Raw genomic sequence first — 113,684 nt, 5'->3', positions numbered from 1 at the left:
TTGGACAGCGGAGGCCGGTCGTAGGGCGGATGGGGCTCGTCGCCGACCACGGTCAGTGAGCCGGTGAAGCCCTCCTCGCGCAGCGCCTCCGCAGCCCTCAACCCGGCCAGCGACGCGCCGATGATGACGATGCGGCCGTCCCGAAGGTCACCGGCCATCGACGCTCACCTCCTCACCGAGGAGGATGGCCTGGACCGGGCACGCCGCCGCGGCCTGGCGCACGCGCTCGGCCTGGTCGTCCGGGACGGCCGGGGCGTACAGCAGTCCCTCCTCGCCGTGCAGCTGGAACACCTTCGGTGCGAGGAACACGCACTGTGCGTAGCCCTGGCAGTGCGTGAGGTCCACAACGGTTCGCATCCCCACCACTCCCTCTGTCGCCGCTCCCTGTCTTCCAGCATGGGACGAGAACCGGACCCTCGCACGGCGACTGCTCGGGGAACGCCGCGGGTGGCCTTCTCCGCATCGATGAAGAGACACATAGTGCCTACTTCACGATCTCCTTCGCGAAGAAGGCCGCGGTGCGCTCAGATCTCGTTCGCCTTCTTGACCTCGGCAAGCTCGCGGCGGACGCGGCGCAACTCCTCGCGCTCATCACTGGTCAAGGCACCCGTCGGCCCCTCGCCCCGGTCGGTCTTCGCCTGCTTGACCCAGCCGCGCAGGCCCTCCGGGCTGCCCCCCGGTTCCCGGGCGATCTCGGTCACGTTCCGATGCGGCGAGGATCGGACGAGTGCGATCGCGTCCCGCTTGAACTCCGCCGTGTACCGCTTGCTCATGTTGCTCTTGCCACTCACTACCTGAGCTGCTTCCTCCGGGGCCATCCGTCCCAGTATCAGGCTGTCCAGTTCGGCGGGGGAACTTCAGTTGCAGCTTCCGCAGAACCGCGCCACCGGCTCCTGCACGGACTCGGACACGGGAACCTCCGCTTGTTGATAGTGGGCACCGGGCACGGCGCTGCTCCTCAGGGGTGCACCCGTTCGCTCGGCCATGCTCACCCATTGCGTTGCTCCGGTGGCCGAAAGTGTCGGGTCGCGTTCCCTGCACCTTCCCGCTAGCGTCTTCGATGAACTCAGGGCTCCCGGACCGACTGTCCGACGCGGGTTCCTGCTCTCCCCCTCAACGGAGTCTGAGCCGTTGGATCAGTGGGCGCCGCGCAGGAAGCCACGACCGGTCCGTGCGGACGTCAGAACTTTCCGGAAGGGATCGCGTCATGCGTGCGCTGCGTTTCGCTCGCTTCAGATCATCCGGCGACGTCCTGGAGATCGTCGACATCCCCGCCCCCGACACCGGGGACGACGAGGCCCTGGTCGCGATCAAGGCGGCGTCGGTGAACCCGTCGGATGTGAAGAACCACGACGCCGCCCTGGACACGATGGCCCGCGAGGAACTCGGGCTGGACCCGGACAACTCGGCTCGCCGTGGTCGGCGGCCCTCTCCAGCCTCGCCTCCTTCGCCACCGGGGCCGTCATGGTCGTCCTGCCCTACCTGTTCGCCTCCGGTACAGCCGAACTGGCCGCCGTTGTCGCCCTGGCCGCCGGCGCGCTGTTCACCGTCGACTCCGTCATCGGCATGCTCAACGGCCGCGCGCCGCTACGCTCGGGCGCCCGACAGCTCCTCGTGGGCCTGGGTGCCGCCGCGGCCGTCTTCGGCATCGGACACACGATCGGATCAGGGGCCAAGTGACCAGGTTCATCCAGCACTCTCCTGACGAGGGAAGAACGGCACGGATCTCCTCACCCACCCGGAAACACAGGGAACGAACACTTTCGTACGGAGACTGACCATGCGTACCACCACACTGGGAATGACCGGACTTGAGGTCTCGCGCATCGCCTTCGGCACCTGGCAGTTGGGCGGCGACTGGGGCGGCTTCGCCGAGGACGAGGCCAGGGCCGCCATCCGCCGGGCGCTCGACCTCGGGGTCAACTTCTTCGACACCGCCCAGGCCTACGGTTTCGGCGCGTCGGAGCGGCTCCTGGGCGAGTCCCTGCGCGGCGAACTGCGCAGCCGGCGCGACGAGCTGGTGATCGCCACCAAGGGCGGCCTGCGCGAGACCGACACCGGCATCGCCCGCGACGCCAGCCCCCAGGCGCTGCGCGAGGGCGTGGACGCCAGCCTGACCGCGCTCGGCATCGACCACATCGACCTCTACCAGGTCCACTGGCCCGACCCGAAGGTGCCGTTCGCCGAAACCGCAGGCGCACTGAAACAACTGATCGAGGCCGGCAAGATCCGCCACGTCGGTGTGTCCAACTACAACGTCGAGCAGATCGCCGAGTTCTCCCGGACCCTGCCGGTGGAGACACTGCAACCGCCGTACCACCTCTTCCGCCGCGAGATCGAGGACGCGGTCCTGCCCTACACCCGGCAGCACGACATCGGTGTACTGGTCTACGGCCCGCTCGCGCACGGCCTGCTCACCGGCACCCTCAGCAAAGACACCGCCTTCCCCGCCGACGACTGGCGCGCCAAGAGCAGCGTCTTCCGCGGCGAGGACTACCGTCGCAACCTCTCCGTCGTCCGTGCGCTCCAGGAGTTCGCCGCCTTGCGCGACATGACGGTCAGCCAGCTTGCCATCGCATGGACCCTGGCCCGTCCCGGAGTGCACGTGGCCATTGTCGGCACCCGGCGCGCCCACCACGTCGACGACAGTCTCGCGGCGGCGGACATCACGCTAGACGAGGCCGACCTGAAGGCCATCGACTCCATCACGGCCGCGGCCACCCCGGTCGCCGGCCCGTCCCCGGAGAGTGTGTGATGACCGAGCAAGCCAAGACCGACGGGACAAAAGTCGCCGTCCTCGGCATCGGCGTCATGGGAGCCCCCATCGCGCGGAACCTTCTGCGCGCCAGCTTCGACGTGACGGTGTGGAACCGGACCAAGGAGAAGGCCGAAGCACTCGCCGCCCAGGGCGCGTACGTCGCGTCCTCTCCGGCCGAGGCGGCTTCGGACGTCGAGTTCCTGATCACCATGCTCACCGACGGCGCCGCGGTGGAAGCCGCGATGACAGGCCCCGAAGGCGCCCTGACCGCGCTGCCCCCGGACGCGGTGTGGATCCAGATGAGCACGGTCGGCGTCGCAGCAACCCAACGCCTGGCCAAGCTCGCCGTCCAGCGCGTCGGCTTCGTGGACGCTCCCGTCTCCGGCAGTTCGGAACCCGCCGAGCGAGGGGAACTGCTCATCCTCGCCTCCGGGAGCCCGGCACTGCGACCGCGTGTGCGACCACTGTTCGACGCCCTCGGCCACCGGGCCCTGTGGCTGAACCGTCTCGGCGACGGCAACCGGTTCAAGCTCGTACTCAACAACTGGCTGGCCGTTCTGACGGAAGGAATGGCCGAAACGATCGGTCTCGCCGAGTCCCTGGGCCTGGACCCCGACCTCCTCCTCGACACACTCGCCGAGAGCCCGCTGGGTTCCGCCTACGCGATAGCCAAGGGCCACGCCATGGTCCAGCGCGACTTCACCCCCGGCTTCCCGCTGCACCACGCGGGCAAGGACGCCGCCCTCGCGCTCGATGCCGCCCACGGCCACGGGATCGATCTACCGCTCACCGAGGCACTGTCGAAGCGCTGGGATAAAGCAATCGTCCTGGGCCACGCGAACGACGACGTGGCCGCGGCCATCACCACAGCCCGATAGCGGCCCAGGTGCGTCGAGCTCCTGACGGTCTGCGGGAGATTGTCAGTTGCGGATCGTCGCGTGGTATCAGTGAAGAGATGACCTGTAGCCCAACCGGACCGTATCTCGCGGGGTGGGGTGGGGGTGGGCCGTGATGAGCAGAGCGAACCCACGGGCTATTGCACATATAGCGAAACGCTGCACTACTGATCGGCGACACCCGATCCGAACGTCATCCCCTTACCCGCTGCCCGGGTCGCGCGCCGGCAAGCCGTCGCCGGGCTCATCAACGAATACCACCGAACAGGCTGACCGCCCGCCAAACCCCAGGTCGGCGCGTCGTTGGGCCACGGCACGCCCCAGTCCGCCGCTTCCCCCTACCACGATCGAAGTGGTCACGTCAGCGGTCCCTTCGGATCGACGGGCGGCCGGGGACTGATTCCATGGGACCACGACGACGTGGCGGTGACTCGATGCGATCCGTCCAGGATGCGTCCCGCCGGAGGACGGGAGAGGATCGGACCATGACGATACGGCTGGGTCTCGGGTTGCCACAGACCAAGCAGTACGACCTGGCGCGTGACCCCGCGCGGGTGGCGCGGGCAGCCGAGCAGATCGGTTACGAGAGCCTCTGGGTATTCGAACGACTACTCGTCCCAGAGCATCCGCGCCAGGGGCTGTACGGCATCCCCGGACGCGCGTGGCCGGACGCCTACCGCTCGGTGGCCCATCCACTGGTAGTCCTCTCGCTCGCCGCCGCGGCGACCGAACGGGCACGACTGGGAAGCAGCGTCCTGATCGCGCCATTGCACGTGCCGCTCCAACTCGCCCGCGCCCTGGCGACTTTGGATGCGGCGAGCGGTGGCCGGGTGGTGGCCGGATTCGGGACGGGCTGGTCGCTGGACGAGTACGCGGCGGCGTCCATCGCCCCGTTCGAGGAGCGCGGCACGGTGCTGGACGAACTCCTCGATGTCTGCGCCGCGGTGTGGGGTCCAGACCCGGTGTCGTACCACGGCGCTCACACGGTGATCGACGAGGCGGAGGTCGGGCCGAAGCCCGCCCGCCCCATCCCCGTTTACCTGGCGGCGTCCAGCAGGAAGGCACTCGACCGACTGGCCCGACGCGCCGACGGCTGGATGCCGACGGGCGTCCCACCTGCTGACCTGGCGCCGCAGTTGCGGAGACTGAAGGAACTGGCCGCCTCGCACGGCCGCGACTCGGACGCACTGACCATGTGCGTCAGGGCCAACACGCACCTCACCGACACACCGGTCGGGGACGCGGAGCGCCAGCCGTTCACAGGAACGATCGAGCAGATCGTGGCAGACGTGGCCGCGTACTCCGCCGTGGGGGCCGAGGAGGTCCTGCTCGACCTCCAGTGGAACGTCGGCGACGCCGACGAACTCATCGACCTGGCAGCCCGGATCCACGCAGCGGTACGCGACGCCAACCTCTGACCGAGGCGTGTGGCCGAAGTGCTCCTCAACGGCCTGTCGCTGTCGAGCTGAATGGGTCGCGCCGTCGGCTCTCCTGCCGCCCGCCCGTCCGAACGGACCATCTCGGGCGACCGATCGGGACAGCTCCTGGGCCATCCGAGTGGACCAGTCCGGCCGCGCCCGCACCGCCCATAACTAACCGCATAAGATCCGTCATCGGCCGCATGTCCGCTGGAAGGGACCACTGCCTCGTGACCACCTCGATCATCGTCGGAGGAAGCGGCGCCCTGGGGCGCGTTCTGGCGCAGCGATTCGCCGACCGCGGCGACACCGTCGTCATCACCAGCCGAACCAGGGAGCGTGCTGACGCCGCGGCCGCCGAAATTGCCGACACGGTCCGGGGCTTGGCCCTTGATCTGTCGCGGCCGGAGACCATCGCGGAAGCGCTCGTCGACGTACGGGAAGTCGACAACCTGGTGCTAGCCGGCGTCCCGGCGGGTTTCAACACCCTCGCGCAGTTCGACATCGCGAAGGCCGTCGAAGCAGTGACCACCAAGCTGGTGGGGTACACCGAGACCGTGCGAGTCCTGCGTGACCGGTTCACCCGCGACGCGTCGGTCGTACTCTTCGGCGGCCTGGCCAAAGAACGTCCCTACCCCGGCTCCACCATCGTGACCGCCATCAATTCGGGTGTCACCGGACTGGTGAAGACCCTCGCAGTGGAGATCGCACCCCATCGCGTCAACGCGATCCACCCAGGCGTGGTGGGCGACAGTCCGAGGTGGCGTGACGTGCCCGACCACCCCCACGTACCGCGTACCCCAATCGGTCGTCTCGTGACGATGGCGGAGGTCGCCGACGCCGCCGACTTCCTCCTACGCAACACCGGCGTCAATGCCGAGGATCTCTTCATCGACGGCGGACTGCGCGCCACCTGACACGACCGCCGCTTCCGGTCCTGCCCAGCCGCATCGCAGCCGACGGGTGCCAACCCGGTTACCGCTCGCCGTGCGACACCGCCTGCCGGGCGCTCGGCCGCGCAGGGCTCCCCTCCGGCCCCAAGAACGCAGGCCAGCCAATACCGCACCCGGACCACTCGCGCTCACTCACCGTGAAACCACCGGCTGTAGTACTCGCCTAGGCGTGTTGCCAAAGTGGATCAAGGTCGTGGGTTATCGCGTGCTGCGGAGCCGGAGGGACTGGCATACTCCGCGCCGTGACGACTGACCGCAGCCCCAGCCTGATTCCGACCACCGGCGAGCGCGACGCCGAACTCAACGACCGATTGACCGAGGAACCGGTCGCCTTCAACACGGCCGCCACCGGCACGTCCGATCGCGGCACATTCTCGGTCAAGGTCACCAATGAGTACGTTTCAACCTGAAGTTGCAGGTCACGGGTCTGGTGTGGGGCTGGGTTGGGATGCTCGGGCCGGTCGGAGGCGTGATCGGCAGCAGGTGATCGTTTGCCGTGTGGCCGGTGCGCCGGAATCGCCCTGCCGAACCGGATCCGCCTGGCGCATCGAGCACGACTACCGCGAGATGAAGCACGGCCTGGGCCTGGACCACTTCGAGGGCCGCACCTGGCGCGGCTGGCACCACCACGTCACCCTCGTCACCGCCGCCCACGCCTTCCTCACCCTGAGGCGCCTCGACCCAAAAGTCGAGGCGCCGGCCTGACCTTCTACCGAGTCCTCGACGCCGTCCAGGACCTGATACGGGCCTGGACCGGCGAATGCCCCACCTGCCACCGCGACTTACCCACCCCACGACGGCCCGGCCGTCCCCAACCACGCCAGACCTAACGAAGTACTACTAGGCGTTTCATCCCCGGTTTTGAGGGTCAGGTTCCGCGCCAGGCGGGGGTGGAACCTGACCCTCAGAGGGTGGTAAATGACCTGATGTCCGGTTCGGTGTCGCCTGATCGTGTGACTGTGGGGACTCCCGGCCGGTCGACGGGTTTGGCGGTGCTGGAGTGGCAGGGCGAGCGACCGCAAGCCCTACAAGAGTGACTTAGAGCCCGCGCAGATAGGCGGGGCGGGGTCCCCGGGTAGCGAGGCGGGCACAGGTCCCCGCGATCATGGAGTTGCGACGCTCTGTGATCACTGGGGGGGGACCTGTGCCCGTGCTTCCATCATGGCTGACCGACCCGCTCTGGGACCAATTCGCTGCCCTGCTGCCCGAGCGCCCGGCGGTCGATCCGTTCCACCCGCTGGGTTGCCACCGGCCCCGCATCAGCGACCGGATCGTGTTCGACAAGCTACTGCAGCTGCTGCGGTTCGGCTGCTCCTACCAGGCGATCGCCGACACGACCTGCTCGGCGACGCTGGACCTGCTGGCCGACCTCGGGCCGCTGCCCGACGACATCACCGTGCACCTGGACGCCGGCTACGACTCGGACAAGACCCGCACCGAACTCACCGCCCGCAACCTGCACGGCCGTATCGCGCACAAGGGCGAGAAAGCACCGATCCAGGCCAGTAAGCGGTGGCATGTCGAGCGCACGCACGCCTGGCAGAACGCCTTCTACCGCCTCGCCCGCTGCTACGAGCGCCGCGCAACCGTCATCAACGCCTTCTTCGACTTCGCAGACACGATCATCACCGTCCGTAACCTGATCCGCCGAGCCTGGACCACCCACCGCTGGGGCACCCGGCCCCGACGCCGACCATAAGCAGCCGCCTACCCGAACGACCCATGACGAGGTATTCCCGCGTGGGTACGGGCGACCCGCACTGTCGCGGACCGCGAGTGACGGTTCGAACGCTCTCCTACCTTCGCCGGTACGCCTCGATGAGGAAGCGCTGCGAGTGAGCCACGAACGGACCATGGCGCTCGATGAAGGAGTGGAGTTCCGCCAGGCGGTCGCGGTAGGCGTCCACCGTGAAACCGGGAACGATCCAGATCACCTTGCGCAGGAAGTGGACCACCGCCGCGATGTCGTGGAACTCCATTCGGAGAGCTTCCTGGCGCACGTCAACGACGTCCAAACCCACCGCCTCCGCGGCAGCCACCGCCGCGATCGGGCTGGTGCCCGCGTAAGTGGTGGCCGCCGGCACTGGGTGCGACCCCGGCGGCTGAGGCCCCATCATGAACTCGGTCAGTTCCCGCACCGAGCCGGAACCGACGTGTTGGGCCAGGTACACGCCGTCGGGGCGTAGCACCCGTCGCACCTCGTCCCAGCGGGTCACCACGGGGTGTCGGCTGACTACCAGGTCGAACGACTCCTTCGCGAACGGCAGGTCGGATGCGTCCTCGGCCTCGACGACGGTCGCGTCGAACTTCGCCAGGGTACGACGGGCGATCGCGATGTTCGGGGGCCAGGACTCCGTCACTGCTAGCACCGGCGGGGCGCCAGGGATCGAGGCCAGCACCTCGCCACCACCCGTCTGGATGTCGAGTCCGGCCGCAGCCTTCGCCATCCGCTCGGCGAGCAGCCTCGCATAGCCCCAGGATGGCCGCTGCTCGCTGGCGCGACCTGCGAACCAGGAGAAGTCCCACCCCTCGGTGGGGACGGCCTCTCCTTCCTCTACGAGCTCTTCGAACGTACGCATGGCGCCGAGGATGGCAGGCGGGAGCGGCGCACGCATCCGAGTTTCGACGGTTCACCATCCGGCGCGAGTCGCCTCGCGATTCCCATACGCCCCTCGGGCCACGACACCGCAGACACAGGTCCCTCGGCGATCACAGATCGTAGCAACTCCTTGATCGCGAAACCTGTGCCTGCCCCATCTGCCAGCGCGACCTGTCGGCCGCCTATCCGCGCGAGCTCTTATCCGACGAACGCTGGACGCTGATCGAGCCGGTGACCACTGCGTGGAAGACGAAGCACCCGTCCGTCAGCGGCCACCAGGGCGACTACGAGATGCGAGAGATCGCCAACACGACCTCAACAACGTCCGCATCAAACTGAAGCGCCTGACCGGGCGCGGAGTCCTGGCCGAGACCGAGCCGGGACTGTTCACCAGGCCGAGACCGTAACCGCCCGGCAAACCCACGACCAGCCCACTCACCCAAATCGCAACGACGAAACGGACACCAGCTCACGTACCGCCCTCTCAAAGCCGGGATGCTCTTGCCCGCCGAGGACGGAGGCCCGTGCGTCTGGATCGACCTCGGCGACCCGATCTCCTTCTTCAGCAGCTACATGCGCGATCCCGCCAGAGCGCGGCAGTTCGCTCTCGATCTGCGCGGCTTCGCCGACCGGGTCGATGGAATCGCCGCGGAGTTCTCCGCTCTCCTGAGGGGGAGCAGCTCGTGATCCCCCTCAGGAACCCCGTACTTCGCGGATCGTGGCAATCCACAAGCCCGCGACGGGTACCCCACTCGCCGAGTGGGGCTACCTCACACCGATCGAGATTCGCCAGCGGCACCGGCAAGGTCAAACCCTCGCGGCGTAGACGGACAGTGTCCAACTGCGGGGTGGAACTTCAGCCGTATGCCGCGGTCCAGTCGGTGAGCTGTAGGGCCGCATAGGTCGAGCCGTCTTCCAGGACCGAGGTACAGAAATGACGTATGCCGCCCAGGACCGCCCGCGCATCGGCTGGATCGGTACCGGCCGCATGGGCTTCCAGCTCGCCGCCCGGCTGCTGGACGCGGGGCACGACGTAGCCGTCTACAACAGGACCCGCGCCAGGGCCGAACCGCTGGCTGAACGGGGAGCCCGATCGTCGACCGGCCGGCCGGGGGCTTCGCCGCCATGTCCGGCCACCCACGTGACGTTGCATAGCATCGCAATTCCTGGCGATGGCGACGTTGTTCATTTTCCCCTAACCTTGGAAGCAAGCCAAGCGCGGACGGCCGTCGGAGCGGGAATTGTCCATCCTTTCTCAATCGCCGATCCAGAAGCAACTTCCCAGAGGAAGGATCTTCGGAAGTGGCAAATTCCTATGGCGTAAAGCCCTATGGTGAAAAGAAGACTGCCGTCGTCAAGGGGCGACGTATGGCCTATATTGAGGAGGGCTCGGGGGTTCCGATCGTTTTTCAGCACGGAAATCCGACATCCTCCTATCTGTGGCGCAATATCATGCCCCATCTTGAGGGGCTTGGGCGCCTCGTCGCGTGTGACCTGATCGGCATGGGCGACTCGGAGAAACTGAGCCCTTCCGGGCCGGAGCGTTACTCCTACGTGGAGCAGCGGGAATATCTCTTCGCCTTGCGGGAACAGTTGGGGATCGACCAGGATGTCGTGCTGGTGCTGCACGACTGGGGTTCCGCTCTCGGATTCGACTGGGCTAACCAGCATCGGGGCCGCGTAGCAGGAATTTCCTACATGGAATCAATCGTCACACCACTGGTGTGGGACGACTGGATAGTTCCCGCGCGACGTGAGGCCTTTGAGGGCCTGCGGTCGCCCGCAGGCGAGGCGATGGTGCTGGAGGACAACTTCTTTGTCGAGACGCACATGCCCAGAGGGATCCTGCGTACGCTGAGCTCTGAGGATATGGCGCGTTACATCGAGCCGTTCGCAACTCCTGGAGAGGACAGGCGTCCTACGCTCACTTGGCCCCGCGAGGTGCCGATCGACGGATACCCTCCGAACGTCGTAGACATTGTTCATGGCTACAGCAACTGGCTGGCGCAGTCAGACGTCCCCAAGCTCTTTATTAACGCGGAGCCGGGGGCGCTGCTCACCGGCCGACCCCGAGAATTCTGCCGAACTTGGAGCAACCAGACAGAAGTTACCGTGCCTGGGAAGCATTTTGTACAAGAGGACAGTCCTGACCAGATCGGCGAGGCCATCCGTCGGTTCGTTCAGGGCCTTCGACGACCGTAGCGCAAAAGTAGTCAGGGCACGCCTGGAGTCCTCAAGTTTTCATTCGCAGCGTCCCCTTGAACTTGTCGGGTGCGACCACGACCGGGCCGGCTGACGGTACTGCTCGGGACATGCCGTCACGTCTCACCGATGGTCCGCGTGGCTCAGGCCGCTTTGGGTCGGACCTACCGCGGCTCCGCCCTCGGCCGAGCGGCGTCGTTGAACTGCGCCACGCCCAGCGGCGAGTAGCGCTCCGCCACGGCCCGGCCGACTTCATCCGCCCCTTGACTGGGGGCATCAAATCTCATGCGGCGGAGGCGGCTCCGTCAACCTTCGCTGAGCTGAGATCGCCCAGGGCTCGATGAGACAGGCCACCGGCAGCCGCCCGCGGCGGTTCCCAGATTGGGAACGTGGGACCTGGCGGGGGATCTCCGGTCAATCTTGGTAGGTGAACTCGTTGGCCAGCGCCACGGCCTGGCGACGAGCTGGATTCGAGCAGCGTCCGGCTCGACCGGACCGCGGAGACGCTCGACGTTCCCGGCGTCGAGGCCTGCGGCCGCAACGACATCTTCGATGCGATGTGGTCCAAGTGGGTTTTCATCACCAGCAGCGCGGTCACCTCCACGATGCGTGCCCCGGTGGGCGATAAAGTCGCGGCGTCGGGCTATACGGCCTTCGGGGAGGTGGTCCTCACCGAGCGGCTGGCGTCGCCCGCGCGGCAGGCCATCCGATAGCGGAGGGCGATCTGGCGGCAACTCGGACCCGCCCTGACGGGGATCACCAACGACGTCCTGGATGTCGCGGGACCTTGCCGAAGGGCGCTATACAGAGGTGGACAGTCCGCCCTGTGACCTCTGCGGGCGCGCCCGCGTATTGCGCGCCGACACGCCGATGAGCGGGGTTCGCCGCACTTGTGCCGTGAGTCCACAACCGCCGCGTCCTGCAGGCAACCGCCGGACCGCGCCCACGCCACGCACCAGATGCCGAAAGACCGGACGTCCAAGGAGGCTGTCATGCCCTTTATCAACATGACCGTGCGAGAAGGCGCACTCACCACCGAGCAGCGCCACGAGGCCATGGCCCGCCTGACAGACGCGCTCATGTTCTGGGAAAAGGTGCCCGAGACGCCCGCGGCCCGCAAGATTATGAAGGGCTGGGTCTACGAGGTCGCCGCCGACGCCGACTACAACGGCGGCAGCCCGGATCACGAGAAACCGTTCTACTTCATCGAGGTGCGCATCCTGAGCGGACGCCTCGACGTATTGGACAAGCAGGGCGTCATCCGCGACTTCACCGAGATCATCATGCGGATCGAGAACAGCGAGCGCACTCCCGAGAACCTTCGTCGAGTCTGGGTGACGATCAACGAACTCGACCGCGACGACTGGGGCATCGGCGGCCACACCGACTGGCTACGCGATTACACCACCGCTCTGGAAGAAAACGGCTGAAACGGAGCCTGACGTTTTAACCTGCGGCGAGGCCTTCCAACGGCACCTACGTGGCCCTCCGCAAGCTGCACACCCGGGTCGCCGCCTACCGCCGGTACCTGAACGCCAACGCCTCCTCGCCCGAAGAATAAGAGCTGCTCGCGGCGAAGGTGGTGGGCCGCTGGCGCAGCGGGGCGCCCCTCATGCTCGCCCCCGAGCACGACGACCCCGCCCTCGCCGCCGATCCGCAGAAAGTCAACGACTTCACCTACCACCAGGAAGATCCGCGCGGCCTGCGCTGCCCCCCTCGGCTCCCACATCCGGCGTGTCAACCCCCGCGACTGCCTGACGGGCGAACTCGTCGACCCGAGCATCCACCGTGCCCTGCGCCGAACTCGACGACTGAGCGGGGGGCGAGTCGGGCCCGACCCGCGACACCAGGTACTGCCAACGGCGCTGCCCCCGGCCACGAGCGGCGCCCCCTGCCGAAGTCGAGCGGTCCTTACCATCGCGGCGGCCTGCGTCCACCCCTAGATGATCGACGCGATCGCGTGGGAGTTCCAGGCCGGCTTCGGTTTCAGCCGCCGGGGGCTCTGTTCGGGCCAGTTATGCAGAATCGTGGTTCCTGGACCGCCCGCTGGGACGATTCTGTTGGTGCTGCCCCGAGTGGCAGCACGGCCACGGGAGATGACACGCCCGGCCGAGATGCCGCTTGAAGAGTTCGCACGGGCGGAAGGGGCATCAATGCGGCGCGGAGCTCATGAGCTCCTGCTGAGGCGCCGGCGGGAGCCGGCGTCGAAGCCCTTAGGGCACCTGCGCCGGCTCCGACCAGCCGCGACGACTGACGAACGAGTCATACCGACGGTCACCGGCGACGTACGCCTGCCCCTGAACCCGCTGCGGGGCCCGCTTGAACCTCTGCCACCGCACTGACCCAGCACCTGCCAGCACCGAGCCTCAACTGCGCGTCTTCTGCCCGCATCGTGTGAAGCGCCGAAGTAGGGAGTCCTGACCGTGCCGTCCTTGCTGAACTACGCCATCCTCACCGATCCGACCTCGCTCTTGGCGTCGCAGCCCGGGGCACCGTCCGTGGGAACGGTGTACGTGATCGTCTCCAACACCCACCAGTCCGAGGTGCGGTGGGATTTCATCGATGTGGAGATACCGGTCGGCAGCGGTCCCAACGACCTGACGGGTAACCCCACGGCGATCAGCGCGAGCATCGAGAAGGACTACCAGGTCAACCGGGAGCCGGAGCCGACCTTCGACTGGGACGGTACGCTCGGCCGCTTCCGGGTGCATGACCCCTCCGGGGGGAGGCTGACCCTGCCTGAGGAGGAGTCGCTGGTCCTGAAACTGGAGAACATACCGGTTTCCGACATGGCGGGGCTGGTCCGCCTGAAGATCCACGAGCGCTCCGGCGGCGGCGACAACAACATCCCCATTCGGCGGGCGAACTTCACCACCACTCTCGGGCTGGTGAAGCAGGCTCCGAAGATCCCACGCAACTTCCGCCCGGAGAAGAACTCCCTGGTGGACGTGGACGCGAGCCAGAACGTCGTGCTGACGTGGGAGGGGCCGGACAACCTCGACTACTGGATCCGCGATCCGCAGGGGAACGAGGTGCTCGTCCAGCCGGCGGCCCAAGGGCCGCGGGTGACCCAGCAGCCCTACACCTGGTCACCCCCCTCCGCGCCGAGGCGAGGCACCACCTACACCCTCATCGCCGGGACGACCACCGCCGCACAGCAGCACCAGGGGTACTTCCTCACCACCACGGTCCACGCACTCGTCCCCGAGTTCGACAGCGGGACGCGCACTCCGTGGGTCGAGCAGGCGCCGACCAGGAGCCGTTTCACCTTCTCCGCGGCCGGGGTGGAGATCCACAACGGGACCGGCGCCCTGGGAACCGTCCTGGCCGACAGGGTCGATGTGGACCGCGTGAACGCCAGGACGGTGCACGGCAGCAACTCCAGCGACGGATGGATCGACTTCCCGCAATCAGGAGTGGAGGTCCATCAGGGCGGCTCGACGCAGCTGGGCACCCTCTCGGCCGACAAGGCCGAGGTGGATCGCGTGAACACCAGGTCAGTGCACGGCCGCAACCCCAGCGACGGATGGATCGACTTCCCGCAAGCCGGAGTGGACGTGCACAAGGAGGGGAAGCAGGACCGGGGGACCGTCTCGGCCGACAGGGCTGACGTGAACGGCGTGAAGACCGCATGGGTGCAGGGGCCGAGCGACAGCGACGGGTGGATCGAGTTCCCGCAGTCCGGGCTGAACGTGTTCCACGGCCAGGGAAGGGCCTGGGGAACCGTCTGGGCCGACAGGGCCGACCTGAACAGCGTGACCACACATTGGGCAGAGGGGCCGGACGGGAAGAAGAGCCGCATCGCCTTCACCGAAACGGGCGTGAAGATCACCGACCCCGAGAAGAAGAGGGGCACTGTGGTCGCCGGCGAGACCAACGTTCGCAGCGTGGTCACCCCCTGGGTGTCGGGGCCCCAGGCTGGAGCGGGATGGATCTCCTTCCCGAACGAGGGGGTGGACGTGCACCGGGACGGAGAGGTTTCCTTCGGAAGGATTCGATATGCCTCGTATAAGGAATCGCAAACGGTGAATGAACGCCCCGTGCACCGCAGGCTGCCCCCTTACGAGTGGCCGCCGCGGTCCGGGAACTAGTCGCGGGCGAGATGCGAGTTTGGCGGCTGTGGTCCTCCGACCGCTGGGTCGAATTGGCCATCGGTCAGGCCGATCCCGAGTGGCCTTTCCAGCTGCTCGCCGCTGTTGGTGAGGCTTCCTCCCTTTCGGAACGACTGCCGCACAACCGCCAACCCGCCTGCCCGAGTTCGGTCGCGACTGCGTTGCTCGGACAAGATCGGTCTCGGGGGTGGATCTCCGAAACCGGTGACAACAAGACCGGCCATGCACCGCAGGTGACAGCAAAGATGGCCGAACGGTGCCAACCAGCCTGTCCCGGCACGACCGAACGCGCAGGCCACGCTCTGCGTCCGGTGACAACTGGTGCCGCGTCAGACAACCTTCGCCCCGCGATGTGTACGTGGCCGGGGCGGCTCCTTCTGGAACCGCCCCGTCGCCGTTGCGCGGGTCAATCCTTCAAGCCCTCCACCAGGTCGATGTACTGCTGCTGCTGCGCCGCTTCCTGCGTCGAGCCCTTGAGCTCGTTCCAGGCATCCCACTTGGCCCGGCCCACGAAGTCGGTCATCCCCGGGCGCTCGCCCTGGACGTCCCCGCTGCTGCCCTGCTTGAACAGGGCGTACATCTTCAGCATCGTCATGTTGTCCGGACGCTCGGAGAGCGTCTTGGAATCGGCCTGCGCCTGCGCAAACTGAGCCTGAAGCGTCATCAGGATCTCCTTGACGAGGGCATGGACATGGCGTCCAGACTGTATCGGCCGAGATCCCAGTGATGGGTGGGTAACGTCGGAAGCGGCGTGTCCGTGGCGACATGCAGTCAGGACCAGTTCGGCCGCTCGCCGACGTTCCGAGAGGGCAAAGGTTGTCTGACGCGGCACTAGCGAGTCTCGGCACACCTGAGCGGCGCTATCGAGTCTGGGCGGTGGTCGCCGATCGGGGTTCAGATCTGGACGAGGCCGCCGTCGACGAAGAGTTCGGCCCCGGTGGTGAAGGAGCTCTGGTCCGAGGCGAGGAAGACGGCTGCGGCGGCGACTTCGTCGGCGCGTCCGATCCGGCCGAGCGGAACCATCGTCGCGAGGGCCTCCGCCAGTTGCTGTTCACCTTGTGCCGGGGTCCCCAGGCTGCGGATGCCGGGAGTCTCGATCGGGCCGGGGCTGATCGCGTTGACCCGGATGCCACGGCCCGCGAGCTCGGCGGCCCAGGTGCGGGCGAAGTTGCGGTCAGCGGCCTTGGTGGCGCTGTAGACGCTCATCGCCTCGACGCCCATCGACGCATTGGTGGAAGAGAGCACGATCACCGAGGCGCCGTCCGGCAGCAGGGGTAGTGCCTTCTGGACGGTGAAGAGCGTCCCCTTGACGTTGATGTCGAAAGTCTTGTCGTACTGCTCCTCGGTGATCTCGCCCAGTCGGGCGGGTTCGGCGACGCCGGCGTTGGCCACAACGACGTCCAGCCGTCCGCTGCGCTCCTTGATAGTCGCGAAGAGGCGGTCGAGATCATCGAGATTCGACGCATCGCTTTGAACGCCGGTGGCACGTTCGCCGACGGCTTCCACGGCCGCGTCCAGCTCGGTCTTGCGCCGGCCGGTGAGGTAGACGGTGGCGCCTTCGGCGGCGAACCGGCGGGCGATGGCCAGCCCGATACCGGTCGATCCACCAGTCACCAGGGTGACCTTCTCATCGAGCTGTCCCATGATGTCCACTTCCTTGAAGTAACCAATTTCATTACATCTGGGATCTTTCGTTACACCCTGGAGCGTCGAAGCCTGGGTTGGGTATTCCGCGTCCTATGTGCCCGACGACCCACGCTTCGTGTGCTCGGCGCACCGAATGCCGCGCTCCCTCCTCTTGGCCAGCGGCTTCAGTCACTGCTCAAACCGCAGAAGGCTGGCGCACCACCGCCGCGTCGGTTCTCGCCCCCTGACTGGCCCGGAGGAGTTCTGGATCGCCGGCCAGTGGACTACTGACGACAGCTGCGCCGAACCAGAGCACCCGAGACAGCACCCGGTATCCAAGCGCCCGGGACCAGAGCAACTGAGATTCCCGGCGCCGCCGCCTCCGACGCCCTGGCGACCGCGGCCTGGGCCCTGACCCACGGCCTGAGCCCGCGACCGCGACCGCCGCGCCGGCAACAAACTCCACAAGTAACTTGGCAAAGTTCCTTGTGGAGTTTTACGCTGAGGTCATGAACACGAACCCCAGGCCGCGGCAGTCCACTGCGACCGCGCAGCGCCTCAACGACGCGATCAAGCGGCTGCGCGCACGCCTGCGCGCGGAATCGGGGCAGCATGCGACCGGCCTGACCGTCACGCAGGTCGCCGTGCTGGCGAGCGTGGTGCGGGAAGGCCCTATCACCGCGGCCCGGCTCGCCGCGCTGGAGCACGTCAGCGGCCAGTCCATCGCGCAGAGCCTGGCGGTGCTCAAGGCCGCCGGACTGGTCCACAGCGAGCCCGATCCGCAGGACGGCCGCAAGAAGCTGATGAGCGCCGATCCCTCCGCGACCGAGCTGATCGAGAAGCTGCTCGCGGGCCGCGCGTCCTTCCTGGCGCGGGCCATCGACCAGGTCGTCGCGCCGGACGAGCGCAAGGACCTGGAGAAGGCCATCGAGCTGCTGGAGCGTCTCGCCGCGGCCGACCTGAGCGACGGCGGCATATGAGAACCGACACCACCCGGGCCGACGCTGCGGCGCGCGGTCTTACGCGCAAGCCCTTCGTGTGGACGTTCACGAGCCCGCTCTACGTGGGCTCCAGCCTCAACCCGATCAACAGCTCCATCATCGCGACCGCCCTGGTGCCCATCGCCGCAGCACTGCACGTCTCGGTGGGCAGCACCGCCGTACTGGTCTCCTCGCTCTACCTGGCCAGCGCCGTCGCGCAGCCCACAGCGGGCAAACTGGCGGAGGTACTCGGCGCGCGCCGGATCTTCCTCTCCGGCATCATGCTGGTGCTGCTCGGCGGCCTGGTCGGCGGCCTCGGCCAGAACCTGGCGATGCTGACCGTCGCCCGGGTGCTGATCGGCATCGGCACCTCGGCCGCCTTCCCCTGCGCGATGGTGCTGATCCGGCGCCGCGCCGAGGAGACCGGCCTGGACGCGCCGCCCGGCGGGGTGCTCGGCGGCATCGCGATCGCGGGCATGGCCACAGCCGCCGTCGGCCCTCCGATCGGCGGACTGCTGGTGGGCGCCGCGGGCTGGCGCTGGGCCTTCCTGATCAACATCCCGGTCACCGCGATCGCCATGGCGATGGCCCTGCGCTGGCTGCCCAAGGACCCCGTGCCCGACCCCGGACACAGCGGTTTCCGTAAGGTCGCCGACCGGATCGACCTGCCCGGCATCCTCGGCTTCGCCGGGTCGATGACCGCGCTGGTCATCTTCCTGATGAGCCTCCCCCACGTCGAGTGGATCGCTCTCGCCGTCTTCGTCCTGGCCGCCCTGCCCACGGTCGTGTGGGAGCTACGGAAGACCGCACCGTTCTTCGACTTCCGCGGCCTCGCCGCCAACGGCCCCCTCGCCCGCACCTACCTGCGCCAGGCCCTCACCCTGCTCGGCGTCTACTCCGTGATGTACGGCATGACCCAGTGGATGGAGGCCGCACACGGGATTTCCACCGTGGCGGCGGGACTCCTGCTCCTGCCGATGGGCGCCGTCTCCGCGCTGCTCTCGCGCCCGCTCGCCAGCCGCAACCTGGTACGCGGACCGCTGATCGCCTCGGCGGTGACCATGCTGCTCGGCTCGGTCGGCATCATGCTGCTCACCTCGCACAGCCCGGCGATCGCGATCGTGCTGGTCTCCCTGATCTTCGGCGTCACGTCCGCCTCCACCACGGTCGGCAACCAGACCGCCCTCTACCTCGCGGCACCGCCCGACCAGATCGGCACCGCCTCCGGGCTGTTCCGGACCTTCGGATACCTCGGAACCATCACCTCCGCCGTGATCGGCGGCATCGTCTTCCGCGACGGGGCCAGCGACCACGGCCTGCACACCCTCGGCATCGTGCTGGTCGCGGCGGGCCTCGCGGTCCTCCTGCTGACCGTCCTCGACCGCCGCCTGATGAACCGCGACACGAACCGACCGACCGACACCCCCAGCACCGTTGAGAACCCCGCCAAGGAGAATCCCGCGTGAGCACCCCCACCCACCCCACGATCACCCCCGAGCGAACCGTCCTGCTGGCCATGGACTTCCAGAACGGGATCGTCCCCCTCGCCCCCGACGCCGACGCACTCGTCGAACGGGTCAAGGGCGCCATCGCCGACGTCCGCGCCGCCGGCGGCACCATCGGTTACGTCCGTGTCGCCTTCACCGAGAACGACTGGGCAACGATTCCGGAGACCAACAAAGCCTTCACCGCGGTCGCCGCGGGCAAGATGCTCCACCACGAGGACACTGCCACCCAGATCGACGAGCGGATCGCCCCCGCGCACGGCGACATCGTCGTCCGCAAGACCCGCTACGGCTCGGCCTCCACCACCGACCTCCACCAACAGCTGACCGACCGCGGCATCGACACCCTGGTGCTCACCGGGATCAGCACCAGCGGCGTCGTTCTGTCCACCCTCATCGACGCCGCCGACCGCGACTACCGGATCTACGTTCTGTCCGACGGCATCGCCGACCCCGATCCCAAGACCCACCAGGTACTGGTCGACAACGTGTTCCCCTCCCGCGCCCACGTCATCGACACCACCGAACTGCGCGGGCTGCTGCACTCCGCCTGACACGGCAGCCCCCGCCGGCCCTGGCCACGCAGACCTGCTCGATCATCTGGGGCAGTACCGGGCGAGCGTGGTGATGTCCGCACAGAACGCGGGCATGCCGAAGGACACCAAGACGCCTCCGATACAGGCAGTGGGGACACTCAAGACCACGGGGTGACCCCCGACACGAACGCAGCCACCCCGCACCCGGTCACTCGGTGCGGGGCGGCTGCGTTGCGATGTCCCCCATAGCTCGAATTCCTTCGTGGTGGACAGCGGGTCTGCCCTTCCCGTCCGCACTCGGCACCAGCAGGGGTTCAACTATTGTCGACAGCCGGAACCTTGAGGCTCCAGCTTCTCTTTGTGTCAACAGGCCTGGGAGACAGCAGAGTTCATGCACACCGGCAGACACTTCGGGCGGCCGCCGTCGCAGCGAGGTGACGAGCCGTCAGCGTTCACTTCGTACACAGGCGACCGTTATGACCCACGGGCGCCCATGAGCGCTCATCGCGCGTGGTCCCCAAGTGCTCCCCAGGGCCGCCATCCGTCGCCGGTTACGCCCAGCAACGGAAATCTGACGCCAACTCAGCAGGAGCCTTCACGAGCGCCTGGCAGCCCCGGTCACCGCGGCACGCACCTGCTCGCCGAGTCGGCCAGTGCGGGCAGATCATGGTCGCTTACCCACCGGCTACGGATCGTGATCTTCAAGGCGGTGTGTCGTCTTGAGCGTGTCCTGCCCGACCGGCCCCTTCGTGCCCCCCGCCCCGCACGCTCTGCCGACACACCCGACCACCAGACGAACCTTGGACCCGTAACCACCCACTCCAAGGAGGAACCACCCATGGGACAGCGGACGAAGCGCGGCAGGGTCTACCGCCGATGCGGCTGCCAGGACGAGCACAAGAAGCAGCTCGGCCCCTGGCGCATGCGCCTGCTGGCGGACGCGAAGCACGGAACGTGGACCTACGCCGTCGACCTCGCCCGCGAGGACGACCGGCGCCGCGTCCGCCGCAGGGGCGGCTTCGCCAGCCGAGCCGAAGCCGCCCGCGCGATGGCCGCCGTCCGAGAAGCGGGCGCCGGCTGGCAGATAGGAGCCGAGCTGGTGTTTGAATTCTTCGCGTCGGCTGGTGCGGCTCGACAGTTGCTCGACACCGGGTTCACACGCCAAGGGTGACCTTCCGGCCATCTCTCCCGTTCTTCAGGTACACCGCCGGCAGCTTCACGCCGATCTGCCCCGAGCAGCCCTGCGGAAACCGAGCGTCCACGGGGGCACACGCCCGCTGCCCCGTGAAGCCCCGGCGCGTTGACCGGGCCTCCGCGGCAGCGTGCCACGCCTCATGCACGTCCCCGGTGACCGCATCGGCCCGGCGGAGGTGGCTCGCCGAGCGGCAGCGCATACCGAAGGCAATGGAAGAGAAGGCACTGATGAGCGAGACCCACGTGACCGCGACGAGCGCAGTACGCCCAGACGCCACCGACCGGACGGCGCCCCGGGGACAGCAGACGCCCCGTCGGCACATCGCCGCTGTCCCGGCCGGACCGGCGCTGTGATCCCGGCGCAGGCCACGCGGCCTCGCAGGAACGGGCGAGTCGTGGTCGTCGGTGCGGGGTTCTCCGGCATCGGGGCCGCCATCCGACTGCGCGAGGCAGGGGTCCACGACGTACTGATCCTGGAGAAGGCGCCGCAACTCGGCGGTACCTGGCGGGAGAACACCTACCCCGGCTGTGCCTGCGACGTGCCCTCGACGCTCTACAGCTACTCGTTCACCCCGGACACCGCCTGGAGCAGGCTCTTCGCCGGACAGCGCGAGATCCACGCCTACCTGCGGACGACGGCCGAACGGTACGGGCTCGACGACGCCCTGCGCTGCGGAGTGCACGTGCGGGAAGCCCGGTGGGATCCGGCCGGCGAGCGCTGGCTGCTGGACACCAGCGACGGGCCCTACAGCGCCACGGCCCTGGTCCTGGCCACCGGGCCATGGCACCTCCCGCGCGACCTCGACGTCCCCGGGATCGAGGAGTTCAGCGGTCCCGTGCTCCACACCGCCCGGTGGGACGAGAACATCGACCTGACGGGACGCCGCGTTGCCGTGGTGGGCAGCGGTGCCTCCGCCGTCCAACTCGTCCCGGCCATCGCGGACCAGGCAGCGAACGTGCACCTCTTCCAGCGGACCGCCCAGTGGGTACTGCCCAAACCCGACCTGCCGGTACCCGCGGCGGTCAACCGGCTCCTGGACCGCCTGCCCGGCGCCCGCGGCGCCCTGCGCGCCGGACAGTACATCCTGCAGGAGGGCTTCAACTACGCCTTCCGCCACCCGCGGCTCGCCCGCCTCCTCGAAGTCGGAGCCCGGGCACACCTGCGGCTCGCGGTCCGTGACCGGGAGCTGCGCCAGGCACTCACACCGGACTACCGGCTCGGCTGCAAGCGGCTGCTGACCTCCAGCACCTTCTACCGCGCCCTCACCCAACCGCACGTCCGTCTGCACTCCACCGCCGTGACGGCCGTGCGCGGCAACGAGGTCGTCGGCGCCGACGGCACCGCGGTCCAGGCCGACGTCCTCATCACGGCCACCGGCTTCCGCATGGGCGAACCGCCGCTGGCCCAGAGCCTGTACGGCAGGGACGGCCGGACCCTGCACGAAGCCTGGGACGGCGAACCGCAGGCGTACCTGGGCACCACCGTCACCGGCTTCCCCAACCTCTTCCTGCTGCTGGGGCCCAACCTGCTCGGCGGCTCCACCTCCGCGATCACCGTCCTGGAAGCCCAACTGACCTACCTCACCGCCGCCCTGGCCCACCTCGACCACAGCGGCCACCGAGCCGTCGAGGTCCACCCGGCCGCCCAGGCCGAGCACAACACAGCGGTGCAGGAGGCGTTGCGGACCACCGTGTACAACTCCGGCGGCTGCACCAGTTACTACTTCAGCCCCAGCGGCCGGAACACCTTCGCCTGGCCTTGGTCCACCGGGCGCCTCGTCCGGCAACTGAGCCGCTTCGACCCCGCCGTCTACACCCGGCACGCAGCCACCGGACCCACGCCCCTGCCCGCCCCGACGGTGCCCCAGGACGACGACCGTACCGTTCCGGCGCGGGGAGAGTAGCGATGAGGGGCGGCCCGAGGGCAGTCGACTCGCCGTAGGGGGCCTTGCGCGGAGGGTGCCGCTTCAACCGGCGAGGCCGGCTGAAGCGGCAGCCCGGACGGAAAGACCGTGATCAGCTCGCGTGGGCGGTCTGCGCCGTGGCCATGGGAAGCAGGAGCGCCGCCATGCCGACGCTCGCTGTCCTGAGGACTCGCTTCATCGCTTCTCTCGTCCGGGGAGCCCGGTGTCGGTGGGCTGTCGCGGTCAGACAACGGGACGGCGGGCCTCGGCAATCACGTAGCCGAGCTTCTCGGTGTAGATGGACACGCCGGTGGGGAGCAGCCGGTCCATCTGGGTGGTGAAGTCCGCTCCGTAGTGGGCGGCCAGGTCTTCCCGGTGGTCGGCGTAGCGAAATTCGATCCAGCGGATGTTCTGCCTGGTTTCGGCGGTGACGTCGTGGATCTGGACGACTTCGAGGCCCGCTTGGGTGATGACGTCGGCGTAGGTGTCTGCGCGTAGGAGGGTGGAGAAGGCGAAGCCCTGGGTGAGGAGGTTCCAGTCGTCTTCGGTGAGGTGGTCGGTCTGGATGAAGTCGGCGAGGACGAGGCGGCCTCCCGGTTTGAGGGTGCGGTGGATCTCCCGCAGGACTTGGAGGCGGTCGGGGACGTGGAAGAGCATCTCGATGGCCCAGGCGGCGTCGAAGGTCTCGGGCTCGTGGGGCAGGTGCATGGCGTCGGCCTGGATGAATTGCAGTTGTGCGGCGAGGCCGGCGGTGTGGGCCTTCTCGGTGGCCCGGGCGACCTGGGTGGGGCTGATGCTCACTCCGAGGACCCTGGCTTGGGTGCGTTCGGCCAGTCGCAGGGCGGGGTGTCCGGTGCCGCAGCCGACATCGAGGAGGTAGTCGTCGTCCCGCAGGTGCAGGGTGTCGATCAGGCGGTCGGTGAGCCGGTTCTGGGCTTCGGGCATGGACGGGTTCGGGTCGTCGTCCCAGAGTCCGAAGTGGATGTTCTCGCCGTAGAGTGAGTCGAAGAACAGTCCCATGTGGTCGTAGAACTCGCCCACTGACTCGCTGGTGGGGGCGGGCGTGTTGTTCGGGCTCGCTGGCATAGAGACTCCTTCTGGGCTGGTTTTGCTAGGTATTGCCGATGCGGGGCGACCGCTTGCGGTGCTGGTGAGGGTGCGTCACGCCGTCAGCGGTGCGGGGGTGAGGCGGTGGTCGAGGTGTCCGAGGGCGAGCAGGGTGAACACATCGGCGAGGGCGGGGACGCTGAAGCCGAACGGACGTGGCCCGATGGAGTCCGGGATGCTGCTGATGGAGCCGTCGGGGCGTTGCTGGGTGAGCAGGTAGGCGGTGCCGCGGGCGGCAGGGGCGGGCGCAGGATGTCCGGTGAGGGTGATGAGGGCGTAGGCAGTACTCAGGGCGTCGCTCGCATCGCCATCCTGCTGGCCCCAGCCGCCGTCGCTGTTCTGGGAGTTGAGTGCCAGCTGGGTGGCTCGTCGGATGATGCGCCGGGCGGGGCTGTCGGGTGGGCCGGGGTGGTGGGCGGCCGCGAGGGTGGCACGGAAGACGGTGTGGTGGCGGCTGCTGCTCCAGTCGGGCGCGAAGGATCCGTCGGGCCGTTGCTGGGAGGCGAGGTGGTCGAGGGCGGCATCGAGGGCGTGGCGGCGTATCGGTCCCTGGGTGCTGAGGGCGTTGGCGGCGGCGGCCGTCATACAGGCTTCCGAGGGTGCGCCGGCCAGGTAGGTGGGGAAGCCGCCGTCCGGTGCTTGCAGGGCCGTCAGGTGGTCGATGGCGCGGCGGATCGCGGTGCGGTGCGTGTCGGGGTCGGCGAGGTGGAGGGCTTCGAGGGCGGCGGAGGTGCAGTCCACGTCGGCGAGTTGGGCCCGTTCGGTGTAGGACCAGCCGCCGGGGTGCTGGAGACGCAGCAGGCGCTGGGCGACGGTGTCCATGGCAGCGCGTGGGGCGCCGGCGGTGTGCAGGGCCACTGCGGCGGTTGCGGTGACCCAGGTGTCTTCGTCGCTGATGAACGGGATTCCGCCGTCGGGGCGCTGGTGGGCGAGCGCGGTGCGTATGCCGTCGGCGACCATGCGGTGCTGGCCGGGCAGGGGGGCCAGGGCGTGCAGCACGGACAGGTGGATGAGGAGGTTGCCCTCCCAGAGTGTGCCCGGGTGCTGGGTGGAGCGGAGCAGGGCCAAGTCGTCCTCGGAGATGGCGGCGCTACGGCCGTACGCGTGGGCGAGGATGGCCTTGACCGCGGTGACCTGCACGCGCGCCCACGCGTGCAGGCCGTGCGGGGAGAAGGCGTCGGGATCCGGGAACCCGGTCGTCGGGGCGGCGCCGAGCAGCAGGAGGACCGCGTGCAGCAGGGCGTGTTTGCGCGCGCTGGTGAAGTCCGGCGCGTGGGCGAGGAAGTCCGCCACGTCCAGCGGGACGAGTGACGCGGCGGTCGGGCCGCCCAGTGCGGCCCGGGCCAGCAGCCGGTCCAGCCGGCGGGGGGAGTCGCGGTGCGTGGCCAGGTAGTCGGCGAGCCGGGCACGTGCGTCGGGTTCCAGGCCGGTGCGGTCCAGCAGGGCCATGAGGAGCGCGGATTCCAGGACGCGGCTGTGGCATGGGGAACGCACTGCTCCGTCGGCCTCGATCCGCCCCTCAAGGTGGCTGCGCAGCCTGGTGGTGGCCCCCACCAGGTCGGTGGGGAACGCGGCGCGCGGCCAGCGGGGCAGGCTCGCGGGGATCGGGGCGGGTCTCATCCGAGCCCGCTCCACTCACCGTCGGTCCCGGGCTGCCGCCGAGGCGGGTCGGTGCGGAGCGCATCCGCTGCGGCAGGCTCCTGGCTGCGATGCGTGGGCTCGTCGTCGAGGGCGAAGCGTCCGGTGCTCGCCAGCCAGTGCAGGGTCGCGGCCATGAACGTCTCCACCAGGTCGACGTAGCGCCGCAGTTCCCGCAGCTGAGGCTGCGGCAGAGTGGGGGTCGTGCGCAGCGCCAGCGCGGTGGCGCGGAACTCGGCTCGGCGCTGTTCGATCATCGCGGCCACCCGTGCCCGGGCCTGGTCGGTGGGGCAGTCGTCCCGGCGGGCGATCAGGGACACCAGGTTGTCCTGGCCCGCGGCCGCGTCCTGCACCTGGGAGGCCAGGTCGTTGGCCCAGCCCGCGACGTCGGCCAGCGCCCAGCGCAAGTCCCGCAACTGGGCGTCCACCAGCGGGTCCTCCACCAGGTGGGCGTGGCCGGTGCGCTCCAGGACGTTCAGCATGGGCAGCAGGGTGATCGTGCGGCGCCGCAGTTCGACGTAAGCCGCCAGTGGCAGCCGGGTCCCGGAGCGGCGCGCCGCGACCTCCTCTTCACAGGCGTCCAGGAAGTCCCGGTAGTCCGCGGTGAAGCGTTTCCGCCACCGGTCGGACATGCCAGCGGCCGTACGCTCCCACAACCACGCCAAGACCACCGCCTGCGGGGCGTCCGCCGCAGACGTCGCGGCGTCGCAGGTGAGCACCCGGCGCAGCGAGGTTGTGAACCGCTCCAGCTCCCCTGGCACCGATCCCAGGCCCCGGCGGTCGATCTGGTCGTCCACCCAGCAGATGAACGCCGCCCAGTGGGCCGTCAGCTCCACATCCGCCGTACCGCCCCGCGGGAGAGCACGGCCGGCCAGCACATCGAGCCGCATCGCGGCAAGGCGGCGCTCTTCGCTGATGCCCGCCGCCAAGCCCATCTGGCGTGCCCACCGCAGCACCGCCTCGGACGCCAACGCCCCCGCGCCCGATGGCGTGTCAGTCATATCCTGATCTTGTCAGACCATCATCAAGTGCGGAAGGCTCGTCGTCGCACCGCCGACCGCTGCCGCGCGCCGGAGCAGGCATCGCGACCGGTGATGCGACGCGCGACCGAGCGGGCCCGCAGCCTTCCGGCCAGGTTCCGCAAAGTGATGATTCACCGTCCAGTCCCGCACTACCGTGATGCCAGCCCCTGCCTGCGGAGGACACGATGGCTCGAACAGCCCTCCGGGACAACGCCGTAGTCGTCGGCGGCGGCTACGCGGGCCTGCTCGCCGCCCGCGTCCTGTCCGGACACTTCCGCCGCGTCACCGTTCTGGAGCAGGACATCCCACCCGGCACCGGAGCTCGCCCGGGCGTCCCCCAGTCCCACCACCCCCACGCTCTGCTGGCCCGCGGCGCTACGCAGCTGGAGGAGTTCTTCCCCGGCCTGCGCACCGAACTCCTCGCCCATGGCTGCCCGGTGATCGACTTCGCCGAAGGCACGAAGATCCTCTTCCCCACCGGCTGGGCACCGCGCACCCCCGTCGGAATCGACGTGCAACTCCTGCCCCGCGCCCTGCTGGAACACGCCATCCGCGAACGCGTCACCGCCCTGGACAACGTCACCCTCCAGCACGGACTGCGCGTCGACCGGCTGCTGCTCAACCGCAGCGACGACACCGTTACGGTTGCCGCTCACCCTCGCGCACCCGAACGACCGGACAGCGACGAACAGCTCATCCCAGCCAGCCTCGTCGTCGATGCCACCGGCCGAGGCAGCCGACTCCCCCAGTGGCTCGCCCAGGCCGGCTACCGCCTCCCCGCCACCCTCACGGTCGACGGGCAGGCCTGTTACGCCTCCCGCCTCTACACCGTGCAGACCGATCCGGACCGGGACTGGTGTGCCTCCTACCAACCCACCATCGCCCCTGTCTCCCCTCGTGGAGGCGTCGTCGTGCGCATCGCACCGGACCGATGGCTGCTCGGCCTGCTCGGAGCCGCCGGTCACACCCCGCCCACCGACGATGACGGCTTCCGCGCCTACGCCGCCGGGCTGCGCAACCCCGACTTCGCCAGGATCATCGACGAAGGCACACCCGCCGGCCCCATCCACCGCACCCACACCACCGCCAACCGCTGGCACCGCTACCACCGCGTCCCCAACTGGCCCAGCCGCCTCATCGCCCTGGGCGACTCCGTCTGCGCCTTCAACCCCGTCTACGGCCAGGGCATGACGGTGGCCGCCCTGCAGAGCAAGCTCCTCGACGCCCTGCTCACCCGCCACGCCCGGCGAGGGGAGCCGGACCGCCTCGGCCCCACCTTCCAACGCGGCGCCGCCGCCCTCGTCCGCAGCCCGTGGTTGGTGAGCACCTCCACCGACCGGGCCTGGCAGGACACCGCGATGCCGCTGTCGAGCCGGATCGCCACCGGCTTCATGGGCGCCGTCACCGCCCGACTGCCCCACCACCAGGGCCTGTACCTGCGATTCGTCCGCACCATGCAGATGCTCGACTCACCCGCCACCCTCGCCACACCCCGCGCCCTCGCCCAACTCGCCTCGCTGCCGTCCATCCCCCGCCACCAAGCGACCTGCACCTGCCCCGGCGCCAACCCCTGACCGCACCGTGCACCAGAACAGCCCCGGCAGGCGCCGCCCGGACGACCCGGGCCCGAGGCGAATTCGCCCCCACGACAGGCTCGATCCTCCGCCGCCCCACATCGGTCCGACAGACGATGCGACAGCTTTCCGGATGGCGCCTATGAACCCCGCTCCCACCGCAGCCCAGCGGCGCGGCGGACCCCATCTCAACGCTGGGATCCGCCGCGCCGCTGTGCCGGAAGGGCCGTGTCAGGTCCCGAGGTATTCGAGGAGCCAGCTGATGGGCAGGCTGTCCGCCATGTCCCCGGCGTCCTTCTTCATCCGGCCGATGACGACCTTCTGGGTGCCCGGGGGGGAGTCTCTCGGCGAGACGATTGCCACCGTCGGGGACGTCGTAGTCGCGGACCAGCCTGCGGTGCAGCATCAAGATCCCGTTGGTCTGCTCCACCCTCCAGCGGATCGGCTGCGGGACGAAGCCGCGGTCGACCGGGTTGCGCTCGACAATCTCCACCGCGATGCCAAGGCCGGCGCCGTGGTCGGCCACGGTCTTCTTGAACCCCTGGTCCACCAACGCCTTCGTCACCCTGGAGGTCCCGGCGGCGACCTTGTCCAGCAACGCGGCGCCAAAGGCGTTGTCGTGCGTGGAAGCGGCCAGCACCACCACGGCGATCACCAGGCCCAGCACGTCAACAGCCAGCCCCCGCTTGCGGCACGGCACCTTCTTGGCGGCGTCCCGTCCGGTCGTGGCCGCAGGTACCCCGGCGGCGGCGTGCAGGCTCTGGGTGTCGAGCACCACCAGGCTCGGGTCGGCTAATCGTCCCCGGCTCTCACGCACCTGCCAGCGCAACAGGTCATGGATGAGCGTGTGGAGCCAGTCCTTGAAGAAGTCGCTGAGCCACAACATGGCGTGGCCGCGGAATCCGGTCCCCACGGCGCCGTGCTGCCATAGTCGCCCGCAGTCGACGGTCACGGTGAGGTTGCCGGGTAGGTGCTCGCCGGCGTGTCTGGCGAAGGTCCGCACGACGTCGGCCAGGCGCTGGTCGGGGTGGACTTCGAGGAGCGGGCGGATGCGTGCTCGCACGTCGACGCTGGACCCTGTTGGGCCCGCCCGTGCCGCGGGCGGGCCCAACAGGGGTGCCGGGAGGGTTAGTTGGGCTGGCGGGTCGGCATGATGGTGACCTGCTGGAGATTCACGCGCGGTGGCAGCGTGGCGATGAAGCCGACGGTTTCGGCGATGTCCTGCGGCGTGAGCCACTCCATCGTCTCCTTGGAGCCCTCCAGCCACTGAAGCGCACCGTCATCGGTGACGTGGTTCTGCAGCTCGGTCTCGACGATGCCCGGCTCGATCGCCGACACCCGCACGTTCTTGGCGCCCAGCTCGACACGCAGATGACGCGAGAGGTGGGTGACGTACGCCTTGGTGCCGGAGTACACGGCGAAGTTCGGGAAGATGTTCTGCGCCGCGATCGACGAGGTGTTGATCAGGTCGGCCACGCCTCGCTCTCCGGCGGCCTTGACCAACTGCGGGGTGAACCCGCCGATGACGTTCATCAGTCCGGTGATGTTGAGGTCGATCTGACGCTGCCACTGGTCGGTGGCCAGCTCCTCGATCGGGGCGGGCAGCATCACGCCCGCGTTGTTGAACAGCAGGTCGGCGCCGCCCAGCTCGGCCGCCACCCGGCCGGCGGCCGACCGCACGGCCGCGGCATCGGTCACGTCGACAGCGATCGCCAGGGCGGTGCCGCCGCTCTTCTCGATCCGGGAGACCAGCTCGTTCAGCCGGTCCGCGCGCCGCGCCAGAACGGCGACGCGTGCGCCCAGCCCCGCCAGATGTTCGGCCGAGGCCTCACCGATGCCGCTGGAGGCTCCGGTGACGACCGCCACGCGGCCGGTCAGGGGCTTGGCAAGGGTTTCCGTGGACATGCGGCACACCTTCCGAAAGGGGACGACTCAAGGGGGACCGCGGCCGCCTGCGCGGAGGGCCGGCATTACGGTCATACCGCCCGATGGATGCAGCCGTACGGTGCAACTGGTCCGAGGTTGCGGTCGGCACCCGGCGCGGCAGCCGTCAGCGCGCGAGGGACACGGCGAACGGCTGGAATCCGCGGCGGCGCAGGAGGTGCGGGCCCAGGAGGATGAGCTCAGTGAGCGAAGCGGCTCACACAGACGGCTCTGGCCTCCCGCCGCCGAGGTCTTGACGCCGCGGACTGGTTCGGGGGCGCTATTTCCGCATGTAGTCCTCGGCGGCGTCGACGATCAGGTTTTTGACCGCCTCCGGCTGGGAGAGGAGGGACACGTGCGAGGAGTCGATCTCAACCGTCTTGCGGGCATTCGCCCGCTTTGCTTCGAATCGCTCCAGACTCGGATTGATCGCCCGGTCCTGCTTGCCGACAAGGGCGTAAACGGGCTTGTTTCGCCATGCCGCGCCGGTGAGCTTGTCCGTGAACGCCGACAGCGCGATCGGACGCTGTGTGACTGCCAGAATGTCGGTCCGACTCGTGGGCAGGTCCTCGGCGAAGACCAGGTGCAGTCTGTCCGGCTGTATATACGCGTCCGTGCCGGTAGTGCCGTCGCCATTTCGGAAGGGCACCTGCTTCAAAGCCTTGGTGAGTTCAGGGGGAGCAAAATTCGCCGAGAGGCTGGAGGACGACTCATCCACATCGGGCATGATCGCGTTGATGTACACGAGGGCCTTGACGTTGTCGTTTCCGACGGCAGCCTGCGAGATCACCTCTCCGCCATAGGAATGACCAACCAGGACGATCGGTCCCTTGACGGACTCCAGGAAACTCGCGAGGTAGGTCGAGTCCTGGGGAATGCCGCGGAGGGGGTTGGCCGGTGCGGCCACCCGGTAGCCGTTCTTCTGGAGCCGTTCCGCGACGCCGTTCCAGCTCGACGCGTCGGTGAAGGCACCGTGTACGAGCACGATGGTGGGCTTCTCCCCGCCGGGATCACCACTCGGACCACCGGACTGCGCCATGACGGCCGCCAGGACGGAGGCGGTTCCCGATACCGCCAGAAATGCCGCACCCCAACGAACGATGTTCAAGTCGCGGCGCGACTTCCAGGATATTCGCATGCCACTCCTTCTGCGCGAAGGCGTCAGACGACGCCCGGGATTCCAGAGTCGAGGACACCAGTCGGCTCGTCTCCGTGTACGGGCCATCCGAGTGAACGCACCCCAGCGGCCCGGAGTCCTCCCACCTTCCCGAGCACCCTCGACCAGGACTGAACTGCCCCGACTTTCGTGGAGTCCGCGATCGTGTGATCAAGCGACTTGCGGGTGTTGCTCCAGTCCCGTCCAGTACGCCTGCTCGTACTCGTCGGGCGGCATGTAGCCGAGGGCGGAGTGGAGGCGCTCGCTGTTGTACCACGCGACCCACTGGAAGACGGCCCGCTCGACCTCGTCGAAGTCCCGCCACGGCCCCTGATGTTCGATCAGTTCGGCCTTGAACGTGCCGTTCAGGGCCTCGGCCATCGCGTTGTCGTACGAGTCCGCGACGGACCCGACGGATGCCGAAGCGCCGACCTCGACCAACCTCTCGGTGGCGCCCTTGCGTCCGTACCGCGTGGCGATGTACGGCTGACGGACCGAGTCGGAAATCGGTGGAGTCGGCCCCATCCCGACCGGGAGCGGTCGACAGCCCCGCTGGCTGTGCAGCGCGGCGACAGCCATCTCGAACACCTCGCAGAGGCAATGGGTTCAGTTGACCGGCAGCTCGTCGTTCTCCCGTCGGGAGGCTGTGCCGAGCAATGTACGTGCGACGTCTTCCAGCGATCCGAGCAACGGGTTGGGGTCGTCAGCGCGCGTGACGAGCACGACCTCGCAAGGATCGATGTCGATGACGGGCACCAGGGCGATGTCCTCGCGCACAGCAGCGCGTCGATCGCTGGCCGGGAAGATCGCGACACAGTGGCCGGTGGCGATGAGTTCCAGCTTGTCCTCAAAGCTGTCGTCGATCGCGGGCGGGGGTGGTGCTGGGCGGTTGCCGACGGGCTTGGGCGTGCTCCAGAGGACCGGAGTGCTGACGCAGCCGACCAGTTCCTCGTCCGACAGAGCCCGCAGGCTGACGGTTTTCTCGTTCGCCAGATGATGACGTGCCGACGTGACCAGTACCCGCGACTCCTCGTGGAGTCTGGTCACCCGGAAGCCGTCCGTGGGCAAGGGCAGGGGCCTGTACGCGACGAGGGCGTCGACCCGCCCCTCGGCGAGGGCGCGCGTGTCCCGCCAGTCGAGGTGCCTGGTGCGGACCTGGCCGTCAGGGTGCCGGCGGCGCAGTTCCTGCACACAGACGGTGATGACCAGTCCTTCGGCGCAGCCGACGGTGATGGTAGGGGGATGGACGGCGGCTCTGGCCGTGTGAGCGGCTTGCTCGGCCTCTTGGAGCAGTATCCGGGCCCTGGGAAGGAAGGCCTGGCCGGCGTCGGTGAGGCTGCTGCCTTGCGGCGAGCGGTCGAATAGCCGGACGCCGAGCTGAGCCTCCAGTCGCTGGATCTGACGGCTCAGTGACGGCTGCGCCAGGTGGAGCCTGGTGGCGGCCCGGCCGAAGTTGCCGTACTCCGCCACGATCGTGAAGTAGCGCACGAGTCGCAGGTCGAGGTCCATTCGCCCAGGGTACGTCGCGCGCCGTCATGCGCCTGGGACATGACGGCATGCGGAACAGGTCTTGGACAGGGTGTGCGGGTGGATATTTGACTTGAGGGCATGACCACTTATGACGGCAAGAAGATCGTGATCACGGGCGGGGGCAGCGGTATTGGCCTGGTTACGGCCCGGTTGTTCGCGGACGGTGGGGCGCACGTACTGATCACCGGCCGTACCCGATCCACCCTGGACGCCGCGCTGGAGCAGTTGGGGGACAAGGCGATCGCCGTCCGCAGCGATGCCGCGTCCCTGACGGACATCAGGGCGCTGGCCGGCACGGTCCAGGAGCGGTTCGGCGTGGTGGACGCGCTGTTCGTCAACGCCGGTGTCACTGCGTCCGCGCCGTTCGACTCGACGACGGAGGAGATGTACGACGCGCTGTTCGGCGTCAACGCCAAGGGCCCGTACTTCACGGTGCAGGCGTTGGCGCCGCTGTTGCGCGAGGGAAGCGGCGTGGTCCTCACCACGTCGGTGGTGAACGTCCTGGGCCTGGACGCGCTCAGTGTCTACTCGGCGAGCAAGGCAGCCCTGCGGTCGATGACGCGCACCCTGGCCCGTGAGCTGCTGCCGCGCAAGGTGCGCGTCAATGCCGTGAGCCCCGGGCCGATCGACACGGGCATCCTGGACCGCTCCTTGCCTGCCGACGTCGTCGAGATGATGAAGGACACCTACCGGAGCACGATCCCGATGCAGCGGCTGGGGGCGTCCGAGGAAGTGGCCGCCGCGGTGGCGTACTTGGCGTTCGGTGCGACCTTCTCGACGGGAGCGGAGTTCCCTGTCGACGGAGGGGCTTCGCAACTCTAGGTGCTCTGACCGCATAGGTTCGCCGGGTCGTTCAGGCCGCGGTGGCGAGGGGGCGTCCGCCCCAGCGGACGCTCTTCTCGCTGCGGATGCAGGCGCGTTCCTTGCGTTCGGCGGTCAGGACGTCGCGGTGGCGGGCATTGGCGTTGCGCCAGCACAGGTAGGCGTGCAGGGCCCGGGTCTGAGTCGTGTGGTTGGGGTGGTTCGAGTTGGCGATGGTGAACTGCCGCAGCGGTCCGAAGTGGGCCTCGATCGGGTGCCGTGAAAGTAACGCACCCCGTGGGTGCGGTGATAGGTCGCGGGATGCCGCTCGGGCTGGCCTTGCTCGGCCCAGCACGACCCGGCGGTGGGCCGGATGCCGAGCGGCCCGAACTCGTCGAACGCGAACGTGCGGTCCGGGAAGTGTTCCAGGACGTGCTCGATCCGGTCGAGCTTGGCGTCGTACTCGGGATCGGTGGACTTCGGTCGCCCCGGTGCTGCGTCGGCGTTACGGGGTGGAGTTCTGTGCTGTGGCGAGTGCCTGGATGTGGGTGGGGACGACGCAGGCCTGACGGGCGAGCAGGTCCGCGAACGTGGTGGTCAGCGGGTCCGGCCGGGTGCGGGTGTAGGCGGTGAGGGTGCGGCGGACCGGCGGGTCCGGCAGGCGCAGCAGGCCGTCGAAGTCCAGGGGGACGATGTTGGCCGGGACCAGGGCCGGTCCGAGTCCGGCGGCGGCGAGCAGTGGTGCGGCCGAGGTCTGCTCGGCGTGGACGGCGGTCGTGGGGGTGAAGCCCGCCTGGCGGCAGGCTTGGTCGAGCAGGTCGGCGAGCCCGTTGCCGGGGGCGTAGCGCACCCAGGCGCGGTCGGCCAGCATGGCCAGTGCCAACGGTCCCGGCGGTTGGCTCGCGAGCGGGTCGTCGTTGGGCAGCACGATGACGAACTCCTCGATGCCCAGGTCGCGGATCGGTCCCTCCCAGTCGGCCGGGGTCGGGCCGATGGCGAGGTCGGCCTGTCCTGCTGCCATCGCGGCCTGCAGTTGGTCGGCGTGCGCGAATTCGCGCAGCCGGATCCGCACGCCCGGGTGCTGTCGGCGCCAGGCGCGTAGGACGGGCGGCAGGATGCCCAGGCTGACCGAGTAGACGGTGGCGACCTCCAGTTCGCCGCCCTCCAGTCCGGCCGCCCGCCGCGCGGCGGTGTGCAGGCGCTCGCTCTCGGCGAGTGCGGCCCGGGCGTGCGGCAGCACCGCGCGGCCCATCGGGGTGGGCCGGATCGCGCGCGGCAGGCGTTCCAGCAGCGGGCCGCCGAGCGAGCTCTCCAGCGCCCGGATCTGGTGGGACAGGGCCGGCTGTGTCACGTGCAGCAACTCGGCCGCCTGTGTGAACGAGCCGGTGTCGACCACGGTGACCAGGTATTCGAGCTGCCTCAGCGTTGCCATGAACAGATTTTATCGTGCTGAGAGAAAACAAGCCTTGGACTCATCAGTCGAGGTCGGGAGAGGGTCGGGACAAGCCCACTACCTCTCCTTGGGAGTTCGACATGACAACCTCTGCGGATCTCGCCGGACAGCGCCTGGTCGTCGTCGGCGCCGGTTCACGCACCGGCCGGCTGCTGGCCCAGACCGCCTCGGCGGCCGGCGCCGACCTGGTCCTCGCCGGGCCCGACCCGCGCAAGCTCGAATGGACCGCCGGCGAGCTGGCCGGCCCGGCCGAGGTGGTCCCGGTCGACCTGGCCGACGAGGCCTCGATCGCTGCCCTCGCCAAGCGGGTCGGCCGGTTCGACCACCTGGTCTCGACCGCCGCGATGCCCGCCAACGGCCCGCTGGCCGAACTCGAACTCGCCGACGTGCAGCGCGCTTTCGCGGCCAAGGTGATCGGCCCGCTGCTGCTCGCCAAGCACCTGGCCGGCCAGGTGCGCGAGGGCGGCTCGTTCACCTTCTTCTCCGGCGTGGCCGCCTGGCGTCCCGCCCCCGCCCGGACCGTGATGGCCACCACCAACGGCGCGCTGGCCTTCCTGGTCCAGGCCCTCGCGGTGGAGATCGCCCCGGTGCGCGTCAACGCCGTCTCCCCCGGCATCGTCGACACCGGCTCCTGGGACGGACTCGGCGCCGGCAAGGAGGACTTCCTGCGCACCATCGCCGAACGCAACCCCGCCCGTCGGGTCGGCACCCCGGACGACCTGATCAAGGCCGTCCTCTACGCCATCGACAACCCCTACGTCACCGGCACCGTGCTGCACGTCGACGGCGGCGGCCGGCTCGCCTGACGGGAGGCGAACTGATGGATCTTCACCTGCACGACAAGGTCTTCCTCGTCACCGGAGCCTCCGCGGGGATCGGCGCGGCCACGGCACGGCTGCTCGACGCCGAGGGCGCCACCGTCGTCGGCGTGGCCCGCCACCCGGAGGGCATCGACGGATCGGGGCCACGCACAACGGGCCTGGCCGCCGACCTGACCCTCCCAGGTGCCGCCGAGCGCGTGGTGGGCGAGGTGCTGGCCCGGCACGGGCGGCTCGACGGCGTGGTCAACAACGTGGGTGGACTGCAGGCCCGGACCGGTTTCCTCGACGTCGCCGACGAGCAGTGGCATCGGACCTTCGACCTCAACTTCCACTCCTGCGTGCGGATGACCAGGGCCGCCCTGCCCGCGCTGCTGGAGCGCGGCGGCTCCCTCGTCCACGTCACCAGCGAGGCCGCCCGGCTGCCCGACGTCCCGCTGGTGGACTACGCGGCAGCGAAGACCGCCCTGCTCTCGGTCTCCAAGACACTCGCGGTCGAGTTCGGCCCGCACGGTGTGCGCTCCAACGTGGTCTCGCCGGGCCCGACCCGGACCCGGCTGTGGGATGCCCCCGGTGGGTTCGCCGAGCAGCTCGGCGCCCAGTTCGGCCTGGAGCCGGACGCCGCGATCGACCACTTCGTGCGCGAGGTCCGGCGGCTGCCCACGGCACGGTTGGGCGCCCCGGAAGACGTCGCCCGCGTCATCACGTACCTGCTCTCCCCCCTCGCCCGCCAGATCACCGGCGCGGAGTGGGCCGTCGACGGCGGCGCCCTGCGCCAGCTCTGACACACCGCCATCACCTTCTCTTCCTAGGAGTACTCTCATGCGTTCCCGTACCCTGATCCGCGCCGTCGCCGTCGCCGCCTCGGTCGCCGCTCTGGCCGGCGGCACCGTCGCGGTCGCCTCCGCCCACGACGACGGCACCCGCTCCACGCACGCCTGGCCGCAGCGCCTGATCGACCGCTCCCCCGACCTGGTCCAGCCCGAGTCGCTGACCGTCGACCACTCGATCGGCCAGCGCCGGGCCGCGCAGGAGGTGCACCTGGCCCAGCAGCTCTACACCTTCTGGAACACCGGGCAGCAGAAGTACCTGGACGCCGCCATCAGCCCCCAGTTCAAGGACAACACGCTGCCCGCCGGCCGCCCGCAGGGCCCCGCAGGCCCGGTCTTCGCCTCGAAGAACTTCCGCACCGCCGTGCCGGACCTGACCTGCGAGCTGTCCGACGTGCTGGTCACCGGCGACAAGATCACCGCCCGGATGGTCTTCCACGGCCACTTCACCGGCACCTTCAACGGCGTCCAGGGCAAGGGCCAGAACGTCGACTTCAACGCCATCGACATCCAGCACGTCGGCACCGACAAGATCATCGAGGACTGGCACATCGAGGACAACCAGACCCTGATGAGCCAGCTCGGCGTCAACAACTGATGCCCGCCGTCCTGTACGCCCTCGCGGCGGCGGCCTTCGCCATCGGCACTACCGAGTTCGTGGTGGTCGGCCTGCTCCCCACGTTGGCCACCGCGCTCTCGGTCCCGGTGCCGACGGCCGGGCTGCTGGTCACCGGCTACGCCGCCGGAGTCGCCGTCGGCGGGCCGCTGCTCCCGGTGATCCTGCTGCTCCTCGCGCTCGTTCTCGCGGGGGTGGCACAGGCCGGCCCGAACCGGGCGCTGACGATCGTTCTGCTCGCCTCCTGGGGCGCGGCCGGTTTCGCGCTGGTCCCCGCGCTGCAGGCCCGGGTCGTCGCGATCGCCGGTCCGGCCAGCACACTGGCGGCCACCCTCAACATCGCGGCGTTCAACCTCGGCATCGCCGCCGGCTCCGCCACCGGCGGTCTGCTGATGGACGCCGGCCGACTGCGCACCAGCCCGGCGCTCGGGGCCCTGTGCGCCCCTCTGCGCCGTACTGCCGGCCGTCCTCGCGACGCGGACCGCCGGCCGCGCTCCTGTTCGGCCTCGGTAAATTGAGGTGGCGTCGGGTCTCTGTTCGGTATCCGTTGCCGGGCCGCACGCCGACCGTGCGCTGTTCCTCACCTGCGCGTTTCGCGTGCGGCTGTATCCAGGATCACGAACGGGAGCACGAAAGTGCCTTCCACGCTGGGAAGATGAGGCTTGTCGAAGGTCTCTGTCAGCCCAGCGGGAAGGCACCTTTCTACGTGCACACGACTGGGTCGCGTCCCAGGCTCGTCGTCTCCACCGACGGTCGCGGAGTGGTCGGCCATGCCGGATCCCGCTTGCTGGCGGATCTCGCCGAGGCCACCGGCCTCACGCACGCCTTCGGCGAGGCCCTGCGGCGACTGCGTCCTCGCGGCACCGGGCACGACCCGAGACGGATCGCGGTCGATCTGGCGGTGATGCTCGCCGACGGCGGCCAAGCGATCGCCGCGCCCAGCTCTCCCTGTTCGACCTCGACGAGGGCATGCGCCACCAGGCCCTCCTCACCGACACCCCCTGCGGCCAGGGCTCCCTACAAATACTGGAGGTCCGCCACCGCGCGCACGCCCGCATCGAAGACCGCATCCGCTGCGGCAAGACCACCGGATTCAGCCGCTTCCCCTCCCGCCACTTCCAGATCAACGCAGCCTGGCTGGAACTCTCACTGGCAGCCATCGACCTCATCGCCTGGACCCAGACACTCCTCCTGGACGGCGAGTTGGCCACCGCCGAACCGAAGAAGCTCCGCTACCGACTGCTGCACGCCGCCGCACGCATCACCCGCGGCGCCCGCCGCCTGCACCTGCGGATCGCCGCCACCTGGCCCTGGCGCCACGACCTGACAACCGCCTTCACGCGACTGCAGACCCTGCCCAGGCCCGCCACCTGAACCAAGACACCGGCCCCTACCCGCCCACGAACCGAGGACTCCTGGAGACACCGGCCACCGCGTCGGCCCCTCGGCATGCCCAGGACCCACACGCAGCCGAGGAGACTCCGCAATGTCATCAACCCCGCTCAGGCCAGCCCAACTGAAACACGGAGGCTAGGCATAACTTCAGGTCGCGTCCGGATCATGATCGGAACGGTCTTCCAGCGGGCTCACGGGGCGAAAAAACTCCACGATCTTGGAAGTCCATGCCTGCCTTACGTCCGGGTCGACCAACCCGCCGCAGACGGTGACCGATCAGACGATCCGTCACTTTTTCGAGCCCGTCCGGGTTATGAGTAGAAATCATCAATTACGGTGCGCACCGCTATGAGCTCTTGAGCATTGCCCCCTCCCGCGCTGCCAATACCCGATTGGCCTACTTGGATTGCCGCCCCCAGCGGAATGCGTCGATCATAATCGTGCAACACTCCCGGCCAGAATGCTTCGCCTGCCACCCCGAGAGGGAGCGTCCTCGCGCACGCCAGCCAGCGTTTCAGCGTGCCTCAGCCGACTCTCAGTGAACGGTCAAAGCGCCGACGACTGCGGGACCAACACCATGAAAGGATGCACTCGGCATGGCGAATGCGGAACTCAGGAAGGTCCTTATCACGGGAGCGGGCACCGGCTTCGGGTTCGAAGCCGCTATGCGCCTGGCGGAGAAGGGCTTCGACGTGATTGCGGGGGTGGAGATCTACGCCCAGGTGCAAACACTGAAGTGGCAGGCAGCCGAGCGCGGGGTAGAGCTTCAGGTCGAGAAGCTCGACGTCACGAACGACGGTGACCGTCGCAAGACTCTCAACTGGGGTGTGGAAATCCTCGTAAACAACGCCGGAGTCGGCGAAGGCGGCTCCACTGTTGACATTCCCGAGTCGAACATTCGGCACCAGTTCGAGGTCAACGTCACCGGGCCCCTGGTCCTCACTCAGGGGATCGCCAAGCAGATGGTCAAGCGCGGGGCAGGCCGCATCGTCTGGGTTTCTTCGAGGGAGGGCCTGAACGTCAACCCGTTCACCGGCATCTACTCCGCCTCCAAGCACGCAGTCGAGGCGATCGCCGAGACTATGGCCTACGAGCTGCAGGAGCACAACATCGAAGTCGCCACGGTCAACCCTGGCCCCTTCTTGACCGGGTTCAACGACCGCATGTTCCAGACCTGGGAGAGCTGGGACGATGACCCGTCCCAGCGGCTCTTTGACTACTCCAAGCTCTCCTTCCCCCGCGCGCAGTTCGACCCCGAAGCGGTCTACGCGACGTTGACGGCCGTCGCTGCCGGCGAAGTAGACAGTTACCGCAATTTGGAGCCCAAGTCGATACTTGATGAGACCAAGCATCTTCAGGAGGTTCCGTGGGAGCGCAAGATCACGGACGGCCTTGGGACCCGACACCCGGCCATCCGGCATTCCTACGAGATGAGGCCGGAGACTCCTGTCGCCGGGTGACCCCCGCTCCGCAGGTGACCGCGGGCAGAAGAGGTTCCTGAGTTGCACCGGCGGTCGCGCACCGCCCGTCCTCCCTTGCTGCAAGAGTGCTCGTGCCCGAGGACGGCCGGGTTGTGGAAAGCAACAGCAGTCATTTCGTGAAGACCAACGGTGGACCGGGCTGTCACACTCCGAGCCATGCACTGCCACGAGCGCACAACACTCACGAAACGCCGAAAGGACATCAATGCCTGTCAAGCCGACCGTGCTGCAGGATCGCTATCGCAATCGCGGCACCGCGTACACCCTGGAGGAGCGGGCGAGACTTGGGATCACCGGGCGACTGCCAGCAGCTGTCGAGAGTCTCGATGAGCAGGCCGACCGGGCCTATACACAGCTCCAGCAGCAGCCTTCCGACCTGCACAAGTACATCTACCTCAATGAGGTCCACGACCGCAATCAGGTGCTGTACTTCAAGTTGCTCGCCGACCACCTGCACGAGTTGCTGCCCGTGGTCTACGACCCCACCGTCGGCGAAGCGATCGAGAAGTGGTCCGTCGACTACCGCGACTCGCGCGCGGTGTACCTATCGATCGACCGTCCTGAGGACGTGAGAGCTTCGTTCGAGTCGCTCGGCCTTGGTGCGGACGACGTCGATCTGGTCGTGGTATCCGACGCCCAGGAGATTTTGGGTATCGGGGACTGGGGCGTCAACGGGGCCGACATCTCCATCGGCAAGCTTGCCGTCTACACCGCCGCGGCTGGCATCCACCCGAACCGGGTCATCGCCGTCAACCTTGACGTGGGGACAGATAACGAGCAGTTGCTCAACAGCCCCTCCTATCTGGGAAACCGGCACGCACGGGTGACCGGAAAGCGGTACGACGACTTCATCGCTCTCTACCTCAAGACAGCGTCCGAGTTGTTCCCGAACGCGCTCCTGCACTTTGAAGACTTCGGGCCGTCGAACGCCCGGAGGATCCTAGTGGAAAACGCCGACAAGTATCGGATCTTCAACGACGACATGCAGGGCACCGGCGCGATCGTCATGGCATCGGTCTTCTCGGCCCTGAAGGTGACTGGGGGACGCTGGTGCGAGCAGCGCCTAGTGGTCTTCGGCGCAGGAACCGCTGGGACCGGTATGGCCGACCAGATCTACGCAGCCATGTTGCGTGACGGCGCATCGCCCGAACAGGCGAAGAGCAACATCTGGCTCGTGGACATCGACGGCTTGGTGACCGACGACATGCAGGACCTGCCTGACTATCAGCAGGTGTATGCACGGCCGAAGTCCGAGGTCAGCGAGTGGTCTGACGGTGAGATCGATCTGCTCACCACCGTCAAGCACGTAAAGCCAACCATCCTCATCGGTACTTCTACCGCTCACAACGCGTTCACTGAGGAGGTCGTGAGGGCGCTGGCCGCCGGCGTCGAGCGCCCCATCCTCCTGCCGCTGTCCAACCCGACGAGTCGCATCGAGGTCATGCCGTCGGACGCGTTGCCCTGGTCCGAGGGCAGGGCTCTGGTCGCAGTCGGCATCCCCGTCGAACCGGTGGAGTACAACGGCGTCTCCTACGAGATCGGGCAGGCCAACAACGCCCTCCTCTACCCCGGACTCGGCCTCGGCACGATCGTGTCCGGTGCCCGCCACGTGACGGACAACATGCTGCTCGCTGCCGCCGAAGCGGTGGCAAGCCAGGTCGATGTGTCACGGCCTGGGGCATCACTCCTGCCGCCGGTCTCAAACCTCAGGGCCTCGTCCGCGACGGTCGCGCTCGCCGTCGCCCGCGCCGCAGCGAAGGACGGTGTCGCCACGAGGTCCCCCGCCAACCTCACTCAGGCGGTCCAGGACGCGATGTGGGAGCCGGTCTACCCCACGAGCGATCCGGAGGACCGGCGATGAGCGACAACCAGTCGACTCCCGCGATGAAAGACCTGCCGATCAGGATCCAGGCCAGCGGAAAGCGACCGGAATTCGACAGCATGGGCACGGTCGAGGTGCCGGCAGACCGGTACTGGGGGGCACAGACGCAGCGGTCGCTCATCCACTTCTCCATCGGCGATGACCGAATGCCGAAGGAGGTCTACCACGCCTACGGCTACGTGAAGAAAGCGGCAGCACTTGTCAACGCCAGCGCCGGGCGGTTGCCCGAGTGGAAGAAGCTGGCCATCGTGCGGGCCGCGGAGGAGACCATCGCGGGAGAGCTTGACGAGCACTTTCCCCTCTTCGTGTGGCAGACGGGGTCCGGCACCCAGAGCAACATGAACGTCAACGAGGTCATCTCCAACCGTGCGTCGTATCTGCTCGGCGGCACGCTCGGGACCCAACAGCCGGTTGCCCCGAACGATGACGTCAACATGGGGCAGTCCAGCAACGACAGTTTTCCGACTGCCATGCACATTGCCTCCGTGCAGGAGGTCGACGACCATCTCCTTCCCCAGGCCCGTGAGCTTGCCGCTTCCATCGAGGCAAAGGCCGAGGAGTGGGCCGAGGTCGTCAAGATCGGCCGTACGCACCTCGAGGATGCAGTACCGCTTACGGTCGGGCAGGAGTGGTCCGGTTATGCCGCGCAATTGCGCGCCTGCATCGCGGAGATCGAGCACGGTCGCCATGGCCTGCTCGAACTGGCCCTAGGCGGAACGGCCGTCGGCACGGGACTGAACGCGCCCAAGGGATTCAGCCGTGACGTAGCAGCGCAGATTGCCGAGCTAACCGGCAAACCGTTTGTCACGGCCGAGAACAAGTTCATGGCACAGGGGTCGCTGGACCCGATGGTACGGGCGCACGGGGCACTGCGCGGACTTGCCGTGGCCTTGATGAAGATCGCCAACGACATGCGATGGCTGGCCTCGGGTCCGCGCACCGGGCTCGCCGAACTGCTGCTTCCCCAGAACGAGCCCGGCTCCTCGATCATGCCCGGCAAGGTCAATCCGACCCAGTGCGAAGCCATCGTGATGATCGCGATTCAGGTACTCGGCAACGACTCCACGGTGGCCTTCGCCGGCAGTCAGGGCAACTTCGAGCTGAACGCGATGCGCCCGGTGATCATTAAAAACTTCCTCCACTCCGCGCGCATCCTCGCCGACGGGATGCAGAAGTTCCGGACGTTCTCCGTCAATGACACGAAGCTCAACAAGGAAAAAATCGCGCAGTACGTGAACGAGAGCCTGATGTTGGTCACGGCGCTAAGCCCTGTCATCGGCTACCAGAACGCCGCACACATCGCCGAGTCCGCGCTGGCCAATGACCAGACGCTGAAAGAGGCCGCTCTGGCAAGCGGTCACGTCGACGAGAAAACATTCGACTCCATTGTCGATCCGCTCTCCATGGTTGGCCAGGGCCCTTCCGGTGCCTGATTCCAGCGTGCCCCGGGTGGAGGCTGAACTGTTCCGGGGTCTCCGGAGGATTTTGACCTCGTCGTTTCAGCACCGCGGTCGCTGTGGGCGGGACAGGGCTCCGGCAAAGTGACAGATCGTGCGATCAGCCACGGTCTGCGGTGGGTGAGTCAGCCCGCACATGAGGCAAGCACAGACTTCCAGGATCACGGAGTTCTCGACGCCCCGTGCTCCTGCTGGAAGACCATGCCTGCCGCCACCTCATCACTGATCCCACCTACTCTTGACCAACTCCGCGGCCGAGTCCCTCCGGATCGCGACCTGAACCGCTCTCGCTGGCATCAGATTCCTCCGACCTTCAAAGGCGTGCTCTCATGGCCAAGATCCTTTTCGTGATGACCGGAGCAAGCTACTGGACGCTCAAGGACGGTCACCGACACCCCACCGGGTACTGGGCTGAGGAGTTCGCAAGTCCGTACAGAGTGTTCACCGGAGCCGGCCACGAGGTCACCATCGCCACCCCAGGCGGTGTCGTACCCGTCTGCGACACCATGAGCCTGCGCCCCCGCTTCACAGGGGGAGAAGATGCATCCGTCGAACAGGAAGGCATCATCGAAGAGGCCGAGCAGCTTCGCCACGCCATCCCGATCGAGGACGTGGACCTCCATGACTACGACGCGGTCTACTACCCAGGAGGTCACGGCCCCATGGAGGACCTCTGGTGCGATGCTGATTCCGGGCTGCTGCTGAGGAGAGCCCTCGCGTCCGGCAAACCACTCGGCCTCGTCTGCCACGCCCCGGCGGCACTGCTCGCCACCCGGGACGAAAAGGGTGACACACCGTTTGCCAACTACCGCGTCACCGGCTTCACGAACGACGAGGAGGCGGGCGTCGGCTTCGCCGACAAGGCCAAGTGGCTCATGGAGGACGAGGTCAGAAACCTTCCCACAGACTACTCGCGCGGCCCGATGTGGGAGTCATACACGATGGTTGACCGCAACCTGTACACCGGGCAGAATCCGGCGTCCTCTGGCCCCCTGGCCACGATCATGCTCAAAAGCCTCTCGTAGGCACGGCACCGATCGCGTCGCCGCGCGCCAGCACGCACGACCGACGCAGCCTTCCGCGCGTTCGGGAGCGCCCGCCCGCCGCGTGCTTCCGGGCCGACTCGGACCTGGCGTGCCCGACGGGTCGGCACAGTCCCTGCGACCCTCCCGGCTCCGCTCGCGCGGGAGCGCCCCGCGGCGCGTGGCTGCGGAGCGCCTTTTTTTTGGGGGGGGTTAGTCGACCGGCTGCCCGTCGTACGTACCGCCCTTGCAGAGGTTGCCCGGCTCGTTGATCGCGGGCGTTCCGCCGCCCTGCTTGCACTGATTAGGGGTGACGTAGTGTGGGGCACCCTGTGCGGTGGCGGTGACGGTGGTGGTGGCGGCGGTGGCGGCGGTGGCGGCGCCGGTGAGGCCGAGTCCGGCGAAGGCTGCCGTGGCGATGACGGCGGCGAGGATTCGTCGAATGCGCATTTGGTTCCCCTTTCACGGATTGCCTCAGTTGGGGCACTAATCAGCTTGATCTTCATCCATGTGGGTGGCACGTCACGTTACGCCATTCGGGTGACAGTGCTGTCGGGTGCGGGGTCGGCGCCGCGACCCGTCGGACCGGCGATATGCAGGGCGTTTCGTCAAGCGGTGCAGGGGTGACCCGCCCCCGGCGTGGTGGGCTGGGGTCTGGCGGGGGTCCGGGTGGGGTGCGTGTCCTGGCGACGACGCGCGGTCAGCCTGATATGCGCGGGTTGGTTACCGCATGACCGGTTGTGCGTCGGGAGCGGGCCGCTCGTCTAGGCGAAGATGCCCCACCGCTGATGGCGGCTGTCGTGCACCGTCTGGAGGCTTCTCATGGCTTCCATCCTGCATCATCCGAGACATCCCAGCAGGTCAAAGCCATGTCTGGGGGTGTCTAAACGGCCTGGACGAAGTCGTCGAAGACCAGGGTGTGGGCGGCTTCGGCCGGCCCCTCGCGGTCCTTCTGCAGGACGATCAGGTCGCGCGGGCGTTCCTTGGCCTGGACGTACCCGGGCGCGAACCGGCGGTTGAAACCGACCATCAGGGAGCGGCCGGTGCGGCCGGCCAGGTCGACGAGCCGGCGGGCGCCGTCGACGGTGTAGTCGAGCGGCTTGTCGACGTAGACGTCGACGCCGGCCGTCAACAGCTGCTCGACGATCGGGACGTGCTGGTCGGTGGCGGCGTGCACGAAGGCGACGCGGATGCCGCTGTCGATCAGCCCGCCCAGGTCGGTGAAGCGGTGCTCGGCCGCGACGCGGTAGGTCTCGCCGAGCCGGTCGAGCTTGGCCCGGTCACGGGTCATCAGGCGCAGGTCGAGGCCGGGGAGCGCGGCGAGGACCGGCAGGTACGCCTTCTGGGCGATGTCACCCAGACCGATGACGCCGACGGGGAGTGGGGCATCGGAGCGGTCGAACTCATCGGGTCCCCTGCGGTGCGCGCGGTCATCGGGCGCACCCACCCTATTCGGACACTCGCTCTGCAGGTGCCGACCGGTTTGCCGGTACGTGAGCCCGGCGGCGGGCACCTGTTCGTCGCAGGCCCGCTGGCGGGTTCGCGGGGCCGGGCCGACGATTGTGGGCAGCAGGTCCGGGCGGTTTGTGGTCCGGCCGTGAGGTGGAGGCGGATGGTCATGTCGCGTTTTGCCGGCGGGAGAAATCGGGCGCCGATGTCGACCGTGTGTCAGCGGGTCGGGCTGGGCGCTGTCGCGCTCGGTTGCACGGTGCTGATGGCCGCCGGATGCGGCTCGTCGTCGACCACATCGTCGTCGGCGTCGTCGCGTCCGTTCTCTCCTGATGTGAACTCCTTCTCGGGCCAGCTGCCGTCCCCGGTCGCCTCGGCCAAGGCTTCGCTGCTGGAATCGGCTTCGGCGGCCGCGTCTGCGGCATCGGCCGCGGCCTCCTCGGCGGCGGCGTCCCAGTCTGCGGCGGCAGCCTCGTTCGAGGCGTCGGTCTCGGCACAGCTGGCGGCCGGCCGGGCCGAGGCGCAGTCCGTTCTGTCGAAGACGGAGGGTGCGGGCAACGCGATGGGGGACGTCACGATCACCGGTCTGCCCAAGGCGCGGTCGGCGGGCTTCAACGCCGCGACTGTGACCATGGTGAACAGCACGCGTTCGACCGCGTCGTACGCGATCAAGGTCGAGTTCCTCGACGAGACCGGCAAGCCGGTGGACACCGTCTTTCTGGGGGCGAAGAGCGTCGCGCCGGGTGGCAAGGCGACTCCCACGGCGTTCACCACGATGGACCGGGACAAGGCGCTCGTACCGCGCGTGGTCCAGGCTCAGCGGTACTGAAACACGCGGTCATGACCTTCCCGGGCAACCGGTTCCCGGGGGAGGCTCCTCCGGCGCCAGGGCTTGCCTGACACTTCCCGCCGCGCGCTGCTGCGACGCGCATGGTGCGGCAGCCCTCGGCGCCCGGCCCCTTCGCGAACCCGTGGGACCGGGCGGACAGTGGAGGAAGAGCGCCAGAAAGGTCTGATGATCATGGACCGGTACCCTCCCATCGCCGAGCACGGCCTTGTCGGCGACCTCCAGACCGCCGCTCTGGTCTCCTCCCGGGGAGTCGTCGACTGGTTCGCGGCCCCCCGGTTCGACTCGCCCAGTGTCTTCGCGGCCCTGCTGGACCACGACCGCGGCGGTTACTTCCGCCTCGCCCCCGAAGAGGAGTCCACCACCTGCAAGCAGCTCTACTACCCGGACACCGCGGTCCTGGTGACACGGTTCATGTCGCCCGACGGGGTCGGCGAGGTCTTCGACTTCATGCCACCGGACCGGACGGGCACACCCACCGACCGGCACGTGCTGGTCCGCGGGGCGCGGGCCGTACGCGGCACGGTGCGCTTCACCCTGGAGTGCAGGCCGCGCTTCGACTACGGCCGGGCCGGCCATGAGCTCGACCTGCGCGACGACACCGCGGCCTTCCGGGCGCCCGGCATCACCGCGTACCTGCGGAGCACCGTGCCACTGCGCCCGGACGGCGCCGAGGCCCGGGACGTCCGGGGGGAGATCACCCTCACCGCGGGCGAGCACGCCGCCGCCGTCCTGACCGTCTGCGGCCCGGACGGCCCCCTCCCGCCTCCGCCGACCCCCGACGGCGTGACCGAGCAGCTGTGGGCGGCCGTGGACTTCTGGCAGCGCTGGGTACGCGGTTCCCGCTACCGCGGCCGGTGGCCCGGCGCGGTGAACAGGTCCGCCATCACCCTCAAGCTGCTCACCTACGCCCCCACCGGCGCCCCGGTCGCCGCCGCCACCATGGGACTGCCCGAGCAGGTCGGCGGGGAACGCAACTGGGACTACCGCTACACCTGGGTCCGCGACGGCTCGCTGTCCGTCCGGGCGCTGCTCGACCTCGGATTCGTCGAGGAGGCCGAGCAGTTCACCCACTGGCTGGGCGAGCGGCTGGGCGACCGCCTGCGCGGTACGGACGGCATGGACGGCATCGCGAGAGAACCCCTCCAGATCATGTACCGGGTCGACGGGGACCCGGAACTCACCGAGGAGATCCTCGAACACTTCGAGGGCTACCGCGGCTCCCACCCGGTACGGGCCGGGAACGCCGCCGCCGACCAGCTCCAGCTCGACATCTACGGCGAGGCGCTCTACGCCCTCGCGGAGAGCCGGGAGATCGGCCTGCGGGCCGGCTACCACGGCTGGAAGAACCTGGCCCGTACGCTCGACTGGCTCGCCGACTCCTGGGACCGTCCCGACGAGGGCGTCTGGGAGACCCGCGGCGGACGCAAGGACTTCACCTTCAGCCGGGTGATGTCCTGGGTGGCCTTCGACCAGGGCCTGCGCCTGGCGGCCGACTTCAGCCGCCCCGCCGACACCGTCCGCTGGACCGCCGCGCGCGACGCCGTCCTCGAACAGGTGATGGAGCGCGGCTGGAACGAGAGGGAACAGGCCCTCACGCAGTCCTACGGGAGTGACGTCCTGGACGCCTCGTTGCTGCTCATCCCCAGGGTCAGGTTCATGTCTCCCCGGACGGAGAGCTGGTTGAAGACGCTCCGTGCGATGGAGCGCACGCTGGTGTCCGACAGTCTCGTCTACCGCTACGACCCCGTGGCCTCCCCCGACGGTCTGCACGGCTCGGAGGGCACCTTCAGCCTCTGCACCTTCCTCTACGTCGACGCCCTCGCCCGCGCCGGGCACCTGCGGCCGGCCCGCTACGCCTTCGAGAAGATGCAGACCTACGCGAACCACGTCGGCCTCTTCGCCGAGGAGATCGGTCCCAGCGGCGAGCAGCTGGGCAACTTCCCGCAGGCGTTCACCCATCTCTCGCTGATCATGGCCGCCACCACCCTCGACGAGGCCCTGGACAAGGCCCTCGACCAGCAGCAGGGCTACTGACCGTGCCCGGACGGGCTCGGCCCGCCACCCCGACGAGCGACGGGCCGAGCCCGGGGTGGCGAACTGCCTGGGTGGTCCTCCCCCGGCCGGTCTACTGCTTGAGCCCGTCGAAGGCGACGGCCAGGTGCCGGGGCCCCCGCAGGACCGCGTTCTGGCGGTACGGCGGCGGGTCCTCGACCAGCCGCAGGTTGTCGAGCCGGCGGGTGAGCTCGGTCAGCGCGATCTGCGCCTCCAGCCGGGCGAGCGGCGCGCCGAAGCAGTTGTGCAGGCCGCTGCCGAAGCCCAGGTGCTGGTTGTCGGGCCGGTCGGGGATGAAGCGGTCCGCGTCGAGGAACCGCTGCGGGTCCCGGCTGCCGGAGGCGAGCATCAGGTACAGCGGGGCGCCCTTGGGGATGATCGTCCCCGCGACCTCGATGTCGCTCAGCGGGGTGCGGTGCGGAATGAACTGCACGGGCGGCTCGAAGCGCAGCAGTTCCTCCACCAGCGGGACCACCAGGTCCGGGTCCTCCCGCAGCCGCTGGAGGACGTCCGGGTTGCGCAGCAGGGTGAGCATGCCGTTGGTGATCAGGTTGACCGTGGTCTCGTGGCCGGCGATCAGCAGCAGGGTCGAGGTGATGACCATGTCCACCGGCGACATCTGGCCGTCCGGTCCGTGGCCGGTCGCCAGGGCGGACAGCATGTCGTCGCGGGGCGAGCGGCGGCGCTCCTCGATCAGGCCGGCCAGGTAGCCGGCGAGGTCGACCCGGGCCTGCCGGATCGCCTGCTGCTTCGCCTCGCGCTCCTCCTCCGTGCCGTGGCCGGGGTCGAGACCGCTGGCGATCGTGTCGGCCCAGCCGTGGAAGCGACTCTCGTCCTCATGGGGGACGCCGAGCAGCCGGCAGATCACCGTGACGGGGAAGGGGTAGGAGAAGTCGTCCACCAGGTCGATCTGTCCCCTGTCCCGGAAGCCGTCGATGAGGCCGGACACGATCTCGCCGAGCTCGCCGCGCATCTCGTAGACCCGCCGCGGGGTGTGCGGCGGCCCGAACGGACGCATCGCCAGCCGACGCAGCCGGTCGTGCTCGGGCGGGTCGAGCCGCAGGAAACTGGGCGGCAGGTTCGGGTCCTCGACCTGTCCGACGGCGCCGGCCACCTCGGGGCTGAGATTGCGGACGTCGGAGCTGACCCGGGGATCGTGCAGCAGGTGGTGGATCTCCCAGTACGTGCTGACCAGGTAGACCCCTGTCTCGTCCCGCACCACCGGGGTCTTGCGCAGCTCGGCGTACAGGGGGTAGGGGTCGGCGCGATTCGCGTAGTCGGTGATCTGGCGCAGGAGCGCGACCGACGTCATGGTGTGGGTCCTTCCAGGTCAGGCGCGGAGTGGGGTGAACGAGATCCGCCGCTCGGACGGCGAGTGGCCGCTGAGCGTCACGGTGGGGCCGTGGCTGGGCATCGACGGGTCGGGGAACTCCGCCGGTACCGGGTGCATCCCCTCGGGCCGCCGGTCGACGGTGGCGAACTCGGGTGGGAACGGCGCGGCCTGTTCGATCTGCCGCTGGTAGAACTCCAGCCACTTCGCCTGGTCGAAGGCGACGGCGGCGATGATGCGGCCCTGGAAGCCGTAGGCCGCGACGAAGCGGCGCTCGGCCAGCGACCCCTGGGTGACGATGATCTCGTCGGCCATGGGCGGCACACCGACGGACTTGATGTTGACCCCGAACTGGGCGGACCAGAAGGACGGCGTCCACACGTGCGGGCGGCGGTCCGAGCTGGCGCTGATCATGTTGTGGGCCGCGGTCTCGGCCTGCTCGATCGCATTGCCCCAGTGCTCCAGGGAGAGGAACTGGTAGCCGAAGAGCGGGTGCGGGGAACGGGCGACGTCCCCGGCGACGAACACGTCGTCGGTCACGATGCCCCGCACGTCGAAGGCCCGGCAGCCGGCGTCGCAGGCGATCCCGCGCGGACCGGCGCCGAGGCCGGAGGAGGCGAGCCACTCGGTGTTGCGGGTCGCTCCGAGGCACACCACCGCCACCTCGACCTCGACCGTGCTGCCGTCCGACAGGTGCGCGCGGCGCAGCCGTCCGGCCGAGTCCCCCTCCAGGCCGGTCACCGTGACACCGCAGCGCAGATCGACGCCGTGCTCGCGTTGCATGCTCGCGGCCACCTCGCCGACCACACCCCCCAGCGCGCCCACCAGCGGAGCCGCCCCGCGCTCCGCGACGGTGACCTCCAGGCCCCGCTCCCGGCAGGCGGAGGCGATCTCCGAGCCGGTGAACCCGGCCCCGATGACCAGCACCCGGCGCGGGCCCGCGTTCAGCCTGCGCTGCAGCCGGGCCGCGTCGTCGCTGGTCCGCAGGACGAAGACCCCGTCCAGCTCGGCCTCCAGCTCCTGCGGCCAGGGCCGGGCACGGACTCCGGTCGTGATCAGCAGCCGGTCGTAGTCGACCGCGTCACCGTCGGCGAGGTGCACCCGCTTGGCCGCCAGGTCCAGTCCGGTCGCCGCGACGCCGAGCCGCCACCGGGCGTCCACCGTCCGGCGCCGGGGCAGCCTGGTGTGGTCGACGGGTACCCGGCCGAGCAGGACCTGCTTGGACAGCGGCGGCCGGTCGTAGGGCTCGTTCGGCTCGTCACCGATCATGGTCAGGGTGCCGGTGAAGCCCTCGGCGCGAAGGGTCTCAGCGGCGCGCAGGCCGGCTATCGAGGCCCCGACGATGACGATGTGCCCCTCGCGTCTGAGCTTCTCCAGGGAACCGTCAAGCGACATGGGTGGCCTCCCGCTCGCCGTCGGGCGCCCCGCCCAGGTCCTCCACGGTGATGGCCTTCACCGGGCAGGCGTGTGCCGCGCGCAGCACGTCCAGCCGCTGCGCGTCGTCGGGCTCGGGGTCGTACATCAGCGCTTCCTCACCGTGCATGGTGAACGCATCCGGGGCCAGGAAGGCACACTGCGCGTACCCCTGGCACCGGTTGAGGTCAACGACAAGCCTCATCAGGTCTCCGCTTCTTCGGCGAGGTGGCCGTGCCGTGGCGCTGCCACCGATCCGTTCTCCGGTCCTCGGCCGGCAGGCCTGCCGCGATCCGAGCGCGGCCCGGGCCGGTGGTGTCCCCGGTCCACCATGGGAGGGCCTCCCACAGCGACGCACGCTCACCGATCCATTGGGGTGAGGCGTGCCCTGCAGTCGGTCAGCCCACCGAAGCAGCACCGCTCGAGTCCCGGAGGCCGCTGCGCCGTAGGTCTGAGAACCTCCCCGGCCGGGCCACCGCCTGCCCCGGGGCGGTCCACGACTCGGCACCCGGCCGGCGTCCGAACCCCGTCGATCGGCACAACTGGCGCTCCGCACTTCTGCCGGTGCTTCCGCCTGGCCTGACTGCCCGGCAGGTGGTCGAATCGTCCAGTCCACCTGGATCGGCACGCCCGGTCGCTCGTCTTCGAGGAGATGACATGTCCCTTCTGTCCCACCGCCGGAAGCTCGCCGCCGGAGGCGTGGCCGTCGCCACGCTCGCGATCTCCTGCGTCTCGGTCACGCCGAGCAGCGCGGACGGCCAGGTGCTCTGGACCCCGAGCACGAGCAAGGGCCCGTCCTCCTTCGCCGGTGTCCAGTGCGCGGCGGGCAACTTCGGCGTCGTCGACGACGCCGTCAAGGGCCGCGTGTGGCAGGCGTTCCAGGCCGCCGGGGAGGAGCGCTGCGAGACGCTCAGCCCCGACCTGAAGGACGGCGACACCTTCTACCTGGGCTGGTCGTCCAAGGTGGACATCAAGGACACGAACAGCCGCTACGTCTTCCAGCTCAAGTGCTCCCCGAGCACCGGCACGGCCAACCACCCGATCGAGATCGATGCGACCGGCGGCCGCGTCCGCCTCCAGGAGTGGGACACCGACCACGTCGCGCACTCGCTGTGGACCGCGCCGGTGTCCAACGGCCAGTGGCACTCCTACGCCCTGAAGATCCGCCTGGGTCGTACCGACGGCACCATCGACTTCTGGTTCGACGGCGTGAAGCAGACCTTCACCACCGGCTCGGGCACCTTCAAGGGCACCACCTCCGACGGCACCAGGAACTACCTCAAGTGGGGCTCGTACCACCCCTCCTCGGGCGATGCGACGAACACCTTCACCAGCCCGATCATGGCGACTACCCTGTCCGCGGCCACCTCCGGCTCGTAAGCACCCCTCCGGCTCCTGAGGATTCCGGTGGCCGCTGCTGCCCCGCCCCGGGCCGCAGCGGCCCGTCGATGCCGTGCCCGCCGATTTCGACCGCTGTTCAGCGGGTCGTGGTCCGACCGACGGTCGCCGACCAGTCCCGGTACCTACCGTCAGGTCCCACACCACTCGTGGGAGCGAACATGCACGACATCCAGGCATCAGATTCCGGCCCCTGTGCGGAGGCCCACACCCCGCACGCGTGCGGCTGCCCCCGGACGGCGGACCTCGACGGGAACGGGTCGGCCGCGGCCAGCCGCCGCCGGTTCCTGCACGGCGCCGGGCTGCTCGGGGCCGGGGCCGGCGCCGTGGGGCTCGGCCTGCTCGGCGCCGTGCCCGCGCAGGCGGCCGACGCGAAGGCCTCCGGTGACCCGAAGGCGTCCGGCGACCCGCAGGGCACGGCCGCGAAGACGGCGAAGGGCCGCGGGCGGTGGCAGCCCGATCCCGACAGCAGGCAGTTCACCCTGGTCGTCATGCCGGACACGCAGTACCTCTTCGACGAGGACCGGATCCACCCCGCCCCGCTCGAAGCCTCGGTCCGCTACGTGCTCGACGGCGGGGTGAACCGCGAGGGCGGGCAGGACGACAACATCGTCTTCCTGGCCCACCTCGGCGACGTGACCGAGCACGGGCTGCCCGTCGAGTACGCCGCGGTGACGAAGGTGTTCGGCCTGCTCGACGACGCCGGCGCGGCCTACGGCGTGCTCGCGGGCAACCACGACGTCCGCTCCTCGACCGACGACCAGCGCGGCAGCACCCCGTACCTGGAGACGTTCAGCCAGGCCAGGGCCGCCCGCACCGCCGGCTACCGCGGCTCCAGCCCGGACGGCTACAACACCTGCCACGTCTTCCGGGCGGCCGGCCGCGACTGGCTGCTCCTCTCGCTGGACTGGCGGCTGTCGGACGCGGGCTTCGCCTGGGCGAACGCGGTGATCGCCGCCAACCCGAAGCTCCCGGTGATCCTGACCACCCACGAGATGGCCTACGCCGACGACGGCGGCAAGGCGGAGCTGTCCGACTACGGGAAGCAGCTCTGGGACCGGCTGGTCAGCGGCAACGACCAGATCTTCCTCACCGTCAACGGCCACTACTGGCCGCCCGGCCGGACCGTCCTCACGAACAAGGCCGGCCACGACGTCCACGTCCACATCACCAACTACCAGGACCGCTACTACGGCGGCGCGGCGATGATCCGCGCGTACCGCTTCGACCTCGACCGGAACACCGTCGATGTCTCGACCTTCTCGCCGTGGATCCAGGAGATCGCGGCCGACGAACGCAACGCGCTGGCGGCCCAGGAGGCCGAGCTGACCTCCGACGTGGACCGCTTCTCGATCCCGATCGACTTCGAGCGACGCTTCGCCGGCTTCGCCCCCGTCCCGAAGCGCCCGGCACGCCGGGCGAGCGGGCTGCTGGTCCGCGACACCCTGGCCTACTGGCGGTTCGACAACGGCGGGGGCGACGGGACGGCCGTCTCCGATCGGCAGACCGTCAAGGACCTGACGGGGTTGGGCAACGACCTGGTCCGGCAGAGCGCCCCGGGCGCCCCCGACCAGGCGCTCCGCTGGTCGACCGACTACCACCCCGACCAGCCGGGCCACGGCAGCCTGCGCTTCGACAGCCAGGGCTCCGCCCAGCTCGGCGCCTACCTCCAGACCGTGCCCAACGCGCCGATGAACCGGGAGACCTTCGAACGCGGCTACACCGTCGAGGCGTTCTTCAAGCTTCCCGCCGACTGGGACTCCGCGCGCAGCCGCTGGTCCGCCGTCCTCAGCCGCTGGGGCATGAGCAGCGAGGCGGGCAAGAGCGGCCCCTCGACCGATCCGGACGAGCCCGTCGTCACGCTCAGCCTGTCGGAGGGACCCGGGCTCCAGTGGTGCGTGTATCCGCTCAACCAGACCGGGGCGTCGACCTGTTGGGGGCACCAGCTGCCGCTGGACCGGTGGTGGCACGTCGCGGTCGTCAACGACGGCCGGCTCAACCGGATGTACGTGGACGGCTGCGAAGTGGCCCGCAACCCGGCGACGCCGGCCGTCGGCCTGACCACCCTGGGGCGCCCGTGGATGCTGGGCGGCTACGCCTACGCGGGGTCGCTGAACAAGGTCTTCCACGGCTACCTCGGCGACGTCCGGATCGTGAAGCGGGCGCTCGCGGTCCGCGAGTTCATGATCGCCTGACGGGGCCACCGGCCCCGCACCGCCCGGGGTGCGGGGCCGGCCCGGTCAGGCCCGGATGCCGTCGAACTGGCGGACCCAGTACGGCGGTTGGCCCACCTGGCCGGGCCACTGCGACACGATCAGGGTCAGCGCGGACGCGCTCGGGCTGCCCGGGTGGATGTACCCGCCGTACAGGTTCGGCACCTGCAGGGCGGTGATCTGCGGCAGGGGTACGCTCCACGGGCTGTCCGGCCGGGGCGCGGTGCGGGTGAAGATCGTGCCCAGCCGCACGTCGAAGTAGCTCATGCAGTAGGTGCCGCCGATCCGCTTGACGGAGAACTCCCCGGTGTTGTTGCCGGAGAGGATCACCGAGGGCGGCGCGGCGGTGGTCCACTGCCAGGAGCCGTTCAGGTACGCCCAGTTCTGCTGCGCCTCGAACCGGCCGGCCCGGAAGTCGTCCGGCTGGTACCGGAACAACTGGATCGCGCCGCCGTCCGCGGAGTTGACGTGGGAGCCGTTCCAGCGCTTGGAGAACACGTACAGCCAGCCGTCGGGGTCGATGCCCGCGAACGACCACATGCCGTACAGGGACTGGTTCTCGCCCTGGTGGTCACCCGGCCAGTGGTACGCGTAGTCCTGCCAGGTCACGCCGTAGTCGTCGGAGTAGGCGACGCCGGACATCAGCGAGCCGTCGTGGCCCGGGTCCAGCACCGGGTCCCCGGGGGCGCCCCAGGTGTACACGGACGTGTACTGGAGGTAGGTGCGGCCGCCGAACTCGATGCAGTCGTTGGGGATCCGGCTGATCTCCCAGCCGTAGCCGTTGTCGACGCGGTGGGTGTAGCCGAAGAGCTGCCCGGCCTGCCCGCCGGTCGGCTGCGCCCAGGTGAACGAGATCGGCGTCGCTCCGGACGCGTCGAAGCCCGCCTGGTTCAGCATCACCGGGGAGCCGATGTAGGTGCCGCTCTGCTGGATGCCGGTCCAGGAGTCGCCGAACACGTAGCCCCAGGAGTTGTCGTGCTCCCGGTAGTACGGGATGGCCAAGTCGCCCGACCCCAGCCCCTGTTGACTCGCCGAGTCACCGGGCTGGTCGCACAGCGGGGTGCCGTTCTGCCCGGTCGTCGCGGCGACGGCCGGCCGGGCGGCCGCGCGGCCCGCCGCGCTCAGGCCCGCCGTGCCCAGCGCGAGTCCCATCCCGGCCCTGAGGACGGACCGCCGGCCGGGGCGTGAGGGGGTAGCCATGATCGATCCTCCGGTGCTCGGTTCCGGGCACCGGCGCGGTGCCCCGACCTGCCAGTGTGACGCCAGGCCAGGCACCGCTCCGACAGCGGCCGACGGCGCGTGGAAGCGCGGCACGGCGTACCCGGGGACGTCACCCGCGCGCGGCCCGGCCGGGCGGCGCACGGGCCGAGGCGGTGGCGCTCCGGGAGGCCGGCCGCACTCCGGACGGCGGAGCGGCAGTCCGTGACGGCGGCCTCCCGGCGCCCGGCCAGGGCTGGGGCCTGTCTGGACGGGCGCCGCGACGGGGTCAGCAGATCCGGGGCAGTTGTTCGCCCAGCGGCAGATCGACCACCCGGGTGCCCCCGAAGGCGGTGCGGGCGACGACCATCCCGGGGTGGTCCGCGACGCACTCGCCGATCACGGCCGCGCCGGCCCCGAGCGGATGGGCGCGCAGGGCGGCGAGGACCGCGTCCGCCTCCCCGCGCGGGACGAAGGCGACGAGCTTGCCCTCGTTGGCGACGTACATCGGGTCGAGACCCAGCACCGCGCACGCGTTGGCCACCTGGGGCGGGACGGGGACGGCGCGTTCGCTCACCACCACGCCCACCCCGGCCGCCACCGCGATCTCGTTGAGCGCCGCCGCCAGCCCGCCCCTGGTGGGGTCGCGCAGCACGTGCAGGTCGGGGGCGACGGCCAGCATGGCGTCGACCAGGCCGCCGAGCGCCGCGCAGTCACTCTGGATCTCGACCCCGAACTCCAGGCCCTCCCGGACGCTCATGATCGCCACTCCGTGCAGCCCGATCTGGCCGCTGACGATCACCACGTCGCCCGGGACGGCACGCTGCGGCCGGATGTCCACCCCGGCCGGGACGAGCCCGATGCCGGCGGTGTTCAGGTAGATCCCGTCGCCGTGGCCGGCCTCGACCACCTTGGTGTCCCCGGTGACCACCTCGACCCCGGCGGTGCGGGCGGCGGCGCCGAGCGCCCTGGCCACCCGGTCCACCACGGCCATCTCCACCCCTTCCTCCAGGATGAACCCGCAGGACAGGTAGACCGCCCGGGCACCGCTCATGGCGAGGTCGTTGACGGTCCCGTTGACGGCGAGGTCTCCGATGCTGCCACCGGGGAAGAACAGCGGCCGGACGACGTAGGAGTCGGTGGAGAAGGCGAGCCTGGCGCCGCCGAGCTCCAGGACGGCGGAGTCGCCGAGCGCGGCGAGCACCGGCCCGCCGAACGCGGGCGCGAAGATGTTCTCCACCAGTTCGGCGGACATCGCGCCGCCGCCGCCGTGCCCCATCACCACCCGGGGGTGGTCGCGAAGCGGCAGCGGACAGCTCCAACCGGAGAGGTCCGGCGCCTGCGCCGGCTCGACGTCCGGCGCAGGCGTGGGTACGACGGCGGGCCCGCTCAGGATCTCGGTGTCAGCCAACGGGGCTCGCCTCCTGGGGGACGGTCGGCGTGCCCAGACGCCGGTAGAGGTAGTACGCGGCGCAGGCTCCCTCGCTGGAGACCATGGTCGCGCCGAGCGGGGTCCGCGGGGTGCAGACCGTGCCGAAGGCCTCGCACTGGTGGGGTTTGAGCAGGCCCTGCAGGACCTCGCCGCTGCGGCACTGCGCGGGTTCGCGGGTGGTGATCCCCGCGACGTCGAAGCGGCGCTCGGCGTCCTGGTCCCGGTAGCGGGGCGAGAGCCGCCAGCCGCTCTGCGGGATGACGCCGATGCCCCGCCAGGCACGGTCGGTCACCTCGAAGACGTCTTCCAGCATGGCCCGGGCCGCCGGGTTGCCCTCGGGCCGGACGGCTCTCGGATAGGCGTTGTCGACGGTGTGCTCGCCGCGCTCCAACTGCCGTACGGTGCGCCGGATTCCTTCCAGGATGTCCAGGGGTTCGAAGCCGGTGACGACGATCGGGACCTGGTGGCGCTCGGCCAGTGCCGGGTACTCGTCGGTGCCCATCACGCTGCACACGTGCCCGGCGGCGAGGAAGCCCTGGACCCGGCAGTGCGGCGAGTTCATGATGGCCTCGATGGCCGGGGGCACCCGGACGTGCGAGACGAGCATGCTGAAGTTGCGCAGGCCCTGCCGCCTGGCCAGGTGGACGGCCATGGCGTTCGGCGGGGCGGTGGTCTCGAAGCCGATGCCGAAGAAGACGACCTCCCGCTCGGGGTTCTCCCGGGCGATCCGCAGCGCGTCGAGCGGTGAGTACACCACCCGGACGTCGCCGCCCTCGCCGCGGACCCGGAACAGGTCACGGTCGGTGCCCGGGACCCGCAGCATGTCGCCGAAGGAGCAGAAGATCACCTCGGGCCGGGCGGCGATCGCCAGCGCCCGGTCGATCACCTCCAACGGGGTGACACACACCGGGCACCCCGGGCCGTGGATCAACTCGACCTCGTCCGGCAGGAGTTGGTCGATGGCGTGCCGGATGATGGTGTGCGTCTGGCCGCCGCACACCTCCATCAGCGCCCACGGCCTGGTGACCGTCGCCCTGATGTCGGCGAGCAGGCCGCTCGCCAGCTCCGGATTCTGGAACTCCTCCAGGTACTTCACGGTCCGGCCTCCTCAGCCACTCGCGCCGCTTCCCACGGGTCGCCGAACTCCTCCTGCAGCAGGCCGAGTTCCGCGAAGAGGTCGAGGGTCCGTCGGGCCGACTCCTCATCCAGCCGCTGCAGCGCGAAGCCCACGTGCACGATGGCGTACTCGCCCACCCGCAGGTCGGGCAGGTACTCCAGGCACACGTCCTTGACCACTCCGCCGAAATCCATGACCGCCATCCGGGTCCCGTCGCGTTCCGCGATCTCCGTCACCCTGCCGGGCACCGCCAGACACATCCGCCCTCACTCCTCCCGGGTGGCCACCGAGCGGGCGGCCACCATCAGCTGGCCGAGCGCCAGCCCTCCGTCGTTGGGCGGCACCCGCCGGTGCCGCAGTACGGTGAAACCGTCCTCCCCGAGGCCGCGCGCGCAGGCCGAGGAGAGCAGCGCGTTGCCGAAGACACCGCCGCTGAGCGCCACCGTGCTGGTGCCGTGCCGCTCCCGGACGAACGCGCAGACCCGCCGGACCAGTTCGGTGACGGCGGCGTGGAAGCGCGCGGCGACCAGACCGTCGGGCGCGCCGGCGGACACGTCCGCCAGCACCCCGGCCAGCACCGGGCCGGGATCGGCGACCCAGCCGTCCGCCGTGGGCCGCAGCCCGAAGGCGTACCCCGGAGCGGAACCGAACCCGTGCGCCGCCGCCTCCAGTTCGATCGCCGCCTGGGCCTCGTATCCGGCGCGGTGGCAGATCCCGGCGAGCGACGACACCGCGTCGAACAGCCGCCCCATGCTGGAGGTCGGCACGCAGTTCAGTCCGCGCTCCAACTGCCTTTCCAGCAGCCGCAGTTCACCATCCCGACAGGCCTGGACCGACGGCAGCCCGGGCGTCCAGGGCAGGCCGGCGGCCCGCAGGTGCGCGAGCGCCGTCCGGTACGGGCGCTCGACCGCCGTGTCACCGCCGGGCAGCGGCACGTACCCGAGGTGGGCGAGGCGACGGAAGCCGGCGTAGTCGGCCAGCAGCACCTCGCCGCCCCAGATCGCGCCGTCCTCTCCGTAGCCGGTGCCGTCGAAGGCCACGCCGAGGACCGGCCGGCTCCCGTCCAGGCCGTGCTCGGCCATCACCGCGGCGATGTGGGCGTGGTGGTGCTGCACGCGGTGGACCGGGCGGCCGGTCGCGGTCCGTTCGGCGTGCCGGACCGAGCGATAGCCGGGGTGCCGGTCGGTGACCAGCAGCTCCGCTCGCACCCCGCTGACCGTGCTCAGCTGCTCGACCGCGCGATCGAAGGCCCGCAGGGTGGCCAGGTCGTCCATGTCCCCGATGTGGCCCGACAGCCAGGCGTAGCCGTCCCGGGCCAGCGCGAAGGTGTTCTTCAGGTCGCCGCCGACCGCCAGCACCGGGCGGACCGGCACCGGCAGGGGCAGCGGCAGCGGCGCGTACCCGCGGGAGCGGCGCAGCGGCAGTTGCTCGCCGTCGACCACCCGGACGACCGAGTCCTCGCAGGGGACGTGGATCGGCCGGTCGTGGGTGAGCCAGCCGTCGACCAGCGGGGCGAGCGTGGTCAGCGCCTCGTGGTCGTCGGTGACGATCGGCTCGCCCGAGAGGTTGGCGCTGGTCATCACCAGCAGGTCCGGCCCCGGTGCGGCGAGCAGCAGGTGGTGCAGCGGCGTGTAGGGGAGCAGCAGGCCGAGGTCGGGGCTGCGCGGGGCCGCCGCCGCGAGCGCGGGTCGCAGCGCGCCGGTGCGGCGCAGCAGCACGATCGGCCGCACCGCTCCGGTGAGCAGCTCGCGTTCGACCGGGCCGAGCGGCAGCAGGCCCTCGACCGTGGCGAGGTCACGGGCCATCAGGGCGAACGGCTTGTCGCCGCGCCGCTTGCGTCGGCGCAGCAGGGCGACGGTGTCGACGTCGCGCGCGTCGCACGCCAGGTGGTAGCCGCCGATGCCCTTGACGGCGAGGATCGCCCCGGCGGCCAGCCGCCGGCGCGCCTCGGCGAGCGCGGCCTCCCCGGCCAGGTCGGCGCGTCCGGGCACGATGAGGGCGAGCCGCGGTCCGCAGGCGTGACAGGACACCGGCTGCGCGTGGAACCGGCGGTCCGCCGGGTCGGTGTACTCCCGGGCGCAGTCCGGGCACATCGGGAAGCCGGCCATGGTCGTGTTGGCGCGGTCGTACGGCAGGCCGGTCACGATGGTGTGGCGGGGCCCGCAGTTGGTGCAGCTGATGAACGGGTGCCGGTGCCGGCGGTCCGCCGGGTCGGCCAGTTCGGCGAGGCAGTCGGCGCAGACGGCCACGTCGGGCGGGATCAGGGTGGTCCGGGGGCCGTCGGTCCGGGACGGGACGATGGCGAAACCGGTGCCGCCGGTGGCGGCCAGCGGCGCGGACTCCACCGAGGCCACCTGGGCCAGCGGCGGAGCGTCGTCGGCCACCCGCCGGCAGAAGGCGGCGACGGCCTCGCGGCCGCCCTCGACCTCGACCAGCACGCCCTCGCCGGTGTTGGTGACGCTGCCGGCGAGGCCGAGCTCACCGGCCAGCGTGTAGACGAACGGCCGGAAGCCGACCCCCTGCACCAGGCCGCGGATGGCGACCCGCCGCCGCTCCGGGCCCAGCGCCTGGCGACCGGTCGTCACGAAGGGTCCCGCACCACGGCCGGCGCGTGGTCGTGCTCCGCGTGGCCGTGCCCGTGCTGGTGCTCCGCGTGGCCGTGCCCGTGCCCGTGCTGGTGCTCCGCTTCCCCGCGGTGCTCCCCCGGTCCATGGTGGTGCCCGGGTCCATGGTCGACGGACATGACCGGCCGGTGCGGCTCGGCGCCGTCCAGGACGGCCAGCGCCCGCTCCAGCAGGACGCCGACGTTCCGGCCGGTCCGGGCCGAGGTGAGGACGACCTCCACCCCGGGATTGACCCGCGCGACGTTCGCCCGGAACGCCGTCTCGTCGAACTCCGCCGCCGCGGCGAGGTCGGCCTTGGTCACCAGCACCAGGTTGGCCAGCCCGAAGGCGGTCGGGTACTTGAGCGGCTTGTCCTCGCCCTCGGTCACCGAGGCCAGTGCCACCCGCAGTGACTCGCCGAGGTCGTAGGAGGCCGGGCAGACCAGGTTGCCGACGTTCTCCACGAAGAGCAGCCGGGTGTCGTCCGGCAGCCAGCCGGCCAGGTGTCCGGCGAGCATCTCCGCCTCCAGGTGGCAGAGCCCGTCGGTGAGCACCTGCTTCACCAACGCGCCCGAACGGGCCAGCCGCAGCGCGTCGTTCTCGGTGGCGAGGTCGGCGGTGAGCGCGGCGACCGGCACCCCGCGCCGCCGGGCCAGGCCCAACTCGGCCTCCAGCAGCGCGGTCTTGCCGCTGCCGGGGCTGGACAGCAGGTTCACCGCCACCGTCCCGCGCGCGGCCAGGGCCGCCCGCAACTCCCCTGCGCTGCCGTCGTTCCGGGCGAGGATCGCCTGGCGCAGGTCGACCGTGCGACACATCGGCATCAGCCTTTCTGATCGGCCTGGACGCCGGGGCGCTCGGCCCATTCGACGTCGAGGATCTGCAGCTCGCGTCCGGACAGCAGCTCGACGCTGCCGCCGGCGCAGCTCGGGCAGCCGAGGTCCGGCGGCATGCCGACGGCCCACTCGACCGCGCAGGGGGTGCAGCGGGCGCGTGCCGCGACGGACTCGGCCTGCAGCGCGGCCCCTTCCAGCAGCGTTCCGGCGCAGGCGAGTTCGAAGCAGAAGTCGAGTGCCTGCGGGACCACGCCGGCCAGTTCACCGACCCGCAGCCGTACCCGCGCGACACCCTGGGCCCCGTGTTCACGCGCGGCCCGGTCCACCTGCTCGACGACGGCGGCGGCGATCGACATCTCGTGCATCGGTCCCTTCCCACGGCCGGCGGCAACGGGCCCCATTACAGGGCGCGGTGGCGTCGACGACTCGAAGCCGCGCCGCCACCGCGCCCGCGGCTGCACCGTTCGCAGCAATCCGCGCCTCACATCCGTGACAGGCGCAGGTACCGCCTGAGGTCCGGCAGGCTCTGCCAGACCAGGGTCGCGACCCCTGCCAGCAGGGTCGCGCAGAGCAGTTTCCTCAGCATGGTGTTGTCTCCTTCTCCGGTTGTGTGACCTCGTCCACGACCCGCAGGATCATCTGGACCGCCTCCTCGACGGCGGCGGCGACCGGGGTGCTCAGCCCGATGCCCTCCTCCAGCGACGCCGGCTCGCACCCGACCACCAGCACCCGTCCGGGTGGCTCGCCGCCGGTGCCGGCGGCGAGCGTGGCCAACAGGGCGAGCACCGCGTCGGGCCCCATCCGGTGCCCGTCCAGCACCGGTGCCTCCAGCGGTTCGGCGGCCGCTTCGATGAGGTAGACCGTGCCCGGCGCCCCGCCGCGGCAGGTGGCGTCCACCAGCACCGCGGTCCGGTAGCCGTCGAGCAGCCGGTACGCCAGGTCCACCCCACGGACGCCGACGTCGACCACTTCGACGCCCGTCGGCACCGGGTGGGCGGCGAGCCGGCGGACGGTCTCCACGCCGAACCCGTCGTCGCCGAGGAAGATGTTGCCCACCCCGGCGACCAGGACCGCCCCGGCGTTCACGGGCCCTCCGTCCGGACGGCGCCGTCCGCCGGTGGCGGGGCCTCGTCCAGCGGGGTGACCTCGTCGGGTTGGAAGTAGCGGAACCGGCCCTGCGCCCGCCACAGGTCCGCGCCCGGGTCGCCGTCCACCGTGACCGCCAGGTGCACCGACCCGTCGACGTCGTGGAGCACCGCCTCGACGACGGCGGTCCGCCCGTGCAGGAACAGGTCCTGGGCATCGGTGCGCCGCCGCCCGGGCCGCAGCAGGACCCGGCTGCCGGCGCCGACGGAGTGGCCGTCGACGAGCACCCGGTCCCGCTCGGGGTCGACCGCCGGATCATTGCCCGGGTCCCACCAGGGCTGCTCCGCCTCGGGAGGGCCCCCGGTGATCTCGCGCAGCCCGCGGACGGCTCCGTGCAGGCGCTCCAGGACCTCGGGCGGCATGGAGTCCGCCAGGTCGATCACGGCGCCGGCCCGTTCGTCGGTGCCCCGGGCCTCCCGCTTCTCCTGGTCGGTCAGGGCCGCCGTCCGCAGCGCCAGGATCTCGTCGATCTCGGTGGCGTCGTAGAGGGTGCCGAGGCTCTCCGGGGCGACCTGCGGGTGGTCCTCCAGGATGATCGGCGAGGAGAGCACCACCCGGCGCCCGCGGTCCGGTCCGGCCAGCACCGGCCAGGTGTGCTCGTTGCGGCACCGCTCGACGGCCGGGCGGGCCCACTCCGGCGGGTCGGTGACGGACAGGAAGCAGCCGTGCTCCAGTCCGAGCAGCAGGTGTGCCGAGACGAGGGAGCGCGGCAGCGCCTCCTCCCGGCGGGCATGCCGGGCCGGTGTCCAGGTGGAGGTGTTCTCCACCACCACCGTCAGGCGCTGCGCCCGGTACGGGCCGGGGAGTTCCTCGGCGGTCAGCCGCAGCAGGCCGTCGACCTGTTCGCGGCGACGCACCAGTCGGCCGACGGCCGCGTCGTTCTCGCGCAGCAGTTCCGTCTCGCCGACGCCCGGCAGCCGGAACGGCCGCAGCACCCCGTCTGCGGCCAACTCCTCGACCGGAAGCAGCAGTTCGATTCGCTCCTCGACGGCCTCGTCCCACGCGACGAACACCCGGTCGGCGAGCTCCAGCCGTTCCACCGGCTCGAAGCCCCCGGTGGCGGTGGCCCGTTCGACGATGCGCCGCTGGACGCGCAGGAAGCGCAGTTCGACGGCCAACCGGTCGCCGCCGCGCGGTTCCACCAGGCACTCGGTGCGCTGGTGGGAGTGCTCGCCGCCCTGCGCGGTGTACTCGGGCGGGACCAGGACGCCGAACTGCCAGCGCAGCCGGTTCTTGGCCGCCGAGGCGCGGTACGGGTAGAGCACGTAGCCCTCCAGCAGCACCGCGTCGGCGATCTGCCGGGCGGCCGCGAAGCCGCTCTCGATCCCGGCCGGGAAGGCGCTCACCGGGCCCCCTCCCCGACCGCCGTCGTCGCGAGCAGTTCCCGCACCGTCGCCTCCCAGGAGGGCAGGGCCCGCCGGGAGCGGTAGGCCAGCAGGGCGTCCATCAGGTCGTCCGGCAGCCGCAGCCAGCCGCAGCCGGGGAAGTGCTGGTCGATCGCCTCGCGCCAGACCCGCACCGGCATCCGCACCGAGGCCTCCTTGTCCCAGGGCACCGGGGTGACCTGGAAGCCGCCGGGGCCGGCGAAGGCGGTGCCGGAGAAGAGCAGCAGCAGCGGCACCTCGCCGCCGTCCAACGCCCGGAAGTAGCGGGCTGAGGCCACCTCCAGGTCGTAGCTGCACGGCACCACCAGGTCGGCCTCGGTCTCGCCGGTGAATCCGGGCACCAGCAGCGGCACGGTGGCGAACTGGAGCGGGTTGAGCGTGGTCGCCCAGCGCTCCCGTTCGCCGAACAGGTCGGTCAGCCGCTCGCCCTCCGCCCCGCTGTAGGACCGGCGGCCCGGTTCGATGCGCAGCTGGCACTGGAGCGCGAGGGCGTGCACCCGGGTGTCGGCCGGGGCGGTGATCCGCAGTCGGAACACCAGGGTCGGCCCGGCCGCGTACGGTTCGGAGCGCACGCCGGTACAGGCGAAGCCGAGGGCGGTCACGCCGTCACCTCCGCGGGCAGGGGACGGGCCCGGACGGCCAACCTCGCGAAGAACGCGTCGAGTTCGGCCCGCGCCTCGGCCCCGCCGTCGAAGCCGTGCCAGCACAACCGCAGTCGGCCGACCAGCTCGTAGCAGACGTCGATCGGCACCAGGAAGCACTCGACGAGCCCGCCGTCCCGGCGCAGCAGCAGGGCCTCCACGTCCGGCTCCAGAGCGGCGGCCAGCCGGCTCTCGCCGAGGGCGCGCTGCCAGGCCTCCTCGTCCAGTTCGCTCTCGGTGGCACCGGCCGGCCCGGGGTAGCAGGCGAGCAGCCGGTCCAGCGCGGCGTTGCGGAACAGGAACGCGGTGCCGACCGGGATCCCCAGCACCGACCAGGACCGCTCGTCCAAGGGCCCGTCCGGATCGACCAGGCAGCGGGCCGGCACGCTGCGGTAGCGGCCGTCGGACGCGCCCGGCTGCTGGAACAGCAGGCCGCAGGCGGTGCAGGCGCAGGTCAGGGCGCGCTCCTCGGTGTCCACCAGGTGGCGGTGGCCGGGGGGCAGGTCCAGGCCGCAGAACTCGCACCGCTCGGGCCGCGGCGGCGCGGGCTCGCGCAGCCGGTGCAGCAGGGCGGTGCCCGCGTGGGAGAACCGGCGGGTGCTCATCGCGCCTCCGCGGGCAGGGTCGGGCGGGTGCCGATCTGCAGCAGCTGCGGGGCGCGTTCCAGCTCCAGGGCCGTCACCTCGGGCGCGTGGCAGGCGAGTACGGCCTCCACCTCCTGCTCGCCGCAGCCACAGCCGGAGGCCGTCCGGCGCAGCCGCAGCGTGCCGGTGCCCGGGTCGAAGCCGAGCACCTCGATCTGCTCGGGCAGGGCGGCGAGCGCCCGGCCGATCCGGGCGGTCACGTCCTCGGGGTGCAGATCGTGCAGGAGCAGCAGCCCGGCCACGACCGGGTCGTCCAGCAGCCGCGCCAGGACGGACGGGGGCAGCGCGGGAACGAGCCGGGCCAGCCCCCCGCCGTAGAACTCCATCAGGTCGCGGACGAGTTGCTCACCCGCCTGCTCGGCACCGCTGCCGGCCAGGGCGTCCAGGGTCTCCTGGATGCGCCGGCCGGTCTGCTCGGCCGTCATCCGGCCAGCCCGCTCAGGCCGGTGGGCACGTGCATGGTCTGCAGGGTGCGCCCGCCCCCCACGTACATGTGCACGCCGCACGGCAGGCAGGGGTCGAAGCTGCGCACCGTGCGCATGATGTCGATGCCCTTGAAGTTCTCCGGGGTGTTCTCCTCGAAGATCGGGGTGTTCTGCACCGCGTCCTCGTACGGGCCGGGGGTGCCGAAGCTGTCGCGGACGCTGGCGTTCCACGGGGTGGGCGGGTACGGGTGGTAGTTGGCGATCTTGCCGTCGCGGATCACCATGTGGTGGGAGAGCACCCCGCGCACCGCCTCGGTGAAGCCGCAGCCGATCGACTCGTCCGGCACCTCGAAGCGCTCCCAGGTCTGGCTGCGCCCGGCGCGCACCTCGTCCAGCGCCTTCTCCGCGAAGTGGAGGGCGGCCGCCGCCGCGTACGCCTGGAAGTAGGTGCGGGCGCGGTTGCGCTCGATGGCGTTGCTCCACTGCGGGATCTTCCACTCGAAGGTGGTCTCCGGCTTCGTCATCGAGCGGGGCAGGTTGATCTGCACGCTGTGCCCGGTGGCCTTGATGTAGCCGATGTCGACCAGCCCCGACAGGGCGGTGGACCACAACCGGGCGATCGGGCCGCCGCCGGTGTCCAGGGCCAGGTAGTCCTTGCCGTCGAACCAGCGGGGGGACATCACCCAGCTGTACTTGTCGTCGAAGTCGCGCTTCTGCGGGGCGGGGATGGTGTGCTGGTTCCAGGGGTGCCGGGGGTCGACCGGGTTGCCCAGCGGGTCGTGGGTGACGAAGAGCTCCTTGCCCTGCCAGTCCTCGTAGTAGGAGCTGCCGAGCAGGATCCGGATGCCGAGGTTGATCGTCGTCAGGTCGTTGGTGACCAGCTTGCCGTCCACGATGATGCCGGGGGTGACGAACATCCTGCGGCCCCAGTCCGACATGTTGCGGTACGTGAAGTCGCAGTGGTCGGGGTCGTTGAGGCTGCCCCAGCACCCGAGCAGGACCCGTCGCCGGCCGACCTCCTCGTAGCCGGGCAGCGCCTCGTAGAAGAAGTCGAAGAGGTCGTCGTGCAGCGGCACGACCTTCTTCATGAACTCCACGTACCGCATCAGCCGGGTCAGGTAGTCGGTGAACAGCTGAACCGTCGCCACCGTGCCGACGCCGCCCGGGTAGAGCGTGGAGGGGTGCACGTGGCGGCCCTCCATCAGGCAGAACATCTCCCGGGTGTACCGGCTGACCTGGAGCGCCTCACGGTAGAACTCGCCCTCGATCGGGTTGAGCGAGCGCATGATGTCGGCGATGGTCCGGTACCCGTGGTCGCCGGCGTGCGGCGCCTCGGTGCGCTCGGCCAGCTCCAGCACGCCCGGGTTGGTCTCGCGGACCATCTTCTCGCAGTAGTCGACCCCGACCAGGTTCTCCTGGAAGATGTTGTGGTCGAACATGTACTCGGCGGCCTCGCCGAGGTTGATGATCCACTCTCCGAGGTGCGGGGGCTTCACGCCGTACGCCATGTTCTGGGTGTAGACCGAACAGGTGGCGTGGTTGTCGCCGCAGATCCCGCAGATCCGGCTGGTGATGAAGTGCGCGTCCCGCGGGTCCTTCCCGCGCATGAAGACGCTGTAGCCGCGGAAGACCGAGGAGGTGCTGTAGCACTCCGCGACCCGCTTCTGCTTGAAGTCGATCTTGGTGTGGATGCCGAGGCTGCCCACGATCCGGGTGATCGGGTCCCAGGACATCTCGGTCAGGCCGTTGCCGTCGCCGGCCGCCTTGGTAGTCGGTGCCATCGTGTGTGTCGTGCCCTTCTCTGCGAGCGGGGAGGGGGAGCGGGCGGCGGCGACGGGCCGCACGCCCGCAGGCGTGCGGCCCCGGGCGTCACCAGGGCGGGCGGTAGCCCGTGGTCAGGCGGCCGCCCTTGTGGCGCCACTTCGGTTCCTTGTCGACGGTCTTCTGGGTGATCGCGCGCAGTCGGCGGATCAGCGCCCCGTACGCGGAACTGGCGTCGGTGGAGACCCGCGCGCCGGGCGGCGGATCCATGAACGGCATGAACTTGTCCGGGAAGCCCGGCATGGTGCAGGCGATGCAGATGCCGCCCACGTTCGGGCAGCCGCCGATGCCGTTGGTCCAGCCGCGCTTGGCGACGTTGCACTTGACGACCGGACCCCAGCAACCGAGCCGCACCAGGCACTCGGGGGTGCCGTACTCCGTGGCGAACTGGCCCTGCTCGTAGTAGCCGCCGCGGTCGCAGCCCTCGTGCACGGTGGCGCCGAACAGCCAGGCCGGCCGCAGCTTGTCGTCGAGCGGGATCATCGGGGCGGAGCCGGCCAGCTGGTACAGCAGGTAGGTGAGCGTCTCGGCGAAGTTGTCGGGCTGGATCGGGCAGCCCGGCACGCAGACGATCGGCAGCCCGGCCTTGGACTTCCAGTCCCAGCCGAGGTAGTCCGGCACGCCCATCGCACCGGTCGGGTTGCCGGCCATCGCGTGGATGCCGCCGTACGTGGCGCAGGTGCCGATCGCCACCACGGCGGTGGCCTTGGCGGCGAGCCGGTCCAGCCACTCACTGGTGGTGATGGGTTGGCCGGTCGCGGGATCGTCGCCGAACCCGCACCAGTAACCCTCCTTCTTGATCTTCTCGTTGGGGATGGACCCCTCGACGACCAGGACAAACGGGTCGAGCTCGCCGCGGTCGGCCTTGAAGAACCACTCGACGAAGTTGTCCGCGCCCTGGACCGGGCCGCACTCGAAGTCGATCAGCGGCCAGTGCACCGCGACCCGGGGCAGGCCGGGCAGCGCACCGGTGACGATCTCCTCGATGCTCGGCTGCATGGCGGCGGTCAGCGAGACGGAGTCGCCGTCGCAGCTGAGACCGGCGTTGATCCAGAGAATGTGCACCACGTCGGTGTCGGTTGTTGCAGCACCCATGAGGATGCCTCCTCGGGGATGGGAGCCGGACGAAATGGCTCAACCACAGTCATAGCAACGGTTCGGACCGAACGCCGGTCAGGGAAGCCGAAGGGGTTGCCCGAGGGGCGCAAGCCGACGGGGCCGTTCGGGTCACCGGGCTGCGCGGAGCCCGGCGGGCACGGGGCACTTTCGGACCGGAACGATCCGCGACGCGGGGCAGGGCGATTCGAGGGAGAAGGACCGGCGGCGCATCACCGAGGGCGGGTTCCGGAACCGACCCACCGGGCGCCACCGCCGGGGCCGGTACGGATCAGGCCGAGCCGCCCCGGACCGGGCCGCTGCTCTCCCGGACGATCAGCGTGGGCCGCAGCAGGTGCAGGGCGTTGGTGGACGCGCCGCCGCTCTTGACGGCCCGCAGCAGCAGTTCGATCGCCTGCTGCGCCATCTCGCGCTTGGGGATCGCCACCGTGGTGAGCGGCGGACGCGAACGCCGGACCTCCTCGATGTCGTCGTGTCCGACGACCGACAGGTCCTCCGGGACGGAACGCCCGGCCGCGGTCGCCGCGTCCAGCGCGCCCAGGGCCAGGACGTCCTGGGTGGCGAAGATCGCGGTCAGGCCGGGGTCGGCGGCGAGCGCGGCGCCGGCGGCGGCGAACCCTCCGGCGGCGGACGACTCGGGGGTGCTGAAGACCGCGCTGTCGGGGATCGTCAGGCCGTCGGCGGCGAAGGCGCGCCGGAACCCGGCCACCCGGCCGGCGTGCGAGGGGAGGCTGGCCAGCACGGCGACGCGCTCGTGCCCGAGGTCCCGCAGGTGTCGGCCGGCGAGGTAGCCGGCGCGCTCGTAGTCGATGGTGACGACCGGGTGGGTGTCCGGCGCCTCCGTCTCCCAGGCGCACAGCACCACGGGGAAGCGGGCGTCGGCCAGCAGCGGCAGGTGGTCGATCAGGTCGCGGTCGCCGGCGATCAGCAGCGCGTCCACCAGGCGGCTGGAGAGCCCGGCCAGCTGCCGCCGGGCGCGTTCGCCGTCCAGCCGGGTCGTGCAGAGCAGCAGGTGGTAGCCCGCGCGCTCCAGCAGGTCCTCCACCTCCTGGACGATCTCGGAGTAGAAGGGGCTGGTCACCGTGGGGACGAACAGGCCGACGGTCATCGTGGTGCCGGTGGCCAGCGATCGGGCCACCAGGTTCGGGGTGTAGCCGAGTTCCTCGATCGCCGCCCGCACCCGGGCCTCGGTCGCCGGCCGCACCGGGATCCGGCCGGTGACGACGTTGGAGACCGTCTGCTTGGTGACCCCCGCACGCTCGGCCACGTCCTGCATCGTCACCATGAGCGTCCACTCCCGAAATGCTTTACCGGTCCAAGAAATGCCCGGCAAATCTACCGCCGCCGGAGTGGGCGGTCAATCCTCCCCGCATCCTGCGACAGTGCCGACCTGTGAAGATCCACAGGTCGGCGACGTCACGACTTCGCATCGGTCGACAACTCTCGCGACAGGGTCTTGTTTTACCGGTCAAGTGAACCCTACTGTTCCCACCCAGCGCGCTGCTGTGCAGAGCAGAACCCGTCGACGCACGGCGGATGCGGGCGTCCCGTTGAGAGGAACAGCGCATGAACAGCAAGACGAAGACCGCCAGACGCGTCGTCGGCGTGGCGACGGCCGTGGTGCTCGCGGCCGGTGCGAGCGCCTGCGGCAGCGGCGGGGCGGGCGGCGGCGCCAAGGCGGGCGGCTTCACCTACTGGTCGATGTGGCGGGCGGGCGAACCGCAGGCGAAGGTGATCCAGGCCGCGATCGACCGGTTCCAGAGCGACACCGGCATCAAGGTCGACGTCACCTGGGCCGGTCGCGACGTGACCAAGAAGATCGGCCCCGCGATAGCCGCCCGCCAGGCCCCGGACCTGTGGGACCAGGGCGCCGACGCCGTCTACGCCGCGACCGCCCAGGCCGGCCAGGCCCTGGACCTGTCCGACGTGCTCGGCATGGAGGTGCCCGGCGAGGGCAAGAAGGTCGCCGACGTCATCCCGGCCAAGTACCTGGACGCCCTGCCGAAGGACCCGAACGGCAAGAACCACTACATCATCCCGTACGAGGTCTCCTCGGCCGGCCTGTTCTACAACGCCGCCGACCCCGACCTCGCCGCCGCCATGCCCACCGCGCCGGCCACCTGGGCCGACTTCCTCAAGGTCTGCGACGCCCTCAAGGCCAAGGGCCGGGCCTGCCTGGCCTCGGACGGCGAGCTCGCCTGGGAGAACGGCCTGACCCTGGACTACCTGCTGGCCGCGGGCGGCGTCGACTTCAGCGCCCTGAGCTCCGACAAGTCCGGGGCGAGCTGGGACAACCCGGCGGTGCTCACCGCGGTGAAGCAGGTCGAGCAGCTGGTCAAGGGCGGCTACCTGCTCGGCGGCTACGACGCCACCAAGTTCCCGGCGCAGGAGACCAACTGGTCGGCCGGCAAGGCCGCCTTCTACAGCGACGGCAGCTGGGTCACCGACGAGGTCGCCAAGCAGGTCCCGGCCGACTGGAAGATGGGCGCGATGCTGCCGCCCGGCGCCACCAACGCCGACTCGATGCTCTTCGGCTTCTCGATGCCCAGGACCGCCAAGAACGTCGCCCCCGCGCAGAAGTTCATCGCCTACTTCCAGCAGCAGAAGGTGCTCGGCGGGATCTCCACGGAGGCCGGCAACATCACCCCGCGCTCGGACATCCCGGCCCCCGCGGTGCTGGCCGACGTGCAGAAGGCACTGAACTCCGCGCCGGTGCGACTCACGTACGGCGGCGTCGCGGGCAGCTACCCGACCAAGGTCTTCAACCAGAACTTCCTCGACCTGTGGCACGGCAAGACCAGCGCCGAGCAGTTCGTCTCGACGATGAAATCCGACCAGGTCTCCTTCTGGAAGTCGCAGGACTGATCCCATGGCCACCGCACTCCAGGACCGCACCGCGGTCCGGCGCGAAGGGCGGCCGCCGGCCGGCTCCGGCGCCGCGCCCCTGGAACGCCAACACCGGCGCATCTTCTGGCCGTTCGCCGGCCCCGCACTGCTCGTCTACGCGGTCCTGTTCCTGGCCCCGATCGGCTACGCCGCCTGGACCAGCCTGTACAAGTGGGACGGCATGGGCGCCAAGCAGTGGCGCGGCCTGCACAACTACCAGGTCCTGTTCGGGGATCCGGCGTTCCGCACCTCGCTGCTCAACACCCTGGAGATCCTCGTCGTCGGCGGCGCCATCACCTTCGCGATCAGCCTGGCGCTGACCCTGGTGCTGCGCGAGATGCGGGCCCGGCTGTTCGCCCGGTCGGTGCTCTTCTTCCCGTGCCTGGTCAACGCGATGGTGTTCGGCATCGCGGCCGGCTTCCTGTTCTCCCCCGACGGCCCGGTGAACACCGTGCTGCACTGGCTGGGCGTGGCGGCGCCGCCCAAGTGGCTGGCGACCGACAACCTCTTCCCGATGATCGTCGCCACGCTGGTCTGGACGGCCACCGGCTACTACACGGCCATCATCATGGCGGCCGTCGACCAGATCCCCGAATACCTCTACGAGGCCGCCGAGTTGGACGGCGCGAGCGCCTTCCAGCGGTTCCGGCACGTCACCCTGCCCCTGGCCTGGGACGTGATCTCGGTCTGCGCCGTGCTCTGGACGGTCAGCTCGGTGAAGATCTTCGAACTGATCCTGATGTACGGCGGCAGCAGCTCGAACCAGCCGCCGGTCAGCACCTGGAACACCGCGATGTACGTCTACACCGAGGCGTTCCCGCAGACCTCGGCCCCGCAACTGGGCATGGCCACGGCCGCCGCCCTGGTCAGCCTCGTGATGGTCGGGGTGATCACGCTGGCGCTCCGCCGGCTGATGCGCCGCACCGCCGTCGAGTACTGACCCCACCCGAGAAAGGCACCTCCCGTGCGTACCAAGCACCGAGCCGCGGGACCGGCGATGCGGATCGCCAGGGCCGTCGTCTGGGTCGTCGTCGCCGCCGACCTGCTGCTCATCCTGTGGGTCTTCCTGACCTCGCTGCGCGGCAGCAGCGACATCTTCGCCCACCCCTTCGGCCTGCCGACCGACCCGCAGCCCGGCAACTACGGACGGGCGCTGAACGAGGGCGGGTTCGGCCGGGCGGCGCTCAACAGCGTGCTCGTCGCGACCGTCTCCTCGGTGGCGGCCGTCGCCCTGGCCGCACCCGCCGCCTACGTGCTGGCCCGCCGCCGCACCCGCACCTCGTCCGCACTGACCATGACCTTCGCGATGGGCCTCGGGGTCCCCGGACAGGTCCTGGTCGTCCCGCTCTTCATCGGCCTGGCGCAGGTCGACCTGACGGACAGTCTGTTCGGTCTGATCCTGGTCTACGTCGGCCTGGCGATGCCGTTCACCGTCTATCTGCTGACCGGCTTCTTCAGCGGCGTGCCCGCCGTCCTGGAGGAGGCCGCCACCCTCGACGGGGCCGGGCCGCTGCGGACCTTCCTGCAGGTGATCGTCCCGGTCGCCCGCGGCGGCCTGATCACCGCCTTCCTGCTCCAGGTGATCGGCGCCTGGAACGAGACGCTCTTCGCCCTGGTGCTCAACCACAGCGAGAACAAGATCACCCTGCCGGTGTCCCTGGCCGACTTCGTGGCCACCGAACAACTCAACGGAATGGACTGGGGGACCATGTTCGCCGGTGTCTGCCTCATCCTCGCACCGATGCTCGCCCTCTTCTCCTGGCTGGGCACCCGGATCATCCAGGGCATGACGGTGGGGATCGGCAAATGAGCTCATCACCCCTGAACCCGTCAGCCCTGAACCCGTCAGCCCTGGAATCGTCGGCCCCGCCCTCGACGCTGCGCACCGGCGTCCTGCGCGTCGAGGGCGCGGCCGAGCCGGTCGCCGGCCTGCTGCCGATCCTGCACGGCCTGCCCGCCCGCGTCGCCGAGGACGCCGAGGCCGCCGATCCCGAGATGCGCCGGGGGCTGGGCTACGGCCGCCCGCACACGCTGCTCCCGTACACCGCTCAGGACGGCTACGACCGCTCCCGCACCACCCGCGAACTGCCCACCGTGGTCCTGGAGAACGAGGAGCTCACCGCCACCTTCCTGCCCGGCTACGGCGGCCGGCTCTGGTCGCTGGTGCACCGTCCCTCGGGCCGCGAACTGCTGCACCGCAACCCGGTCCTGCAACCGGCCAACCTCGCCCTGCGGGACGCCTGGGTGGCCGGCGGCGTGGAGTGGAACCTCGGCACCACCGGGCACTGGCCGCTGACCTGCGAGCCGCTGCACGCCGTACGGGTCACCGCCACGGACGGCACGCCCGTGCTGCGGATGTACGAGTTCGAACGCCTGCGGCAGCTGGTGCTGCAGATCGACGCCTGGCTGCCGGCCCGCTCCCCGGTCCTGTACGTCAACGTCTCCGTCCACAACCCCACCGAAGCCGAGGTCCCGGTCTACTGGTGGTCCAACATCGCCGTGCCCGAGACGGAACGGACCCGGGTGGTGGGCCCCGCCGACCGCGCCTTCCACTTCGACTACACCGCCGACCTGCGACAGGTCGCCTTCCCCGACCACGAGGGCGCCGACCGCAGCTATCCCGGCCGACTGCCTCGCGCGGCGGACTACTTCCTGGACATCCCGGACGGCGAACGCCGGTGGATCACCGCGCTGGACGAGACCGGGGCCGGCCTGGTCCAGGCGTCCACCGACCGGCTGCGCGGCCGCAAGCTGTTCCACTGGGGCACCGGCACCGGCGGCCGGCACTGGCAGGAGTGGCTCTCCGGGCCCGACTCGGCCTACCTGGAGATCCAGGCCGGGCTGGCCAGGACCCAGCTGGAGCACCTGCCGATGCCGGCCGGCGCGCGCTGGTCCTGGGTCGAGGCCTACGGACTCCTCCAGGCCGATCCCCAAGCCGTGCACGGGAGTTGGGAGCAGGCCCGGGCGGCCATCCGGGCCTCCCTGGACGCGCTGGTCAGCCCTGAGCAGCTGGCCGCGGCCGCCGGGTGGGCGGCCGGGCTGCCCGCGCCGGACCAGGTGCTGGCACGCGGCTCGGGCTGGGGCGCGCTGGAGGTCGAAGCCGGGCTGCTCGCTCCCACCCCCGCACTGCCCTTCGGCTCCTGCGAGCGCGAACAGGCCCCCTGGCTGGCCCTGGCGCGCACCGGCCGGCTGCCGATCAGCGACCCGCCGGCGGCCCCGGTCCGCGGAGCCCACTGGCGCGAGCTGCTGGAGGCGGGCGAACCGGACTGGCACCTGCTCTACCAGCTCGGCCTGCTCCGCCTGGCCGACGGCGAGGACGACGCCGCCCGCGCGGCCTGGAAGCGCTCGATCGGCGAGCTGCCCACGCCATGGGCCCTGCGCGCCCTGGCCGTTCTGACGCCCGACGCCGAGGAGTCCGCCGACCTGATGGCCGAGGCCCACCGGCTGCGCCCGGACGGCCAGGAGCTCACCGTCGAACTCCTCGACGCGCTGCTCCGGGCAGGCCGTCCCGAGCAGGCCCTGCAGGTCATCGAGCAGTTCCCCCGGACCGTCCGCGAGCACGGCCGGATCAAACTGGCGGAGGCGAAGGCGGCGCACGCCTCGGGCGACGACGACCGGGTCCGGCGGCTGCTGGCCGAGGGCATCCGCGTCGACAACATGCGCGAGGGCGAGGACTCGCTGGACACCCTCTGGCTCGCCGTCCACCCGGGGACCCCGGTGCCGCCCGCCTACGACTTCCGGATGTCGCAGGCCTGACCCCCCTCAACTCCTCCCGCCCTGACCGGAAGGAGGCACGGCGGCCACACCCCCGTGGCCGCCGCGCCGCGGACCGAACGCCGAGTCCGCGACAGCAGTACGCCCCCACCCGAAGGAGTGCCCGTGTCATCCCTTCTGAGAACCCTCGTGGCCACCCTCACGGCCGCGACCACCGCCCTGGCCGGCGGCGCCCTCGCGGCGCCGACCGCGTCGGCGGCCCCCGCCACACCCACCACGGCGACCTACACCATCGGGGTCGGCTCCCCCGTGCCGTACCGGACGCCGACCGACACCCCGGCCGCCCCGTACCTGGACAAGGACGGGACGTTCTACTTCCAGCAGTCCGCCGCGCTGTACGGCGCGAGCGACCCGCGCTACTGGGACTTCTTCACCGGCAAGGACTTCGACACCGCCAAGCGCTCCGCCGCCATCAGCAACGCGGTGAACCCCGCCAACTCCCAGGACGCGAACAACAACACGACCTGGCGCTGCAACAACAGCCCCACCGGCCGGGAGGCGACGGCCGCGCCCGCCGGCTCCGGCTACGCCCAGAAGAACTACTGCGACCTCACCGGGGTCTGGGTCGACCCGGACACCGGCGACTGGTACGGCCTGGTGCACAACGAGTTCACCCCGCAGCCCTTCGGCGACGGCCTGCACTACGACGCGATCGACTACGCCGTCTCCAGCGACCAGGGCCGCACGTGGACCATCAGGAACCACGTCCTCACCTCGCCGTACAGCACCACGCGGGGCGACACCACCGCGTTCCCGAACGAGACGTACTCCTACGGCGACGGCGACCCACGGCTGTTCGCGGACACCGCCTCCGGCTACTTCTACGTCTACTACGGCTCGCGGATCCTCGACAAGAAGGGCAGCTGGACGGCCTTCTACGAGCACGTGGCCCGCGCGCCGATCTCCGCCAAGATGGCGCCCGACTCGTGGCAGAAGTGGTACGACGGCGCCTGGAGCCAGCCCGGCACCGGCGGCCGGGAGAGCAACATCGTGCCGGTCGACTCCTCGAACAGCACCGGCTACACCCCCGTCTCCGCCGAGTACGACCCGGCGAACACCGGCACGGCGAGCCAGCAGATCGCGGCCGGCAAGATGCCCCCGACCTCGCCCCTGTTCGTCATGGACATCACCTACGACGCCCACCTCGGGCTGTACATCGGTGAGCCGCAGGCCGTCAACCAGGACGGTTCGTCACCGCAGCACCTCTATGCGACCGACAACCTCGCCACCCAGAAGTGGTACCCGATCGGCGACACCGGCGGCTACCACACGGCCTCCTGGTACCGGTGGTTCGTCGACAGCGCGAACCGGACGAGCTCCACGATCGTCGGCAGGAACTTCCGCTCCTACTGCGCGTTCGGCTGCTCGGCGGGCGCCTCGGGCGAGTACGTCGACATCACCCTCGACTCCTCCGCACCCGCCCCCGCGCCGGTCGACGTGACCAGGACCTACCGGATCGCCAACGGCTCCGGCCGGGTGCTCGCCCAGACCTCCGGCGGCCCGGCGACCACCTCGCTGCCGGCCGCCACCGGATCGGGCCTGGCCTCGTGGAGCTTCGCCTCCAACGGCGACGGCTCGTACCGCATCCTCAACTCCGCCACCGGCCGGCTGCTGGGCGTCGGCTCCGACAGCACGGCGACCCGCGCCTGGGGCACCGCGCCGACCGTCACCGCGCCGGGGACGAACGGACCCACCGTCGGCCAGCAGTGGTTCGTCATCCCCGGCCGGACCGACACCGGGGCGCCGAACGGAACCGTCCGGCTGGTCAACCGCTACAGCGGCCTGGTGCTCGGCATGACCTCCGGCACCGGCCGGCTCACCGAAACCACGCCCACCCGGTCCTGGACCAACACCACCGGCAACCCCGTGGGCGGCACCCGTGCCGCAGCCGACCAGACCCTGACGCTGACCCCCACCGGCACCGCCTCGCTCGACGGCACCCACACCCTCACCGTCTCGGGCAAGGCCCTCGACGACCCCGCCCACTCCACCGCGCAGGGCACCCAGCTCGTCACCTGGACCCCCAACGGCGGCGCCAACCAGAACTGGGTCTTCACCCGGCAGTCCGACGGCAGTTACCGGATCGCCAACGGTGAGTCGAAGCTCTGCCTCGACGACAGCGGCGGCTCCACGGCGGCCGGCAACCCGATCGTCCAGTGGGCGTGCACCGGGGGCGCCAACCAGCGCTGGCTGGTCTCCCCCGTCGCCGGCGGCTACACGATCACCTCGCAGCAGAGCGGGCTCGCCCTCACCACCGCCGCCACCGCGGACGGCGCCCCGGTGACCCAGCAGCCGGACACCGGCTCCGCCCTGCAGATCTGGTCCATCAGCTGATACACCGTCAGACTCGGTCCCAGCCGCCCCGGTCCGGAAGCGTCGCAACGCTCCCGGACCGGGGCACCCGCTATTCGGACCGGCCGCTCTCAAGGAACGCCGCCCCGGCGAAGAGACGGGCGGAGTTGGTGCGGTCGATCGCGGCGCGGGTGGTGTCGTCGAGGGGGTGGGATTCGAGACCGGCGAGGAAGTAGTCGATGTCGTCGGTGGCGAAGGGCCAGTCGCTGCCGTAGTGGATGTTCATCGGGTCGGCGAAGGCGAGCAGGCTGGGGAGACCGGCCGGGCTGGAGGACAGCGCGGTGTCGAAGTGGAAGCGGCGCAGTTCGGCGAGGACCTGGTCGAGGGTGCGGTCGCCCCAGACGTTGGGGGCGTGCGCGACCCGGTGGGAGGCGTACGGGAGGAAGCCGCCGCCGTGGGCGAGGATGACGCGCAGGCCGGGGTGGCGAGTGAGGACGCGGTGGCGGACCAGGTTGACGGCGGCCCGGGTGGTGTCGAGCAGGTAGTCGGCGACGTACGCGGGCACGCCCGGGACGGCGGAGCCGGGCAGCTGGGAGGGGTGCACCAGGGCGACCGCCTGATATCCGCCATCGCCGGCTCGGCGACGGCCGCCGCCGCCTCGTCGGACGCCGCGGGCATGGCGGCCGCGGCCGCCACCGACACCTCACTGTTGTAGGACGGTTCACCCGGTGCCCGCGAGGTTTCGCGGGCACCGGGGCGGACCAGCCTTCATCCGGCCGCAGGATCCCCCGCGCGGCCAGTTCACCACTGATCGGAGAACCATGACCACCAGGCAGCTCGGCACCAACGGCCCGCGCGTCTCCGCCCTCGGCCTCGGCACGATGGCGATGGCGGGCAGCTACGGCGCAGCGGACGAGCAGGAGTCCGTGGCCACCATCCGCAAGGCCCTCGACTCGGGCATCAACCTGATCGACACCGCCGACTTCTACGGCCCGGGCACCGCCGAGAAGATCACCGGTCAGGCGATCGCCGGCCGCCGCGACGAGGTCGTGCTGGCCAGCAAGTTCGGCATGCGCACCCTGCCGGACGGCCGTCGCGTCGTCGACGGCACCCCGGCGTACGTCAAGGAGGCGGTGGAGCTGTCGCTCTCCCGTCTGGGCACCGACTACCTCGACCTCTACTACCTCGCCCGGATCGACCCGAACGTCCCGGTGGAGGAGACCGTCGGCGCGCTGGCCGAGCTGGTGGCGGCGGGCCGGGTCCGCCACATCGGCCTGTGCGAGGCGGCCTCCTCGACGCTGCGCCGGGCCCACGCGGTGCACCCGATCGCCGCGCTGCAGACCGAGTACTCGCTGTGGGAGCGCCACGTCGAGGACGAGATCCTGCCGACCGCGCGCGAGCTCGGCGTCGCCCTGGCCGCCTACCGGCCGCTGGGCAGCGGTTTCCTCGGCGGCAGCTTCAACTCGCCCGAGGACCTCGACCCGTCCGACTTCCGCCGCCACGACCCGCGGTTCCAGGGTGAGAACTTCACCCGGAACAAGGCGATCGCCGACGCCGTCGCCGTGGTCGCGGAGGAGAAGGGCGCCACCGCCGGCCAGCTCGCGCTGGCGTGGGTGCTGGCCCAGGGCGAGGACGTGGTGCCGCTGTTCGGCGCCCGTCGCCCGTCCCGGATCGAGGAGAACGCCGGCGCGGCCGAGCTGAAGCTCTCCGCCGAGGACCTGAAGCGGATCGCCGACCTCGTCCCGGCGACCGCGGGTGACCGCTACGCCGCGCCGCTGCTGGCCACCATCGACAAGGGCTGACCGAAAGCCGGTCCGTCGCGGCCGCCGACCACCCCGTCCTCGGCGGCCGCGACGGACCACCACCCACTCGCGAGGGAGCAACAGCCGTGACCAGTTGGCAGGACGCCGAGAACGCGAAGTACGTGGTACTGCCGGGCGGGGAGGGCACTCCACTCACCGTCTTCGGCAACCGCTTCTCGCTCAAGGTCGGCGGTGACGACACCGCGGGCTCGCTGGCCATCATCGAGGCCACGTTCGCGCCCGGAACCAGGGCGCCGCCCCACCTGCACCACACCCACACCGAGTCCTTCTACGTCGTGAGCGGCCTGTTCAGGTTCCGGGCCGGCGACGAGCTCACCGAGGTGGGCCCCGGCGGGTTCCGCTACCTGCCGCGCAAGGCCGCCCACGGCTTCACCAACATCGGGGACGAGCCCGGCAAGCTGCTCAGCGTGATCAACCCGGCCGGCTACGAGCGGCACTTCGAGGAGATCAGCGCGCTGCTGCCGCACGAGGCGACCGAGGAACGGCTCCGGGAGATCTTCCAGCGCTACGACCAGGAACCGGCCTGACCGGGTGCAGACCCGGCGGGGCCCACCGACCGCACCGACGAAGGAGTGCAGGTACGCCATGGCAACCCTGTTCGATGACATCACGATGGGCCACCTGACCCTCCCCAACCGGATCGCGATGGCCCCGCTCACCCGCAACCGGGCCGACCGCGAAGGGGTACCGGGCCCGTCCGCCGCCACCTACCACGCCCAACGGGCCTCCGCCGCGGTGATCATCACCGAGGGCAGCCAGCCCAGCGCCGCCGGCCAGGGCTTCGTCCGCACCCCCGGCCTGCACAGCACCGAGCAGCTCCGGGCCTGGCGGACGGTCACCGACGCGGTGCACGCGGCGGACGGGCGGATCTTCGCCCAGATCATGCACACCGGCCGGATCGGCCACCCCGACCTGGTGCGCCACTCCAGCCTGCCGGCCGGCTTCGTCCCGCTGGCGCCCTCGGCCATCCGGCCGACCAACGGGACGGCCCAGACCTACGCACGTAGTGGCCGACCCCGAGCCGGAACAAGGCCTCACCGGCCACGGTCTTCTCGGCGACCGGCAGCGCGGCGAGCACGCGGGCGTTCAGCCTGGTCCAGCGCCTACCGGAGGCGCGGGAGACGGTACGGCGACGCGATATCTTCTTCACCGGACAGGTGCACTTTCATGTTCGAGTCGATTAGGCGTAGAAACCTCGATCTCCTCACATGGGAAGTGCACCTGTCGTCGTATCAGCTCCCGGCCGCCGTAACTACCTGCGGATTCGGGTCCGAGGGGCCAGCCCTCGAAACAGCGGCCGCTGAGGCCGTGGTCGTGGTGGTCGGCGGATGTGCCGACCGCCACGACCGCGTTTTCCGGCCGACACCCAGGATTGCGCGGACAATGCGACAGAAGATCGACATTGAACCTCCTCTGGAACGGGTTATCCGGACTCGTCGTGGACCATGGCCGGTGCCACTGACAATGGAACCTTTCGGCACCCTCTCCAGGGCCCTGATGGATTCCCCAGAAATGACGTACTGTCACACTGATTCGTCAATGGATTCACAAAGTCGAACACCCTTGTTGACGTGCGGCCCGCCAGACTCTCTCGGCCCCGAGAAGTGGAGGAAGGCGCGCTGGTGCAGATCGATTCCTACAGCTGCCGGACCAATGCCCGCCGGCCCGAGGAGACCGCCGTGGCGCAGCGGGACTCGATCATGAAGCTGCAGTACCAGACCCATTGGACCGACCCGGCCGAGGACGCCGGCCACCCGGCGTACCTGGACGGGCTCCACCGGGAGGTCTACCGGGAGACCGGCGGCGTTCCGGAGATCGACACCGCGACGGACGGCACCTACGTCAACTGTCCGGACATCGACCTGGGCACGGTCGACGAGCCCGACCCGCCCCGCCTACCCGGCGACGCGCTGCTGCTGGCCGCCGGAGAGCTCGCCGGGTCGCTGGTCGGCGTGGTCGGCCAGGCCGACCAGGTTGAGGAGGGTGGTCTTGCCGGAGCCGGGCCGGCCCTTGAGTGCGGTGAGTTCACCGCACTCGATCGAGAAACCGATGCCGCGCAGGGCGTGGACGGTCCGCTCGCCGGTGCCGAAGCGGCGCCGGAGATCGGTCACGGCCACCATCGGGCCGGTGGTCGCCAGGGCGCTGTCGGCGGCCTGGTGCTGTGCCATTCGGTGTCCCCCTGTGGGCGGCGGCTAGCCGATTCCGTCCGGGTCAACGGATGGGTCGGCTTCGCGGGTTCACCGTCCCGAACAGGAAATTCATGAAGAGAGGTTCCCTGGTCAAAGACGTGCGGTGAAGGCGGATTCGTGAAGTGTGCATGGCATTCCAACGGCTGACCCCCGGTGGAGACGCTATCGATGCAAGGAATTTGCTCATTACTTACTTGATTCGCGCAAGTCACTTCCGCTCCCGGATCGAATCTGACAGCATCGTCCGCTATCCGGCGACCGAACGCCGGTGATCACTGCGCCGATGTGCCTGCCAGGTGTCCAGCTGGGGCCGCTATGTGCCCGGATCGGATCGATGGGCGAGGCCGGGACGCAACTGGGGAGGAACTTGATGCTCGGCTTCGTCGTGCGCAGACTGCGCGGGCGACTGCCGCTGGCTGCTGCCGTCCTGTTGACGGCGCTGATCACCACGGCGGTGGTGACCGCCCTGGTGGCCTTCAACAGCGGCGTCGGTCAGGCCGGCCTGCGGCAGGCGCTCCAGGGCTCGGGCCATGCTCGGACCACGGTGGTGGTGACCGCCGAACACCGCCTCGAACAGTGGCAGAAGGACGAGGAGGCACTCGCCTCCTACCGGCAGAAGCTCTTCGGGGACCTGCCCGTACGCAGCGACAGCCTGTTACGCAGCCGTTCCTTCGGCCTGCCGGGCGGCGACGCCGCCGCAGCCGGAACCGCGGCGACCGGTCAGTCCAGCACGGCCAAGGTCGACCTGACGGTCCTCGCCGATCTCGACCGCAACCAGGTGCGCCTGATCGCCGGCGTCTGGCCGGACGCCGTCGGCGGGCCCGTCGGGCTCGCCCTCGGCGCCCTGCTCGTCCACCTGATCGTCCCGTTCGTCGTCCTGACACCCGCCGCCCGCCGCCCCATGCCCGAGGCCCTGATCGAGCTGCCCGTCGGCCAGGCCCTGCTGCTCACGGCCGCGATCGCCGTCGTCCCGCTGCTGTCGGCCTTCCTCGTCGGACGCCGCCGTCGAGACGTGGCCAACCGGCTGCGCCATGTGGAGGAGATGTGACCACCCAGGCCGGCACCCGCGTGCCCACCACCGACACCGCCCACTGCCCCGCGCGCTGGGTCCGCACCAGGCTGCGGGCGAGCCCGCTGGCCGCGCTGCTCATGGCGGCCCTCGCGTTCGTCACCGTCTTCCTGGCTGCGGCCTTCCCCCGCATCGCGGACCGGGGCGCGGACGCGGCGCTCCAGGACTTCGTCAGCCAGAAGGGCCTCAGCCAGAGCAGCCTGCAGACCACCTCCAAGACGCAGGACGACGACAACGCCGTCGAACTCGACCGGGTACAGCGGCAGCTCACCGAGATGGTCGGCCGGCAGCTGACGCTGACCCAGCCGGGCCAGGCCTACGGCACCCGCGCCCTGGGCGACCGCGGCATGGGCAATCCGGAGTACGTCCGGATCGCGGAAAAGAGGACCGACCCGGTCCTCGGCCTGCTCTACCTGCACGACCTGACCGCCCGGGCCACCCTCACCGACGGCACCTGGCCGCCCCCCGGCGCCGTCGGCGGTCCGCTGCCGATCGTGATCAGCAAGAAGGCCGCCGAGACCATTCACATCAAGCTCGGTGACGTCATCGACAACGGCGCCGAGGGCTCGGGCGCCAAGCGGACCACCGTGGTGGTCGGCCTCTACCAGGTCAACGACCCCCAGGACCCGTTCTGGGAGGACCTCGGCTGCCCGGCCCGCGCCTGCCTGAGGACCGACCCCGGGCACGAGCACTGGATGACCAGCGGATTCGTCGACGGCGACAGCCTGCCCGCAATGGCCCGCTGGGGTTCGAACGCCGAGAACTTCTGGCGGCTGCCCGTCGACACCGCCTCGCTGCACGCCGACCAGCTCGACCGCACCCGCAGCATCCTCAGCTCCTTGCTGATCGGGCGCGACGCCACCGCCCTGGCCGGCGCGACCGGGCGCCGCGACCTGCACACCTCCTCGGGCCTTCCCGACATCCTCAGCCGGGCGGACGACCGCTACCAGGCCTCGCTGCCGCTCAGCACGATCGGCCCGGCCGGCGTGGCGGGCGTCGCAACCGTGGTGCTGTTCCTGGCCGCTGCCCTCACCACCGACCGGCGCACCGCCGAGATCAGGCTGCTCCGGGCCCGCGGCGGTTCCCTTGCCGGGGTGCTGCGACGGCTGACCGGCGAGGGTGCGGTCACCGTCCTGCCGGCCGCCGTACTCGGAACGGCCCTCGCCCTGGTACTGCTGCCCGCCCCCCGGTGGGACCGCTCGGTGCTGGCGGCCCTGGTCGCGACCCTGATCGCGCTGCTGGCCTTCCCGGCCCGCGCGGCCCTGCTGTGGGCGCGCCGGCGGGCGGCCGGCGGGCGACGCCGACTGGTCGGCGAACTCACCGTCCTGGCGGTCACCGCCGCGGCCGTGGCGGAGGTCCGGCGCCGGGGCGTCGGCACCGGCGCCGGACTGGATCCGCTGCTGGTCGCCGCCCCGCTCCTGCTCGCCGTCACCGGCGGGCTGCTGCTGGCCAGGATCCAGCCGCTGGTGGTCGGCTGGCTCGCCGCCCTCGCCGGCCGGGGCCGCGGCCTGATCGGCTTCCTCGGCCTGGCCCGCGCCTCCCGCGACAGCTCGGGCCGCCGAAAGCCCTCCGCGCTGCCGCTGCTCGCCCTGCTGATCGCCGTCACCACGACAGGCTTCGGCGCCACCGTGCTCGACACCGTCGATCACGTGCGGACCCGCGCCGCGCGCATCGCCACGGGCGGGGACGTCGGCGTCTCCCTCCCGGGCTACGCCACCCTGACCGAGCCGTTCACCAAGGCCGCCGGCGCTCTGCCGGGCGTCCGGGCCTCGACCGCGGTCTGGGTCGAGCCCAACGCCCGCATCATCGGCGCCGACCAGAGCTACACCGAGGCCTACCTGGTGATGGTGGTCGATCCGGCGGCGTACGCCGAGATCGCCCGGACCCTCGGGGTCGGCGAGCTCGATCCGGCGAAGCTGGCCGGGACGTCCGGCGGCCGGGACACCCCGGTGCCCGCGTTGGTCAGCCGCGACCTTGCCAAGCGCCTGGCCGCAGGGTCGTCCCAGGTGCGCACGCCCAACGGCAACGACCTGCGCCTCACCGTCGCCGGGACCGTCGGCGCCACCCCCGCGCTGCCGGACCCGGGCAAGCCGTTCGTCGTGGTGCCCGCCGGCCCCGCCTGGGAGCGACTGCCGGACGCCAAGCGGGTGAACGAGTGGTTCGCCGTCGGCGATGTCGACCCCGAAGGGGTCAGGACGGCCCTGCGGGACAACAGCGGGGCCCGGCCGGTCGGTCTGGCCAAGCTGATCGCGGACGACGCTGCGGCCGTCGGCAAGGCCACCCACGGCCTGCCCGCGGGATACACGGTGCGCAGCAGCCGGGAGACCGCCGCCGCGCTCGGCGACGACCCGCTGCAGCACGCCGCCGGGCGGCTGTTCTGGTACGCGGCCGCCGCCGGAGCCGGGTATGCCCTGCTCGCCGTGCTGCTGACGCTGTTCCGGGCCGCGCCCGACCGCACGGCCCTGCTCGCCCGGCTGCGCACCATGGGCCTGCGGCCCCGCCAGGGGCTGGCGCTGATCGTCACCGAGGCGCTGCCGCAGACCTTTGCGGCGGCCGTCGGCGGCGGCCTGGTCGCGGTCGCGGCGGTCGCCCTGCTGGGCGGCGCCTTCGACATCTCGACGCTGGTCGGCGCCAACGTCGGCGACGCGCTGACCCCGGTGCTGTTGCCGGTGCTGCTGCCCACCGCGGGTCTGGCCCTGCTGGTCGGCCTCGGGGTGGCGCTGGAGACGCTGGTCGCCGGCCGGCGCCAAATCGCCACCGATCTGCGGGCGGGGGAGCAGTCGTGACAGCGGAACCAGCGGCACGGGCCGCGGCAGTGGAGAACACCGGGAGCCGGCCCGGCCCCGGGGGCCCCTTCGCGCGCGCCGGCGCCGGGCGCGGAACGGAAAGCCGGGCGAGGCCGCACGAGGGCGCGGACAGCCGCGCGGGCCCGGCCGGGTGAACCGGCCGGGCCCTCGCCGATCGCGGCGGATCAAACGGTGGTGCTCTGGCTCTCGTTGATGAAGCGCAGCAGGATCCGCGGGGTGTCGGCCTCGGCGACGGTCTCCTCGGCGAGCTGGACCTCGTACTCCCGCTCGATCAGGCCGGTGACCTGGAGCACCGCCACCGAGTCGTAGTTGAGCTCGGCGAACGGCGTGTCGAGGATGTCGCCGTCGAGGATGCCCGGCTCCTCCTCGCCCGCGCACTCGCGGAGCAGCTCGGCGAGCTTCTTCAGGGTGACTCGCCATGCTCGACGGCGCCGAACTCGGCATGGCCCTCGCCAACCACCCCGGCGACCCCGAAGCCGCCCTCACCTCCTACGAGCACGCCCTCTTCCCCCGCAGCGCGGCCTCGGCCGCAGCCTCCACCGCCAACCTGAACCTGATGTTCGGCCCCAACGGCCTCCAGGGCCTGCTCGACCAGTTCAGCACCCCGCCCGAGCCCACCCCGGCGTAGCCCCGACGCACTGTCAGGGCCGGGTGCGGGGGCGGCCGGTCGGGGTGTCGGTATCCGATGGCACGATGCGTATGCGTCCCGCTAGACTCCGCCCGCTCGATCACATGTGTGATCTTTCTGTGAGCACGAACGGCCCAAGGTGGGGGGAGCAGATGAACGTGCTGCCGATCGGCAGACGAGTACGACGGAGACGAGGAGGCGGCGGCCGAGCAGCCGCCTCCGGGGCCCTGCTGCTGGCGGTCCTGGCCGGCCTGGTGGGCCAGGCCGGACCGGCCCAGGCCGTGGGGGCGCCGCCGACACCGACCGCCTCGCCGCAGGCGGGCGCTGCGGCGGAGCCGAGCGCGGAACCGAGCGCGAGTCCGAACGCCAGCCCGAGCGCGGGCACGGACACCAAGGCCGCCGCCCCACCGGACCGGAAGGCCGACCAGGAGGCCGCCGCCCACGAACTCCGGCAGGCCGACCCGAGCGGCCCGTGCCCCGCGACGCTGCAGCCCAACACGGTAGCGAGCTGCACCCTCGACCAGAGCGCGACCGCCGCCTTCAGCCTCACCCTGCCGCAGCAGAAGGACCTGCTGCTCGTGCAGATCGTCACCACCCAGGGTTCGATCCTCCCGACCGTGGTCGCGCCGGACGGCACCACCGTGAGCTGCGACGACCCGGTCGGCCCGAGCTGGGACAGCAACAAGGTCCTGCGGTGCGCCACCACCCAGGCGGGCACGTACACGCTGAAGGTCGGCACCGTCACCGGTTCGCCGACCGGTCTCGCGCTCTCGTACCTGCCGCTGCAGTCCACCACGGCCTGCCGGGCGGTCGGCGCCACCGACCTCGCCCTGGGCGCCCCGACCGTCTTCCACGGTTCCCTGGCGCTCGGCTCGGCCGGTGACTGCTACCAGGTGAACGGCCTCTCCGCCGGTGACGTGCTCCGCACCGATGCCACCCAGCCGGGCGTCACTCCCGTCGTCTACGACGCCACGGGTGCCCAGGTCTGCGGCAAGGGGACCTACCCCGACTGCCCGCTCACCGGCACCGCGCCGTTCCGGATCACCGTCCAGCGCTACAACGGCGCGGCCCTGACGTACGACGTCTCCACGGCACGGCTCTCCCACCCGGAGGGCTGCACGCTGGTCGAGCCCCAGGCCTTCGGCGTCTCCCCGGACCTGACCTCCACCACGCGGTGCCGGACGCTGCGCGTCCCGGAGTCCGCACGGTACGGCTTCGGCCCGGTCAAGAACGACGGCTCCGTCCCCGGCAGGCTGTTCACGGCCGACGGCACCTCGCTGGGGGAACCCTGCGCGCAGGGCGCCTGCGACCTGACGCCGGGTGACTACACCTGGGCCGTCGACGCGTACGTGCCCCCGGTCGGCGCGTTCGGCATGGCCTTCCACTCGGCCAAGGAGACCCGGGGCTGCGTCGCGGCCAACGACACCGGCCTGACGGCCGGTCCGGCCACGGGCACCTTCGGCGGGCCGGGCCAGCAGCTCTGCCTGACCCTGCCGACCGCCTCCGGCAAGGGCGTCTACCTGCTCAACCGGCCGCCCGCCGACGGCGCGACGGTCGACGCGCAGGTCCTCGACGCCTCGGGGGCCAAGCAGTGCGAGATCAGCCGTGGCTCGTCCACCACCTGCAAGCTGACCGGCACCGCCCCGTTCCGTGCGGTGCTGACCGGCACGCCGTCCAAGGCCTACGGGCTGGTGGTCCACCGGACCGAGGAGGCCGGTGGCTGCACCGCGTGGCCGCAGAGCGGGTTCGACAGCACCTGGGGTGTCGAGGTCCCGCTGACCGCGGCCGCACCGCAGGCCTGCCTGAGCCTGCCGGCGGACAAGCACTCCACCACCGAGCTGATCGACTACGCCAACCTCAAGAACCAGCTCAACGCCGAGCTGACGGTGTTCGACGCGGCCGGCGCCCCGGTCTGCACGGGGGTCGCGGGCGGGAACTCGGCCAGTACCTGCCGACTGGCCGCCAACGTCCCGTACACCGCGCTGCTGAACGGCTCGGGCGGGGCTGACACGTACCGGCTCGCCCGGCACGACATCTCGCCGAGTGCGAACTGCCTGACCCCGACCTCGACCACGGTCGGCGGCCCCGGCATCTCCTTCGACCTGACCTCGGCGCTGGACGCCCGATGCGTCCGGGTCACCGCCGCGAGCAGCGACAAGTACGCGCTGGGCGTCCGGACCTCGGACGGCGCGTACGGCAAGAACGCGCTGCTCAGCGTGGTGGACATCGAGGGCAAGCCGCTCTGCACCCAGTTCGGCAGCGCCTGCCAGCTCACCGGCGCGGGCTCGTACACCGCGGTCGTGCTCGCCTCCGGGTACACGGACAAGCCGATCCGCACCAGCGTGGACGCCTGGAAGGTCCACACGGCCGCGGGCTGGGCGCCCGAGTGCGCCGCGAACCAAATCGCCGTCGAGGGCTTCCCGCAGCGCAGCGGGGTGCTCACCGACGACTCGACCGCCTACTGCGCGGTGATCGACATGAAGGCCAACCAGTCCTTCGCCGTGGTCGGCACCAGCAGTGCCACCGGCCCGATCGACATCCCGAGGCTGCGCCTGCTCCGGGACTCCCGGTGGAGCGGCGACTACGGCTACCAGTGCAGCGCCAACTACGGGGCGTTCGGAGGCCGGTGCTCCTCCGACTCGCAGGCCGAGCAGGCCGTGCTGATCCTGAGCAGCGCCACGGCTGGCACGCCCGTCGAGTACAGCATGCAGGGCGTCTGCGACTCCGCCTGCCCGGTGCCGCGCCCGCAGACGTCCCTGACCTCGGTCAGCCCGTCCAGCGGCGCCGCCGGGACGAGGGTCCAGGCCGTGATCCACGGTAAGGGGCTCCACTTGGGCAGGAAGGCGAAGCTGGTGGGCAACGGCCCCTCCGGCAGGTCGCCGCTGATGGAGACGCTCTCCGTGAACGCCGACGGCACCGCGCTCGACGTGCTGCTCGACACCAACGGCCTGCAGCCGGGCAGCTACGGCGTCGAGCTCGACGGCGTCTACGGGGTCTCGCTCCCCAACGCCTTCACCGTCACCGCCCCCGCCGCCCCGACGAAGAGCCGGTTCGTCCCGATCACGCCGGCGCGCTTCCTGAACACCCGGGACGGCACCGGCGCCCCCGCCGAGCGGGTCGGCCCGGGCGGCGTGGTCAGCCTGCAGGTGGCCGGCGTCAAGGGCGTGCCGACGACGGGCGTCACCGCCGTCGTCATGAACGTCACCGCCGTGGAGCCGACCTCGGCCGGGCACCTGACGGTCTACCCGGACGGCCGGCCACTGCCGGACGTCTCCAACCTCAACTTCGAGGCCGGACAGATCGTCCCGAACCTGGTCACGGTGCCGGTGGTGAACGGGAAGGTCGACCTGCGCAACAACGCCGGCTCGGTCGACCTGATCTCCGACGTCACCGGCTACTACACCGACGGGGCCACCGGCTCCGCGCTGACGACGATCACGCCGGCGCGCTTCCTGGACACCCGGGACGGCACCGGCGCCCCCGCCGAGCGGGTCGGCCCGGGCGGCGTGGTCAGCCTGCAGGTGGCCGGCGTCAAGGCCGTGCCGACGACGGGCGTCACCGCCGTCGTCATGAACGTCACCGCCGTGGAGCCGACCTCGGCCGGGCACCTGACGGTCTACCCGGACGGCCGGCCACTGCCGGACGTCTCCAACCTCAACTTCGAGGCCGGACAGATCGTCGCCAACCTGGTCACGGTGCCGGTGGTGAACGGGAAGGTCGACCTGCGCAACAACGCCGGCTCGGTCGACCTGATCGCCGACGTCACCGGCTACTACGGGGACTCCGGCTCGGCCTTCTCCCCGACCACCCCGGTCCGGCTGCTGGACACCCGCAACGGTGTCGGCGCCCGGGCCGGGACGGTGGGCTCCGGCGGCATCGTCAGCCTGCCGGTGACCGCGATCGAGGGCGTGCCGGCCACCGGCGTGACCGCCGTGGTCCTGAACGTCACGGTCACCGAGCCGACGGCGGCCAGCCACCTGATCGTCTACCCGCACGGCACCGCCCGTCCGGACGTGTCGAACCTCAACTTCACGGCCGGGCAGACCAGGGCCAACCTGGTCGTCGTCCCGGTGGTGGACGGCCGGGTGACGCTCTTCAACCACTGGGGTGACGCACACGTGATCGCCGACCTGAACGGCTACTTCACGGCCTGACCCCGGACGATCCCGGATGACTCCGAACAACCCTGAACAACCCTGAAGGACCCTGCACAACCCTGAACGACCGTTAACGCCGCCGTGGCGCCCGACCCCCGGGCGGCACGGCGGCGCCGTTTCGGCGAACTCGTTCGTCACGAACGTGGTCGCACGGGCGTGTCTGACAATTCGCGTCGGATCAGCGTGCGGCGTCTGGGTACGTGCATCGCAAGGCGGAGGATGGGGGCACCTCCCGGCCGAAGGCTGGGGGAGAGTCCATGCGGTGGGGGCACCTCCCGGCCGAAGGCTGGGGGCCATCGGCGACCGACGACAACGCGGCGAGGTGCGTTTGTGCCCTGGGGGTACCTCCCGGCCGAAGGCTGGGGGAGCGTCGCACGCCCGGCGGGAATTGTCAGACACGCCCTAGGCTGGCGGCATGACGACTCCCCCGCCCGACCCCGCAGCCGGCGTGAGCGGCCGGCGAAGCCCGCGCTGAGTCATGAGGTGATCGCCGCCGCCGTACGGCTGTTGGAGGCGGAGGGGCTGCAGCGGGTGACCATGCGGCGGCCGGCGCAGGAGCTGGACACCGGGCCGGCCTCGCTCTACGTGTACGTGGCCAACGCGGCGGAGCTGCACGCCGCGATCCTGGAGGAGTTCCTCGGGGAGGTGGACCTGAGCCCGGTGACGGCGGCCGGGGACTGGCGGGAGCGCTTGGCCGCCGTCCTCAACTCCTGTACCCGGGTGCTGTTCCGGCATCCGGCGCTGGCGCACGCCGCGCTGGTGGCGCGGCCGTCCGGGCCCCACTACCTGGCCCTGGTGGAGGCGGTGCTGGCACTGCTGCACGAGGGCGGTGTGCCGGACGAGCAGGCGGCCTGGGGGGTGGACGTGCTGCTGCAGACGGCCACCGCCACCGCCGCCGAGCAGTCCGCCCGGCAGGGCGAGCAGGCGGAGGAGGAGCAGGGCGCGCTCACCGAGGCGCTCCGCGCGGCACCCGCCGCCTCGTACCCGAGGATCGCCGCACTGGGCGAGGACCTGGTGTCCGGGGCGCCGGAGGAGCGGCTGTCCTGGATGTTCCGGGTGGTCGTCAACGGGACGCTGGCGACGCCCCGACCTCACGGGACAGAACACCTAGGACACACCCCCGAGCCTCAGGCGCCCGCCGCGGCCGCCTCGGCGAGGGCGTCCAGCACCGGACGGATCAACGGGTGCCCGTCCGCGCCGGCCCGGACGGCGGCGAAGACGCGACGGGTGGCGAGTTCGCTGTCGACCGGCCGGACGGCTATCCGGCCGAGGTCGACGCCGCGCAGCGCCGAGCGCGGCACGAGGGCGACGCCGGCGCCCGCCGAGGCGAGCGCGACGACGGCCCGGAAGTCGTCCGAGGAGTGCACCAGGCGCGGCTGGAAGCCGGCGTGCTCGCAGGCCAGCAGCACCACGTCGTGGCAGGGGTTGCCCGGGTAGGGGCCGATCCACCGCTCGTCGGCCAGCGCGGCGACGGCGAGCGGTCCGGCCTCAGCGGCCAGTGGGTGTCCGAGCGGCAGGACGGCCTCGAACGGTTCGGCGTACAGCGGGACGCGGGTGAGCCGGGCGTCGTCGGCGCGCGGGGCGCCCCGGTACTCGACGGCCACCGCGAGGTCGGCCCGGCCGTCCAGGACCATCGGCAGGCTGGCGTCGCCCTCCGCGTCCAGCACCTTGAGCCGGACTCCGGGTGCCTGCTCGGCCAGCAGCCCGATCGCCGGGGCGAGGACGAGCGCGATGCCGGTGGCGAAGGAGGCGACGGTGACCTCGCCGGAGACGCCTCCGCTGTAGGCGGCGAGGTCGGCCTCGGCGCGCTCCAGCTGGGCGAGCACGGCGTCGGCGTGGCCGAGCAGGATCTCCCCCGCGGCGGTCAGGCGCACGCCCCGGCCCTCGCGGGCGAGCAGGTGGTGGCCGGTCTCCTGCTCCAGGGCGGCCAGCTGCTGGGAGACGGCGGAAGGGGTCAGGTAGAGGGCGGCCGCCGCGGCGGTCACGGTGCGGTGGTCCGCCACGGCCCGCAGGGTCCGCAGCCGTCGTGCGTCGATCACAGGACAATTCTGCCAGCGTGCCGGGGCGGTCCCCGCCGGGCCGGGTGGCGCCCTCGGGCAGGGGCTCCCGGGCCGGTACCACCCCTGGCGTATTTCCGGACGAGATCGCTTCGCCCCGTTGACCATCGGACCCGGCGCCGCTTGGCTCTTTCCGAGCCGGACCGCGGGGGAGTCGATGGTCCGGCGCCGTCATCTGGGGAGGATGTCCATGATCACCGCACGATCCCGCCGTTGGCCGGCCCGCACCGGCTGCGTCCTGGTCGCGGCCGCCGTGGCCGGTGCCACGATGCCGGCCGCCGAGGCGAAGCCGCTGATCAGCGAGACCTCCCGGGTGAGCGAGGGGCTGACGGGAGCCCAGCCCGACGGCTTCTCCTACGCGATCGGCCTGAGCCTGGACGGCCGCTCGGCCCTCTTCTCCTCGTCGGCGGGCAACCTGGTGCCCGGCGACACCAACGGCGTGGACGACCTCTTCGTCCGGGACCTCTGGACCAAGCGCACCGAGCGGGTCAGCGTCGCCGACGACGGCTCCCAGCTGAACGCGGCGACCTCCGACGCGGCGATCAGCGGCGACGGCCGCTACGTGGCGTTCAGCACCACCGCGACCAACGTGGTGCCGGGGCAGCCGAACCACCCGAGCGACATCTTCGTCCGCGACCGCTGGACCGGCCACACCGAGCTGATCACCGCCGGCGGCGGCTCGACCGACGACGAGACGATCCGCAACGCCTACTCCCCCACCCTGAGCTGGGACGGCCGCTACGTGGCCTACTCCTCCGACCGCACCGACCTCGCACCCGGTGGACGACGCGGCAAGTTCAACATCTTCGTCACCGACCGCTGGACCCACACCACCCGGCTGGTCACCACCGGCGCCGACGGCACGCCCGCCAACCAGAACTCGTTCCAGCCGACGATCAGCGCGGACGGCAGCACCGTCGGCTTCACCTCGCGGGCCGGCAACCTGCTCCCGGCCGACCAGCCGGACGCGCCCTCCACCGCCGCGACGGCCGACGCCGCGGGCACCCCGGCCGATCTGACCGACGCGGCCGACGCCGCCGAGGTGGCGGCGGCGTCCCGGTCGAAGTCCGGCACCCAGCCCGAACTGACCGGCCCCCGCTTCTACCCGTACTACGTGTGGAACGCGCACACCGGCCGGATCGTCGGCGCCAGCCTCGACGAGACCGGCCAGCTCCGGGGCACCGGCCTCGACGGCCGGATCAGCCCCGACGGCCGCTACGCCCTGTACGGCCTCCCGGTCTTCGGCGGCGGGGACGGCCCCCGCCACATCCGCATGGACGTGTACGCCCGCGAGTTGTCCACCGGCACCGTCACCAGGGTCAGCGCCACACCGCCGGGCACCACGACGACCAAGTCCTCGTCCAGCGGCGTCATGACGCTCGACGACCGCTGGGTGTACTTCGACTCCGACGCCGACAACCTGGTGCCCGGCGACACCAACCAGCAGACCGACGTCTTCCGCCGCGACCTGCGGACCGGGCGCACCGAGCGGGTGAGCGTCGCCCGGGACGGCTCGCAGAGCACCGGCGGCTCCTACCGCCCCTCGGTCGACGCCCTCGGCATCACGGTGCTCTTCACCGCCGACGACGGCACGCTCGTGCCGGGCGACACCAACGGCGCCACGGACGTGTTCCTGCGCCGCGCGCTCTGAACCCCGGGGTCGGGCCACTCACCGAGCGGCCCGGCCCCCTGGCCGGATACGTACGCGAGCTTCGACGCGACGATCAGCCCCGACGACGACTGACCGCGAACCGCTGACGGGGGCGGGACGTCGGCCGGGGCCGGCGTCCCGCCCCCGAAGCGGGAGGGTGGGGCAGGTGGTTGGTGGGCCGTGCGGTGGGGGCGAATCGATTCGCCCCCACCGCACGACGGTGGTGAGCCCGCGGGCCGGTCCGGTTCCGAGCGGACCGGCCCGCGGGCGGCTCGTGGGAGCGCCGGGCTACTCCCCCAGCTCGGCGCGCGCGTCGATGAAGGCCGCCACGGCGCGCTCGACGTCCTCGGTGGAGTGCGCGGCCGACAGCTGCACCCGGATCCGGGCCTGGCCGTGCGGGACCACCGGGTAGGAGAACCCGATCACATACACGCCGCGCTCCAGCAGCAGTTCGGCGAGCCGCCCGGCCTTGGCCGCGTCGCCGATCATCACCGGGGCGATCGGGTGGTCGCCCGGCAGGATCTCGAAGCCGGCCTCGGTCATCTTGGTGCGGAACAGCGCCGTGTTGGCCGCCAGCCGCTCGCGCAGCTCGTTGGAGCTCTCGACCAGGTCGAGCACCTTCAGCGAGGCCGCCGCGATCACCGGGGCGAGCGAGTTGGAGAACAGGTACGGGCGGGAGCGCTGGCGCAGCAGGGCGACGATCTCCCGGCGGGCGGCGACGTAGCCGCCGGAGGCGCCGCCGAGCGCCTTGCCGAGGGTGCCGGTGATGATGTCCACGCGGTCCATCACGCCGTGCAGTTCGGGGGTGCCGCGGCCGCCGGCGCCGACGAAGCCGACGGCGTGCGAGTCGTCGACCATGACCATGGCGTCGTAGCGGTCGGCCAGGTCGCAGATCTCGCGCAGCGGGGCGACGTAGCCGTCCATCGAGAACACGCCGTCGGTGACGATCAGGCGGCGGCGGGCGTCCTGGGTCTCCTTGAGCTGCTGCTCCAGGTCGGCCAGGTCGCGGTTGGCGTAGCGGTGGCGGCGGGCCTTGCTGAGCCGGATGCCGTCGATGATGCTCGCGTGGTTGAGCGCGTCGGAGATGACGGCGTCGCGGTCGTCGAGCAGGGTCTCGAAGACGCCGCCGTTGGCGTCGAAGCAGGAGGAGTACAGGATGGTGTCCTCCTGCCCCAGGAAGGCCGAGAGGCGGTCCTCCAGCTCCTTGTGGACGTCCTGGGTGCCGCAGATGAAGCGCACCGAGGCCATGCCGTAGCCCCAGCGGTCCAGCGCGTCCTTGGCTGCGGCGAGCACCTCGGGGTGGTCGGCCAGGCCGAGGTAGTTGTTGGCGCAGAAGTTCAGCACCTCGCCGGGGCGGCCGCCGCCGGTGACGGTGACCTCGGCGCTCTGCGGGCTGCCGATGATCCGCTCGGGCTTGAAGAGGCCTGCCTCGCGGATCTCGTCGAGGGTGGTGGCGATGTCGGCGCGCACGTTGTCGAACACTGCGGACTCCTAATCGGATCGTCTGGTCGGATCGTCTTCGATCGGCGTGGGGCTCAGGGCTTGGCCCTAGGCGGACCAGTCGAGGATGATCTTGCCGCAGCGGCCGCTGGCGGCGTCTTCGAAGGCGGCCTCGAAGTCGGTGGCGGCGTACCGGCCGGTGATCACCGGGCTGAGGTCCAGGCCGCCCTCCAGCAGCACGGACATCGCGTACCAGGTCTCGAACATCTCGCGGCCGTAGATGCCCTTGATGGTGATCATCGAGGTGACGATCGAGGCCCAGTCGACCGGGAACTGCTCGGCGGGCAGGCCGAGCATCGCGATCTTCCCGCCGTGGGTCATGTTGGCGATCATCGACTGCAGCGCCTCGGGGCGGCCGGACATCTCCAGACCGACGTCGAAACCCTCGCGCAGGCCGAGCTTGCGCTGACCCTCCGCGATGGTGTGCTCGGAGACGTTCAGCGCCAGCGTGACACCGACCTCACGGGCCAGGTCGAGGCGGTACGGGGAGACGTCGGTGATCATCACGCTGCGGGCGCCGGCGTGCTTGGCGACGGCGGCGGCCATGATGCCGATCGGGCCGGCGCCGGTGATCAGCACGTCCTCGCCGACCAGCGGGAAGGACAGCGCGGTGTGCACGGCGTTGCCGAACGGGTCGAAGATCGCGGCCACGTCCAGGTCGACCGGCACCCGGTGCACCCAGACGTTGGACGCGGGCAGGGCCACGTACTCGGCGAAGGCGCCGTTCCGGCCGACGCCGAGGCCGACCGTGTTGCGGCACAGGTGGCGGCGGCCGGCCTGACAGTTGCGGCACTTGCCGCAGACCAGGTGGCCCTCGCCGCTGACCAGGTCGCCGACCGCGATGTCCACGACGCCGGCACCGGTCTCGGCGACCTCGCCGACGAACTCGTGGCCGAGCACCAGCGGGGTGGTGATGGTCTGCTGGGCCCAGCCGTCCCAGTTGCGGATGTGCAGGTCGGTGCCGCAGATGCCGGTGCGCAGCACCTTGATCAGCACCTCGCCGGGGCCGATCTCGGGCTTCGGGACGTCCACCAGCCAGAGCCCGGGCTCGGCCTTCTGCTTGACGAGTGCCTTCACGGCGTCGGCTCCTGACGTGCGAGTGGGGCGGCCTTCGGGGGTGGGCAGGCCGAGTGGCCCCGGTGTGGCCGTTTCCTGGCGGACGCGTTCCGGGCACGCAGAAATCTGCCTGGTGGGGGCGGGTGCGGTCCATCGAGGAATTCTTAAGGGCGGCCACAGCTGGGCTAAACGATCGTGCCCGAGCCGGAGCCGAGGGCGGGTGCGGCGTGCCGGTGCTCACCCGTTCGGCCGAGCGCGGGACGCCTTCGGCGACACCAACCTCCGGACGGGCGGCGGTCCTTGACAGCGCGGGAGGCTCGCTCGACCCCGCGGGGGGGCGTTCCTCGACTCCGCGGGGGCGTTCCTCGACCCGCACGGGAGGCGGCGGGCGCCAGTCGGGTTGCGGCACTCGGCTGACCGGTGGGTCCGTTCGGGTCAGCCCCGTGGTGACCGGCGCGCGGGCGCGCACCGGCGGTGCTTACGGTGGCGGCGCTCCCCCGCGGCCCCGTGGAGCGCCGCTCCGGGTCCGCCCGCCCCAGAGAGGCGCCTCGACCTATGACCAAGACCCGACGGCCGCGTCCGGCCGCGTCCCGCTCCGCCGCTTCCCGCTCCGCCGCTCTGCCCCGCTCCGCCCGGCGGGCGACCGCCGCCGCCCTGGCCCTGACCGGCCTGCTCGCGGCGGCGGCCTGCTCCGGCGATCCGCAGTCGTCCCGGCAGGTCGGCGGCCCGGCGGTCACCGCCGAACCGGTCGCGATCAGCCCGGTCGCGCCGGGGCTCGGTGCGGGCTCGGCGTCCGCCTCCGGTGCCCACTCCGGCTCCGCGAGCGGTGCGGCGAGCGGTTCCGCGAGCGGTTCGGCCGGCGTGGTGCTGCCGCTGACCTCCGACGTCACCAACCGGCTGGACACCGCGATCAAGCAGGTGATGAGCGAGGCCTCCGTGCCCGGCGTGATCGTCGGGCTCACCACCCCCGACGGCAGCTACCAGCGGGCCTTCGGCCAGGCCGACAAGGTCGCCGGCACCCCGATGTCCGCCGACATGAACATGCGGATCGGCAGCGAGACCAAGACCTTCACGGCGACCGCCGTGCTGCGGCTGGTCGACCAGGGCAAGGTGGGCCTGGACGACCCGATATCCAAGTACGTGGGCGGCGTGCCCGGCGGCGACGGCATCACCGTCCGCCAGCTCGGCGAGATGCGCAGCGGCCTGTTCCCGTACAGCTCCGACCCGGACTTCCTGAACGCGCTGATCACCGACCCGAACCAGGTGTTCACGCCGGACCAGCTGCTCGCCTACGGGTACAAGCACCCGGCGAGCTTCCCGCCGGGCAGCAAGTTCGAGTACAGCAACAGCAACTACATCCTGCTCGGCAAGCTCATCGAGAAGGTCGGCGGGCAGCCCGCGGACCAGTTCCTCAAGCAGCAGGTGTTCACCCCCGCCACCCTGACCGGGACCGTCTTCCCGGTCGACGCGACCTTCCCCGACCCGCACGCCCGCGGCTACACCGACCAGACGCCCACCGGCGCGACCGCGGACGCCACCGACTGGAACCCGTCCTGGGCCTGGACGGCCGGGGCAGCCATCTCCAACCTCGCCGACCTGCAGCGTTGGGCGAAGTCCCTGGCCACCGGCACGCTGCTGAACCCGGCCACCCAGGCCGAGCGGCTGAAGACCCTGCCGACCGGCGAATCCGGCGTCGGGTACGGCTTCGGGCTGTTCGACAACAACGGCTGGATCGGGCACAACGGCTCGCTGCCCGGGTACGAGACCGTGACGGTGCACCTGCCGCAGTCGCAGGCGACGCTGGTCGTGCTGCTCAACACCGATGTGTCGTACCAGGGTTCGGAGCCCTCCTCGCTCTTCGCGCAGGCGATCACGCAGATCGTCTCGCCGAACAACGTCTACTCGATCCCGCCGATGGCCACCGGTTCGCCGTCGGCTTCGACATCGCCCTCGGCATCGGTCTCGCCGTCGTCGCCGTCGGCCTCGCAGTCCGCCGCCCCGACCACCTCGCCGACCGTCTCCGGCACCGCGTCCAACTCGCCCGCCTCCGTGCCCGCTTGACCGTCTGGAGCCCGACCCGGTGCGCCGGGCCGGGCTCCAGGCGTTTCGTCACGCGCGGCTCATGCGCGGTTCCGTCACGCGCGGTTCCGTCAACCGCCCCCGCCCAGCACGCGCGCCAGATCGTAGGAGACCGGCTCCTCAAGCTGCGCGTAGGTACAGCTCTCCGGCGTACGGTCCGGCCGCCAGCGGCGGAACTGCGCGGTGTGCCGGAAGCGGGTGCCCTCCATGTGGTCGTAGGCGACCTCGACCACCCGCTCGGGCCGCAGCGCGACCCAGGAGAGGTCCTTGCCGCCGGTCCACCGGCTGACCGCGCCCGGCAGCCGCCCCGCGGCGTGCGCGGCCTCGTCCGCCCAGCCGCCCCAGGGGTGGCGGGAGAGCTCGGCCATCCGCAACGGGGCCAGCTCCTCGGCCAGTTCGCGGCGGCGGGCCATCGAGAACGCGGCGCACACGCCGACGTGCTGGAGCCGGCCCTCGGTGTCGTTGATGCCGAGCAGCAGCGAGCCGACCACCGGGCCGCTCTTGTGCTCGCGGTAGCCGGCCACCACGCAGTCGGCGGTGCGCTCGTGCTTGATCTTGAACATGGTCCGCTCCCCCGGCCGGTACGGCTGCTCCAGCGGCTTGGCCACCACCCCGTCCAGCCCGGCGCCCTCGTACTCGGCGAACCAGGTCCGCGCCAGGTCGCGGTCGGTGGAGGCGGGGGCGGTGAACACCGGGTCGCGGGCCCCTGCCAGCGCCGCCTCCAGGGCGGGGCGGCGAATCGACAACGGCTCGTCCAGCAGCGCGACGTCACCGAGGGCGAGCAGGTCGAAGGCGATGAACGAGGCGGGCGTCCGCTCCGCCAGCAGCCGCACCCGGCTCGCCGCCGGGTGGATCCGCTCCAGCAGCTCCTCGAACCGCAGCCGGCCGTCCCGGGCGATCACCACCTCGCCGTCCAGCACGCAGCGCGGCGGCAGCTCCCGTCTCAGCGCCGCGACCAGTTCGGGGAAGTACCTGGTCAGCGGCTTGCCGGTGCGGCTGCCGAGTTCCACCTCGTCGCCGTCACGGAACACGATCGTGCGGAAGCCGTCCCACTTGGCCTCGTACTGCATCCCCAGCGGGATCTTGGCCACCGACTTGGCGAGCATCGGGGCCACCGGCGGCATCACGGGCAGGTCCATGGCTCCGATCCTCGCGCCAAGCTCCTCGGGGCGCGCGCCGGGCGTGGCGCCCTTAGCGTGAGAGCCATGGGCTCAGCCGTGGAACTGGATGTCGCCGGGCGCAGCGTCCGGCTGTCGAACCCGGACAAGGTGTACTACCCCGAGCGCGGCTTCACCAAGCTGGACGTCGCGCAGTACTACCTGGCCGTCGCCGACGGCGTGCTGCGCGGACTGCGCGACCGGCCGACCACGCTGCAGCGCTTCCCGGACGGCGTGGACGGCGAGTTCTTCTACCAGAAGCGCGCCCCCAAGGGCCTGCCGGACTGGCTGCCCACCGCCCGGATCAGCTTCCCCAGCGGCCGCTCCGCCGACGAGATCTGCCCCACCGAGCCGGCCGCCGTGCTGTGGGCCGCCAACCTCGGTTGCCTCACCTTCCACCCCTGGCCGGTCCGCCGCACCGACACCGAGCACGTCGACGAGCTGCGCATCGACCTCGACCCGCAGCCCGGCACCGACTTCCACGACGCCGTCCGCGCCGCCCACGAACTGCGCGCCCTGCTGGCCGAGTACGGGCTGCGCGGCTGGCCCAAGTCCTCCGGCGGGCGCGGCCTGCACGTGTACGTCCCACTGGTGCCCGAGTGGACCTTCACCGACGGCCGGCACGCGGTGATCGCCCTCGGCCGGGTGCTGGAGCAGCGGATGCCCGGGCAGGTCACCACCGCCTGGTGGAAGGAGGAGCGCGGCGAGCGGATCTTCGTCGACTACAACCAGATGGCGCGCGACCGCACCATCGCCTCCGCCTACTCGCTGCGTGCCCGCCCGCGCGCCACCGCCTCCACCCCGCTGCGCTGGGAGGAGCTCGACGACGCCTCCCCGGAGGACTTCGACCTGCGCACCGTCCCCGCCCGATTCGCCGAACTCGGCGACCTGAACGCCGAGATGGACGGGCAGGCGTTCCGGCTCGACGCCCTGCTGGAGCTGTACGACAAGCAGCTGCACGACGAGGGCCTCGGCGAACTCCCGTACCCGCCCGACCACCCCAAGGCGGCCGGCGAGCCGACCAGGGTGCAGCCGAGCCGGGCCCGGAAGAAGTGATCAACTAGGGCCTGTCCGGCCGGACAGGCCCTAAGCTGGCACCCTTCGACCGAGGACCGACGACGGAGGGGTGCGGATGGGCGTGCGGGGGCTGGCGGAGATCCTGGCGGATGCGGCGGGCGGGGTGTTCCCGCCCTCGGACGGCTCGGTGACGGTCGTACCGCAGCCGTCGCCGCGCGAGGCCGGGGTGCTGTCCTTCTCCGCCCACGCGGTCGTCTTCACCGACGAGGACCCGGACTGGGTGCACCGGACGCTCGCCGCCGTCCCCAGCGACCCGCTCGCCGCGCCGCTGTGCCCGCCCTTCCTCACCGCCTTCGCCGAGCGCACCGGGCGCGTCGTCAACAACATCGACCTGCTGACCGTCGCCCGCCGGCTGCCCGGCGAGCCGCCGCTGCCGCTGACCCGGGTCGACGACCGGGAGCACCCCCGGGTCGTCCGGGCGCTGCGCTACCGCGAGGACGTCCGGGTGTTCACCGCCGACGGCGGCGTCCTGGTGCTCGGCCGGGGCGTGGCCGGCCGCTGGGAGTGCGCGATCGAGGTCGACCCGCAGGCCCGCGGGCGCGGCCTCGGCCGGGCCCTGGCCACCGCCGCCCGGCACCTGCTGCCCGAGGGCGAGGTGATCTGGGCCCAGCAGGCGCCCGGCAACGCCACCAGCGTTCGCGCCTTCCAGGCCGCCGGCTACAAGCCGGTCGGCGCGGAGACGCTGCTCGTCCTCGGCCGCCCATGACCCACCCGCCCGGCGGCGCGACGCGGGACGGGGTTGCCCTGCGAACCGGCCGGGCTCACAGGCCCGTCATGGCCAACACGAACCAGACGACGCCGCCGAGCGCCACCAGGGTGACCAGCAGGACGCCCCCGATCACGGCGGACATCATCAGCGCCTGACCGGCCCGCCACTCTCTCAGGCCGGCGCCGATCAGCAGCACCCCCACCACGCCCGGCACCAGGGCCAGCGCCAGCAGCGTCAGCGTCCGGGCCACCTCGGCGTCCGACACCAGGTGGCACTCGTCCCCCTCGCACGCCGCCCGGACGTCCTCCCCCACCGGCGCGCCCGCCCAGATCCGGGCGTGCTCGTCCGCCGGGCCGCCGGTGTCCGGGTGGAACACGCCCCGGCAGTCCGAGGGGGGCGGGCCGTCCTCGTACTGGGAGATCAGACACCGCTCCGCCCGGAACGTCCCGGGCACCCCCACCAGCCCCGCCGCCTGCCCGAACTGCCGTACCGGCCCGCCCGCCAGCCACCCGGCCAGCCACACCAGCAGCACCCCGGCCACGACCGGTCCCCACCGCCGCACCGCCACCTCCATCGACCCACCCCCGCTGGTGTGACGCCCTCGGCGGCCGGGTGGTTGCACGGGCGGCCGCGGCGGACCGGAGGCCGATCAGCGGCTTCAGCGGGCCCGGGCACCCGCCGGGGCCAGTTCGGCGATGATCCGGACCGCCTCCGCGATCTGATCGTCCGTCAGGTCCCCGCGAGCGGTCAGCCGCAGCCGGGACACCCCGTCCGGGACGGACGGCGGGCGGAAGCACCCGACGGCGAGCCCGGCCCGGAGGCAGTCGGCGGCCCAGCCGACGGCGGCCTCCGGGCCGGGGGCGCGCACGGACACCACGGCCGCGTCCGGCTCGCAGGCCTGCAGCCCGGCGGCGGTGAGCCGGGCCGCGAGGCTGCGGGCCACCTCGCGGGTGCGGTCGGCGCGGTGCGGCTCGGCGCGCAGCAGGCGCAGCGCGGCGAGGGCCGCGCCGACGGCGGCCGGGGCGAGGCCGGTGTCGAAGATGAAGGTGCGGGCGGTCTCGGTGAGGTGGCGGATCACCCGGCGCGGCCCGAGCACGGCGCCGCCCTGCGAGCCGAGCGACTTGGAGAGCGTGACGGTGGCGACGGTGTCCGGCTGCCCGGCGAGCCCGGCCGCCGCGAGGGCCCCGGCGCCGCCGGGCCCGAGGACGCCCAGCCCGTGCGCGTCGTCGACCAGCAGCGCGGCGCCGTGCGCCCGGGCGGCGGCGGAGAGGGCGGGCAGCGGGGCGGCGTCGCCGTCCACCGAGAACACCGAGTCGGTGACCACCAGCGCCCGCGGCTGCTCCCGCCGCCCCAACACCTCCCGGACGGCCTGCGGGTCGCTGTGCGGGGCCCGGTGGACGTCCGCGCGGGCGAGCCGGCAGCCGTCGATCAGCGAGGCGTGGTTGTAGGCGTCCGACACGATCAGCGTGTCCGGATCGGTGAGCGCGGTCAGCGCGGCCAGGTTGGCGGTGTACCCGGAGGAGAACACCAGCGCCGCCTCCACCCCGCAGAACGCGGCGAGCTCCTCCTCCAGCTCGGTGTGCAGCGCGGTCGTCCCGGTCACCAGCCGCGACCCGGTCGAACCCCCGCCCCACCGCACCGCCGCCTCCGCCGCCGCACCGGTCACCACCGGATGCCTGGTCAGCCCCAGATAGTCGTTCCCGGCCAGGTCGAGCACCGGATCCCCCGCCTGCCGACTGCGCAACCTCCGCGTCAGGCCCGCGTCGGCCCGCAGCGCGGCGGCCTCGTCGAGCCAGTCGAAGACGGCCGCCGGGGCGAGATCGGTGGTGTGCGTTCCGGACGCAAGCGGTTGGACCATGCCCGGCACTCTGGCACGCCCCGCAGCCCCGATCAATGTGCCCCTCGGCACAACTTCGACGGCCGATCCTTGTTCGAGTTCACTTGCATTTCATCTGAATTACATATCCAAGATACCCGAACTCCTCGCATTCCCACCGGCCGTAACATTTCCGCAAACAGGACTCGGCCGGAACGCCCGATCCCGATAGGCTTCCGAACGATCTTTACCTGGGGGGGTAGTGACCATGACGGACCTCGAATTCGAGCGCCGGATGAATCCGTGGCTCTTCGACGGCAACGGGAATCTGACCGAAGAGGCGAAGAAACAGTTCCCCGACCTGGCCGGCGCCAACGCCGCCCCGGTCTCGCTCGGTGCCACCGGAGGCGGCCAGACCGTCAAGGCGAACCCGGGGGTGATCCAGCAGGCCGCACAGCACGCCTTCGCCCTCCGCGACGCCGTCAAGACCGAGTGCGGCAAGCCCGGCGAGCACGTCAACGCGGCGGCGGGCGCACTCAAGGGCTGGGCCGTCGGCGGGGCCCTCACGGCCTTCTGGGGCACGTGGACCAACCAGGCCGACGGCCTGCAGAGCACCGTCGGCGACATCGGCACCAACCTCCAGGCCACCGCCCAGGGCTACACGAAGACCGAGGCCGACATCCACGCCGGCTTCACGCAACAGGGCACGCAGGGCGCGCAGGGCTGACCGCGGCACGAGTGGGGAAGCAACAGAGATCATGGTGACGTTCGGCCAACTCCGGCAGGTCGACCTCGGCGGCCTCAACTCGGCCGCCGGCGACTTCGAGAACCTGGTCCGCACCTGGGACCTCACCCGGCGCATGCAGAACGAGGTCATCGGCACCGTTCAGCAGTCCGGCTGGCACGGCGACGCGGCCGGCCTCGCCACCGCCAAGCTCACCTGGGCCCGCGACCAGATCCACGCCGCCTTCGAGGAGGCGTCGGCCATCGCCAAGACCCTCCGCGACGCCCACACCGAGCTCACGGCCGCGAAGAAGGACCTGGACACGGCCGTCCAGCACGCCACCACCGACGGCCTCACGGTCGACGGCGAGGGCGCGGTGCACTGGCCGCCGCCCACGACCGACGCCGACAAACGCGATCCCGAATACGCCAGGAGCTGGCAGGCCAAAGCCGACGCCGCCGCCAAGGCCATCGGCGCCGCCCTCGACCGGGCCACCGAGGCGGACCTCGCCGCCGCCAACGCCCTGGGCAACGACACCGGCAGCGACGGCACCGTGTTCAACGCCGCCCCGGTCGGTGGCCTCCCGGAGGAGGAGGCCAAGGAGGCCACCTTCATCCTCGGCCTCGGCGACAAGGCCACCGACGCCCAGCTCGCCCGCCTCCGGACCCTGCTGGACCACCACAGCAGCGACCCGCGCTTCGCCGCGTCCTTCTACGGCAACCAGGACCCGCAGACGTTCCTGGCGAAGTACGGCGCGATGGCGCAGAGCGCCGACTTCGCCAACCGCACGGCCCGCTCCGCCGCGATCAAGGGCATCCAGCAGGGCCTGGGTCTCACCCTGGCCACCGCGACCGACAGCAAGCAGCAACCGCACGTCTCCGACGACTGGGAGACCAGGCTGCGCGCCGCCGGCGCCAAGCAGATCCCCGTCCCGGCGGGCGCCGATCCCGCCCACAGCCCGTACGGCTACCAGATCCTCGCCAACGTCCTGCGGAACGGGACGTACGACCCGCACTTCCTCAACCCGATCGCCGAGCACGTCACCCAGCTCACCCAGGAGAACCCGATGCGCTGGGACGCGGCCGGAAAGGCCGCCTACCCGTTCACCGAGCTCAAGTTCATCGGCGTGCCCGACAAGGACGGCAACCTGCGGGGCGTCAACCCGATGTCCGCCGTCCTGGAGGCCCTCGGCCACAGCCCGGAGGCGGCCACCAGGTTCTTCCACGACGCGCCGACCACCTACAACCCGGACGGCACGGTCAAGAGCAAGGGGGGCGAGAACACGTACCTCACCACGCTCACCGACAGCGGTTCCCGCTCCCTCCTGCTCGACCAGCAGTACCCGCCCCGGCCCAACCCCGGCACCGCCGACCCGTTCGAGGTCATCGCCCTCGGCCACGCCCTGGAGGCGGCCACCACCGGGCGGGCGTACGACGACGTCAACGCCCCATTGCCGCAGCACACGCAGGACATGAGCGGCGTCATGAAGCAGGCCGTCCAGCTGTTCGGCAGCAAGGAGGGCCCGGACCTGCTCTACGGAGACAAGGCACTCTTCGGAAACCTCAACGGCAGCCTCGGCAACATGACCGCCGCCTACATGGCCGATGTCCAGCACAGTCTCGACGGCACCTCCACCCGGCTACCCACGGCGGGGGCGCCGGCCGGGCTCGACAAGAACTCGACCGAGCGTCTGCTCGCCGTCCTCGGTCGCAATCCGGACGCCTACGGGGCCATTGCCAACGCCCAGCAGGCCTACACCACGGCCCAGATCAACGACGTGATCGCGCACCGTGGCGACCACGGCGACCTCACGGCCGCCGTCCAGAACGTCACCAGGCCCGGTGGTGAGGTCAGCGGGATCATCACGGCAGCCATGGTGGACGAGGTCTACACCAAGCACGCGGCCAGCGACGCGGCGTACAACGCCGCCGTCGACCAGAAGGCCGGCTGGGCGGGCAAGGTCTGGGACCTCACCGGCGGCAAGGCGGCGGGTGCCGTCCCAGGTGTCGGCGGGGCCGCGGACTTCACCGTGAACAAGATCATCGAGCACGTCGCGGAGAGCTACAAGGTCGACACCCACAACGCCGCCAGTGACGAGGCCCTCGCCGCGGCGAACAAGGCTCAGCAGGCCACCATCGACACCGCCGAGGCTGCCGTTCGCGACGCCGCCACCGCCGCCGGACTGGACCCCAGGTACATCGACGACCTGGCCCCGAATGCCGCCGGCAAGGTCAAGGACGGCTACAACAGCGGCGTCAGCAACTTCAAGGAAGCAACCCATGTCTGACGAGCGCACCGCCCCAGCCCCGGCCGGCACCTTCGAAACCGCCCTGCGCGAGGTCGCGAGGGCCCGCACACAGCGGCGGCGGTGGCTTGCGATCATCGGGCTGCCCGTCGTCGCGGCCGCCGGGCTCGGGGCCTGGGTGTGGAAGCCGTGGCAGTCGGTCAACCTTCCGGAGTCCGCCTGCTGGTCGGTCGTGACCAAGGCCGATCTCAAGCCGCTCGCCGGCGACGACGGCACGGCCACGGTGGACTCCTCCGGGGACCTCTCGGGCAGGCTGCCCTATCCGGACTGCCGGATCTACTGGAACGGCGCCAAGCGCAAACCCCTGCTGAGTGTCACTGTGCTGCATCCCAGCGATACCGTCTACAACCACGTCCTCGGGCTCGGCAAACCGGGAACCTCGCTCGACCCAAGGCCGATCGAGCTCGGCGCGGGTGTCACGGGATGGATCACCCGCGATGCCAACGTCGATCTCGTCTACCGGTGCGACGCCGTGGCCGCCGCGGACTCGCCGTTCCGGGAGATCCTGGTGAGCGGCAGTCCGGTGTCGGGCGACAGCCACAGCACCTCGGTACGCGAGGCCCATGTCGGGCTCGCCTGGCGAACCGCGGCCGCGGCCATCAGGGCCGAGGGCTGCCGCAGCGCCGCCTTGGTCGCCTCCCAGCCGGCCACTCCCGCGCAGTGACCGTGACCCGGGCTTTGCCCGGGGTGGCGGCGAGCAGGCAAGATAGCCGGGTGACCCTCCTTGATCTGATGCCGAAGCCCGCCACGCCCGATGCGCTGTACGAGACCTTCGCCGCGTGGGCGGAGGAGCGCGGGATCACGCTGTACCCGGCGCAGGAGGAGGCGCTGATCGAGCTGGTGTCGGGGAACAACGTGATCCTGGCGACGCCGACCGGCTCGGGCAAGAGCCTGGTGGCGGCGGGGGCGCACTTCGCGGCGCTGGCGGAGGGGAAGCGGACGTTCTACACGGCGCCGATCAAGGCGCTGGTGTCGGAGAAGTTCTTCGACCTGGTCAAGATGTTCGGCACCGAGCAGGTCGGCATGATGACCGGTGACGCGAGCGTGAACCCGACCGCGCCGATCATCTGCTGCACGGCCGAGGTGCTGGCGCAGATCGCGCTGCGCGACGGGCTCCGGGCGGACGTCGGCCAGGTGGTCATGGACGAGTTCCACTTCTACGCGGAGCCGGACCGCGGCTGGGCCTGGCAGATCCCGCTGCTGGAGCTGCCGCAGGCGCAGTTCCTGCTGATGTCGGCGACGCTCGGCGACGTGCGCCGCTTCGAGGAGGACCTGACCCGCCGGACGGGCCGCCCGACGACGGTGGTGCGCAACACGACCCGCCCGGTGCCGCTGTTCTACGAGTACCGCCGCACCACGATGCACGACACCCTGGAGGAGCTGCTGCAGACCGGCCAGGCGCCGGTCTACGTGGTGCACTTCACGCAGAAGGAGGCGGTGGACCGGGCGCAGTCGCTGATGAGCATCAACATGTGCTCGAAGGCGGAGAAGGACGCCATCGCCGACCTGATCGGCGGCTTCCGCTTCACCACCAAGTTCGGCCGCAACCTGTCCCGTTTCGTGCGCCACGGCATCGGCGTGCACCACGCGGGCATGCTGCCGAAGTACCGCCGGCTGGTCGAACGCCTGGCTCAGGCCGGCCTGTTGAAGGTGATCTGCGGGACGGACACGCTGGGCGTCGGGGTGAACGTGCCGATCCGTACGGTGCTGTTCACGGCGCTGTCCAAGTACGACGGCAACCGGGTGCGGATCCTGCGCGCCCGCGAGTTCCACCAGATCGCCGGGCGGGCCGGGCGGGCCGGGTTCGACACCGTCGGACAGGTGGTGGCGCAGGCGCCCGAGCACGTGATCGAGAACGACAAGGCGATCGCCAAGGCCGGGGACGACCCGAAGAAGAAGCGCAAGGTGGTGCGCAAGAAGGCGCCGGAGGGCTTCGTCGGCTGGACCGAGGAGACCTTCGACAAGCTGATCGGCGCCGACCCGGAGCCGCTGGTCTCGCGGTTCAAGGTGAGCCACGCGATGCTGCTGTCGGTGATCGGCCGCCCCGGCAACGCCTTCGAGGCGATGCGCAAGCTCCTCACCGACAACCACGAGGACCGCGCGGCGCAGCGCCGGCACATCCGCACCGCGATCGCGATCTACCGCTCCCTGCTGCAGGGCGGCGTGGTCGAGCGGCTGCCGGAGCCGGACGCCGAGGGCCGGATCGTGCGCCTGACGCTCGACCTCCAGGAGAACTTCGCGCTCAACCAGCCGCTCTCCACCTTCGCCCTGGCCTCCTTCGAGCTGCTCGACCCGACCTCGCCCTCGTACGCGATGGACGTGATCTCGGTGGTCGAGGCGACCCTCGACGACCCGCGCCAGATCCTCGCCGCGCAGCAGAACAAGGCGCGCGGCGAGGCCGTCGGCGAGATGAAGCGCGACGGGATCGAGTACGAGGAGCGGATGGAGCGGCTCCAGGAGATCACCTACCCGAAGCCGCTGGAGGAGCTGCTCACCCACGCGTACGAGGTGTACCGCCGGGCGCACCCGTGGATCGGCGACCACGAGCTGAGGCCGAAGTCGGTGGTCCGCGACCTGTACGAGCGGGCGATGACCTTCTCGGACTACGTCGGCCACTACGAGCTGGCACGCACCGAGGGCATCGTGCTGCGCTACCTGGCGAGCGCGTACAAAGCGCTGGAGCAGACCGTCCCCGAGGACGTGAAGACCGACGATCTGAAGGACGTCATCGCCTGGCTGGGCGAGCTGGTCCGCCAGGTCGACTCCAGCCTGCTGGACGAGTGGGAGCAGCTGGCCAACCCGACCGACCCGCAGGCCCCCGAGGTGACGCTGGACGACAAGCCGGCGCCGGTCACCGCGAACGCGCGGGCGTTCCGGGTGCTGGTGCGCAACGAGATGTTCCGCCGGGTCGAGCTGTGCGCGCTGGAGCACTACGAGGAACTCGCCGAGCTGGACGGCGGGTACGGCTGGGACGCGGACCGCTGGGCGGACGCCATGGACGGGTACTGGGAGGAGTACGACGACCTCGGCACCGGCCCGAACGCGCGCGGCCCGAAGATGCTGATCATCGAGGAGGAGGACTCCGCCTGGCGGGTCCGGCAGATCTTCGACGACCCGGAGGGTGACCACGACTGGGGAATCAGCGCCGAGGTCGACCTGTACGGATCGGACGAGGAGGGCCGGGCGGTGGTGCGGGTCACCGCGGTGGACCGGCTGGGCGGCTGACCCTCCGTCAGACATGCGGAGGGGCCCGGAACTTGCCGGGCCCCTGGTCGTTTCCGCGCAGCCGTCAAACCGCCGGTTGCGCCCTCTGATCGTTTGTCACATCCATACAAAGGGCTGACCGGCCACGTAGGAGAGGGCGCGGGTGGCATCGTCGAGGTTCGGCTCCCCGCCGGCCCCGGAGGCGGTGGGCGCCGGAACGGTGGTGGTGGCGCCCGGGGTGGCGGCGGGGCCGGGTTGGGCGTCGGTCCGCGAGCTGGTGACGGTCACGTAGTGCCCGACCGCCTCGACCCGCGGCTCACTGGCCGGCTTGGCGGAGACGGAGGCCGAGGCGGACGGCGCGGGCGCGGTGGAGGCGTCGGCGAGGATGAAGGCGACGGCACCGGGCTTGGCCCGCAGGGCGTCGGCGGCCTTGGCAGCAGAGGCCTGGTCGGCGAAGCGCAGCAGGGTGACGCTGCTGAGCACCGGGCGGTCGACGCCGGAGAAGCTGACGATCAGGTAGGCATGGCAGCCGCTGTCCCGGAACAGCTCCTGGGTGCGGTCCTGCAGGACCTCGGCGCAGTTCTCGCCCTGCCGGATGGCGCCACGCCGGGCCTTGTACCCGGCGGCCTCGACCGGCCGCTGGGTGGGGAAGAGGCTGTCGGCATTGAGGCCCTCGGAGTCGGTGTGCGGCGGCGGGGTGCCGACCACCGGGGGCGTCCTGGCCGCATCCTTGGTGGACGGGCCGAGGCCGGGTATGTAGTCGCCGGGCATCGGGCGGGTGATGATCCATCCGCCGGCGGTCATCACACCCACCACGACGAACCAGCCCACCACCCGGCGGGCCGTCAGGCGCCTGCCCCGGCCACCGCCCCGACTGCCGCTCAGCTCCGCGCCCGTGCCGACGGCGGCCCCGCCGGTCCGCTGCCCTGCCTGGCCGTCCTGGCCCTCTCCCGGAGTCGGGGTGCGCTCCCGCTGCGTGGTCATGGCGCAGATTCTAAGCAACCGTCGGGTGGCCCAGATCACGGGGTGGGCTGGTTGTCGATCACCGCCGCACGTGCGTACCGACACCGACCGTCCACCCCCCGCCGGCGACCTCCGCCTACTGGCGGGTAACCACCGGTTCGCGTCGGCGTCAAGCCCGTGACCAGCACCGACGCCGTGAGCTTCGACACTGTGGCAAGTGGCACATCCTTCCGCGGATCTTCTGGCGGGTTTCCTCTGGCGCCATTCGAGCGCCAGCAGGCAGGATCGGCCCCATGGATCTGCTCGATACCCTCACCGCCAAGGGCCTGCGCGGCGACGTCCCGACCCGCGAGGAGGCGCTGGCCGTCCTCGCCACCACCGACGACGAGTTGCTCGACGTCGTCGCCGCGGCCGGCAAGGTGCGCCGGAAGTGGTTCGGCCGGCGCGTCAAGCTCAACTACCTGGTGAACCTCAAGAGTGGGCTCTGCCCGGAGGACTGCACCTACTGTTCGCAGCGGCTGGGCTCCAAGGCCGAGATCCTCAAGTACACCTGGCTCAAGCCCGACCAGGCCGCCGAGGCGGCCCGCGCCGGGGTGGCCGGCGGCGCCAAGCGGGTCTGCCTGGTGGCCAGCGGCCGCGGCCCGACGGACCGTGACATCGACCGGGTCACCGACACCATCGACGCCATCAAGGACGCAGACCCCGCGGTCGAGATCTGCGTCTGCCTCGGCCTCCTGTCCGGCAACCAGGCGGAGCGGCTGAAGGCGGCCGGCGCCGACGCCTACAACCACAACCTCAACACCTCCGAGAACACCTACGGCGACATCGCCACCACCCACACCTACGCGGACCGGGTGGACACCGTGCAGAAGGCGCACGGCGCGGGCCTGTCCGCCTGCTCCGGCCTGATCGCCGGCATGGGCGAGAGCGACGAGGACCTGGTCGACGTGGTGTTCGCGCTGCGCGAGCTCGGCTCGGACTCCGTCCCGGTCAACTTCCTGATCCCGTTCGAGGGCACCCCGCTCGCCAAGGAGTGGAACCTCACCCCGCAGCGCTGCCTGCGCATCCTGGCGATGGTCCGCTTCGTCAACCCGGACACCGAGGTGCGGATCGCCGGCGGGCGCGAGGTGCACCTGCGCTCGATGCAGCCGCTCGGCCTGCACCTCGCCAACTCCATCTTCCTCGGCGACTACCTGACCAGCGAGGGCCAGGCCGGGCAGGCCGACCTCGACATGATCAAGGACGCCGGTTTCGAGGTCGAGGGCGCCGACGAGGCCACCCTGCCCCGCCACCGCTCGGACATCGCGGCGGCGGCCGCCGCCGGCTCCTGCGGCACCGCCGCCTCGGCCTGCGGCAGTGGCGGCGGCTGCGGGCCGTGCGGCGGGCACGAGGCGCACGAGGCCCCGGTCGCGGCGTCCGAGCACCCGGCGTCCGAGCACCCGGACGCCGGTCAGCCCGGCGACGGGACCCCGGGCGACGGGACCCCGGGCGACGAGCTGCGCAGTGACCTCGTCAAGGTCCGCCGCCGCGGCGCCGGCACCGAACTCGCGCCCAACGCCTGACAGTTCCACCGTCTGGAGTAACCCACCATGCCCCAGCTGTCCGCGGACACGCTGCTCTCCCTCGACCGCGCCCACGTCTGGCACCCGTACGGGCCGATGCCCGGCACCGTCACCCCGTACGTGGTCGAGTCCGCCTCGGGGGTCCGGCTGCGCCTCGCCGAGCCCGTCGCGGGCGGGCGGCGCGAACTCGTCGACGGGATGTCGTCCTGGTGGGCGGCCATCCACGGCTACCGGCACCCGGTGCTGGACGAGGCCGTCCGCGAGCAGCTGGGGCAGATGAGCCACGTGATGTTCGGCGGGCTCACCCACGAGCCCGCCGTCCGGCTGGCGGCGACGCTGGTGGACATCACGCCCGAGCCGCTGCGGCACGTCTTCCTCGCCGACTCGGGCTCGGTGGCCGTCGAGGTCGCGATGAAGATGTGCCTGCAGTACTGGCAGTCCGTCGGCCGTCCGCACAAGCGCCGGCTGCTGACCTGGCGCGGCGGCTACCACGGCGACACCTTCCACCCGATGTCCGTCTGCGACCCGGACGGCGGCATGCACCACCTGTGGGGCGGGGTGCTGCCCGGGCAACTGTTCGCGCCGCCGCCGCCGGCCGGGTTCGACGCCCCGCTCGACCCCCGGTACGCGGCCGAGTTCGAGGAGCTGATGGCCCGGCACGCGGACGAACTGGCCGCCGTCATCGTCGAACCGGTGGTCCAGGGCGCGGGCGGTATGCAGTTCCACTCCCCCGCCTACCTGCGGAT

General features: G+C 70.8%; 98 protein-coding genes and 6 pseudogenes (2 of these 104 cut by a window edge). 56 read left to right on the top strand and 48 right to left on the bottom strand.

What is annotated here, in order from left to right; translation table 11 throughout:
- From ACIOJE_RS18245 to ACIOJE_RS18235, 3 genes are all read right to left on the bottom strand, one after another.
- Nucleotides 1-158 carry the start of an NAD(P)/FAD-dependent oxidoreductase gene (locus ACIOJE_RS18245; protein ID WP_280684612.1) on the bottom strand. The gene continues 1,216 nt to the left of window position 1, outside the view, so only the first 158 of its 1,374 coding nucleotides appear in the window; the start codon lies at nt 156-158; its stop codon lies beyond the left edge, outside the window.
- Complete coding sequence (locus ACIOJE_RS18240; RefSeq protein WP_280684610.1) at nt 148-357, bottom strand: ferredoxin; 210 nt, start codon at nt 355-357, stop codon at nt 148-150. The genes ACIOJE_RS18245 and ACIOJE_RS18240 overlap by 11 nt, the downstream gene beginning before the upstream one ends.
- Before the next feature lie 167 nt (nt 358-524).
- Nucleotides 525-818, bottom strand: coding sequence for a transposase (locus ACIOJE_RS18235; protein ID WP_400777227.1), 294 nt, complete (start codon nt 816-818; stop codon nt 525-527).
- Nucleotides 819-1,464: 646 nt separating this feature from the next.
- On the opposite strand from ACIOJE_RS18235, the gene ACIOJE_RS18230 reads away from it, so the two are divergent.
- From ACIOJE_RS18230 to ACIOJE_RS18195, 8 genes and pseudogenes are all read left to right on the top strand, one after another.
- Nucleotides 1,465-1,680: a VIT1/CCC1 transporter family protein gene (locus tag ACIOJE_RS18230; protein WP_400777226.1), complete on the top strand. Its 216-nt coding sequence runs from the start codon at nt 1,465-1,467 to the stop codon at nt 1,678-1,680.
- 100 nt (nt 1,681-1,780) lie between these two features.
- Entirely contained in the window at nt 1,781-2,755 is a 975-nt protein-coding gene (locus ACIOJE_RS18225) for an aldo/keto reductase (RefSeq protein WP_400777224.1), read from the top strand.
- Nucleotides 2,755-3,636 (top strand): NAD(P)-dependent oxidoreductase, encoded by an 882-nt coding sequence (locus ACIOJE_RS18220; protein WP_400777222.1) that lies wholly within the window; start codon nt 2,755-2,757, stop codon nt 3,634-3,636. The genes ACIOJE_RS18225 and ACIOJE_RS18220 overlap by 1 nt, the downstream gene beginning before the upstream one ends.
- A gap of 503 nt (nt 3,637-4,139) precedes the next feature.
- Nucleotides 4,140-5,072 (top strand): LLM class F420-dependent oxidoreductase, encoded by a 933-nt coding sequence (locus tag ACIOJE_RS18215; RefSeq protein ID WP_280684600.1) that lies wholly within the window; start codon nt 4,140-4,142, stop codon nt 5,070-5,072.
- Nucleotides 5,073-5,302: 230 nt separating this feature from the next.
- Nucleotides 5,303-5,989, top strand: a complete 687-nt coding sequence (locus tag ACIOJE_RS18210; RefSeq protein ID WP_280684598.1) for an SDR family NAD(P)-dependent oxidoreductase — start codon at nt 5,303-5,305, stop codon at nt 5,987-5,989.
- Nucleotides 5,990-6,267: 278 nt separating this feature from the next.
- Nucleotides 6,268-6,435 carry a hypothetical protein gene (locus ACIOJE_RS18205; protein ID WP_400777221.1) on the top strand — a complete coding sequence of 56 codons (168 nt, stop codon included), beginning with the start codon at nt 6,268-6,270 and terminating at the stop codon, nt 6,433-6,435.
- A 130-nt stretch (nt 6,436-6,565) separates the two neighbouring features.
- Nucleotides 6,566-6,730 (top strand): annotated as a pseudogene (locus tag ACIOJE_RS18200) (IS701 family transposase); the annotation flags it as partial.
- Nucleotides 6,731-7,169: 439 nt separating this feature from the next.
- Nucleotides 7,170-7,724 carry a transposase gene (locus ACIOJE_RS18195; RefSeq protein ID WP_400777220.1) on the top strand — a complete coding sequence of 185 codons (555 nt, stop codon included), beginning with the start codon at nt 7,170-7,172 and terminating at the stop codon, nt 7,722-7,724.
- Nucleotides 7,725-7,821: 97 nt separating this feature from the next.
- Here the strand turns inward: ACIOJE_RS18195 and ACIOJE_RS18190 are convergent, their stop codons facing one another.
- Nucleotides 7,822-8,604: a class I SAM-dependent methyltransferase gene (locus ACIOJE_RS18190; RefSeq protein WP_280684645.1), complete on the bottom strand. Its 783-nt coding sequence runs from the start codon at nt 8,602-8,604 to the stop codon at nt 7,822-7,824.
- A 515-nt stretch (nt 8,605-9,119) separates the two neighbouring features.
- Here ACIOJE_RS18190 and ACIOJE_RS18185 point away from each other — a divergent pair.
- Nucleotides 9,120-9,311: a hypothetical protein gene (locus ACIOJE_RS18185; protein WP_280684592.1), complete on the top strand. Its 192-nt coding sequence runs from the start codon at nt 9,120-9,122 to the stop codon at nt 9,309-9,311.
- A gap of 169 nt (nt 9,312-9,480) precedes the next feature.
- On the opposite strand, the gene ACIOJE_RS18180 is transcribed toward ACIOJE_RS18185, so the two are convergent.
- Nucleotides 9,481-9,654: a hypothetical protein gene (locus ACIOJE_RS18180; protein ID WP_400777258.1), complete on the bottom strand. Its 174-nt coding sequence runs from the start codon at nt 9,652-9,654 to the stop codon at nt 9,481-9,483.
- On the opposite strand from ACIOJE_RS18180, the gene ACIOJE_RS18175 reads away from it, so the two are divergent.
- From ACIOJE_RS18175 to ACIOJE_RS18160, 4 genes are all read left to right on the top strand, one after another.
- Nucleotides 9,613-9,948: an NAD(P)-binding domain-containing protein gene (locus ACIOJE_RS18175; protein WP_400777256.1), complete on the top strand. Its 336-nt coding sequence runs from the start codon at nt 9,613-9,615 to the stop codon at nt 9,946-9,948. The genes ACIOJE_RS18180 and ACIOJE_RS18175 overlap by 42 nt on opposite strands.
- Nucleotides 9,927-10,826, top strand: coding sequence for a haloalkane dehalogenase (locus ACIOJE_RS18170; RefSeq protein WP_400777218.1), 900 nt, complete (start codon nt 9,927-9,929; stop codon nt 10,824-10,826). Before ACIOJE_RS18175 ends, ACIOJE_RS18170 begins: the two co-directional genes overlap by 22 nt.
- Before the next feature lie 992 nt (nt 10,827-11,818).
- Nucleotides 11,819-12,256, top strand: a complete 438-nt coding sequence (locus ACIOJE_RS18165; RefSeq protein WP_280684587.1) for a hypothetical protein — start codon at nt 11,819-11,821, stop codon at nt 12,254-12,256.
- A gap of 1,002 nt (nt 12,257-13,258) precedes the next feature.
- Nucleotides 13,259-14,917, top strand: a complete 1,659-nt coding sequence (locus ACIOJE_RS18160; RefSeq protein ID WP_400777216.1) for a hypothetical protein — start codon at nt 13,259-13,261, stop codon at nt 14,915-14,917.
- A gap of 427 nt (nt 14,918-15,344) precedes the next feature.
- Here ACIOJE_RS18160 and ACIOJE_RS18155 read toward each other — a convergent pair whose 3' ends face one another.
- Together ACIOJE_RS18155 and ACIOJE_RS18150 are read right to left on the bottom strand one after the other, a co-directional pair.
- Nucleotides 15,345-15,602 carry an acyl-CoA-binding protein gene (locus tag ACIOJE_RS18155; protein WP_400777214.1) on the bottom strand — a complete coding sequence of 86 codons (258 nt, stop codon included), beginning with the start codon at nt 15,600-15,602 and terminating at the stop codon, nt 15,345-15,347.
- 230 nt (nt 15,603-15,832) lie between these two features.
- On the bottom strand, nt 15,833-16,582 hold the full coding sequence (locus tag ACIOJE_RS18150) for an SDR family NAD(P)-dependent oxidoreductase (RefSeq protein ID WP_400777212.1): 750 nt from the start codon (nt 16,580-16,582) through the stop codon (nt 15,833-15,835).
- Between the two features lie 491 nt (nt 16,583-17,073).
- On the opposite strand from ACIOJE_RS18150, the gene ACIOJE_RS18145 reads away from it, so the two are divergent.
- From ACIOJE_RS18145 to ACIOJE_RS18125, 5 genes are all read left to right on the top strand, one after another.
- The gene (locus ACIOJE_RS18145) at nt 17,074-17,544 is read left to right on the top strand and encodes a MarR family winged helix-turn-helix transcriptional regulator (protein ID WP_400777210.1); all 471 of its coding nucleotides are present in this window, start codon (nt 17,074-17,076) and stop codon (nt 17,542-17,544) included.
- Nucleotides 17,541-19,010 (top strand): MFS transporter, encoded by a 1,470-nt coding sequence (locus ACIOJE_RS18140; RefSeq protein WP_400777208.1) that lies wholly within the window; start codon nt 17,541-17,543, stop codon nt 19,008-19,010. Before ACIOJE_RS18145 ends, ACIOJE_RS18140 begins: the two co-directional genes overlap by 4 nt.
- On the top strand, nt 19,007-19,603 hold the full coding sequence (locus ACIOJE_RS18135; protein WP_400777206.1) for a cysteine hydrolase family protein: 597 nt from the start codon (nt 19,007-19,009) through the stop codon (nt 19,601-19,603). Before ACIOJE_RS18140 ends, ACIOJE_RS18135 begins: the two co-directional genes overlap by 4 nt.
- 820 nt (nt 19,604-20,423) lie before the next feature.
- Nucleotides 20,424-20,756, top strand: coding sequence for a hypothetical protein (locus ACIOJE_RS18130; RefSeq protein ID WP_400777205.1), 333 nt, complete (start codon nt 20,424-20,426; stop codon nt 20,754-20,756).
- A 418-nt stretch (nt 20,757-21,174) separates the two neighbouring features.
- Entirely contained in the window at nt 21,175-22,683 is a 1,509-nt protein-coding gene (locus ACIOJE_RS18125; protein WP_400777203.1) for a flavin-containing monooxygenase, read from the top strand.
- A 243-nt stretch (nt 22,684-22,926) separates the two neighbouring features.
- On the opposite strand, the gene ACIOJE_RS18120 is transcribed toward ACIOJE_RS18125, so the two are convergent.
- The 3 genes from ACIOJE_RS18120 to ACIOJE_RS18110 all read right to left on the bottom strand — a co-directional run bounded on the left by ACIOJE_RS18120 (nt 22,927) and on the right by ACIOJE_RS18110 (nt 26,429).
- A complete protein-coding gene (locus ACIOJE_RS18120; protein ID WP_280684570.1) occupies nt 22,927-23,769 on the bottom strand; it encodes a class I SAM-dependent methyltransferase in 843 nt (280 codons plus the stop codon).
- 75 nt (nt 23,770-23,844) lie between these two features.
- Nucleotides 23,845-25,410 carry a prenyltransferase/squalene oxidase repeat-containing protein gene (locus ACIOJE_RS18115; RefSeq protein ID WP_400777202.1) on the bottom strand — a complete coding sequence of 522 codons (1,566 nt, stop codon included), beginning with the start codon at nt 25,408-25,410 and terminating at the stop codon, nt 23,845-23,847.
- The gene (locus ACIOJE_RS18110; RefSeq protein ID WP_400777201.1) at nt 25,407-26,429 is read right to left on the bottom strand and encodes a terpene synthase family protein; all 1,023 of its coding nucleotides are present in this window, start codon (nt 26,427-26,429) and stop codon (nt 25,407-25,409) included. The genes ACIOJE_RS18115 and ACIOJE_RS18110 overlap by 4 nt, the downstream gene beginning before the upstream one ends.
- A gap of 206 nt (nt 26,430-26,635) precedes the next feature.
- Between ACIOJE_RS18110 and ACIOJE_RS18105 the strand changes: the two genes are divergently transcribed.
- The gene (locus tag ACIOJE_RS18105) at nt 26,636-28,024 is read left to right on the top strand and encodes an FAD-dependent oxidoreductase (protein WP_400777200.1); all 1,389 of its coding nucleotides are present in this window, start codon (nt 26,636-26,638) and stop codon (nt 28,022-28,024) included.
- A gap of 373 nt (nt 28,025-28,397) precedes the next feature.
- Here ACIOJE_RS18105 and ACIOJE_RS18100 read toward each other — a convergent pair.
- The 5 genes and pseudogenes from ACIOJE_RS18100 to ACIOJE_RS18080 form a co-directional block, all read right to left on the bottom strand.
- Nucleotides 28,398-28,865: pseudogene (locus ACIOJE_RS18100) on the bottom strand (transposase); the annotation flags it as partial.
- A 287-nt stretch (nt 28,866-29,152) separates the two neighbouring features.
- Complete coding sequence (locus ACIOJE_RS18095) at nt 29,153-29,929, bottom strand: SDR family oxidoreductase (protein WP_280684559.1); 777 nt, start codon at nt 29,927-29,929, stop codon at nt 29,153-29,155.
- Nucleotides 29,930-30,227: 298 nt separating this feature from the next.
- The gene (locus tag ACIOJE_RS18090; protein WP_400777198.1) at nt 30,228-31,085 is read right to left on the bottom strand and encodes an alpha/beta fold hydrolase; all 858 of its coding nucleotides are present in this window, start codon (nt 31,083-31,085) and stop codon (nt 30,228-30,230) included.
- Nucleotides 31,086-31,274: 189 nt separating this feature from the next.
- Nucleotides 31,275-31,682: an integrase core domain-containing protein gene (locus ACIOJE_RS18085; RefSeq protein WP_280684555.1), complete on the bottom strand. Its 408-nt coding sequence runs from the start codon at nt 31,680-31,682 to the stop codon at nt 31,275-31,277.
- A 27-nt stretch (nt 31,683-31,709) separates the two neighbouring features.
- A complete protein-coding gene (locus ACIOJE_RS18080) occupies nt 31,710-32,612 on the bottom strand; it encodes a LysR family transcriptional regulator (protein ID WP_400777196.1) in 903 nt (300 codons plus the stop codon).
- A 99-nt stretch (nt 32,613-32,711) separates the two neighbouring features.
- Between ACIOJE_RS18080 and ACIOJE_RS18075 the strand changes: the two genes are divergently transcribed.
- Nucleotides 32,712-33,455: an SDR family oxidoreductase gene (locus ACIOJE_RS18075; RefSeq protein ID WP_400777194.1), complete on the top strand. Its 744-nt coding sequence runs from the start codon at nt 32,712-32,714 to the stop codon at nt 33,453-33,455.
- A gap of 31 nt (nt 33,456-33,486) precedes the next feature.
- On the opposite strand, the pseudogene ACIOJE_RS18070 reads toward ACIOJE_RS18075, so the two are convergent.
- Nucleotides 33,487-33,914: pseudogene (locus tag ACIOJE_RS18070) on the bottom strand (IS630 family transposase); the annotation flags it as partial.
- A 25-nt stretch (nt 33,915-33,939) separates the two neighbouring features.
- Nucleotides 33,940-34,866 (bottom strand): LysR family transcriptional regulator, encoded by a 927-nt coding sequence (locus ACIOJE_RS18065; protein WP_400777192.1) that lies wholly within the window; start codon nt 34,864-34,866, stop codon nt 33,940-33,942.
- A gap of 101 nt (nt 34,867-34,967) precedes the next feature.
- On the opposite strand from ACIOJE_RS18065, the gene ACIOJE_RS18060 reads away from it, so the two are divergent.
- The 9 genes and pseudogenes from ACIOJE_RS18060 to ACIOJE_RS18020 all read left to right on the top strand — a co-directional run bounded on the left by ACIOJE_RS18060 (nt 34,968) and on the right by ACIOJE_RS18020 (nt 44,391).
- Nucleotides 34,968-35,693, top strand: a complete 726-nt coding sequence (locus ACIOJE_RS18060; RefSeq protein ID WP_400777190.1) for an SDR family oxidoreductase — start codon at nt 34,968-34,970, stop codon at nt 35,691-35,693.
- A 14-nt stretch (nt 35,694-35,707) separates the two neighbouring features.
- The gene (locus tag ACIOJE_RS18055) at nt 35,708-36,490 is read left to right on the top strand and encodes an SDR family NAD(P)-dependent oxidoreductase (RefSeq protein WP_400777188.1); all 783 of its coding nucleotides are present in this window, start codon (nt 35,708-35,710) and stop codon (nt 36,488-36,490) included.
- Between the two features lie 37 nt (nt 36,491-36,527).
- A complete protein-coding gene (locus tag ACIOJE_RS18050) occupies nt 36,528-37,133 on the top strand; it encodes an ester cyclase (RefSeq protein WP_400777186.1) in 606 nt (201 codons plus the stop codon).
- Nucleotides 37,133-37,669, top strand: coding sequence for a hypothetical protein (locus ACIOJE_RS18045; RefSeq protein ID WP_400777184.1), 537 nt, complete (start codon nt 37,133-37,135; stop codon nt 37,667-37,669). The genes ACIOJE_RS18050 and ACIOJE_RS18045 overlap by 1 nt, the downstream gene beginning before the upstream one ends.
- A 391-nt stretch (nt 37,670-38,060) precedes the next feature.
- Nucleotides 38,061-38,525, top strand: a pseudogene (locus tag ACIOJE_RS18040) (transposase); the annotation flags it as partial.
- 617 nt (nt 38,526-39,142) lie between these two features.
- Nucleotides 39,143-40,006 carry an SDR family oxidoreductase gene (locus tag ACIOJE_RS18035; RefSeq protein WP_400777183.1) on the top strand — a complete coding sequence of 288 codons (864 nt, stop codon included), beginning with the start codon at nt 39,143-39,145 and terminating at the stop codon, nt 40,004-40,006.
- 226 nt (nt 40,007-40,232) lie between these two features.
- Nucleotides 40,233-41,888, top strand: a complete 1,656-nt coding sequence (locus ACIOJE_RS18030; protein ID WP_400777182.1) for an NAD-dependent malic enzyme — start codon at nt 40,233-40,235, stop codon at nt 41,886-41,888.
- 23 nt (nt 41,889-41,911) lie between these two features.
- A complete protein-coding gene (gene fumC, locus ACIOJE_RS18025) occupies nt 41,912-43,342 on the top strand; it encodes a class II fumarate hydratase (RefSeq protein WP_400777255.1) in 1,431 nt (476 codons plus the stop codon).
- A gap of 353 nt (nt 43,343-43,695) precedes the next feature.
- Complete coding sequence (locus tag ACIOJE_RS18020) at nt 43,696-44,391, top strand: type 1 glutamine amidotransferase domain-containing protein (protein ID WP_400777180.1); 696 nt, start codon at nt 43,696-43,698, stop codon at nt 44,389-44,391.
- 210 nt (nt 44,392-44,601) lie between these two features.
- Here ACIOJE_RS18020 and ACIOJE_RS18015 read toward each other — a convergent pair whose 3' ends face one another.
- Together ACIOJE_RS18015 and ACIOJE_RS18010 are read right to left on the bottom strand one after the other, a co-directional pair.
- A complete protein-coding gene (locus ACIOJE_RS18015) occupies nt 44,602-44,838 on the bottom strand; it encodes a hypothetical protein (RefSeq protein ID WP_280684536.1) in 237 nt (78 codons plus the stop codon).
- 433 nt (nt 44,839-45,271) lie between these two features.
- Nucleotides 45,272-45,835, bottom strand: a complete 564-nt coding sequence (locus ACIOJE_RS18010; RefSeq protein ID WP_400777179.1) for a Gfo/Idh/MocA family protein — start codon at nt 45,833-45,835, stop codon at nt 45,272-45,274.
- 165 nt (nt 45,836-46,000) lie between these two features.
- Here ACIOJE_RS18010 and ACIOJE_RS18005 point away from each other — a divergent pair, with 165 nt between their 5' ends.
- Both ACIOJE_RS18005 and ACIOJE_RS18000 read left to right on the top strand, forming a co-directional pair.
- Nucleotides 46,001-46,666 carry a hypothetical protein gene (locus tag ACIOJE_RS18005; RefSeq protein WP_400777177.1) on the top strand — a complete coding sequence of 222 codons (666 nt, stop codon included), beginning with the start codon at nt 46,001-46,003 and terminating at the stop codon, nt 46,664-46,666.
- 192 nt (nt 46,667-46,858) lie between these two features.
- Nucleotides 46,859-48,721 (top strand): glycoside hydrolase family 15 protein, encoded by a 1,863-nt coding sequence (locus tag ACIOJE_RS18000; RefSeq protein ID WP_280684525.1) that lies wholly within the window; start codon nt 46,859-46,861, stop codon nt 48,719-48,721.
- Nucleotides 48,722-48,812: 91 nt separating this feature from the next.
- On the opposite strand, the gene ACIOJE_RS17995 is transcribed toward ACIOJE_RS18000, so the two are convergent.
- Genes ACIOJE_RS17995 through ACIOJE_RS17985 form a run of 3 tightly spaced genes read right to left on the bottom strand, consistent with a single transcriptional unit; the run spans nt 48,813 to nt 51,687 of the window.
- Nucleotides 48,813-50,051: a cytochrome P450 gene (locus ACIOJE_RS17995; protein ID WP_400777175.1), complete on the bottom strand. Its 1,239-nt coding sequence runs from the start codon at nt 50,049-50,051 to the stop codon at nt 48,813-48,815.
- A gap of 18 nt (nt 50,052-50,069) precedes the next feature.
- Nucleotides 50,070-51,464 (bottom strand): NAD(P)/FAD-dependent oxidoreductase, encoded by a 1,395-nt coding sequence (locus ACIOJE_RS17990; RefSeq protein ID WP_280684521.1) that lies wholly within the window; start codon nt 51,462-51,464, stop codon nt 50,070-50,072.
- Nucleotides 51,454-51,687: a ferredoxin gene (locus tag ACIOJE_RS17985; protein ID WP_280684519.1), complete on the bottom strand. Its 234-nt coding sequence runs from the start codon at nt 51,685-51,687 to the stop codon at nt 51,454-51,456. Before ACIOJE_RS17985 ends, ACIOJE_RS17990 begins: the two co-directional genes overlap by 11 nt.
- Before the next feature lie 452 nt (nt 51,688-52,139).
- Between ACIOJE_RS17985 and ACIOJE_RS17980 the strand changes: the two genes are divergently transcribed.
- Both ACIOJE_RS17980 and ACIOJE_RS17975 read left to right on the top strand, forming a co-directional pair.
- Complete coding sequence (locus tag ACIOJE_RS17980) at nt 52,140-52,862, top strand: heparin lyase I family protein (RefSeq protein WP_280684517.1); 723 nt, start codon at nt 52,140-52,142, stop codon at nt 52,860-52,862.
- A gap of 179 nt (nt 52,863-53,041) precedes the next feature.
- Nucleotides 53,042-55,075: a LamG-like jellyroll fold domain-containing protein gene (locus tag ACIOJE_RS17975; protein WP_400777172.1), complete on the top strand. Its 2,034-nt coding sequence runs from the start codon at nt 53,042-53,044 to the stop codon at nt 55,073-55,075.
- A gap of 45 nt (nt 55,076-55,120) precedes the next feature.
- Here the strand turns inward: ACIOJE_RS17975 and ACIOJE_RS17970 are convergent, their stop codons facing one another.
- From ACIOJE_RS17970 to ACIOJE_RS17895, 16 genes are all read right to left on the bottom strand, one after another.
- Nucleotides 55,121-56,293 (bottom strand): DUF4185 domain-containing protein, encoded by a 1,173-nt coding sequence (locus tag ACIOJE_RS17970; RefSeq protein WP_400777170.1) that lies wholly within the window; start codon nt 56,291-56,293, stop codon nt 55,121-55,123.
- A gap of 286 nt (nt 56,294-56,579) precedes the next feature.
- Nucleotides 56,580-57,683 carry a hydrogenase expression/formation protein HypE gene (gene hypE / locus ACIOJE_RS17965; RefSeq protein WP_400777254.1) on the bottom strand — a complete coding sequence of 368 codons (1,104 nt, stop codon included), beginning with the start codon at nt 57,681-57,683 and terminating at the stop codon, nt 56,580-56,582.
- Between the two features lie 10 nt (nt 57,684-57,693).
- A complete protein-coding gene (gene hypD, locus ACIOJE_RS17960; RefSeq protein WP_280684511.1) occupies nt 57,694-58,818 on the bottom strand; it encodes a hydrogenase formation protein HypD in 1,125 nt (374 codons plus the stop codon).
- Nucleotides 58,815-59,099 (bottom strand): HypC/HybG/HupF family hydrogenase formation chaperone, encoded by a 285-nt coding sequence (locus ACIOJE_RS17955; protein ID WP_280684509.1) that lies wholly within the window; start codon nt 59,097-59,099, stop codon nt 58,815-58,817. The genes hypD and ACIOJE_RS17955 overlap by 4 nt, the downstream gene beginning before the upstream one ends.
- Nucleotides 59,100-59,105: 6 nt before the next feature.
- The gene (hypF, locus tag ACIOJE_RS17950; protein ID WP_400777169.1) at nt 59,106-61,424 is read right to left on the bottom strand and encodes a carbamoyltransferase HypF; all 2,319 of its coding nucleotides are present in this window, start codon (nt 61,422-61,424) and stop codon (nt 59,106-59,108) included.
- The gene (hypB, locus tag ACIOJE_RS17945; protein ID WP_400777167.1) at nt 61,421-62,257 is read right to left on the bottom strand and encodes a hydrogenase nickel incorporation protein HypB; all 837 of its coding nucleotides are present in this window, start codon (nt 62,255-62,257) and stop codon (nt 61,421-61,423) included. Before hypB ends, hypF begins: the two co-directional genes overlap by 4 nt.
- A 5-nt stretch (nt 62,258-62,262) precedes the next feature.
- On the bottom strand, nt 62,263-62,640 hold the full coding sequence (hypA, locus tag ACIOJE_RS17940; protein WP_280684503.1) for a hydrogenase maturation nickel metallochaperone HypA: 378 nt from the start codon (nt 62,638-62,640) through the stop codon (nt 62,263-62,265).
- Between the two features lie 116 nt (nt 62,641-62,756).
- On the bottom strand, nt 62,757-62,861 hold the full coding sequence (locus tag ACIOJE_RS17935; RefSeq protein ID WP_400777166.1) for a DUF6893 family small protein: 105 nt from the start codon (nt 62,859-62,861) through the stop codon (nt 62,757-62,759).
- On the bottom strand, nt 62,855-63,361 hold the full coding sequence (locus tag ACIOJE_RS17930; protein WP_280684501.1) for a hydrogenase maturation protease: 507 nt from the start codon (nt 63,359-63,361) through the stop codon (nt 62,855-62,857). The genes ACIOJE_RS17935 and ACIOJE_RS17930 overlap by 7 nt, the downstream gene beginning before the upstream one ends.
- Nucleotides 63,358-64,767 carry a hypothetical protein gene (locus ACIOJE_RS17925; RefSeq protein WP_400777163.1) on the bottom strand — a complete coding sequence of 470 codons (1,410 nt, stop codon included), beginning with the start codon at nt 64,765-64,767 and terminating at the stop codon, nt 63,358-63,360. The genes ACIOJE_RS17930 and ACIOJE_RS17925 overlap by 4 nt, the downstream gene beginning before the upstream one ends.
- Nucleotides 64,764-65,408 carry a DUF6084 family protein gene (locus ACIOJE_RS17920; protein WP_280684497.1) on the bottom strand — a complete coding sequence of 215 codons (645 nt, stop codon included), beginning with the start codon at nt 65,406-65,408 and terminating at the stop codon, nt 64,764-64,766. Before ACIOJE_RS17920 ends, ACIOJE_RS17925 begins: the two co-directional genes overlap by 4 nt.
- Nucleotides 65,405-66,052: a DUF5947 family protein gene (locus tag ACIOJE_RS17915; protein ID WP_400777161.1), complete on the bottom strand. Its 648-nt coding sequence runs from the start codon at nt 66,050-66,052 to the stop codon at nt 65,405-65,407. Before ACIOJE_RS17915 ends, ACIOJE_RS17920 begins: the two co-directional genes overlap by 4 nt.
- Entirely contained in the window at nt 66,049-66,516 is a 468-nt protein-coding gene (locus ACIOJE_RS17910; RefSeq protein WP_280684494.1) for a thioredoxin, read from the bottom strand. The genes ACIOJE_RS17915 and ACIOJE_RS17910 overlap by 4 nt, the downstream gene beginning before the upstream one ends.
- Nucleotides 66,513-68,297: a nickel-dependent hydrogenase large subunit gene (locus ACIOJE_RS17905; RefSeq protein WP_400777159.1), complete on the bottom strand. Its 1,785-nt coding sequence runs from the start codon at nt 68,295-68,297 to the stop codon at nt 66,513-66,515. Before ACIOJE_RS17905 ends, ACIOJE_RS17910 begins: the two co-directional genes overlap by 4 nt.
- Before the next feature lie 88 nt (nt 68,298-68,385).
- On the bottom strand, nt 68,386-69,432 hold the full coding sequence (locus ACIOJE_RS17900; protein ID WP_280684490.1) for a hydrogenase expression protein HypE: 1,047 nt from the start codon (nt 69,430-69,432) through the stop codon (nt 68,386-68,388).
- A 292-nt stretch (nt 69,433-69,724) separates the two neighbouring features.
- Entirely contained in the window at nt 69,725-70,738 is a 1,014-nt protein-coding gene (locus ACIOJE_RS17895; protein ID WP_400777157.1) for a LacI family DNA-binding transcriptional regulator, read from the bottom strand.
- A 281-nt stretch (nt 70,739-71,019) separates the two neighbouring features.
- Between ACIOJE_RS17895 and ACIOJE_RS17890 the strand changes: the two genes are divergently transcribed.
- From ACIOJE_RS17890 to ACIOJE_RS17870, 5 genes are all read left to right on the top strand, one after another.
- Nucleotides 71,020-72,318, top strand: coding sequence for an ABC transporter substrate-binding protein (locus ACIOJE_RS17890; RefSeq protein WP_400777156.1), 1,299 nt, complete (start codon nt 71,020-71,022; stop codon nt 72,316-72,318).
- A gap of 4 nt (nt 72,319-72,322) precedes the next feature.
- Nucleotides 72,323-73,279 carry a sugar ABC transporter permease gene (locus ACIOJE_RS17885; protein ID WP_280684484.1) on the top strand — a complete coding sequence of 319 codons (957 nt, stop codon included), beginning with the start codon at nt 72,323-72,325 and terminating at the stop codon, nt 73,277-73,279.
- Between the two features lie 24 nt (nt 73,280-73,303).
- Nucleotides 73,304-74,149 (top strand): carbohydrate ABC transporter permease, encoded by an 846-nt coding sequence (locus ACIOJE_RS17880; protein WP_280684482.1) that lies wholly within the window; start codon nt 73,304-73,306, stop codon nt 74,147-74,149.
- Nucleotides 74,146-76,095: a DUF5107 domain-containing protein gene (locus ACIOJE_RS17875; RefSeq protein WP_400777154.1), complete on the top strand. Its 1,950-nt coding sequence runs from the start codon at nt 74,146-74,148 to the stop codon at nt 76,093-76,095. The genes ACIOJE_RS17880 and ACIOJE_RS17875 overlap by 4 nt, the downstream gene beginning before the upstream one ends.
- A 123-nt stretch (nt 76,096-76,218) precedes the next feature.
- Nucleotides 76,219-78,447, top strand: coding sequence for an RICIN domain-containing protein (locus ACIOJE_RS17870; RefSeq protein WP_400777152.1), 2,229 nt, complete (start codon nt 76,219-76,221; stop codon nt 78,445-78,447).
- Nucleotides 78,448-78,517: 70 nt separating this feature from the next.
- Here ACIOJE_RS17870 and ACIOJE_RS17865 read toward each other — a convergent pair whose 3' ends face one another.
- The gene (locus ACIOJE_RS17865) at nt 78,518-79,009 is read right to left on the bottom strand and encodes an amidohydrolase family protein (protein ID WP_400777150.1); all 492 of its coding nucleotides are present in this window, start codon (nt 79,007-79,009) and stop codon (nt 78,518-78,520) included.
- A gap of 217 nt (nt 79,010-79,226) precedes the next feature.
- Here ACIOJE_RS17865 and ACIOJE_RS17860 point away from each other — a divergent pair, with 217 nt between their 5' ends.
- From ACIOJE_RS17860 to ACIOJE_RS17850, 3 genes are all read left to right on the top strand, one after another.
- A complete protein-coding gene (locus ACIOJE_RS17860) occupies nt 79,227-80,207 on the top strand; it encodes an aldo/keto reductase (RefSeq protein WP_280684475.1) in 981 nt (326 codons plus the stop codon).
- An 86-nt stretch (nt 80,208-80,293) separates the two neighbouring features.
- The gene (locus ACIOJE_RS17855) at nt 80,294-80,755 is read left to right on the top strand and encodes a cupin domain-containing protein (protein WP_400777148.1); all 462 of its coding nucleotides are present in this window, start codon (nt 80,294-80,296) and stop codon (nt 80,753-80,755) included.
- A gap of 58 nt (nt 80,756-80,813) precedes the next feature.
- Complete coding sequence (locus ACIOJE_RS17850) at nt 80,814-81,932, top strand: hypothetical protein (RefSeq protein WP_400777147.1); 1,119 nt, start codon at nt 80,814-80,816, stop codon at nt 81,930-81,932.
- A gap of 197 nt (nt 81,933-82,129) precedes the next feature.
- On the opposite strand, the pseudogene ACIOJE_RS17845 reads toward ACIOJE_RS17850, so the two are convergent.
- A pseudogene (locus tag ACIOJE_RS17845) lies at nt 82,130-82,396 on the bottom strand (ATP-binding cassette domain-containing protein); the annotation flags it as partial.
- Between the two features lie 391 nt (nt 82,397-82,787).
- Between ACIOJE_RS17845 and ACIOJE_RS17840 the strand changes: the two are divergent.
- Together ACIOJE_RS17840 and ACIOJE_RS17835 are read left to right on the top strand one after the other, a co-directional pair.
- Nucleotides 82,788-83,465 (top strand): hypothetical protein, encoded by a 678-nt coding sequence (locus ACIOJE_RS17840; RefSeq protein ID WP_400777146.1) that lies wholly within the window; start codon nt 82,788-82,790, stop codon nt 83,463-83,465.
- Nucleotides 83,462-86,272 carry a hypothetical protein gene (locus tag ACIOJE_RS17835; protein ID WP_400777144.1) on the top strand — a complete coding sequence of 937 codons (2,811 nt, stop codon included), beginning with the start codon at nt 83,462-83,464 and terminating at the stop codon, nt 86,270-86,272. The genes ACIOJE_RS17840 and ACIOJE_RS17835 overlap by 4 nt, the downstream gene beginning before the upstream one ends.
- A gap of 185 nt (nt 86,273-86,457) precedes the next feature.
- Here the strand turns inward: ACIOJE_RS17835 and ACIOJE_RS17830 are convergent, their stop codons facing one another.
- Nucleotides 86,458-86,646 carry an acyl carrier protein gene (locus ACIOJE_RS17830; protein WP_400777253.1) on the bottom strand — a complete coding sequence of 63 codons (189 nt, stop codon included), beginning with the start codon at nt 86,644-86,646 and terminating at the stop codon, nt 86,458-86,460.
- A gap of 65 nt (nt 86,647-86,711) precedes the next feature.
- Between ACIOJE_RS17830 and ACIOJE_RS17825 the strand changes: the two genes are divergently transcribed.
- The 3 genes and pseudogenes from ACIOJE_RS17825 to ACIOJE_RS17815 all read left to right on the top strand — a co-directional run.
- Nucleotides 86,712-86,921, top strand: a complete 210-nt coding sequence (locus ACIOJE_RS17825) for a hypothetical protein (protein ID WP_400777142.1) — start codon at nt 86,712-86,714, stop codon at nt 86,919-86,921.
- A 152-nt stretch (nt 86,922-87,073) separates the two neighbouring features.
- Entirely contained in the window at nt 87,074-91,075 is a 4,002-nt protein-coding gene (locus tag ACIOJE_RS17820; protein WP_400777140.1) for a hypothetical protein, read from the top strand.
- Nucleotides 91,076-91,465: 390 nt separating this feature from the next.
- Nucleotides 91,466-92,170 (top strand): annotated as a pseudogene (locus ACIOJE_RS17815) (TetR/AcrR family transcriptional regulator); the annotation flags it as partial.
- 35 nt (nt 92,171-92,205) lie between these two features.
- Here the strand turns inward: ACIOJE_RS17815 and ACIOJE_RS17810 are convergent.
- Nucleotides 92,206-93,117, bottom strand: a complete 912-nt coding sequence (locus ACIOJE_RS17810; protein ID WP_280684462.1) for a LysR family transcriptional regulator — start codon at nt 93,115-93,117, stop codon at nt 92,206-92,208.
- A gap of 208 nt (nt 93,118-93,325) precedes the next feature.
- On the opposite strand from ACIOJE_RS17810, the gene ACIOJE_RS17805 reads away from it, so the two are divergent.
- Entirely contained in the window at nt 93,326-94,786 is a 1,461-nt protein-coding gene (locus ACIOJE_RS17805; RefSeq protein WP_400777138.1) for a TolB family protein, read from the top strand.
- Nucleotides 94,787-95,074: 288 nt separating this feature from the next.
- On the opposite strand, the gene ACIOJE_RS17800 is transcribed toward ACIOJE_RS17805, so the two are convergent.
- Together ACIOJE_RS17800 and tdh are read right to left on the bottom strand one after the other, a co-directional pair.
- Nucleotides 95,075-96,268, bottom strand: coding sequence for a glycine C-acetyltransferase (locus tag ACIOJE_RS17800; RefSeq protein WP_280684890.1), 1,194 nt, complete (start codon nt 96,266-96,268; stop codon nt 95,075-95,077).
- A gap of 66 nt (nt 96,269-96,334) precedes the next feature.
- The gene (tdh, locus tag ACIOJE_RS17795; protein ID WP_280684889.1) at nt 96,335-97,363 is read right to left on the bottom strand and encodes an L-threonine 3-dehydrogenase; all 1,029 of its coding nucleotides are present in this window, start codon (nt 97,361-97,363) and stop codon (nt 96,335-96,337) included.
- Between the two features lie 534 nt (nt 97,364-97,897).
- On the opposite strand from tdh, the gene ACIOJE_RS17790 reads away from it, so the two are divergent.
- Entirely contained in the window at nt 97,898-99,403 is a 1,506-nt protein-coding gene (locus ACIOJE_RS17790; protein ID WP_400777135.1) for a serine hydrolase domain-containing protein, read from the top strand.
- A gap of 89 nt (nt 99,404-99,492) precedes the next feature.
- Here the strand turns inward: ACIOJE_RS17790 and ACIOJE_RS17785 are convergent, their stop codons facing one another.
- A complete protein-coding gene (locus ACIOJE_RS17785; protein WP_400777133.1) occupies nt 99,493-100,560 on the bottom strand; it encodes an ATP-dependent DNA ligase in 1,068 nt (355 codons plus the stop codon).
- A gap of 66 nt (nt 100,561-100,626) precedes the next feature.
- Here ACIOJE_RS17785 and ligD point away from each other — a divergent pair, with 66 nt between their 5' ends.
- Together ligD and ACIOJE_RS17775 are read left to right on the top strand one after the other, a co-directional pair.
- Complete coding sequence (gene ligD, locus ACIOJE_RS17780) at nt 100,627-101,634, top strand: non-homologous end-joining DNA ligase (RefSeq protein WP_400675027.1); 1,008 nt, start codon at nt 100,627-100,629, stop codon at nt 101,632-101,634.
- A gap of 76 nt (nt 101,635-101,710) precedes the next feature.
- Complete coding sequence (locus tag ACIOJE_RS17775; protein WP_400777132.1) at nt 101,711-102,361, top strand: GNAT family N-acetyltransferase; 651 nt, start codon at nt 101,711-101,713, stop codon at nt 102,359-102,361.
- A gap of 55 nt (nt 102,362-102,416) precedes the next feature.
- On the opposite strand, the gene ACIOJE_RS17770 is transcribed toward ACIOJE_RS17775, so the two are convergent.
- Together ACIOJE_RS17770 and ACIOJE_RS17765 are read right to left on the bottom strand one after the other, a co-directional pair.
- A complete protein-coding gene (locus ACIOJE_RS17770; protein ID WP_400777130.1) occupies nt 102,417-102,926 on the bottom strand; it encodes a hypothetical protein in 510 nt (169 codons plus the stop codon).
- A gap of 96 nt (nt 102,927-103,022) precedes the next feature.
- Nucleotides 103,023-104,222, bottom strand: a complete 1,200-nt coding sequence (locus tag ACIOJE_RS17765; protein ID WP_400777129.1) for an 8-amino-7-oxononanoate synthase — start codon at nt 104,220-104,222, stop codon at nt 103,023-103,025.
- 226 nt (nt 104,223-104,448) lie between these two features.
- On the opposite strand from ACIOJE_RS17765, the gene ACIOJE_RS17760 reads away from it, so the two are divergent.
- The 4 genes from ACIOJE_RS17760 to ACIOJE_RS17745 all read left to right on the top strand — a co-directional run bounded on the left by ACIOJE_RS17760 (nt 104,449) and on the right by ACIOJE_RS17745 (nt 110,434).
- Nucleotides 104,449-104,907, top strand: coding sequence for a hypothetical protein (locus ACIOJE_RS17760; protein ID WP_400777127.1), 459 nt, complete (start codon nt 104,449-104,451; stop codon nt 104,905-104,907).
- A 31-nt stretch (nt 104,908-104,938) separates the two neighbouring features.
- Nucleotides 104,939-107,191 (top strand): hypothetical protein, encoded by a 2,253-nt coding sequence (locus ACIOJE_RS17755; RefSeq protein ID WP_400777125.1) that lies wholly within the window; start codon nt 104,939-104,941, stop codon nt 107,189-107,191.
- Complete coding sequence (locus ACIOJE_RS17750; protein ID WP_400777123.1) at nt 107,184-107,873, top strand: hypothetical protein; 690 nt, start codon at nt 107,184-107,186, stop codon at nt 107,871-107,873. Before ACIOJE_RS17755 ends, ACIOJE_RS17750 begins: the two co-directional genes overlap by 8 nt.
- Nucleotides 107,874-107,941: 68 nt before the next feature.
- Nucleotides 107,942-110,434: a DEAD/DEAH box helicase gene (locus ACIOJE_RS17745; RefSeq protein WP_400777251.1), complete on the top strand. Its 2,493-nt coding sequence runs from the start codon at nt 107,942-107,944 to the stop codon at nt 110,432-110,434.
- Between the two features lie 96 nt (nt 110,435-110,530).
- Here ACIOJE_RS17745 and ACIOJE_RS17740 read toward each other — a convergent pair whose 3' ends face one another.
- Nucleotides 110,531-111,397, bottom strand: coding sequence for a hypothetical protein (locus ACIOJE_RS17740; RefSeq protein WP_400777121.1), 867 nt, complete (start codon nt 111,395-111,397; stop codon nt 110,531-110,533).
- 272 nt (nt 111,398-111,669) lie between these two features.
- On the opposite strand from ACIOJE_RS17740, the gene bioB reads away from it, so the two are divergent.
- Together bioB and ACIOJE_RS17730 are read left to right on the top strand one after the other, a co-directional pair.
- Nucleotides 111,670-112,938, top strand: coding sequence for a biotin synthase BioB (gene bioB, locus ACIOJE_RS17735; protein ID WP_400777120.1), 1,269 nt, complete (start codon nt 111,670-111,672; stop codon nt 112,936-112,938).
- 27 nt (nt 112,939-112,965) lie between these two features.
- A protein-coding gene (locus ACIOJE_RS17730; RefSeq protein WP_400777118.1) for an adenosylmethionine--8-amino-7-oxononanoate transaminase crosses the window boundary here: on the top strand, nt 112,966-113,684 show its 5' portion. 586 nt of this gene lie beyond the right edge of the window; 719 of the gene's 1,305 nt are visible here — the first part of the coding sequence; the start codon lies at nt 112,966-112,968; the stop codon falls past the right edge of the window.

Origin of the sequence: Kitasatospora sp. NPDC087861, from assembly GCF_044742585.1 — a bacterium.
Taxonomy (GTDB): Bacteria; Actinomycetota; Actinomycetes; order Streptomycetales; family Streptomycetaceae; genus Kitasatospora.
Note: the sequence above shows the minus strand (reverse complement) of the source record. Positions and strands in the feature narration are given on the sequence as shown.

What these genes read in the sequence shown, in the direction of transcription:
- ACIOJE_RS18240 (WP_280684610.1), bottom strand. Translation starts at nt 357, where the DNA reads ATGCGAACCGTTGTGGACCTCACGCACTGCCAGGGCTACGCACAGTGC.
- ACIOJE_RS18235 (WP_400777227.1), bottom strand. Translation starts at nt 818, where the DNA reads ATGGCCCCGGAGGAAGCAGCTCAGGTAGTGAGTGGCAAGAGCAACATG.
- ACIOJE_RS18230 (WP_400777226.1), top strand. Translation starts at nt 1,465, where the DNA reads ATGGTCGTCCTGCCCTACCTGTTCGCCTCCGGTACAGCCGAACTGGCC.
- ACIOJE_RS18225 (WP_400777224.1), top strand. Translation starts at nt 1,781, where the DNA reads ATGCGTACCACCACACTGGGAATGACCGGACTTGAGGTCTCGCGCATC.
- ACIOJE_RS18220 (WP_400777222.1), top strand. Translation starts at nt 2,755, where the DNA reads ATGACCGAGCAAGCCAAGACCGACGGGACAAAAGTCGCCGTCCTCGGC.
- ACIOJE_RS18215 (WP_280684600.1), top strand. Translation starts at nt 4,140, where the DNA reads ATGACGATACGGCTGGGTCTCGGGTTGCCACAGACCAAGCAGTACGAC.
- ACIOJE_RS18190 (WP_280684645.1), bottom strand. Translation starts at nt 8,604, where the DNA reads ATGCGTACGTTCGAAGAGCTCGTAGAGGAAGGAGAGGCCGTCCCCACC.
- ACIOJE_RS18185 (WP_280684592.1), top strand. Translation starts at nt 9,120, where the DNA reads ATGCTCTTGCCCGCCGAGGACGGAGGCCCGTGCGTCTGGATCGACCTC.
- ACIOJE_RS18175 (WP_400777256.1), top strand. Translation starts at nt 9,613, where the DNA reads ATGGGCTTCCAGCTCGCCGCCCGGCTGCTGGACGCGGGGCACGACGTA.
- ACIOJE_RS18165 (WP_280684587.1), top strand. Translation starts at nt 11,819, where the DNA reads ATGCCCTTTATCAACATGACCGTGCGAGAAGGCGCACTCACCACCGAG.
- ACIOJE_RS18155 (WP_400777214.1), bottom strand. Translation starts at nt 15,602, where the DNA reads ATGACGCTTCAGGCTCAGTTTGCGCAGGCGCAGGCCGATTCCAAGACG.
- ACIOJE_RS18150 (WP_400777212.1), bottom strand. Translation starts at nt 16,582, where the DNA reads ATGGGACAGCTCGATGAGAAGGTCACCCTGGTGACTGGTGGATCGACC.
- ACIOJE_RS18145 (WP_400777210.1), top strand. Translation starts at nt 17,074, where the DNA reads ATGAACACGAACCCCAGGCCGCGGCAGTCCACTGCGACCGCGCAGCGC.
- ACIOJE_RS18140 (WP_400777208.1), top strand. Translation starts at nt 17,541, where the DNA reads ATGAGAACCGACACCACCCGGGCCGACGCTGCGGCGCGCGGTCTTACG.
- ACIOJE_RS18130 (WP_400777205.1), top strand. Translation starts at nt 20,424, where the DNA reads ATGGGACAGCGGACGAAGCGCGGCAGGGTCTACCGCCGATGCGGCTGC.
- ACIOJE_RS18120 (WP_280684570.1), bottom strand. Translation starts at nt 23,769, where the DNA reads ATGCCAGCGAGCCCGAACAACACGCCCGCCCCCACCAGCGAGTCAGTG.
- ACIOJE_RS18115 (WP_400777202.1), bottom strand. Translation starts at nt 25,410, where the DNA reads ATGAGACCCGCCCCGATCCCCGCGAGCCTGCCCCGCTGGCCGCGCGCC.
- ACIOJE_RS18110 (WP_400777201.1), bottom strand. Translation starts at nt 26,429, where the DNA reads ATGACTGACACGCCATCGGGCGCGGGGGCGTTGGCGTCCGAGGCGGTG.
- ACIOJE_RS18105 (WP_400777200.1), top strand. Translation starts at nt 26,636, where the DNA reads ATGGCTCGAACAGCCCTCCGGGACAACGCCGTAGTCGTCGGCGGCGGC.
- ACIOJE_RS18095 (WP_280684559.1), bottom strand. Translation starts at nt 29,929, where the DNA reads ATGTCCACGGAAACCCTTGCCAAGCCCCTGACCGGCCGCGTGGCGGTC.
- ACIOJE_RS18090 (WP_400777198.1), bottom strand. Translation starts at nt 31,085, where the DNA reads ATGCGAATATCCTGGAAGTCGCGCCGCGACTTGAACATCGTTCGTTGG.
- ACIOJE_RS18085 (WP_280684555.1), bottom strand. Translation starts at nt 31,682, where the DNA reads ATGGCTGTCGCCGCGCTGCACAGCCAGCGGGGCTGTCGACCGCTCCCG.
- ACIOJE_RS18080 (WP_400777196.1), bottom strand. Translation starts at nt 32,612, where the DNA reads ATGGACCTCGACCTGCGACTCGTGCGCTACTTCACGATCGTGGCGGAG.
- ACIOJE_RS18075 (WP_400777194.1), top strand. Translation starts at nt 32,712, where the DNA reads ATGACCACTTATGACGGCAAGAAGATCGTGATCACGGGCGGGGGCAGC.
- ACIOJE_RS18065 (WP_400777192.1), bottom strand. Translation starts at nt 34,866, where the DNA reads ATGGCAACGCTGAGGCAGCTCGAATACCTGGTCACCGTGGTCGACACC.
- ACIOJE_RS18060 (WP_400777190.1), top strand. Translation starts at nt 34,968, where the DNA reads ATGACAACCTCTGCGGATCTCGCCGGACAGCGCCTGGTCGTCGTCGGC.
- ACIOJE_RS18055 (WP_400777188.1), top strand. Translation starts at nt 35,708, where the DNA reads ATGGATCTTCACCTGCACGACAAGGTCTTCCTCGTCACCGGAGCCTCC.
- ACIOJE_RS18050 (WP_400777186.1), top strand. Translation starts at nt 36,528, where the DNA reads ATGCGTTCCCGTACCCTGATCCGCGCCGTCGCCGTCGCCGCCTCGGTC.
- ACIOJE_RS18045 (WP_400777184.1), top strand. Translation starts at nt 37,133, where the DNA reads ATGCCCGCCGTCCTGTACGCCCTCGCGGCGGCGGCCTTCGCCATCGGC.
- ACIOJE_RS18035 (WP_400777183.1), top strand. Translation starts at nt 39,143, where the DNA reads ATGGCGAATGCGGAACTCAGGAAGGTCCTTATCACGGGAGCGGGCACC.
- ACIOJE_RS18030 (WP_400777182.1), top strand. Translation starts at nt 40,233, where the DNA reads ATGCCTGTCAAGCCGACCGTGCTGCAGGATCGCTATCGCAATCGCGGC.
- fumC (WP_400777255.1), top strand. Translation starts at nt 41,912, where the DNA reads ATGAAAGACCTGCCGATCAGGATCCAGGCCAGCGGAAAGCGACCGGAA.
- ACIOJE_RS18020 (WP_400777180.1), top strand. Translation starts at nt 43,696, where the DNA reads ATGGCCAAGATCCTTTTCGTGATGACCGGAGCAAGCTACTGGACGCTC.
- ACIOJE_RS18015 (WP_280684536.1), bottom strand. Translation starts at nt 44,838, where the DNA reads ATGCGCATTCGACGAATCCTCGCCGCCGTCATCGCCACGGCAGCCTTC.
- ACIOJE_RS18005 (WP_400777177.1), top strand. Translation starts at nt 46,001, where the DNA reads ATGGTCATGTCGCGTTTTGCCGGCGGGAGAAATCGGGCGCCGATGTCG.
- ACIOJE_RS18000 (WP_280684525.1), top strand. Translation starts at nt 46,859, where the DNA reads ATGGACCGGTACCCTCCCATCGCCGAGCACGGCCTTGTCGGCGACCTC.
- ACIOJE_RS17995 (WP_400777175.1), bottom strand. Translation starts at nt 50,051, where the DNA reads ATGACGTCGGTCGCGCTCCTGCGCCAGATCACCGACTACGCGAATCGC.
- ACIOJE_RS17990 (WP_280684521.1), bottom strand. Translation starts at nt 51,464, where the DNA reads ATGTCGCTTGACGGTTCCCTGGAGAAGCTCAGACGCGAGGGGCACATC.
- ACIOJE_RS17985 (WP_280684519.1), bottom strand. Translation starts at nt 51,687, where the DNA reads ATGAGGCTTGTCGTTGACCTCAACCGGTGCCAGGGGTACGCGCAGTGT.
- ACIOJE_RS17980 (WP_280684517.1), top strand. Translation starts at nt 52,140, where the DNA reads ATGTCCCTTCTGTCCCACCGCCGGAAGCTCGCCGCCGGAGGCGTGGCC.
- ACIOJE_RS17975 (WP_400777172.1), top strand. Translation starts at nt 53,042, where the DNA reads ATGCACGACATCCAGGCATCAGATTCCGGCCCCTGTGCGGAGGCCCAC.
- ACIOJE_RS17970 (WP_400777170.1), bottom strand. Translation starts at nt 56,293, where the DNA reads ATGGCTACCCCCTCACGCCCCGGCCGGCGGTCCGTCCTCAGGGCCGGG.
- ACIOJE_RS17955 (WP_280684509.1), bottom strand. Translation starts at nt 59,099, where the DNA reads ATGTGTCTGGCGGTGCCCGGCAGGGTGACGGAGATCGCGGAACGCGAC.
- hypB (WP_400777167.1), bottom strand. Translation starts at nt 62,257, where the DNA reads ATGTGTCGCACGGTCGACCTGCGCCAGGCGATCCTCGCCCGGAACGAC.
- hypA (WP_280684503.1), bottom strand. Translation starts at nt 62,640, where the DNA reads ATGCACGAGATGTCGATCGCCGCCGCCGTCGTCGAGCAGGTGGACCGG.
- ACIOJE_RS17935 (WP_400777166.1), bottom strand. Translation starts at nt 62,861, where the DNA reads ATGCTGAGGAAACTGCTCTGCGCGACCCTGCTGGCAGGGGTCGCGACC.
- ACIOJE_RS17915 (WP_400777161.1), bottom strand. Translation starts at nt 66,052, where the DNA reads ATGAGCACCCGCCGGTTCTCCCACGCGGGCACCGCCCTGCTGCACCGG.
- ACIOJE_RS17910 (WP_280684494.1), bottom strand. Translation starts at nt 66,516, where the DNA reads ATGACGGCCGAGCAGACCGGCCGGCGCATCCAGGAGACCCTGGACGCC.
- ACIOJE_RS17905 (WP_400777159.1), bottom strand. Translation starts at nt 68,297, where the DNA reads ATGGCACCGACTACCAAGGCGGCCGGCGACGGCAACGGCCTGACCGAG.
- ACIOJE_RS17900 (WP_280684490.1), bottom strand. Translation starts at nt 69,432, where the DNA reads ATGGGTGCTGCAACAACCGACACCGACGTGGTGCACATTCTCTGGATC.
- ACIOJE_RS17895 (WP_400777157.1), bottom strand. Translation starts at nt 70,738, where the DNA reads ATGGTGACGATGCAGGACGTGGCCGAGCGTGCGGGGGTCACCAAGCAG.
- ACIOJE_RS17890 (WP_400777156.1), top strand. Translation starts at nt 71,020, where the DNA reads ATGAACAGCAAGACGAAGACCGCCAGACGCGTCGTCGGCGTGGCGACG.
- ACIOJE_RS17885 (WP_280684484.1), top strand. Translation starts at nt 72,323, where the DNA reads ATGGCCACCGCACTCCAGGACCGCACCGCGGTCCGGCGCGAAGGGCGG.
- ACIOJE_RS17875 (WP_400777154.1), top strand. Translation starts at nt 74,146, where the DNA reads ATGAGCTCATCACCCCTGAACCCGTCAGCCCTGAACCCGTCAGCCCTG.
- ACIOJE_RS17860 (WP_280684475.1), top strand. Translation starts at nt 79,227, where the DNA reads ATGACCACCAGGCAGCTCGGCACCAACGGCCCGCGCGTCTCCGCCCTC.
- ACIOJE_RS17850 (WP_400777147.1), top strand. Translation starts at nt 80,814, where the DNA reads ATGGCAACCCTGTTCGATGACATCACGATGGGCCACCTGACCCTCCCC.
- ACIOJE_RS17840 (WP_400777146.1), top strand. Translation starts at nt 82,788, where the DNA reads ATGCTCGGCTTCGTCGTGCGCAGACTGCGCGGGCGACTGCCGCTGGCT.
- ACIOJE_RS17825 (WP_400777142.1), top strand. Translation starts at nt 86,712, where the DNA reads ATGCTCGACGGCGCCGAACTCGGCATGGCCCTCGCCAACCACCCCGGC.
- ACIOJE_RS17820 (WP_400777140.1), top strand. Translation starts at nt 87,074, where the DNA reads ATGAACGTGCTGCCGATCGGCAGACGAGTACGACGGAGACGAGGAGGC.
- ACIOJE_RS17805 (WP_400777138.1), top strand. Translation starts at nt 93,326, where the DNA reads ATGATCACCGCACGATCCCGCCGTTGGCCGGCCCGCACCGGCTGCGTC.
- ACIOJE_RS17790 (WP_400777135.1), top strand. Translation starts at nt 97,898, where the DNA reads ATGACCAAGACCCGACGGCCGCGTCCGGCCGCGTCCCGCTCCGCCGCT.
- ACIOJE_RS17785 (WP_400777133.1), bottom strand. Translation starts at nt 100,560, where the DNA reads ATGGACCTGCCCGTGATGCCGCCGGTGGCCCCGATGCTCGCCAAGTCG.
- ligD (WP_400675027.1), top strand. Translation starts at nt 100,627, where the DNA reads ATGGGCTCAGCCGTGGAACTGGATGTCGCCGGGCGCAGCGTCCGGCTG.
- ACIOJE_RS17775 (WP_400777132.1), top strand. Translation starts at nt 101,711, where the DNA reads ATGGGCGTGCGGGGGCTGGCGGAGATCCTGGCGGATGCGGCGGGCGGG.
- ACIOJE_RS17765 (WP_400777129.1), bottom strand. Translation starts at nt 104,222, where the DNA reads ATGGTCCAACCGCTTGCGTCCGGAACGCACACCACCGATCTCGCCCCG.
- ACIOJE_RS17760 (WP_400777127.1), top strand. Translation starts at nt 104,449, where the DNA reads ATGACGGACCTCGAATTCGAGCGCCGGATGAATCCGTGGCTCTTCGAC.
- ACIOJE_RS17755 (WP_400777125.1), top strand. Translation starts at nt 104,939, where the DNA reads ATGGTGACGTTCGGCCAACTCCGGCAGGTCGACCTCGGCGGCCTCAAC.
- ACIOJE_RS17750 (WP_400777123.1), top strand. Translation starts at nt 107,184, where the DNA reads ATGTCTGACGAGCGCACCGCCCCAGCCCCGGCCGGCACCTTCGAAACC.
- ACIOJE_RS17745 (WP_400777251.1), top strand. Translation starts at nt 107,942, where the DNA reads ATGCCGAAGCCCGCCACGCCCGATGCGCTGTACGAGACCTTCGCCGCG.
- ACIOJE_RS17740 (WP_400777121.1), bottom strand. Translation starts at nt 111,397, where the DNA reads ATGACCACGCAGCGGGAGCGCACCCCGACTCCGGGAGAGGGCCAGGAC.
- bioB (WP_400777120.1), top strand. Translation starts at nt 111,670, where the DNA reads ATGGATCTGCTCGATACCCTCACCGCCAAGGGCCTGCGCGGCGACGTC.